Source organism: Agrobacterium leguminum, from assembly GCF_015704895.1.
In the GTDB taxonomy this organism is placed as follows: Bacteria; Pseudomonadota; Alphaproteobacteria; order Rhizobiales; family Rhizobiaceae; genus Agrobacterium; species Agrobacterium leguminum.
The window spans coordinates 288,358-381,359 of the sequence record NZ_JADQWB010000003.1; the positions used below are offsets into that span (position 1 = coordinate 288,358).

84 protein-coding genes and 1 riboswitch (1 of these 85 running past the window's edge) are annotated in these 93,002 nt (G+C 59.2%); of the genes, 32 read left to right on the plus strand and 52 right to left on the minus strand.

What is annotated here, in order from left to right; all coding sequences use genetic code 11:
* The 3 genes in view from cobN to I3J13_RS07050 are tightly spaced (at most 2 nt apart) and all read right to left on the minus strand, a layout consistent with a single transcriptional unit that may run on beyond the window.
* On the minus strand, nucleotides 1–3,040 hold the 5' portion of the coding sequence (gene cobN / locus I3J13_RS07040; RefSeq protein WP_196378375.1) for a cobaltochelatase subunit CobN. 311 nt of this gene lie to the left of the window's left edge; 3,040 of the gene's 3,351 nt are visible here — the first part of the coding sequence; the start codon lies at nucleotides 3,038–3,040; its stop codon lies off the left edge, out of view.
* Between the two features lie 2 nt (nucleotides 3,041–3,042).
* Nucleotides 3,043–4,080: a cobalamin biosynthesis protein CobW gene (gene cobW, locus I3J13_RS07045; protein ID WP_196378376.1), complete on the minus strand. Its 1,038-nt coding sequence runs from the start codon at nucleotides 4,078–4,080 to the stop codon at nucleotides 3,043–3,045.
* Nucleotides 4,077–4,502 carry a DUF1636 family protein gene (locus tag I3J13_RS07050; RefSeq protein WP_065656847.1) on the minus strand — a complete coding sequence of 142 codons (426 nt, stop codon included), beginning with the start codon at nucleotides 4,500–4,502 and terminating at the stop codon, nucleotides 4,077–4,079. The genes cobW and I3J13_RS07050 overlap by 4 nt, the downstream gene beginning before the upstream one ends.
* A 121-nt stretch (nucleotides 4,503–4,623) precedes the next feature.
* Nucleotides 4,624–4,838, minus strand: a riboswitch (cobalamin riboswitch).
* Nucleotides 4,839–4,972: 134 nt separating this feature from the next.
* Here I3J13_RS07050 and cobO point away from each other — a divergent pair.
* The gene (gene cobO / locus I3J13_RS07055) at nucleotides 4,973–5,590 is read left to right on the plus strand and encodes a cob(I)yrinic acid a,c-diamide adenosyltransferase (protein WP_196378377.1); all 618 of its coding nucleotides are present in this window, start codon (nucleotides 4,973–4,975) and stop codon (nucleotides 5,588–5,590) included.
* Between the two features lies 1 nt (nucleotide 5,591).
* Nucleotides 5,592–7,049, plus strand: coding sequence for a cobyric acid synthase (locus I3J13_RS07060; protein ID WP_196378378.1), 1,458 nt, complete (start codon nucleotides 5,592–5,594; stop codon nucleotides 7,047–7,049).
* Here I3J13_RS07060 and cbiB read toward each other — a convergent pair.
* Nucleotides 7,036–8,001, minus strand: coding sequence for an adenosylcobinamide-phosphate synthase CbiB (cbiB, locus tag I3J13_RS07065; RefSeq protein WP_196378379.1), 966 nt, complete (start codon nucleotides 7,999–8,001; stop codon nucleotides 7,036–7,038). The two genes, I3J13_RS07060 and cbiB, sit on opposite strands and share 14 nt — an antisense overlap.
* Here cbiB and cobD point away from each other — a divergent pair.
* Nucleotides 8,000–9,046: a threonine-phosphate decarboxylase CobD gene (gene cobD / locus I3J13_RS07070; RefSeq protein ID WP_196378380.1), complete on the plus strand. Its 1,047-nt coding sequence runs from the start codon at nucleotides 8,000–8,002 to the stop codon at nucleotides 9,044–9,046. The genes cbiB and cobD overlap by 2 nt on opposite strands.
* Here the strand turns inward: cobD and I3J13_RS07075 are convergent.
* From I3J13_RS07075 to I3J13_RS07115, 9 genes are all read right to left on the minus strand, one after another.
* On the minus strand, nucleotides 9,028–10,305 hold the full coding sequence (locus I3J13_RS07075) for an L-fuconate dehydratase (RefSeq protein ID WP_196378381.1): 1,278 nt from the start codon (nucleotides 10,303–10,305) through the stop codon (nucleotides 9,028–9,030). The two genes, cobD and I3J13_RS07075, sit on opposite strands and share 19 nt — an antisense overlap.
* Before the next feature lie 36 nt (nucleotides 10,306–10,341).
* Complete coding sequence (locus tag I3J13_RS07080; RefSeq protein ID WP_196378382.1) at nucleotides 10,342–10,671, minus strand: L-rhamnose mutarotase; 330 nt, start codon at nucleotides 10,669–10,671, stop codon at nucleotides 10,342–10,344.
* A gap of 11 nt (nucleotides 10,672–10,682) precedes the next feature.
* Nucleotides 10,683–11,816, minus strand: coding sequence for a mannitol dehydrogenase family protein (locus I3J13_RS07085; RefSeq protein WP_196378383.1), 1,134 nt, complete (start codon nucleotides 11,814–11,816; stop codon nucleotides 10,683–10,685).
* A complete protein-coding gene (locus I3J13_RS07090) occupies nucleotides 11,813–12,823 on the minus strand; it encodes a zinc-binding alcohol dehydrogenase family protein (protein ID WP_196378384.1) in 1,011 nt (336 codons plus the stop codon). Before I3J13_RS07090 ends, I3J13_RS07085 begins: the two co-directional genes overlap by 4 nt.
* Before the next feature lie 3 nt (nucleotides 12,824–12,826).
* On the minus strand, nucleotides 12,827–13,648 hold the full coding sequence (locus I3J13_RS07095) for an amidohydrolase family protein (protein ID WP_196378385.1): 822 nt from the start codon (nucleotides 13,646–13,648) through the stop codon (nucleotides 12,827–12,829).
* A gap of 4 nt (nucleotides 13,649–13,652) precedes the next feature.
* The gene (locus I3J13_RS07100; RefSeq protein ID WP_196378386.1) at nucleotides 13,653–14,666 is read right to left on the minus strand and encodes an aldo/keto reductase; all 1,014 of its coding nucleotides are present in this window, start codon (nucleotides 14,664–14,666) and stop codon (nucleotides 13,653–13,655) included.
* Between the two features lie 65 nt (nucleotides 14,667–14,731).
* Nucleotides 14,732–15,673 (minus strand): ABC transporter substrate-binding protein, encoded by a 942-nt coding sequence (locus I3J13_RS07105; protein ID WP_196378387.1) that lies wholly within the window; start codon nucleotides 15,671–15,673, stop codon nucleotides 14,732–14,734.
* Between the two features lie 76 nt (nucleotides 15,674–15,749).
* Complete coding sequence (locus I3J13_RS07110; protein WP_196378388.1) at nucleotides 15,750–16,772, minus strand: ABC transporter permease; 1,023 nt, start codon at nucleotides 16,770–16,772, stop codon at nucleotides 15,750–15,752.
* 8 nt (nucleotides 16,773–16,780) lie between these two features.
* Nucleotides 16,781–18,346, minus strand: a complete 1,566-nt coding sequence (locus I3J13_RS07115; RefSeq protein ID WP_196378389.1) for a sugar ABC transporter ATP-binding protein — start codon at nucleotides 18,344–18,346, stop codon at nucleotides 16,781–16,783.
* A 254-nt stretch (nucleotides 18,347–18,600) separates the two neighbouring features.
* On the opposite strand from I3J13_RS07115, the gene I3J13_RS07120 reads away from it, so the two are divergent.
* Together I3J13_RS07120 and I3J13_RS07125 are read left to right on the plus strand one after the other, a co-directional pair.
* Nucleotides 18,601–19,293: a FadR/GntR family transcriptional regulator gene (locus tag I3J13_RS07120; protein WP_020809848.1), complete on the plus strand. Its 693-nt coding sequence runs from the start codon at nucleotides 18,601–18,603 to the stop codon at nucleotides 19,291–19,293.
* A gap of 42 nt (nucleotides 19,294–19,335) precedes the next feature.
* On the plus strand, nucleotides 19,336–20,868 hold the full coding sequence (locus I3J13_RS07125) for a UxaA family hydrolase (protein WP_020809849.1): 1,533 nt from the start codon (nucleotides 19,336–19,338) through the stop codon (nucleotides 20,866–20,868).
* Between the two features lie 86 nt (nucleotides 20,869–20,954).
* On the opposite strand, the gene purH is transcribed toward I3J13_RS07125, so the two are convergent.
* From purH to htpX, 4 genes are all read right to left on the minus strand, one after another.
* The gene (gene purH / locus I3J13_RS07130) at nucleotides 20,955–22,571 is read right to left on the minus strand and encodes a bifunctional phosphoribosylaminoimidazolecarboxamide formyltransferase/IMP cyclohydrolase (RefSeq protein WP_196378390.1); all 1,617 of its coding nucleotides are present in this window, start codon (nucleotides 22,569–22,571) and stop codon (nucleotides 20,955–20,957) included.
* Between the two features lie 152 nt (nucleotides 22,572–22,723).
* Complete coding sequence (locus tag I3J13_RS07135; protein WP_196378431.1) at nucleotides 22,724–24,391, minus strand: heparinase II/III family protein; 1,668 nt, start codon at nucleotides 24,389–24,391, stop codon at nucleotides 22,724–22,726.
* Nucleotides 24,392–24,516: 125 nt separating this feature from the next.
* Nucleotides 24,517–25,902 (minus strand): RsmB/NOP family class I SAM-dependent RNA methyltransferase, encoded by a 1,386-nt coding sequence (locus I3J13_RS07140; protein ID WP_196378391.1) that lies wholly within the window; start codon nucleotides 25,900–25,902, stop codon nucleotides 24,517–24,519.
* Nucleotides 25,899–26,864, minus strand: a complete 966-nt coding sequence (gene htpX, locus I3J13_RS07145; RefSeq protein WP_142779916.1) for a zinc metalloprotease HtpX — start codon at nucleotides 26,862–26,864, stop codon at nucleotides 25,899–25,901. The genes I3J13_RS07140 and htpX overlap by 4 nt, the downstream gene beginning before the upstream one ends.
* Before the next feature lie 116 nt (nucleotides 26,865–26,980).
* On the opposite strand from htpX, the gene I3J13_RS07150 reads away from it, so the two are divergent.
* Entirely contained in the window at nucleotides 26,981–27,193 is a 213-nt protein-coding gene (locus tag I3J13_RS07150) for a DUF1674 domain-containing protein (RefSeq protein ID WP_196378392.1), read from the plus strand.
* A gap of 61 nt (nucleotides 27,194–27,254) precedes the next feature.
* On the opposite strand, the gene I3J13_RS07155 is transcribed toward I3J13_RS07150, so the two are convergent.
* The 8 genes from I3J13_RS07155 to hemE form a co-directional block, all read right to left on the minus strand.
* Nucleotides 27,255–28,136: a ParB/RepB/Spo0J family partition protein gene (locus I3J13_RS07155; protein ID WP_196378393.1), complete on the minus strand. Its 882-nt coding sequence runs from the start codon at nucleotides 28,134–28,136 to the stop codon at nucleotides 27,255–27,257.
* A 30-nt stretch (nucleotides 28,137–28,166) separates the two neighbouring features.
* Entirely contained in the window at nucleotides 28,167–28,961 is a 795-nt protein-coding gene (locus I3J13_RS07160) for a ParA family protein (protein WP_196378394.1), read from the minus strand.
* A gap of 19 nt (nucleotides 28,962–28,980) precedes the next feature.
* A complete protein-coding gene (gene rsmG, locus I3J13_RS07165; RefSeq protein WP_196378395.1) occupies nucleotides 28,981–29,598 on the minus strand; it encodes a 16S rRNA (guanine(527)-N(7))-methyltransferase RsmG in 618 nt (205 codons plus the stop codon).
* Nucleotides 29,599–29,609: 11 nt separating this feature from the next.
* Nucleotides 29,610–31,493, minus strand: a complete 1,884-nt coding sequence (mnmG, locus tag I3J13_RS07170) for a tRNA uridine-5-carboxymethylaminomethyl(34) synthesis enzyme MnmG (RefSeq protein WP_196378396.1) — start codon at nucleotides 31,491–31,493, stop codon at nucleotides 29,610–29,612.
* A gap of 63 nt (nucleotides 31,494–31,556) precedes the next feature.
* Nucleotides 31,557–32,888 carry a tRNA uridine-5-carboxymethylaminomethyl(34) synthesis GTPase MnmE gene (gene mnmE, locus I3J13_RS07175; RefSeq protein ID WP_196378397.1) on the minus strand — a complete coding sequence of 444 codons (1,332 nt, stop codon included), beginning with the start codon at nucleotides 32,886–32,888 and terminating at the stop codon, nucleotides 31,557–31,559.
* An 86-nt stretch (nucleotides 32,889–32,974) separates the two neighbouring features.
* Nucleotides 32,975–34,240, minus strand: a complete 1,266-nt coding sequence (rho, locus tag I3J13_RS07180) for a transcription termination factor Rho (RefSeq protein WP_004444236.1) — start codon at nucleotides 34,238–34,240, stop codon at nucleotides 32,975–32,977.
* A 186-nt stretch (nucleotides 34,241–34,426) separates the two neighbouring features.
* A complete protein-coding gene (hemJ, locus tag I3J13_RS07185) occupies nucleotides 34,427–34,972 on the minus strand; it encodes a protoporphyrinogen oxidase HemJ (protein ID WP_059759708.1) in 546 nt (181 codons plus the stop codon).
* A complete protein-coding gene (hemE, locus tag I3J13_RS07190; protein ID WP_196378398.1) occupies nucleotides 34,969–36,003 on the minus strand; it encodes a uroporphyrinogen decarboxylase in 1,035 nt (344 codons plus the stop codon). Before hemE ends, hemJ begins: the two co-directional genes overlap by 4 nt.
* Nucleotides 36,004–36,411: 408 nt before the next feature.
* Between hemE and I3J13_RS07195 the strand changes: the two genes are divergently transcribed.
* The 5 genes from I3J13_RS07195 to dnaQ are packed head-to-tail and all read left to right on the plus strand — an operon-like array spanning nucleotide 36,412 to nucleotide 40,016.
* Entirely contained in the window at nucleotides 36,412–37,233 is an 822-nt protein-coding gene (locus I3J13_RS07195; protein ID WP_003521149.1) for a pyruvate, water dikinase regulatory protein, read from the plus strand.
* A 31-nt stretch (nucleotides 37,234–37,264) separates the two neighbouring features.
* Nucleotides 37,265–37,864, plus strand: coding sequence for a Maf-like protein (locus I3J13_RS07200; protein WP_196378399.1), 600 nt, complete (start codon nucleotides 37,265–37,267; stop codon nucleotides 37,862–37,864).
* The gene (locus I3J13_RS07205) at nucleotides 37,857–38,717 is read left to right on the plus strand and encodes a shikimate dehydrogenase (RefSeq protein ID WP_196378400.1); all 861 of its coding nucleotides are present in this window, start codon (nucleotides 37,857–37,859) and stop codon (nucleotides 38,715–38,717) included. Before I3J13_RS07200 ends, I3J13_RS07205 begins: the two co-directional genes overlap by 8 nt.
* Nucleotides 38,717–39,325 carry a dephospho-CoA kinase gene (coaE, locus tag I3J13_RS07210; protein WP_196378401.1) on the plus strand — a complete coding sequence of 203 codons (609 nt, stop codon included), beginning with the start codon at nucleotides 38,717–38,719 and terminating at the stop codon, nucleotides 39,323–39,325. Before I3J13_RS07205 ends, coaE begins: the two co-directional genes overlap by 1 nt.
* Nucleotides 39,318–40,016, plus strand: coding sequence for a DNA polymerase III subunit epsilon (gene dnaQ / locus I3J13_RS07215; protein WP_020809861.1), 699 nt, complete (start codon nucleotides 39,318–39,320; stop codon nucleotides 40,014–40,016). Before coaE ends, dnaQ begins: the two co-directional genes overlap by 8 nt.
* Before the next feature lie 102 nt (nucleotides 40,017–40,118).
* On the opposite strand, the gene secB is transcribed toward dnaQ, so the two are convergent.
* Both secB and I3J13_RS07225 read right to left on the minus strand, forming a co-directional pair.
* On the minus strand, nucleotides 40,119–40,601 hold the full coding sequence (secB, locus tag I3J13_RS07220; RefSeq protein WP_003521154.1) for a protein-export chaperone SecB: 483 nt from the start codon (nucleotides 40,599–40,601) through the stop codon (nucleotides 40,119–40,121).
* Between the two features lie 102 nt (nucleotides 40,602–40,703).
* Nucleotides 40,704–41,252 (minus strand): FxsA family protein, encoded by a 549-nt coding sequence (locus I3J13_RS07225; RefSeq protein WP_020809862.1) that lies wholly within the window; start codon nucleotides 41,250–41,252, stop codon nucleotides 40,704–40,706.
* Nucleotides 41,253–41,392: 140 nt separating this feature from the next.
* Here I3J13_RS07225 and I3J13_RS07230 point away from each other — a divergent pair, with 140 nt between their 5' ends.
* The 5 genes from I3J13_RS07230 to gyrB all read left to right on the plus strand — a co-directional run bounded on the left by I3J13_RS07230 (nucleotide 41,393) and on the right by gyrB (nucleotide 46,721).
* The gene (locus tag I3J13_RS07230) at nucleotides 41,393–42,091 is read left to right on the plus strand and encodes a Tim44/TimA family putative adaptor protein (protein WP_003521156.1); all 699 of its coding nucleotides are present in this window, start codon (nucleotides 41,393–41,395) and stop codon (nucleotides 42,089–42,091) included.
* Nucleotides 42,088–43,200: a murein transglycosylase A gene (gene mltA, locus I3J13_RS07235; protein ID WP_196378402.1), complete on the plus strand. Its 1,113-nt coding sequence runs from the start codon at nucleotides 42,088–42,090 to the stop codon at nucleotides 43,198–43,200. The genes I3J13_RS07230 and mltA overlap by 4 nt, the downstream gene beginning before the upstream one ends.
* Nucleotides 43,197–43,766 carry a Smr/MutS family protein gene (locus I3J13_RS07240; RefSeq protein ID WP_003521159.1) on the plus strand — a complete coding sequence of 190 codons (570 nt, stop codon included), beginning with the start codon at nucleotides 43,197–43,199 and terminating at the stop codon, nucleotides 43,764–43,766. Before mltA ends, I3J13_RS07240 begins: the two co-directional genes overlap by 4 nt.
* On the plus strand, nucleotides 43,763–44,128 hold the full coding sequence (locus I3J13_RS07245; protein ID WP_003521160.1) for a helix-turn-helix domain-containing protein: 366 nt from the start codon (nucleotides 43,763–43,765) through the stop codon (nucleotides 44,126–44,128). Before I3J13_RS07240 ends, I3J13_RS07245 begins: the two co-directional genes overlap by 4 nt.
* 157 nt (nucleotides 44,129–44,285) lie before the next feature.
* Entirely contained in the window at nucleotides 44,286–46,721 is a 2,436-nt protein-coding gene (gene gyrB, locus I3J13_RS07250; RefSeq protein WP_196378403.1) for a DNA topoisomerase (ATP-hydrolyzing) subunit B, read from the plus strand.
* Between the two features lie 105 nt (nucleotides 46,722–46,826).
* On the opposite strand, the gene I3J13_RS07255 is transcribed toward gyrB, so the two are convergent.
* Nucleotides 46,827–47,429, minus strand: coding sequence for a nitroreductase family protein (locus tag I3J13_RS07255; protein ID WP_196378404.1), 603 nt, complete (start codon nucleotides 47,427–47,429; stop codon nucleotides 46,827–46,829).
* A gap of 128 nt (nucleotides 47,430–47,557) precedes the next feature.
* Here I3J13_RS07255 and I3J13_RS07260 point away from each other — a divergent pair, with 128 nt between their 5' ends.
* From I3J13_RS07260 to I3J13_RS07295, 8 genes are all read left to right on the plus strand, one after another.
* Nucleotides 47,558–48,400 (plus strand): fumarylacetoacetate hydrolase family protein, encoded by an 843-nt coding sequence (locus I3J13_RS07260; RefSeq protein ID WP_196378405.1) that lies wholly within the window; start codon nucleotides 47,558–47,560, stop codon nucleotides 48,398–48,400.
* Between the two features lie 124 nt (nucleotides 48,401–48,524).
* Entirely contained in the window at nucleotides 48,525–49,757 is a 1,233-nt protein-coding gene (locus tag I3J13_RS07265) for a polyhydroxyalkanoate depolymerase (protein ID WP_196378406.1), read from the plus strand.
* 68 nt (nucleotides 49,758–49,825) lie between these two features.
* Nucleotides 49,826–50,593 carry a M48 family metallopeptidase gene (locus tag I3J13_RS07270; protein ID WP_196378407.1) on the plus strand — a complete coding sequence of 256 codons (768 nt, stop codon included), beginning with the start codon at nucleotides 49,826–49,828 and terminating at the stop codon, nucleotides 50,591–50,593.
* 102 nt (nucleotides 50,594–50,695) lie between these two features.
* On the plus strand, nucleotides 50,696–51,358 hold the full coding sequence (locus I3J13_RS07275; RefSeq protein WP_196378408.1) for a phosphoribosylanthranilate isomerase: 663 nt from the start codon (nucleotides 50,696–50,698) through the stop codon (nucleotides 51,356–51,358).
* A 1-nt stretch (nucleotide 51,359) separates the two neighbouring features.
* Nucleotides 51,360–52,580, plus strand: a complete 1,221-nt coding sequence (trpB, locus tag I3J13_RS07280) for a tryptophan synthase subunit beta (protein ID WP_196378409.1) — start codon at nucleotides 51,360–51,362, stop codon at nucleotides 52,578–52,580.
* Between the two features lie 4 nt (nucleotides 52,581–52,584).
* Nucleotides 52,585–53,424 (plus strand): tryptophan synthase subunit alpha, encoded by an 840-nt coding sequence (trpA, locus tag I3J13_RS07285; protein WP_031233963.1) that lies wholly within the window; start codon nucleotides 52,585–52,587, stop codon nucleotides 53,422–53,424.
* 27 nt (nucleotides 53,425–53,451) lie between these two features.
* Nucleotides 53,452–54,348, plus strand: a complete 897-nt coding sequence (gene accD / locus I3J13_RS07290; protein ID WP_196378410.1) for an acetyl-CoA carboxylase, carboxyltransferase subunit beta — start codon at nucleotides 53,452–53,454, stop codon at nucleotides 54,346–54,348.
* Between the two features lie 86 nt (nucleotides 54,349–54,434).
* Complete coding sequence (locus I3J13_RS07295; protein WP_196378411.1) at nucleotides 54,435–55,814, plus strand: bifunctional folylpolyglutamate synthase/dihydrofolate synthase; 1,380 nt, start codon at nucleotides 54,435–54,437, stop codon at nucleotides 55,812–55,814.
* 47 nt (nucleotides 55,815–55,861) lie between these two features.
* On the opposite strand, the gene trxA is transcribed toward I3J13_RS07295, so the two are convergent.
* The 12 genes from trxA to chvI all read right to left on the minus strand — a co-directional run bounded on the left by trxA (nucleotide 55,862) and on the right by chvI (nucleotide 73,413).
* Nucleotides 55,862–56,182, minus strand: coding sequence for a thioredoxin (trxA, locus tag I3J13_RS07300; RefSeq protein ID WP_003505361.1), 321 nt, complete (start codon nucleotides 56,180–56,182; stop codon nucleotides 55,862–55,864).
* A gap of 77 nt (nucleotides 56,183–56,259) precedes the next feature.
* Entirely contained in the window at nucleotides 56,260–59,817 is a 3,558-nt protein-coding gene (gene addA, locus I3J13_RS07305) for a double-strand break repair helicase AddA (RefSeq protein ID WP_196378412.1), read from the minus strand.
* Nucleotides 59,807–62,992 (minus strand): double-strand break repair protein AddB, encoded by a 3,186-nt coding sequence (gene addB, locus I3J13_RS07310; RefSeq protein WP_196378413.1) that lies wholly within the window; start codon nucleotides 62,990–62,992, stop codon nucleotides 59,807–59,809. Before addB ends, addA begins: the two co-directional genes overlap by 11 nt.
* On the minus strand, nucleotides 62,989–63,726 hold the full coding sequence (locus I3J13_RS07315; RefSeq protein ID WP_196378414.1) for a nucleotidyltransferase family protein: 738 nt from the start codon (nucleotides 63,724–63,726) through the stop codon (nucleotides 62,989–62,991). The genes addB and I3J13_RS07315 overlap by 4 nt, the downstream gene beginning before the upstream one ends.
* A 16-nt stretch (nucleotides 63,727–63,742) precedes the next feature.
* The gene (gene tsaE, locus I3J13_RS07320; protein ID WP_196378415.1) at nucleotides 63,743–65,254 is read right to left on the minus strand and encodes a tRNA (adenosine(37)-N6)-threonylcarbamoyltransferase complex ATPase subunit type 1 TsaE; all 1,512 of its coding nucleotides are present in this window, start codon (nucleotides 65,252–65,254) and stop codon (nucleotides 63,743–63,745) included.
* Nucleotides 65,251–67,833 (minus strand): sensor histidine kinase, encoded by a 2,583-nt coding sequence (locus I3J13_RS07325; RefSeq protein ID WP_196378416.1) that lies wholly within the window; start codon nucleotides 67,831–67,833, stop codon nucleotides 65,251–65,253. The genes tsaE and I3J13_RS07325 overlap by 4 nt, the downstream gene beginning before the upstream one ends.
* A 208-nt stretch (nucleotides 67,834–68,041) precedes the next feature.
* On the minus strand, nucleotides 68,042–69,442 hold the full coding sequence (gene ahcY / locus I3J13_RS07330) for an adenosylhomocysteinase (protein WP_035264116.1): 1,401 nt from the start codon (nucleotides 69,440–69,442) through the stop codon (nucleotides 68,042–68,044).
* Between the two features lie 128 nt (nucleotides 69,443–69,570).
* Nucleotides 69,571–69,846 carry an HPr family phosphocarrier protein gene (locus tag I3J13_RS07335; protein WP_003521181.1) on the minus strand — a complete coding sequence of 92 codons (276 nt, stop codon included), beginning with the start codon at nucleotides 69,844–69,846 and terminating at the stop codon, nucleotides 69,571–69,573.
* 11 nt (nucleotides 69,847–69,857) lie between these two features.
* Complete coding sequence (locus tag I3J13_RS07340; protein ID WP_003505374.1) at nucleotides 69,858–70,259, minus strand: PTS sugar transporter subunit IIA; 402 nt, start codon at nucleotides 70,257–70,259, stop codon at nucleotides 69,858–69,860.
* A 125-nt stretch (nucleotides 70,260–70,384) separates the two neighbouring features.
* A complete protein-coding gene (locus I3J13_RS07345; protein WP_196378417.1) occupies nucleotides 70,385–70,849 on the minus strand; it encodes an HPr kinase/phosphorylase in 465 nt (154 codons plus the stop codon).
* Nucleotides 70,839–72,629 carry a two-component system sensor histidine kinase ChvG gene (gene chvG / locus I3J13_RS07350; RefSeq protein WP_078052255.1) on the minus strand — a complete coding sequence of 597 codons (1,791 nt, stop codon included), beginning with the start codon at nucleotides 72,627–72,629 and terminating at the stop codon, nucleotides 70,839–70,841. Before chvG ends, I3J13_RS07345 begins: the two co-directional genes overlap by 11 nt.
* Nucleotides 72,630–72,687: 58 nt before the next feature.
* The gene (chvI, locus tag I3J13_RS07355) at nucleotides 72,688–73,413 is read right to left on the minus strand and encodes a two-component system response regulator ChvI (RefSeq protein ID WP_003505377.1); all 726 of its coding nucleotides are present in this window, start codon (nucleotides 73,411–73,413) and stop codon (nucleotides 72,688–72,690) included.
* Nucleotides 73,414–73,752: 339 nt separating this feature from the next.
* Here chvI and I3J13_RS07360 point away from each other — a divergent pair, with 339 nt between their 5' ends.
* The 3 genes from I3J13_RS07360 to lysM all read left to right on the plus strand — a co-directional run bounded on the left by I3J13_RS07360 (nucleotide 73,753) and on the right by lysM (nucleotide 76,446).
* Entirely contained in the window at nucleotides 73,753–75,363 is a 1,611-nt protein-coding gene (locus I3J13_RS07360; RefSeq protein WP_196378418.1) for a phosphoenolpyruvate carboxykinase, read from the plus strand.
* Between the two features lie 112 nt (nucleotides 75,364–75,475).
* Nucleotides 75,476–75,910, plus strand: a complete 435-nt coding sequence (gene arfB / locus I3J13_RS07365) for an alternative ribosome rescue aminoacyl-tRNA hydrolase ArfB (RefSeq protein WP_020808712.1) — start codon at nucleotides 75,476–75,478, stop codon at nucleotides 75,908–75,910.
* An 86-nt stretch (nucleotides 75,911–75,996) separates the two neighbouring features.
* The gene (lysM, locus tag I3J13_RS07370; protein ID WP_020808713.1) at nucleotides 75,997–76,446 is read left to right on the plus strand and encodes a peptidoglycan-binding protein LysM; all 450 of its coding nucleotides are present in this window, start codon (nucleotides 75,997–75,999) and stop codon (nucleotides 76,444–76,446) included.
* A 43-nt stretch (nucleotides 76,447–76,489) separates the two neighbouring features.
* Here lysM and coaA read toward each other — a convergent pair whose 3' ends face one another.
* Genes coaA through hisB form a run of 7 tightly spaced genes read right to left on the minus strand, consistent with a single transcriptional unit; the run spans nucleotide 76,490 to nucleotide 81,110 of the window.
* Entirely contained in the window at nucleotides 76,490–77,491 is a 1,002-nt protein-coding gene (gene coaA / locus I3J13_RS07375; protein ID WP_196378419.1) for a type I pantothenate kinase, read from the minus strand.
* The gene (locus I3J13_RS07380) at nucleotides 77,488–77,811 is read right to left on the minus strand and encodes a phosphoribosyl-ATP diphosphatase (RefSeq protein WP_020808715.1); all 324 of its coding nucleotides are present in this window, start codon (nucleotides 77,809–77,811) and stop codon (nucleotides 77,488–77,490) included. Before I3J13_RS07380 ends, coaA begins: the two co-directional genes overlap by 4 nt.
* A gap of 15 nt (nucleotides 77,812–77,826) precedes the next feature.
* A complete protein-coding gene (hisF, locus tag I3J13_RS07385; RefSeq protein WP_196378420.1) occupies nucleotides 77,827–78,603 on the minus strand; it encodes an imidazole glycerol phosphate synthase subunit HisF in 777 nt (258 codons plus the stop codon).
* Entirely contained in the window at nucleotides 78,600–79,343 is a 744-nt protein-coding gene (gene hisA / locus I3J13_RS07390) for a 1-(5-phosphoribosyl)-5-[(5-phosphoribosylamino)methylideneamino]imidazole-4-carboxamide isomerase (RefSeq protein ID WP_196378421.1), read from the minus strand. The genes hisF and hisA overlap by 4 nt, the downstream gene beginning before the upstream one ends.
* 1 nt (nucleotide 79,344) lies before the next feature.
* Entirely contained in the window at nucleotides 79,345–79,995 is a 651-nt protein-coding gene (gene hisH, locus I3J13_RS07395; RefSeq protein ID WP_196378422.1) for an imidazole glycerol phosphate synthase subunit HisH, read from the minus strand.
* A 1-nt stretch (nucleotide 79,996) separates the two neighbouring features.
* A complete protein-coding gene (locus I3J13_RS07400; protein ID WP_196378423.1) occupies nucleotides 79,997–80,491 on the minus strand; it encodes a DUF2628 domain-containing protein in 495 nt (164 codons plus the stop codon).
* A 22-nt stretch (nucleotides 80,492–80,513) separates the two neighbouring features.
* On the minus strand, nucleotides 80,514–81,110 hold the full coding sequence (hisB, locus tag I3J13_RS07405) for an imidazoleglycerol-phosphate dehydratase HisB (protein WP_003521196.1): 597 nt from the start codon (nucleotides 81,108–81,110) through the stop codon (nucleotides 80,514–80,516).
* A gap of 201 nt (nucleotides 81,111–81,311) precedes the next feature.
* Between hisB and hslV the strand changes: the two genes are divergently transcribed.
* The 4 genes from hslV to I3J13_RS07425 all read left to right on the plus strand — a co-directional run bounded on the left by hslV (nucleotide 81,312) and on the right by I3J13_RS07425 (nucleotide 86,671).
* Nucleotides 81,312–81,836 carry an ATP-dependent protease subunit HslV gene (hslV, locus tag I3J13_RS07410; protein ID WP_003521197.1) on the plus strand — a complete coding sequence of 175 codons (525 nt, stop codon included), beginning with the start codon at nucleotides 81,312–81,314 and terminating at the stop codon, nucleotides 81,834–81,836.
* 74 nt (nucleotides 81,837–81,910) lie between these two features.
* Complete coding sequence (hslU, locus tag I3J13_RS07415) at nucleotides 81,911–83,218, plus strand: ATP-dependent protease ATPase subunit HslU (protein WP_003521199.1); 1,308 nt, start codon at nucleotides 81,911–81,913, stop codon at nucleotides 83,216–83,218.
* A 199-nt stretch (nucleotides 83,219–83,417) separates the two neighbouring features.
* Nucleotides 83,418–84,383 carry a DUF1402 family protein gene (locus tag I3J13_RS07420; protein ID WP_196378424.1) on the plus strand — a complete coding sequence of 322 codons (966 nt, stop codon included), beginning with the start codon at nucleotides 83,418–83,420 and terminating at the stop codon, nucleotides 84,381–84,383.
* Nucleotides 84,384–84,502: 119 nt separating this feature from the next.
* Nucleotides 84,503–86,671: a malate synthase G gene (locus tag I3J13_RS07425; protein WP_196378425.1), complete on the plus strand. Its 2,169-nt coding sequence runs from the start codon at nucleotides 84,503–84,505 to the stop codon at nucleotides 86,669–86,671.
* Between the two features lie 77 nt (nucleotides 86,672–86,748).
* Here the strand turns inward: I3J13_RS07425 and I3J13_RS07430 are convergent, their stop codons facing one another.
* Nucleotides 86,749–87,462 carry a L,D-transpeptidase gene (locus I3J13_RS07430; RefSeq protein ID WP_003521204.1) on the minus strand — a complete coding sequence of 238 codons (714 nt, stop codon included), beginning with the start codon at nucleotides 87,460–87,462 and terminating at the stop codon, nucleotides 86,749–86,751.
* 183 nt (nucleotides 87,463–87,645) lie between these two features.
* Here I3J13_RS07430 and I3J13_RS07435 point away from each other — a divergent pair, with 183 nt between their 5' ends.
* A complete protein-coding gene (locus tag I3J13_RS07435; protein ID WP_004444350.1) occupies nucleotides 87,646–88,131 on the plus strand; it encodes an MmcB family DNA repair protein in 486 nt (161 codons plus the stop codon).
* 6 nt (nucleotides 88,132–88,137) lie between these two features.
* Here I3J13_RS07435 and I3J13_RS07440 read toward each other — a convergent pair whose 3' ends face one another.
* From I3J13_RS07440 to I3J13_RS25660, 4 genes are all read right to left on the minus strand, one after another.
* Nucleotides 88,138–88,725 (minus strand): ActR/PrrA/RegA family redox response regulator transcription factor, encoded by a 588-nt coding sequence (locus I3J13_RS07440; protein ID WP_020808725.1) that lies wholly within the window; start codon nucleotides 88,723–88,725, stop codon nucleotides 88,138–88,140.
* 73 nt (nucleotides 88,726–88,798) lie between these two features.
* Nucleotides 88,799–90,106, minus strand: coding sequence for a two-component system sensor histidine kinase ActS (actS, locus tag I3J13_RS07445; RefSeq protein ID WP_080857121.1), 1,308 nt, complete (start codon nucleotides 90,104–90,106; stop codon nucleotides 88,799–88,801).
* A 29-nt stretch (nucleotides 90,107–90,135) separates the two neighbouring features.
* Nucleotides 90,136–92,622, minus strand: a complete 2,487-nt coding sequence (gene hrpB / locus I3J13_RS07450; RefSeq protein WP_196378426.1) for an ATP-dependent helicase HrpB — start codon at nucleotides 92,620–92,622, stop codon at nucleotides 90,136–90,138.
* 135 nt (nucleotides 92,623–92,757) lie between these two features.
* On the minus strand, nucleotides 92,758–93,002 hold a 245-nt coding region (locus tag I3J13_RS25660; RefSeq protein ID WP_206696110.1), incomplete at its 5' end, for a hypothetical protein.

The window sequence follows — 93,002 nt, forward strand, 5'->3', positions numbered from 1 at the left end:
AGCGGGGATTGACCGCGCGCGCGCGCACCACCCGCGTCAACGCCTGCGTCATCGACCTTGCACGCGGACGCGCCGGATCTGTCGTATCCAGTGCAACAATATCGGCGACGCCGCCAAGCACAGCTTTCGCGGCGGAAAAGCCACCGATGAAGGCGACATCCGAAGAACCGTCCAGAAGGTCACGGCCCGGATCGTCGCCGGTATGAACAAGAAGATCGGCGCGCCTGACCAGCTCCACAAAACCGGTATCTTCGAAAATCTCCAGCCCGTCCGCACCGCCGAAAGCGTGGCTCGCCGCATCGAGATAGGCCTGCCCCAGCTCCTCGCGTTCGTCCCATTTGCCGCTGGCAAGCTTTTCTTCGATACCGGCACCATAGGTGCCGGGCGCGGAGCCGAAAATGCGCGCCGGAATATGTCCGAGCGTGGCGGCCTCTTCCGCAAGCGGATTGTCGCCCGGCGCTTCCTCCCGCCGCGCAATGGCCTTGGCGGCGGCGTCGAGAAGCGCGATCAGCGCCGGGAACATGTCGCGGAACAGGCCGGAAATGCGAAAGGTGACGTCGACTCGCGGCCGCCCCAGGCTCGCCGGCGGCAGAACCTCGATACCGGTGACCCGGCCGGTAGCGTGGTCGTGGATCGGTCTTGCCCCCATCAGATGCAGCGCCTGCGCCACATCCTCACCGCCATTGCGCAGGCTGGCGCTGCCCCACAGATCGAAAACCAGATGTTTCGGCCAGTCGCCATGGGACTGCAGATGATGGCGCAGCACCTCTTCGCCCGCCATGCGGCCCAACTCGAACGCCGTCGGCGTCGGCATGGTGCGCGGATCGGCGGCATAGAGATTGCGGCCCGTGGGCAGCACGTCGAGCCGCCCGCGCGCAGGTGCGCCGGAAGGGCCGGGGACGATATGCCGGCCATCGAGCGCGGCCAGCAGTGCAGCTTTTTCCGATTTGGCGCTTTCAAGCCTCAGAAGGTCGGTCTCGTCTTTTACACAGCGGCCAAAAACATGCTGGCCATCCTTGATGGCGAAATCCTTGAGGTCGCAGAGAAAGGCGTCGATGCGTGAGAGGGCCGCATCGGCATCATCCTTCGCAGCCACGCCCGCTTCCGCCGCAAGCCCGGTCTCCAACGCCTTTTCGACGATCAGTTTCGCCAGCCGGTCACGCCGGCGGCGATCCAGCCCATCCGCCTGCGCATATTCATCGACCAGCTGCTCCAGCGCCGACTGTTCCGGCGAAAGCCCGGCATTGACCAGCACCGGCGGGACATGGCCGATGGTCACAGCCGCGATCCGTCGCTTGGCGACGGCCGCCTCGCCCGGATTGGAAACGATGAAAGGATAGACTACAGGCAGCGAGCCGGTGACGATTTCGGGAAAACAATTGCGGGAAAGCGCCACCGTCTTGCCCGGCAGCCATTCCAGTGTGCCGTGCGCGCCAACATGCACGATGGCATGTGCGCCCGCAATCCGCTGCATCCATGCACCGAAGGCAACAAGCGCGTGGCGCGGCGGCAGGGCAGGGTCGTGGTAGTCCACCCGGCGATCCTCATTGCGGCCCCTGTCCGGCGCTAGCACCACGAACACTTCGCCGAAACGGGCAGCGCGGAACCGGAATGCGCCATCGACGAGTGCATCGTCATAGGTTGCCACGCCCCATGTCGCGTTTACGGACCCGGCAGATGCCGGCGGCAAGGTGGAGAAAAAAGCCTCGTAGGTGGAAAGATCAATTGCCGCTTCCTGTTGCTCGACGCAGTCGAGCAACGCCCGCGCGGTCTTAGGAATATCCTTGACCGTATAACCGGCCCCGGCAAGATCGCGCATCATTTCGAGAACGCTTTGCGGCACATCGAGACCGACGGCATAACCGGTTCGCCCGGGCGCCGCACCGGGATAATCCGGCATCAGAATGACGATGCGGCGATCCCGTGGAAGGGCATTCCTCAGCCGCAGGAAAGCGGCGATGCGATTTGCCACCTGCTCGACGCGATCGGCCTCGGGTACATTGAGCAAACTCGCGCCGCCATCCACGCGCGCCTGTTTGAACGAGATCGCACCGGCGAGAATCCGGCCATCCAGTTCCGGCAGGACGACATGCATGGCAAGATCGGAGGGATTGAGACCGCGCGCATTTTCCGCCCATCCGTCCCGCCGCGTCGTCGCCATCACCACCTGAAACACCGGTACACCGAGACGGTCGAACAGGGTTGTGCCGTCGTCATCCGTCTGGCTGGCGAAGGCGGTGGCGGCAATGATGGCGGCGGGCTTCAGATCGGGCAGCGCCGCTTCGAGGAAACGGATCGCCTCGCCATCCTTCAGACCGCTGACAAAAATCGGCAAGGGTGCAAAACCGCGCCGCGAGAGCGCCTCGAAAAGCGCATCCACCGGTGCGGCATCTGCCGCCAGAAGCATGGAACGGTAAAAGAGGATGGGCAGAAGGGACGCACCGTCGGGAAAACCCGCGCAGGCTTCCGCCCTACCCACAACGCCCCTGCCGGGCCGGTAAAAACCGGCTTTCGGCAGCGGTTCGGCTTCGATATTCGGCCATGCCTCGCCCCTTGCAAGAGCGGCGAGACCAAGGGCAAGCCGGTCCATATTCTCCTGCCCGCCCTCGCGAAAGAAGGAGAGGACCGAGGCCAAAATCCGCCGATCGACGGTCGAGGCCGCTTCCAGTTTCTCGTCCCTTTCGCTGCACTCACCCGGCAAAAGCATAAGCTTGATGCCGCGCCTGCGCGCAAGAATGGAAAGCTGATCGACACCGTAACGCCAGCGTTCCGCACCGCCGAGAATCCGGATAAGAATAACCTTGGCATGTTCCGCCGTCTTTTCGATCCAGAGATCGACCGACATGGGATGTCGAAGCTCGGAGAGGCTGGCGGCTGACAGGGAGGGGAGCACACCCTCTGTTCGCCGCCAGGCCTGTTCCAAGCCGGCCAGATCGCTTGCCGAAAACGACAGCATCACCACATCCGACCGGGGCTGGTTGAGATCAACCGGCTCGATCAGGTCGTCCAGAGACGAGGATGTGGTAGCGAGGATGTGCATCGTCAGGCGGCCAGCATCTGTTCGATCTTTTCGCGGTTGATACCCTTTTCGCCGATGACGACGAGGCGGCTGCGGCGTTCCTCACCTGCAGCCCAGGGCCGGTCGTAATAATGGTTGACGCGGCTGCCCACAGCCTGCACCTGCAGGCGCATCGGCTTTGCGGAAACCTCGATGAAGCCCTTGATGCGCAGGACATTTTCCGCAGCCGCCGTCTCGGCGATACGGGCTGCCAGCGCTTCCGGATCGGTCACGGCCGGCAGATCGATGACGAAACTGTCGAAATCGTCATGCTCGTGGTCGAGTTCGCCATCATGGTGGGTACGGCGGTTTTCGATATCCTCTTCCACCGCAAGGCCAAGACCGATCAGCACGGCGGGGTCGATGGCGCCATTGGAGGCCACGACGATCTTTGCCGCCTTCGGCAGATGTTCGAGAACATGCGTCTTGGCCCTGTCCAGGCCGGCATCGTCAAGAAGATCGGCCTTGGTCAGCACGATAAGATCGGCGCAGGCGACCTGATCCTCGAAAACCTCTTCGACCGGGTCATCGTGATCGAGCGCCTCGTCATTGGCCCGTTGGGCCGCGAGTGCTTCCATGTCGTGCGCCACCTGCCCTTCGGCAAGGGCAGCGCCATCCACCACGGCCACGACGGCATCCACCGTCACGCGGCTCTTGATCGCCGGCCACTGGAAGGCCTGCACCAGCGGCTTCGGCAGGGCGAGGCCCGAGGTTTCGATGAGGATATGCTCCACCTTCGGCTGGCGGCTCAGAATCTGTTCGATGGCGGGCTGGAAATCATCCGCCACCGTGCAGCAGATGCAGCCATTGGCCAGTTCGACGATGTTTTCTTCCGGGCAGCTTTCAATACCGCAACCTTTGAGAATCTCGCCATCGATGCCGATATCGCCGAATTCGTTGACGATGATCGCCAGCCGCTTGCCGTCCAGCTTTTCGAGAAGGCCGCGCAGCAGCGTGGTTTTGCCAGCCCCCAGAAAGCCGGTGACGATGGTGCAGGGAACGCGGTCCAGAAGGGTGCTCATGATCTCTCCTCGGTAAAATCGAATGGGGGAATGCGCGCCACCATGCCGCGCTTTAAGGGTTCGGGGCGGCCGCGCCAGGGCATCAGGCCGTCGGGGGCGGCAGCCAGCAGCCGCGCACCGGTCAGCAAATCTTCCGCATCACCGGTCGTCAGCCCGCCGAAGACATAGGACCAGCCATTGGCGCTGCGCAGCACGGCGCTAAGCCCGCGCTTGCAATTGGCGAGGCAGTTGACGGAACGGACGGTGACACCCGTTTCCTCCGCCTTTGCGATGACGGCATCGGCGAGACGCGAGCCGGGGCGCGGTTCGGCATTGGGGTCGGCTTCATCGCGACAGCTTCTGCAAACGAAGACGGTCACGCCGGACGCCGTTTCGTCCTGCGTGTTTCCGCCTGCACATGAAGATGTCGCTGAAATATCCAAACCGTATCGTTTCCCGCGCCTTGCAAAAAAATCTCGGGGGTGCGGATGTCGAATACGGCATGCGGGCAGGCGCAAACCGGATGTTCGATCTAACCGACTGACCGGAGCACCCCGCCCGGCAGACGTTTTTCCTGAAACGGCAGGTCTCCTGGCTCGCGGCTTTACACCCTGACACCGCCTTCCCGAACCCGTTGAGGTGTCCAGTGGCTTTACGGTGCGGGCTTACCGCTTACAGTTGCGGGGGCAGCCACGGAATGACCCGGTAATCGGGTTGGAACCGTGTTCCCTCTTAGCTTTTCCCGTTGCCGGGAAAAGACCGTCAGTCCGTTACCCTTAGGCTGAACGGGCGTGAGGGTCAATGCCGCGGCCCTGTGGCCCGCACATTGCCGGGTGCGGCAAATTGGGTATAGTCGCCGCTCCGAATGGCGGGGGCACCGGGTCCCGCGCCGCTGGATGAAAAGGAAAACGCGATGACACGCGACATCAGCGACAGCGAAGCCGAACGTCACCGGCAGAAAATGGTCAACCGCAAGACGGTGCAGGACGCCGAGGTTGCGGAAAAGACCATCGAAAAAGGTCTGCTGATGATCAATACCGGCCCCGGCAAGGGCAAATCCACCGCCGCTTTCGGTCTTGCCCTGCGCATGCTCGGCACCGGGCGGCGGGTGGGCGTCGTTCAATTCATCAAGGGCGCATGGTCGACGGGAGAACAGCAGGCGCTGACTTTGTTCGGCGACAAGGTCGTGTGGCGCACCATGGGCGAAGGGTTCACCTGGGACACACAGGATTTGAAACGCGACGTCGCAGCGGCGGCAAAGGCCTGGGAAGAAGCCAAGGTCCTGATGGCGGATGAGACCATCGGCCTGCTGATCCTCGATGAGCTGAACATCGCGCTCCGTTACGATTACCTGCCGCTGGAAGAGGTGGTCGAAACGCTTTCCAGCCGAAGGCCCGATCTGCATGTCATCGTTACCGGCCGCAACGCCAAGCAACCGCTCATCGACGCGGCCGATATGGTGACGGAAATGACCCTCGTGAAACATCACTTCAAGGCGGGCGTGAAGGCGCAGGCGGGGATAGAATTCTGATATGGCTGCGCGCGTGCTGATGTTTCAGGGAACCGGCTCGGATGTCGGCAAATCGCTGATGGTGGCCGGCCTTGCCCGCGCCTTCGTCAGGCGCGGCCTGTCCGTCATGCCGTTCAAACCGCAGAACATGTCGAACAATGCGGCGGTCACCGCCGATGGCGGCGAGATTGGTCGTGCGCAGGCGCTGCAGGCACGGGCGGCGGGCGTGCCGCTTTCCGTGCACATGAACCCGGTGCTTCTGAAGCCGCAGAGCGAGACCGGCGCACAGGTGGTGGTGCAGGGCAAGATCGCCGGCAATGCCAAAGCGGCCGATTATCAGCACATGAAGGCCGGGCTGATGCCGCGCGTGCTCGAAAGCTTCGACCGCCTGAAACAACAGGCGGATCTGGTGCTGGTGGAAGGCGCAGGCAGCGCCTCCGAAATCAACCTGCGTGCCAATGATATCGCCAATATGGGTTTTGCCAGAGCTGCGGACGCGCCTGTGATCCTGATCGGCGATATCGACCGGGGCGGCGTCATCGCCAGCCTCGTCGGCACGAAAGCCGTGCTCGAAGTTGAAGACGCGGCGATGATCGAAGGTTTCATCGTCAATCGGTTTCGCGGCGATCCGGCCCTGTTTTCGGACGGCATGCGGATAATTGCGGAAAAGACCGGCTGGGCCTCCATCGGGCTCCTGCCGCATTTTGCCGACGCCGCGAAGCTGCCGGCTGAAGATGCTCTCGGGCTTTCCGGCCCGGCTGAACGGAAACCTGACGCGAAGATCCGCATTGCCGTGCCGATCCTGCCGCATATTTCCAATTTCGACGATCTCGATCCGCTGGATATGGAACCGGATGTCGAACTGATCCGCGTGCGGCCGGGTGAAACCATTCCCACCGATTGCCGGCTGGTACTGCTTTGCGGCTCGAAAGCCACCATCGCCGATCTTGCCGTTTTGAAAAATACGGGGCTCGACATCGATATCAAGGCGCATGTGAGACGCGGCGGCCATGTTCTGGGCCTCTGCGGCGGATACCAGATGCTTGGGAAAACCGTTGCCGATCCCGAAGGCATTGAAGGACCGCCGGCAACAGTCGACGGGCTCGGCCTGCTGGATGTCGACACTGTTCTGACCGGCGACAAAAGGCTTGTTTCCGTTATAGGGAAAAGTTTCGACGGAATTTATTTATCCGGCTATGAAATGCATGTCGGTGAAACCACGAGCGGAACCGACAGCTTACCGTTTTCGAAAATCGATGGGCATGAAGACGGCGCTGTGTCGCCTGACGGCCACATCTTCGGCACCTATATTCACGGCCTGTTTTCGGACGACCGCCAACGCGGCGCGTGGCTTGAGCGGCTTGGCGGACAGAACACGGAACTGAACTACGATGCGCAGGTGGACGCCGTTCTTGATCGCCTCGCGGCGCATATGGAACAGCACCTCGATCTCGACCGTCTGCTTGCTATAGCGCGATAAGGATCGCCAGAAGTCCGAACAGGCCGATCAACAACAGGTCGGCAACCCGCGCAAGCCGCAGCGCCCTGCGAATATCGCCGGCGACCAGCGCCGCCCTGCCGCCTTCGCCCATGAAACGCGCCTCGATCATCTGCCCGCCATAGGAGCGCGGCCCTGCGAGCGCAAAGCCGAGAGCGCCGGCCAGCGCCGCCTCCGGCCAGCCGGCATTGGGGGAGCGGTGATGATGGGCATCGCGACGTATCGCGGCAATAGCCCCGCCGGGTGATGCGCCCTTAACAAAAAACGCCGCGACCACGAAAAGAACGCCGCTCAGCCGCGAGGCCGGTAGATTGACCAGATCGTCCAGCCGGGCGGAGGCCCAGCCGAAGGCCTCATGGCGGGGTGAGCGATGGCCGATCATGCTGTCGGCCGTATTGATCGCCTTGTAAGCCGCGCCGCCCGGCAGGCCCAGGAGACCGAGCCAGAAGGCAGGTGCGACAATGCCGTCGGAAAAATTCTCGGCCAGACTTTCGATCGCCGCCCGGCAGATCGCCGCCTCGTCCAGCTTTTGCGGATCGCGCCCGACGATCATCGATACCGCTTTGCGGCCGCCTTCTACACCCTTGCGCTCCAGCGCAGTGGCGACAGCCTCCACATGCTGCTCGAGACTTTTCTGCGCCGGAAGCGAAGCGCCAAGTACGGCGACCAACAAAAGGCCGAAGGGCATGAAGAGGAGAACGGATTGCGCTAACCATGCAACAAGCAGCGTCAGCCCAACGAAAACGAGGAGAGCCGCCACGCCTGCCCCCCTGCGCTGTGAAAATGACGCGCTCTCCCGGTTCCATTTTTTGTCCAGCAGCGCGATAAGCGAACCGATCCAGGTGACGGGATGGCCGATGCGTTTGAACAGCCAGTCCGGATAGCCGGTCAGGCGTTCGATCACGAGCGACAGGAAAGCGAGAGCAAAAAACATGGGCGAGACAGTACCAGAAAAGGCGAAAGCTGCGATCCGTCATGGCGGCAATCTCGGCAGGGCGCGTCTGATGTTTCCTGAAGCGCCGGAACCATGGATCGACCTTTCGACCGGGATCAATCCGCACTCCTACCCGCATTCGCCGATCCCCGCCAGCGCATTCGCGCGCCTGCCGGAACCAGACGCCGCCGAAGAATTGAGACATCTGGCCGCAGCGCATTTCGATGCGCCTTCCGCACGGCATGTCGCGCTTTCCCCCGGCACCCAGATGCTGATGCCATTGCTGGCGCAGATCGCTATCGCCCGCGGGGCCAAGAGCGGCGCCGTACTTTCACCCGCCTATGCGGAACATGCCCGAACCGCGCGCATGGCCGGACTGGCTGTGACCGGAGTGGAAAACATCAGCGACCTGTCGGCTCACGATTATGCGGTCGTGGTCAATCCCAATAATCCCGATGGCCGCATCACGGATCGCGCCGCATTGTTGTCGCTGGCCGACGCCATGCGCCGCAAGGGGGGGCTGCTCGTCGTGGACGAAGCCTTCATCGAAACAGGAGGTGCCGAAAGCCTCGCAGATGCCGCCGGTCAGGATGCGCTGGTGGTCCTGCGCTCCTTCGGCAAATTTTACGGCATGGCGGGCGTTCGGCTGGGTTTCGCGATTGCGCAGCTCGATATTGCTGCCGACCTGGAGGCAAGGCTCGGCCCCTGGGCGGTTTCCGGCCCGGCGCTGCATATCGCGATGCAGGCTCTGGCGGATGGGGAATGGCAATCATCCATGCGTCTGCACCTTGCCGAAGATGCCCGGCGCATGAATGCCATGCTGGAGAAAGCGGGGCTGGCAATTGCCGGCGGCACCTCGCTGTTTACTCTGGTGCGGGATCCCCGCACCGCAGACCTGTTCAGCCATCTTGGCCGACACGGCATTCTGGTCCGCATTTTTGATGAAAGGCCGAACGATATGCGTTTCGGCCTTCCCGGTAGCGAAACGGAGTGGCAGCGCCTCAAGGAGGCGCTGTCATCCTTTGACTATTCCTCGAAAGTGTAGGTCTCAATCGACTCCGGCTTCATTTCGATGGAGAAGCCCGGCAGTTTCGGCGGCATGTAAGCGGCATTTCTGATATCGCAGGGCTCGATGAAATGCTCGTGCAGGTGGTCGACATATTCGATCACGCGGCCTTCCTTCGTGCCTGAGACGACCAGATAGTCGATCATCGACAGATGCTGTACATATTCGCAAAGGCCGACGCCGCCGGCATGCGGCCAGACCGGCAGATTGTATTTGGCGGCGATCAGCAGCACCGCCAGCACCTCGTTCAAACCACCCATGCGGCAGCTGTCGATCTGCACCACATCGATGGCGCCCTCGGCGATGAACTGCTTGAACATGATGCGGTTCTGGCACATTTCACCGGTCGCCACCTTAACCGACCCGATGGCCGCACGAATCTTGCGATGACCGGCAATATCGTCCGGGCTCGTCGGCTCCTCGATGAAGAATGGCTTGGCGAAGGCGAGCTTCTTCACCCAGTCAATCGCCTGATCCACTTCCCATACCTGGTTGGCGTCGATCATGAGGTAACGGTCGGGACCGATCACCTCACGGGCAATGGTGAGACGGCGGATGTCGTCTTCCAGATCGCGGCCGACCTTCATCTTCACATGGTTGAATCCGGCATCGATGGCTTCCTGGCAAAGGCGACGCAGCTTGGCGTCGTCATAACCGAGCCAGCCGGCCGAGGTCGTGTAGCAGGCATAACCTTCGCTCTTCAGCGTCTCGATACGTTCCTTCTTGCCGCTTTCGGCTCTTTTGAGGATCGCAAGCGCCTCGTCACGGGTCAGCACGTCGGTCAAATAACGATAGTCGACGATATCGGCGATTTCTTCCGGGCTCATATCGGCAACGAGCTGCCAGACCGGCTTGCCCGCCTTCTTGGCCAGCAAATCCCATACGGCATTGACGACGGCGCCGGTGGCGAGATGCATCGCGCCCTTGTCCGGACCGATCCAGCGCAGCTGGCTGTCGCTGGTCAGATGCCGCCAATATTTGCCGGGGTTCTCGGTGACGGTGGCAAGATCGGTGCCGACGACCAAATGACGCATCGCTTCGATGGCCATGCAGCAGATATCGTTACCGCGGCCGATGGTGAAGGTCAGCCCGTGGCCTTTGAGACCCGCCTCATCGGTATCGAGAATGACGTAAGCCGCCGAATAATCCGGGTCGGGGTTCATCGCATCCGAACCGTCGAGGCTCTGGGACGTCGGAAAACGCAGGTCGAAAACACGCAGATCAGTAATTTTGGTCATGGCCGTTCACTCGCGGTCAGTGTCAAAGGAAATCGTTCAATCGTGGTGGAAGGTTTCTTCCATCATTGCCCACCACTCGCCTTCCTTCCGGCTTTCGAGCGGTTGCTGGCAGGGAATGGTGAAGGACCACCATTCCCGGTTCTTGGGGCTTGCGGCCATCTTCGCCATGTCGGCGCTGATATCGCTGCCGTGATATTCCCAATAGCCGAAGAGCAGATTTTCCGGCTCGCGCAGGAAGATCGTGTAGTTGCGGATATTGCAGTCGCTGATAAGCGCCAGAATTTCAGGCCACACGGCCGCATGCAGCCTTTTGTACTCCGCGATCATCTCCGGTTTGACGCCTATGACCATGCCCATGCGCTGCATGAAAAACTCCGTTATTGCTTGATGGTGGCGAGCGCAGCGCGCAGCTTTGTCTGCGGCAGGTCCAAACCCAGCCGTTCTGCCGCGGCAATGACCGGGACAAAGCGGCGGCGCTTCTTTTCATCGTGGTTGCCGGCGATATCGGAGAGCCGATGCGCGAGAAAGGGATTGCGCAAACGTTCCCGCAGCACGCCAATATAGGCCTGCGCATCGTCCCCCATGCCTTCAGCGGCAAAGACCGGCAGAACCTCGTCCCACCAGAGCGTCTCAATATCCGCAACGAGAGCATCGTCGGCCATTGCCTGACGCACCGTCTCGTCCTTCGCGCGCGCATCCTGCAACCAGCGTTCCGCCAGATAGGAATGGCCGAGATTGAGCAGGAAAAGCTTCAGCTTTTCATAGTGATCGAGATCGTCCGTCAGCACCACGGCAGGGTGCGTGCAGGGAAGGACAAGCCCGTCCTGCTTCTCTATAGCCCAGAGTGCATAGGGCTCCGCCACCGCACCCACCGGGTCGATAGGCTCGGAGACGATGCGATCCACCAGACTATTGGCGAAACGGCACTTCTCATTCAGATAAAAGGCAAAACCCGCCGGCAATTGCCATTCATCGGCAAGCCGGCGAATGACCTGTTTCAGCTTTTCGCCATTGCGCGGCACGAGCTCGCAGGGGAAGATGGAGACAGGTGCTTCCGGATTGCGCTGAAAACGCTCCAGCAGCAGCATGCAGAGTTTTGCCGGAAAGCTTTTCGGTACGACCGTGAAATCGCCAGCAAGCCCAGCATTATCCGCCGAATCCAGCTCATAACCGCGGTCGCCCGTATTGGACAGAATGACGTCGGCCTCGCAGGCAAGGCGGCGCACTTCGGCCCAGTCGGTCGCAGCCGTCAATGCCCGCGCGACAGCCCCGCCCTGAATTTCCTCATCCACTTCCTGCCCATCACGGATGCCGCGAATACGCACGGGGTAGGGTCCCCCGCCGTTCAGTGCCGCAACACGCTTCAGGCTCTCCGCATTGCCGGTCGTCTGGACAATCGCGATGCGCCCGAGAGCCTCGCCCTTGTCCAGCGCCTGCGAAACAAAGAGATCCGCATGCGCCAGAAGAAAGCGGCTGGTGCCGAATTGCAGGATGGGCGTATCGGGCGTCATGCGACCTCCACCATGCCCTTGATAACGCCGGCCTTCGGATCGGTCAGGCCGGCGAATCTGGAGGGCACATCGGCAAGCGTCATGCGATGGGTGATCAATGCTTCCGGTACCTTGCCTTCCCGCAGCGCCTGCAGGACGCGCTCGAAATCCTGGGGCGTGGCATTGCGGCTGCCGAGCAGCGTCGTCTCCCGCTTGTGGAACTCCGGGTCGTTGAAGCTGATATCGCTGGCGACGATGGAGACCAGCACATAGGAACCGCCATGGCCGACAAAGGAAAAGCCGCGCTCCATGGCTTTCGGATTGCCGGTCGCATCGAAGACCGCATCGAAGAAATCGCCGCCGGTAATGTCGGAGAGGCGATCCCCGTCGCCCTCGCCGAGTGTCACCGTGTGTGCGACCCCGAGATGCTCCCTGCAGAAATTCAGCCGGTCGGTGCGCCCATCAATCATGGTCACTTCACCGCCATCGAGAACCGCGAAAACCGCAACCGCCATGCCAATCGGGCCGGCGCCGACGATCAGAACCTTCTGCCCCTTCTCGACTGCGCCACGGCGCACCGCATGCGCACCGATAGCCAGAAATTCGGTCATCGCCGCCTGATCGAGGCTCAACCCCTCCGCCTTCAGCACGAATTGCTGCGGCACGCTCAGATATTCGACCATGCCGCCATCGCGATGAACGCCCAGCACACCGATATTGCGGCAGCAATTGCTTTTGCCCTTCAGGCAGGCGCTGCATTTGCCGCACGAGATATAGGGAATGACGGTGACCACATCGCCGGCGGACAGATGGCTGCCTTGCGGCGCCTCTTCCACCGTGCCGGAAAGCTCATGGCCCATGATACGCGGATAGGAAAGATAAGGCTGGTTGCCGGTGAAGATGTGCAGGTCCGTGCCGCAAACCCCGATGCGGCGAATACGCACCAGCACTTCACCTTCGCCACGCGCTGGCTTTGGCAGTTCCTTGGAGACGAGTTGACCTGGGGTTTCGCAGAAAATCGCCAGCATGCATCACCTGTGGGAAAGGGAATAAAAACGAACGGCGTTACCGCCGAAAACTGCCGCATGGTCCTCTGCCGGCACGATATCTCGGCAGAAATCCAGCCATGCCTGATAATCGCCCGCCAGCCGCAACACCGGCCAGTCACTGCCAAAAATCACGCGGTTGCCGCCAAAGAGTTCCAGAATGGTCTCGGCATAAGGCCGTACCGCTTCCGGCCGCTGCTCACCGCGCTCGGTCAGCAGACCGGAGAGCTTGCAATGGACATTGGAAAGAGCCGCCAGAGCGGCCATATCCTTGCGCCAGTCGCTGTAGTGACCGGTAGCAATCAACGGCTTCGCGCCATGGTCGATGACGATCGGCAATTGCGGATGGCGGCGGGCAAAAGCGAGGAGATGCGGCAGATTGGGCGGCAGGACCAGTGCGTCGAACGCCAGACCATGTTTTACCAGCGCCGCCACGGCGGGATCGAGTGCCGGATCATCGATCCAGGCGACATCCTCCATGCCCTGCAACATCGGGCGGACACCCTTGAAGGCCGGATGTTTTGCCCGACGGGCGATTTCACTCGCCGCATCGGCGGATTTCATATCCACCCAGCCGACCACACCCTTGATGAAATCGGTCTTTTCCGCCAGCGCCAGCATGAAATCCGTGTCGGCCGCCGTCTCCATCGTCTGCACCAGCACGGTGCCGGAAACGGCGGCAGCGGCCAGCAAAGGCGACAGGTCGGCGGGGAGAAAATCCCGATAGATGGCGGCAAGCGACGGCGGCGGCCACTGCCCGGCGCGATCCTTCATCAGCCAGAAATGCTGGTGAGCGTCGATAAGCATGGCCTCAGGCCTTTCCGCCCGGCACAGGCGCACCTTCGGCAATCAGGCCGCGCCTGTGCAGTTCGGACCAGAATTCATCCGGGATCGACTGTTCGAACCACTCGATATTGGAGGCGAGCTGCTGCGCATTGCGCGCACCCGAAACGACCGTGACCGACGCCGGATGGGCAAGCGGAAACTGCAGCGCGGCCGCCTGCAGCGAGACGCCGAGTTCCCCGCAAACACCCTGCAGCGCATCGACACGCGTGACAATATCGGCAGGCGCGTCGGCATAATTGAATTTGCGGTTACCGGCCAGAATGCCGGAATTGAACGCGCCCGCGACAACGATAGCGACACCGCTTTCAGCGCAACGGTTCATGAAAGCAAGGCTCTGCTGCTCCAGCAGCGTATAACGACCGGCAAGCATGGCGACGTCGATATCAAAGACATCCATGGCGTCGCTGACGATTTCCCACTCATTGACGCCAAGGCCGACGGCCCCCGTCGATCCTTCCTCGCGCAGCTTGCCAAGCGCCCGGAAGCCACCGCCGGTGGTCAGCTGCTCCCAGTAATGCCGGTGCTTTTCGCCATGGGTGAAGGAGCCGATATCATGCACATAAAGAATATCCGGCTTCAGAACGCCTAGCCGTTGCTGGCTTGCCTCGAAGGAACGCAGGATACCGTCATAGGAATAATCATAGACCGGGCGGAACGGCAGGGGCGCTATATAGGCATCCTCCTCCGGACCGACTGTCTCGTCCGGCACCATCACGCGTCCGACCTTAGTGCTCAGCGTGTATTCGTTCCGGTCATGCTCCGTCACCATGGTGCCGAGGCGACGCTCCGACCGCGTATAGCCATAAAACGGCGCGGTATCGAAATAACGCATGCCGCTTTCCCATGCCTTGTCGAACGCACCCTTAGACTCTTCATAGGGCGTGACGCGGTAGAGATTGCCCATCTGAGCGCAACCGAGGCCCATGACGGTGACGTCGACGGCGCGGCGCGGCAATTTACGTGTATCGGAGACTTTCATCGCAGGGACTTTCCAGCTTGTCTTTGGAAAGACGCGCCGCCGCAAAGCGGCGCGTCATCACGCAATCAATAAAGAACGTTCTTGGCTTCCGGCTTTTCGATATTGTCCTTGGTGACAACAACGACACCGGTGTCGACGAACTTCTCGACCTTTTCCTTGCCGATGAGCTTGGAAATGGTCTCCACGCCCTTTTCACCCATCTGATAAGAACCCTGAACCACGATACCGGCCAGCGTGCCATCCTTGACGAAGCCCTGAAGGTCCTGGTTGCCGTCGAAGCCGATGGCGACGACCTTGCCGGCCTTACCGCTCTGGGCGAGCGCGCGGCCGACGCCGATTGCAGTCGGCTCATTGGCGCCGAAAATGCCCTTGAGGTCGGAATTGGCGGCCAGAACGTCGGTCGTCTGGTTCAGCGCGGTCGCCATCTGCGACTGCGAATAGAACGGGCCGACGATCTTCAGGTTGGAGTTCATCTGGATGTAATCGGTGAAACCGCCGACACGGCCGATTTCAGAACCTGCACCGGCGACATAGGACATGACGGCGATCTTGCCTTCCTTGCCCACCTTGTCGATCAACGCCTGCGCTGCCAGTTCGCCGGCTTTCTTGTTATCGGTCGCCAGGAACGACTGATAATATTGCTCCGAGCCCTTTGCGAGCTGCGAGTCGATCAGAACCACCGGAATACGGGCTTCCCAGGCCTTCTTGACGGCAGGCACCAGCGCGTCCGGATCGGAAGGTGCCAGAACAATGCCCGAGACCTTACGGTTGATGGCGTTTTCAACCATGTTGACCTGATCGGCAATGGCGGATTCGGCAGCCGGACCCTGGAAGGTCATGGTATTGCCGGAAGAATTCTTCATCGCCGCATCAGCGCCCTTCTGGACGTTCTGCCAGAAGGTGGAGTTGACGGTCTTGACGATGACGGCGATTTCACCGGCCTGCACGGTGGAAACGCTCCACAGCGCAATTGCGGATGTCAGAAGGGCAGTCGCAATTTTCTTCATTTCTTCCTCCGTGATGTCGGCATACCGGGCCTCCCCTTGCCGATCTTTTTTGCGGAAAGGGTCCGCAGGCCCTTGATCAGCGGCGGTTGCGCAACTGGTCGATCCAGACGGTGACCAGAATGACGAGGCCGATGATGATCTGTTGCGTGAAGGCGGACACGCCGTTCATGTTGAGACCGTTGCGCAGGATGCCGATGACGAAAGCGCCGATGGCCGTGCCGGAAATCGTGCCCACGCCGCCGATCAGCGATGTGCCGCCGATAACGGCGCTGGCAATGGCGTCAAGCTCATACATCACACCCTCGTTCGGCTGGGCAGTGACGAGGCGCGACATCAGCACGCAGCCCGTCAACCCGGCGAGCGTGCCGGACAGGATGTAGGTGAAATTGGTGACGCGGGCGACATTGACGCCGGAAAGGCGCGCGGCTTCGGCGTTGGAACCGACAGCGTAAATGTGACGGCCGAGGATCGAGCGGTTGAGCATGAAGGAAACCGCAAGCGCAATCACCACCATCAGGATGACGGGGTAGGGGATGCCGGGGAACACCACATTCGGAAAGCCGTCGTCACCGATAGTGACGATGCGGAAGAGAGCGCCATTGCCGAGTTCGCCGAAAGATTCGCCGAGGCCGGAGACGGCGCGCGCACCGGTGATCTGCAGCGCCACGCCACGGGCGATCAGCATCATGCCGAGGGTGGCGATGAAGGGCGGCAGCTTGAAACGGGTGACCAGAAGACCGTTGATGAGACCGCAGAGCGACCCCGTCAGAATGCCGAACAACATGCCAACCGGCACCGGCATGCCGAGTTCCTTCACCGCAAGGGCGGCAACGACACCGGCAAGCGCAAGCACCGAACCGACGGAAAGATCGATGCCACCGGTGATGATGACACAGGTAGCCCCGATGCCGAGCAACGCGATGGACGTGACCTGCAACGCAATCGTCATGCCGTTATTTACGGTGAAGAAGGCGCTGCTGGTGGCGGAAAAGACCGCGACAAGCGCAAAGAGGCTGCCAAGTGCGGCAAACTTCTGGATGATATCCTTCTGGCGGTCGCTGACTGCGAAGCTCTTCTTGGTTTCTGCAATATTGGCCATGTCGTTCCTCACTGCGCGGTCCGGCCGTAACCGGACGCATACCGCATGATTTCTTCCTGATTGGTCTTGGCGGTTTCGAGCACACCCGTAATCCGGCCCTGGTGGAAAACGGCGATACGATCCGTCAGCCCCAGAATTTCCGGCAGTTCCGAGCTGATGAGAATGACGCCGATACCCTGCGCGGCGAGCTCGTCCATGATCTTGTAGATCGCGAATTTCGCGCCGACATCGATGCCGCGTGTCGGCTCGTCGAAGAACAGCACGCGAGATTGCCGGAACAACCATTTGCCGATGATGATTTTCTGCTGATTGCCGCCGGAAAGCAGCCGCACCGTCTGCCCGATCGAGGGAGTACGGATATTCAGGAGATCGACGTAGCGCTTTGCCACATCGTCATGTTTCTTGAAATCGATCAGGCCGAAACGGTTGGAAACCTCGCCGAGATTGGCAAGCGTCGTATTGGCCGCCACCGACATCTTGATGGCGAGGCCATCGCTTTTGCGGTCTTCCGAGAGATAGGCGATGCCTTCTTCGATGGCGTCCTGCGGCGAGCTGATCGAAAGTTCGCGCCCGTTGAAAATGATCCTGCCCGCATCGAGCGGATCGGCGCCGAAGATCGCCCTGGCGACTTCGGTGCGGCCGGCGCCCATCAGCCCGGCAAAACCGAGGATTTCACCACGTCGCAGCGAAAAACCGACGTCGTGGAACACGCCGCTGCGCGTCAGGCCCTCGACGGAAAAAATAACATCTTCCGTGGGGCGCGATGTACGCTCGGGGAATTTGTCTTCCAGCGAACGCCCGACCATGCGCGTGACGATATCGTCAACGGTGATCGAAGCGAAGTCGTCGGTCGAAATGTAACGTCCGTCGCGCAGAACCGTCACACGGTCGACGATTTCGGCCATTTCATCGAGACGGTGGGAAATATAAACGATCCCGACACCGGATGCCTTGAGATCGCGGATGACCTTGAACAGGAGCCGGGTCTCCTGCTCGGTCAGCGAGGAGGTCGGCTCATCCATGATGAGCACTTCAGCGTCAAGAGAAAGCGCCTTGGCGATTTCCACCATCTGACATTGGGCGACCGAAAGACCGCGGACGATCTGGTCAGGGTCGATATCGACACCCAACCGGTCGAGACAGCGCTTGGCATCGAGACGCAGCTTCTTGCGGTCGACGAGGAAACCGCGACGCGGTTCGCGCGCAAGATAGATGTTTTCAGCGACGGAAAGATGCGGAACAAGGTTCAGTTCCTGGTGAATGATGGCGATGCCGGCAGCTTCGGATTCCAGCGGCGATGCATATTGCACCTTCACACCTTTATGAAGGATGGTGCCGTCGCTCGGCTGATAGACGCCGCTGACGATCTTCATCAGCGTCGATTTTCCCGCACCATTTTCGCCGCAGACGGCATGCACCTCGCCGGCGCGCAGATCGAAATGCACGTTCGACAGTGCTTTTACGCCGGGAAATTCCTTGCTGATGTTATCGAGGCGCAGGAGCACCGCACGCTGTCCATGCGCCATCTGTTCAGGCGAAAAATCGCCCCGAATTGTCGATGCGCCCTGCGACATCTGGAAACCTCCCACCCGTATCCCCGCTCCACCGGGGTCATGAACAGGCCAAATGGTTAGGCCGGTTTTTCAGAATGGTCAAGCCAATTAGGCTAAAATTTGCGAAGCCATATCCAAAACAGAAGCAATACATGAAACGACAACTGATAATAAATACGTAATTTCATATACTTAAGTAATTCCTTGCGTATTGAAACGCTTGGCGTTACGGTAAGGCCAAATATGAATTGCAGACAGGACTCGTCAAAAAACACATGAGTGGTCAGGCCAAAATAGCGGAACCGCGCAGGCTTTATCAGCAGATTGCGGATCAGATACGCGAACTCATCGATATGGGTGAATTCCTGCCCGGCACGCGGCTTCCCGCTGAGCGGGAACTGGCACAGAAGCTCGGTGTATCGAGGCCTTCCTTGCGCGAGGCGCTGATTGCGCTTGAAATCGACAACACCGTCGAAATTCGCATGGGTTCCGGGGTTTATGTGTCGGCAGAAGCGTTGCAGACGACCCACCATACCAAATCGCTTGGTGACAGCCCCTCCGAACTGATGCAGGCGCGCGCCGCGCTGGAGGGGGCGACCATTGTGCTGGCGGCAAGCCGGATGACCGATGAGACAATCGCGACCCTCCGCCAGATACTCAATACCATGCAGCGGGAAATAGAGGCCGGCCGCAAGCCTCTGGATCAGGATCGGCTGTTTCACGTCACCATAGCCGAGCAATCCGGTAACAGCGTTTTGGCGCGAATGGTGGCGAACCTCTTCGATGAGCGCCACAGCCCCATTTCGGCCCAGCTTCGCGTGAAATTCGAAGACCGCGATACCTGGACCCATGCGCTTCAGGAACACGAGGCCATTCTGGCGGCGCTTGAACTGAAAGACCCGTTGCTGGCGCAGGCCGCCATGCATACCCATCTGGAAGGTTCGAAGAGACGCTGGGTCGAAAACTGATCTAGAAACATAGCAGGCAATATACCGGGAGGAGGAAAACCCGTGAGTGAGAATTCCGAGGCAACCATTTTGCTGAACGCCAACGACAATGTCGCGGTGGCGCGTCGGTCCATTCCGGCCGGCGGCGCGACGGGCAGGGGAGATCTGGCAGCGCTCGAGCTGATCGGGCGCGGGCACAAGGTGGCCCTCAAATTCATCAAATCGGGCGATGAGGTGCTGAAATACGGACAGGTCATCGGTATTGCCACCCAGGATATCGAGCCCGGCCGGCACGTGCACCTGCACAATCTCGCCATGGTGCCTTCCGAACACGCGCATCAGTTCAGCGTCGATATCGAAGAAAAGGGCATGGTGCCGGAAGCCGAACGCCGGACGTTCAGGGGATATGACCGCGGCCTTGGTGGTGTCGGAACGAGAAACTATATCGGCGTGATCGCTTCGGTGAACTGTTCCGCCACGGTTTCGCGTTACATCGCGGATTATTTCAACAAGCAGGGCGGCCTTGATGGTTTCGACAATGTCGATGGCGTCGTTGCGCTGACCCATGGCGGCGGCTGTGCGCTGAATACGAAATCGGAAGGTTACCGCCTGCTGATCCGCACAATTCAGGGCTATGCCCGCCATCCGAATTTCGGCGGTATTCTGCTGATCGGCCTCGGTTGTGAAACCAACCAGATCGCGCCCATTCTCGAACATTACAAGATGGAAGAGGGTGAGCGGCTGCGCACCATGACGATCCAGCAGCATGGCGGCACCCGCAAGACGATCGATGCGGCGATTGCCGAGATCAAGGCCATGCTGCCGATGGTCAATGCCGCCCGCCGCACGGAGCAACCGCTTTCCAAGCTGAAGGTGGCGCTGGAATGCGGCGGTTCGGATGGTTATTCCGGCATTTCCGCCAACCCGGCTCTGGGTTATGCCTCCGACCTCATCGTCCGCAACGGTGGAACCACGGTCCTCTCGGAGACGCCGGAGATTTACGGCGCTGAACACCTCCTGACGAAGCGCGCCGTCACCCCTGCCGTCGCCGAAAAGCTGCTACAGCGCATCGACTGGTGGCGTGATTATACCGCCCGTAATGGCGACGAACTCAATAACAACCCTTCCCACGGCAACAAGCTTGGCGGCCTGACCACCATTCTGGAAAAATCGCTGGGCGCGGTCGCCAAGGGCGGCTCCATGCCGCTGAAGGCGGTTTATGAGTTCGCCGAAACCGTAACGGAACAGGGTTTCGTCTTCATGGATACGCCCGGTTACGACCCCGTTGCCGTCACCGGCCAGGTCGCCGGCGGTTGCAACGTCATCTGTTTCACCACCGGCCGCGGCTCGGTTTCGGGCTTCAAGCCGTCACCCTGCATCAAGATCGCCACCAATTCCGAAATGTATGAACACATGAAGGAAGACATGGATATCAATTGCGGCGAGATCGTCACCGGCGCTGAAACCATCGAAGAATCCGGCAAACGAATTTTCGAGCATATTCTAGCCGTCGCTTCCGGCGACAAGACCGTCAGCGAGATCTACGACTACGGCGACAATGAATTTGTACCGTGGCAGGTTGGGGCCGTGACCTGAACCTGCCGCACCAAGACTGTCCCACGTGAAACAAAAGGCCCGGAAAGTGATTTCCGGGCCTTCGTTGTTCCTGGTTGTTTCCGCGCTTAGTGGCGGAAGTGGCGCATGCCGGTAAAGACCATCGCCACATTATGCTCATTCGCGGCATCGATCACTTCCTGATCGCGCATCGAGCCGCCCGGCTGGATGACAGCGGTGGCACCTGCAGCAATCGCGGCGAGCAAACCGTCGGCAAAGGGATAAAATGCTTCCGAAGCGACGGCGGAGCCGCGCGTCAACGGTTCGGCAAGGCCAAGAGCCTTGGCGGCATCTTCCGCCTTCTGGGCAGCGATACGGGCCGAATCCACACGACTCATCTGGCCGGCACCGATACCCGCGGTCTGCCCGTCCTTGGCGTAAATGACGGCATTGGACTTCACATGCTTGGCGATCTTGAAGGCAAACTTCATGTCTTCAAGTTCCTGCAACGTCGGCGCACGCTTGGTGACGACCTTGAGGTCCAGGTCCTCGACCATGCCATTGTCGCGGCTCTGCACCAGCAGGCCGCCCGAGACGGTCTTCGCGGTAATACCGGCGGCGCGCGGATCAGGCAGGCCGCCAGCGGCCAGAAGGCGCAGGTTCGGCTTGCGGGCGATGATGGACTTGGCTTCTTCGGTGACATCAGGCGCAATGATGACTTCAGTGAAGAGCTTGACGATTTCTTCCGCAGTTTCCGCATCAAGCGTGCGGTTCAGGGCAATCACGCCACCAAAAGCGGAAACGGAATCGCATGCCAGCGCCCGCCGGTAAGCTTCGGCAAGTGTCGGACCCGTCGCCACGCCGCAGGGATTGGCATGTTTGATGATGGCGACTGCCGGCGCATTTTCCGGCAGGAATTCCGCCACGAGCTCGTAAGCTGCATCGGTGTCATTGATGTTGTTATAGGAAAGCTGCTTGCCCTGAAGCAGCGTCGCGGTTGCAACGCCAGGACGCTTTTCGCCGGTGAGGTAAAAACCAGCGCTCTGGTGCGGGTTTTCGCCATACCGCATCTTTTCCTTCAGCGCGCCACCGATGGCGCGGTAATCCGGCGTTTCGATCGCAAGCGCCTCGGCGAACCAGTTGGAAATCACCGCATCATAGGCGGCGGTGCGAGCATAAGCCTTGGCGGCAAAACGCTGGCGCAGCGCATAGGAAGTCTGGCCGTCATCGGCCTGCAGGGCCTCAACCAGATCGGGATAGTCAGACGGATCGGTAACCACCGTGACATAGGCGTGGTTCTTGGCGGAAGCGCGGATCATCGCCGGGCCGCCAATATCGATGTTCTCCACCGTCGTCGGATAATCGCCGCCCTTGGCGCGAACTTCCTCGAAGGGATAGAGATTGATGACCGAAAGATCGATCGCCTCGATACCGTGCGCCTTCATCGCTTCGACATGTTCCGCATCGTCCCGGATGGCCAGAAGCCCGCCATGGACGTTGGGATGCAGTGTCTTGACGCGGCCGTCCATGATCTCGGGAAAATTCGTTACGTCGGAGACATCCGTCACAGGCAGGCCTGCTTGGGCAATGGCTTTCGCCGTTCCACCGGTCGACAGAAGCTTGACGCCAAGCTTCGACAGAACCGTCGCCAGCTCGATAATGTCAGTCTTGTCGGACACGGAAAGAAGCGCCGTGCGGATTTTGACCTTATCGGGGGCGGGGATTTTCTTGGACACGACGGCCATCAGGCATACTCCGTTTAACGGGGAGGACAGGCTGGAATGGGATTGATCCAGCAATTGCCGCCGCGTTAACACAGCTTACCGGATTAATAAACAGCGGGGATGCCGAACGGTGAAAACTATGGTGGTTTTTGACCGGCACCGCCGGAAGTTGTCTAGGCCTGGCGTTCGATGAGCCAGCGGATTTCCCGCGTATTTGCGAGATTGAAGGGGAGCTCGATCTGCTGCGACGGGCGCATACCGGATGCATCGGCCATGAAGACATCCTCGGTGACGAAAAGCTCGAGCCCGGGTGCGGAAAACAGCCAGACGGTTCCATCCGCTGCCTCCAGATAGACCGACTCCTCATCCCGTTGATGTATCTGAATGTGAGGGTGAATATGGAAACGTGAAACCGCCGTGACCGACTGCAATTGCGTTTTCGCCGCACTTGCATCGGCCCGAAGCAGATCCCGACCCTTTATCTTGGTACCGGCCGCATTCAATTCTATTTCCCGCTCATGGTAGCAGCCGAAATTCTGCAAATAACCGTCGTGAGACGCCCAGAGAACGTCATTGCCGTTTGCATCCGTTCCACGCCGGCTGTCGACGTGGCTGACGCCTGATACCATGATCGGACCAAGCAGCCGCGAGCGCGACAGTCTGCAGGATGATGTATCCGCAAGCGTGACGGTGGAATGCGCCGCCGTGGAACGGCTGGCCCGCTGATATTCAGGCGCGGCGTTGCGCGGAAAGCCGGAATTGACGATGAAGCGGTTCTTGCCGCAGGACATTTCGAAAGACAGGCAACCCGAATGGGCATTGCGCGAAAGCTCCGCCGAGCCGGGATAGCCCGTATCCACGATGATGACCGTATCGTCTGTCGCAAGCCGGTGATAGTTCACGTCCGGCAGGACCTTGGAGGGCCGGCCGGCCGTTTCATCATAACGCAGCACGGAAACAAGCTCATTGGCGAGCGTCGCCGTGGCGCCGTTGAACAGCGCCAGATCGCCGCCCTGATGCCGGAAGAACCGGATCGCCGGGAACATGCGGTCTATCGCCGGCACCAGGCCGGAGGGCAGATCATGGCCGAGATTGATATAACTTTGCCGAAGCGGCAGGAGATCAAGCAGCAGGTCCAGCATGACGCGTGGATTGCGGGAAACATGCCCGCCATCGGGCAGAATCTGGCGTTCCATTTCCTGAGCCAGCTTCATTCCATTCCGCGTGATCCGCGAAAGGCGCGTTGGCATGGCGATGGAAGCCATGGCCAAGGCAATCCTGATCCTCAGCCGCGCTTCGCCATCGGGCGCGTGTCTGACGATTCTTTCGAGATAACGCACATGAAAGGCGAGGCTTTTCAGGAACCGGCGATAAAAGCCGGCATCGGCCTCGTATAAAACCACGGGAGAGTGCGAAAGCCAGGCAATCAGCCTTTGTGCGGCGATTTCCGGCGACCAGGCAGTGCCTGCAAGCCGTTTGCCATGAAGCACCATCCATTCCGCAACGATGCGGCGCGCTCGTTTGCAGGCCTCGCTCGATTTATCGGAGCGAATATGCCGTAGCCAACTGAATGCATGCAGCCGTTCTTCAAAGACCGCCGAGGGATATTCCACCTGAAATGGCGAAGCTCCGCCGGTTTCGACGACACGCCCGGCCAGCGCGATGCGGCCCCGCAACAGTTCCTCGGCAAAATAGGGATCGATGGCTCTGAGATCGGTCGGCGCCGCCACCAGACCATCTGGCGCACGGGTGGCAAATCGCGACATATGCAGGCGCAAAGGGGTGAGGCCGACACACAGATGACGATACGCCATCCGCGACAGAAGACCGGCGGCATTCATGCTGCCTGCAAAGGACCCTAACAAGCTGTGTTTCCCGTTTCACATGTTTTGTTTTTATCAGTGAACCGCGACGACCGGAACGTTTTCGATAAATATCTAATGATTCGCGAAAGCTTGGCTTTTTTCTACTTCTTACGCAAGACACTGCTAAAAAACCCATCGACGCCGCCGAACATGTCCGGTGTCGTGCGAAGATCGCCATTGGGGCTGATGGCCGCTTCCATTCCGGGCCAATCCTCGCGGCGGACGGCAACACGCTCCACGCCGGGATTTTCCGCCAGAACCTCGGCAATCATCGCTTCCCCTTCGGAAGGATCGAGCGAGCAATTGGAGAAGACCACGAGACCGCCGGGGCCAACAAGGGTCAGCGCATGCCGCAGCATCTGGCCCTGAAGGGCAGCGAGTTTGGCAATGTCGTTCTCATCCTTGGTCCAGCAGACATCGGGATGTTTGCGAAGTGTCCCGGTGGAAGAACAGGGGGCATCGAGGAGGACCGCGTCAAAGAGCTGTTCCGGCTGGTACTTCAGCATATTGGCCTCCACCGTTTCGGCACGGAGGCCTAGCCGGTCGAGATTTTCCCTGAGACGACGAAGACGGTTGCCGGACTGATCCAGCGCCGTCACATTGGCGCCCGCCAGTGCAAGCTGCGCGGTCTTGCCGCCAGGAGCAGCACAGAGATCTGCGACACGTTTGCCCGCGATGTCGCCCATAAGCCGAACCGGCATGCTGGCGGCGAGATCCTGCACCCACCACGCACCTTCAGCGAAGCCTTCGAGCGATGGGATCTGCCCTTCGAATTCACCCAGGCGCACACTGCCATTCGGCATGAGCGTACCACCCAGTTTTTCCGCCCAGAGAGCAGGATCAGCCTTTATCGTTAGATCAATCGAGGAGGGTGTCAGCTGCGCCTCCGAAATCCTTTGCGCAACCTCATTGCCGTAAGCGGAAACAAGCCGTGCGTGGAACCAGTCCGGCAGTACGGGAACCTCAGCGACGGCCTTTTCGATATCCGCTTTTTCACGACCGAGCCGTCGGAGAACAGCATTCACCAGCTTGACGAAACGCCGGTTGCGCGGATCGCGGTGAGCCTGTTCCACCGCGAGATCGACAGCGGAATGATCCGGCACATCCAGGTAAAGCATCTGCGCCGCACCGACGACAAGAACGTGATGCAGCGATCGCGCGCCCTGCGGCAGCGGCCCATCAAGCAGCATCGACAATGCCGATTCAATCCGGGGGAGGTGGCGAAGCGCGCTGTTGACGATGGCTCTCACCAGCGCCCGGTCCGCAAGCGACAGGGCTCGATAGACGGGATTGCCGTTTTCGCTATCGAGCATCCCATCCAGCGAGGTCTTCTTTTCCAGAACGGCGGCGAGAATGCGGGTGGCGGCGATGCGCGCGGCGAGACCCGGCTTATCCTGGAAAGACGAAGGGCCGTCTTCACGGCCCCTCCCATTTGCCGGTCTCGGTTTTCTGGACCGCGCCGGCTTATTCTGAATATCGGATGTCAAGACCACGGCCCCTTGCGCTCGTTTTCATTGCCTCGCCCCCAGCCTGTTTTGGGAACGGAGCCTGATTTGCGCAGAGGTCTATCACCCGATGGCGGCGGCGTCGATCCTTGCGGGGAAAACTCCTGCGCCATGGCGTGCAGCGCCGCCACGCGGTTTTCCGTATTCGGATGCGTGGAGAAGAGATTGTCCATGCGCTCACCGGAAAGCGGATTGATGATGAACATATGCGCCGTTGCCGGGTTACGCTCGGCATCGTCATTGTGGATGCGCTGCGCCATGCCCGAAATCTTCTGCAACGCGGAAGCAAGCCAGAGCGGGTTGCCGCAGATTTCCGCGCCGCGCCGGTCGGCGGAATATTCCCGTGTGCGGCTGATCGCCATCTGCACCAGCATCGCTGCCAGCGGTGCCACGATCATCGCGACCAGCACGCCGATAAAGCCGAGCGGGTTATTGTTGTTCTCCCGGTTACCGCCGAAGAAGAAGGCAAAATTGCCGAGCATGGAGATAGCGCCCGCCAGCGTGGCGGTGATCGTCATGGTCAGCGTATCCCGGTTCTGCACATGCGCAAGCTCATGCGCCATGACACCGGCCACTTCCTCGGGCGTCAAACGCTCCAGCAGTCCTGTCGAAGCGGCAACAGCGGCGTTCTGCGGATTCCGGCCGGTCGCGAAGGCATTGGGTTGCGGGCTATCGTAAATATAGACCTTCGGCATCGGCAGACCGGCATTCTGCGACAGGTCGCGGATCATGTGAAAAAATTCGGGCGCATTCGCCTCGTCGATCTCCCGCGCATGATAGGCGGAGAGAACCATCTTGTCAGAGTTCCAGTAGGAAAAAATATTCATACCAGCCGCGATGACCAGAGCGATCATCATGCCGCCCTTGCCGCCGATCAGAAAACCGACACCCATGAACAATGCGGTCATGAAGGCCAGAAGCATTGCCGTGCGCATCATGTTCATCCGTTAAACTCTCCTTGTCACTCACCGGGAATATTCCGGGGTTTATAAAGCCCCTCGGATTATATAATCTGGTAAGCGGCAAACGTATTTCAATATCCCGTCATAGGGAGGATTTCATGCAGAATGCGGATAATGACAACGCCACAGCCAGTGGCGCGGAAAGTGTAAAGCGACTTTCGCCGGCGGCGCAACGAGCGTTGAAAGAAGCGGAAGAACGGCGCAGGCAACAGGCCGATCTCCAGTTGCCGCCGGAAACCGGCGGCCGCGGTGGCGCGGAACCCGTGCGTTTCGGCGATTACGAAATAAAAGGCCGGGCCATCGACTTTTGAACGCCGTAAATAAAAATACCCGCCAAAGGCGGGTATTTTATATTTTAAAACAAATAGTTACTTATTTCTGCTCCAGAAGCCGGCATACCGCTTCAAGCTGTTCCAATGTCCGATAACCGATACGGATTTGCCCCGATCCGCCCTTGTGGCTGATCTTCACATCCAGCCCGAGAGCATCGGACAGGCTGCGTTCGAGCGCGATCGTATCGGAATCCTTTTCCGCCGCAGGTCGCTTCTCCGCAACATCGCCCTGCGATTTGATATCGTTCTGCGCCAGGCGCTCGGCATCACGCACCGAAAGTCCCTTGGATACGATTGTTTTCGCGAGCGTCGCCGGATCGGAAGTGGAAACAAGTGCGCGGGCATGACCTGCAGAGAGCGAACCATCCGCCAGCATATCCCGTACCGGATCGGGAAGCTTCAAAAGCCGCAGACTGTTGGCAACGTGGCTTCGGCTCTTGCCGATGATTTCGCCGAGATCATTTTGCGTATAGCCGTGTTCGGCGATCAGCTGCTCATACCCCATCGCCTCTTCGAGCGGATTGAGGTCGGAACGCTGTACGTTTTCGACAATCGCCAGTTCCAGCGCCGTGCGATCATCCACATCGCGAACGATGACGGGAACATCGGTAAAGCCCGCCAGCTGCGCCGCACGCCAGCGACGCTCACCGGCGATAATCTCGTAGCGGTTGACTCCAACCGTTCTTACGACCACAGGCTGAACAATTCCATGCTGACGAATGGAGGCAGCAAGATCCCGCAGCTCATTCTCATCGAAATGACGCCGCGGGTTTCTCTGGCTGCGAGCGATGAATTCGATGGGAATGGTACGATCGGCGTTAACAGCGCGCTGGGGCTCACCCACCGGCACAGGCTGGTCCATTTCTCCGATCAATGCGGCAAGACCGCGCCCCAGCCGACGCTTGGAAAGATCATCACTCATAAGATATTACTCCATACATTCCGGCAAACGTCAGGCGGCTTTACGCAGACGCTCTCTCTGAATCACTTCGGACGCCAGCTGCAGATAGGCCTGGCTGCCGGCACATTTCAGATCATAGAGAATTGCCGGTTTACCATAGGACGGCGCTTCGGAAACACGCACATTGCGTGGAATGAGCGTGTGGTAAACCTTTTCGCCCAGATGCGAGCGCACATCGGAAACCACCTGTTGTGCAAGATTATTTCGCGCATCGAACATCGTAAGAACGATGCCCTGTATATCAAGCTGCGGGTTCACCGACCCACGAATCTGACTGACCGTATCCAGCAACTGGCTAAGGCCCTCCAGTGCAAAGAACTCGCATTGCAGCGGCACGAGCACGGAATGTGCGGCCGTCATGGCATTCATGGTCAAAAGATTGAAAGAAGGAGGGCAGTCGACGAGAATATAGGAGTAGCCTCTGGCTTCCTGTGTCTCCATGGCCGCACGCAGCAGGAAAACGCGGTTGGAAACATTCGCGACCTGCATTTCGAAACCGAGCAAATCCATCGTGGAGGGTACGATATCGAGATTGGGAACAGCAGTGGGAACAGCGACTTCCGCGACACCATGATCTCCCACCAGAAGATCATAGGACGAAAGCTTGCGCTCCTTGCGGTCAATTCCAAGCCCGGTACTCGCATTACCCTGCGGGTCCAGATCCACGATCAGCACGCGTTCACCAATAGCCGCCAGCGCGGTAGCCAGATTGATGGCGGTTGTTGTTTTACCAACGCCGCCCTTTTGGTTTGCAACTGCGATAATCCGGTTTTTTTCAAAAGTCATGCCGCACCTGGCCAGCTCATCAGCGCCTCAAAGCGAGGTTGCTGATTTCAAGAACAACAGAATCTGCCTCAATGGCACTCTGATGTTTTACCAGACCAAACTCCCAGCGACCATGTGCTTTCTGCACTTCAGAATCATAATCCCGGCCTTTATTAAAATAGGCCTTGAGATTTGGATTATTCTGCGCCCAGGGATGAATATAATCGAAAAGCAAATCCAGTTCGGCGAGTGCGCGCGCTGAAACAGCGTCGCAATTTTTGATGATTTCCGATGCTGTCTCGATCCTGACAGGGTGGACTGCACCTCTTGCACCGGTTTCCTTCAGTGCAATCCGCAAGAATGCAGCCTTTTTATTGTTGCTTTCGACCAGATCAACCCAGCCGTCGCTAAGCTCCGCCAGAAAAATCGCGGTGACAACACCGGGGAATCCGCCGCCGCTTCCAAGATCAATCCACTTTTTTGGCTGAGGAGAGAGTTGGAATATTTGCGCGCTGTCGGCCACATGCCGGTTCCAAAGCTCGGCGAGAGTGGAAGGCGCTACCAGATTTGTGGTTCTGTTCCACTTCTTAAAAAGCTCGACAAAATGTTCGAGCCTTTCCTGTGTTTCACGTGAAACACTCTGGCCGTTTATCTTCATAGTCCGACTCGCTATTGGTGCATGCGTAATTTTTCACTTCGCGTTGCAGAATCCTTCCGCAGAAGTGCGAGCAGCAGCGATATCGCAGCCGGCGTCATGCCGTCAACACGAGCGGCCTGCGCAATATTCTCAGGACGAGCTTTTTCCAGCTTTTGTTTAAGCTCGTTGGAGAGACCGGACAGGCACCTGAAATCAAAGTCATCGGGGATTTTTCTGTCTTCGTCCCGTTTGATATCGACGATATCAGCGCTCTGCCTCTGCATATAGACCGCATAACTCGCCTCGATCTGCAAAACCTCGGCCACTTTCCCGTCAAGGGCAGCCAACTCCGGCCAATGTTCGGCAAGGACTTCGAGAGTCATATCCGGATAGGCCAGCAATTCATAAACGGACCGGCGTTGACCGTCCTGATTAAGTTTCAACCCCTGCTTCGCCGCCTGGGATGGGCTGATGGAAATCGCCTTCATCAGCTCTCGACCGCGATCTAGATCGGAAACGAAATTTGCGAAGCGTTCCTGCCGCGCGCGGCCGACAATGCCAGCCATCTGACCGACTGGCGTAAGCCGCAAATCGGCATTGTCCACACGCAGAGAAAGGCGATACTCCGCTCTGGACGTGAACATGCGGTAGGGCTCGCTGACACCCTTCGATGTCAAATCATCAATCATGACGCCGATATAAGACTCGGTTCGACTAAAATAGACTGGATCGGCATTGCCCGCATAAAGCGAGGCATTCAGCCCGGCAACAAGACCCTGAGCGCCCGCTTCTTCATAACCCGTCGTGCCATTGATCTGCCCGGCCAGAAACAATCCCGGAATTTTGCGGCATTCCAGCGACGGCTTCAGCTCGCGCGGATCGACATAGTCATATTCGATCGCGTAGCCCGGCTGCAGGATCGTCACCTGTTCAAGGCCGGGTATCGTTCGGATAAATTGCTCCTGAACGAAAGCGGGAAGGGACGTCGATATGCCATTTGGGTAAATGGTGTGATCGTCAAGACCTTCCGGCTCGAGAAATATCTGATGACCGTCCCGTTCACCGAAACGGGTGATCTTATCCTCAATTGACGGGCAATAACGCGGACCGACCCCTTCGATCTGTCCCGAATACATGGCCGACAGATGAATATTGTCCTGAATGATCTTATGCCCAGCCGGAGTGGTACGAGTTACACCACATTCTATTTGCGGATTGAGAATACGATCCGTCATGAAGGAAAAGGGGACAGGATCCTCATCGGCAGCCTGCCGATCCACCGCATTCCAGTCAATCGTGCGTCCGTCCAGTCGGGCAGGGGTGCCGGTTTTCAGGCGCCCCATAACGAGACCCAGCCGCGAGAGCGTGTCCGAGAGGCCAACAGACGGCATTTCTCCCACGCGTCCCGCCGGAATCTTTTCGGAACCGATATGAATAAGACCGCGCAGGAAGGTGCCGCTCGTCAGCACGACCGCGCCACAAGGAATCCGGCTACCGTTCTTCATGATAACGGCTGCGACGCGACCATCTGCCATCTCAATATCGAAAGCATCGCCTTCAATGATGGTCAGGTTTTCAATCGTATCGATCTCGCGTTGCATGGCTTCGCGATAAAGCCGCCGATCGGCTTGAGTACGCGGACCACGCACGGCCGGCCCCTTTTTACGGTTGAGCATGCGGAATTGGATGCCCGCTGCATCGGCAACCCGACCCATCAAGCCATCCAGCGCATCGATCTCACGAACGAGGTGTCCCTTGCCCAGACCGCCGATGGCGGGGTTGCAGGACATGACGCCAATCGTCTCTCGCTTATGGGTAACAAGGGCAGTTTTTGCACCATGCCTTGCAGCGGCAGCCGCGGCTTCGCTGCCCGCGTGGCCACCGCCAATAACAATGACATCGAATGACTGGTGCATATCCTTGCGCCCTGTTCTATAAGCATCGACATCGCCGCCTCGGCCGTCGATGTTTCACGTGAATCATTTTCCTATGCAGAATTCCGAGAAGATCACGCCGAGCAAATCTTCCACATCAACGCGGCCGGTGATCCGTCCGAGCGATGTCGCCGCGAGTCTTAAATATTCCGACCTTATCGCAAGGTCCAGGGTCTTGGAATCGAGCGCATCACTAACATAGTTCAGCGTCTCTTCAAGTCGTTTTTTATGCCTGGCGCGCGCGGGAACCAAAGTCTGGCCGGCGCCGACGCGTTTTTCTATCTCCCGCTTCAGCATCGAACGCAGTTCGTTCAAGCCTATTCCTTCCTTGGCTGAGATAGACAAATCAAATCCATCATCCGAGATGGGGGAATGAAGCGCTGTTTTCGTTCTAACCCGCAAATAGCTCTGGTTCTTAAACGATTCGAGAGATTGTTTCGGAGACGAATCTTTATCCTGCAGCAGGAGAATGAGATCTGCTGTTTCCGCCGTCAGAACCGCGCGCCTTACACCTTCAAGCTCCACGACATCCTGTGTTTCCCGTATTCCTGCCGTATCGAATACCCGGACCAGATATCCTTCCAGATTGATGTCAACGCTCAAGACATCCCTCGTGGTGCCTGCAATATCGGTAACGATAGCAACATCGCGGCCGCTAAGGGCGTTCAAAAGAGTGGATTTGCCCGCATTAGGCTCCCCAACGAGCGCAACCTTGAATCCGTCGCGAATGATTTCGCCGCCTTCGCCACCCTGAAGATGATCGCCGATTTCCTTTTTGAGAAGCGCCATGGTTTCCCAAACCTGGGCCGCCACGGAATCCGGAACGTCCTCCTCGTCGGCAAAATCCAGTTCCGCTTCGATGAGAGCGCGAGCGCGCGTCAGGCGGCTGGCCCAGCCATCATAGAGTGCAGACAATTTGCCAGTGCTCTGTTCCACCGCCAACCGCCGCTGCATTTCCGTTTCAGCCTGCAACAGATCGGCGAGACCTTCGACCTCAAGGAGATCCATCTTCCCATTCTCAAAGGCTCTACGAGAGAATTCACCGGCATCGGCAGGCCGAAGTCCCTCAAGATTTTCCAGTTCGGCAAAAATCGAAGCCAGGACTGCGCGACTGCCATGGCTATGAATTTCAACACAATTCTCACCCGTGAAAGAGTTTGGAGCTGGAAAGGCGATTACCAGCGCCTGGTCGATGATCTCGTCGTTTCGATTCCGAATCGAGCAAAGCATCGCCTTTCGTGGTGAAGGAAGTTCCCGGCCCGTCAACATCTCCAAGGCATCGAAAGCCTTGGAGCCACTGATTCTGAGAACAGCCACACCCGCCGGCAGGGCACCACTGGAAAGCGCATAGATCGTATCGGCGGAAGCTGGCATCATTCACCTCGGTCTAAAACAGTCAAGCCGCATCCGAATAAACGGATACGGCTTTAAAGCTCTTATGATGAATCCGGCTAAAGTTCGGATCAGGTATTCATCGATTCGAAGAAATCCGAATTGTTCTTGGTCTGCTTCAGCTTGTCGATCAGGAACTCGATGGCGTCCATCGTACCCATCGGCGCGAGAATACGGCGAAGAACGAAAATCTTCTGCAGATCCTGACGCGGCACCAGCAGGTCTTCCTTGCGCGTACCGGATTTCAGAATATCCAGTGCCGGGAAGATGCGCTTGTCAGCAACCTTGCGGTCGAGCACGATTTCCGAGTTACCAGTACCCTTGAATTCTTCGAAGATGACTTCATCCATACGGCTGCCGGTGTCGATCAGCGCGGTCGCGATAATGGTCAGCGAGCCGCCTTCTTCGATGTTACGAGCGGCGCCAAAGAAACGCTTCGGACGCTGCAGGGCATTGGCATCCACACCACCCGTCAGAACCTTGCCGGAGGAGGGAACAACCGTGTTGTAGGCACGGCCGAGGCGCGTGATGGAATCGAGCAGGATGACGACGTCGCGGCCATGTTCGACCAGGCGCTTGGCCTTTTCGATCACCATTTCGGCGACCTGCACGTGACGGACGGCCGGTTCGTCGAAGGTGGAGGACACAACCTCGCCCTTCACGGAACGCTGCATGTCGGTCACTTCTTCCGGACGCTCATCGATCAGGAGAACGATCAGGTAGCATTCCGGATGGTTTGCCGTGATAGAATGGGCGATGTTCTGCAACAGAACGGTCTTACCGGTGCGCGGCGGCGCCACGATCAATCCGCGCTGACCCTTGCCGAGCGGCGCGACGAGATCGATCACACGCGACGACAGATCCTTCGAGGTCGGAACATCCAGTTCCATCTTGAAGCGCTCATTGGGATAAAGCGGCGTCAGATTGTCGAAGTGAACCTTGTGGCGGATTTTTTCCGGATCGTCGAAATTGATCGTATTGACCTTGAGAAGCGCGAAATAACGTTCGCCTTCCTTGGGGCCGCGGATCGGTCCTTCGACGGTATCGCCGGTCTTCAGCGAGAAGCGGCGAATCTGCGACGGCGAGATATAGATATCGTCCGGACCGGGCAGATAGTTTGCATTTGCGGATCGCAGGAACCCGAAACCGTCCTGCAGGACTTCAACGACGCCCTCGCCGATGATTTCGATGTCCTGGCTCGCGAGAACCTTGAGGATTGCGAACATGAGCTCCTGCTTGCGCATGGTGCTCGCATTTTCAACTTCCAGGGATTCGGCAAAAGTCAGCAAGTCGGTAGGCGATTTGCTCTTAAGTTCCTGAAGCTTCATTTCAGCCATGAAGAGAAGACCGTTTGATAATGTAATGTCGGGGGAGGGCGTGTTCGCGAATCAGATGCTGTGGGAGATACCGCAGATGACTGAATAATTCACATGCCACGAAGATGAGTGGCCCGAAAATAGCGATTGAACACGGCCGCTGCAAGAGGAAAGCACGAATTCCGCGAAATTTATCGTCGCACCGTCTTAACCGAAGGGTTTCACAACCACAAGTATGACGATGAGGATCATCAGCACCGTCGGAACCTCGTTCATCAACCGCCAGTGACGGGCAGGCCGCGTATTTTCATCCCGCGCGAAACGTTTTGCACTGCGCGTGAAATAAACATGGGCCGCGGTCAGAAGCACCACCAGCGCGATCTTTGCATGCAGCCAGCCGCCGGAAAAACCATAAACCGACCAGGCGAGATAGAGTCCCAATATCCAGGATATCATCATCGCCGGGTTCATTATCACCTTGATCAGCCTCTGCTCCATCACCTTGAAGGTTTCGGACTGCTGCGAACCGGCGGGTGCATCCGTGTGGTAGATAAAGAGCCGCGGCAGATAGAAAATCGCCGCCATCCAGGAAATGACGGCGATGATATGCAGCGCCTTGATCCAGAGATAGAGATCGGCCGGATCGGCATAAAATAACAGGGCAACGAAAGCAGCAAAGACACCGAGCGCAATGCCGGCGCGCAAAGCCGCCCGGTTTCCGGAACGGGCGGAGGTCTGTTTTTCGCCGCTCATGCCCCGGCTCCGCCGGAACGCACCCGCTCCACTAGCCGGGTGACGTTTTCCGGGTCAGCCTGCGGGGTGATGCCATGGCCGAGATTGAATATCAGCGGACCCTGTGCAAGAGCCTGCAGCACGGCATCTATACCATCCTGCAGCGCCTTGCCGCCCGCCACCATCAGCATGGGGTCGAGATTGCCCTGCACGGGCCCTTCCTTCTGCAAATCCTTTGCAAAGCTCAGCGGCACCGACCAGTCGAGCCCAATGGCGTCGGCGCCCGTCTTGCGACGATAATCCTTGAGAAGATAACCAGCCCCCTTGGCGAAGGCGATGATTTTCGCCGAAGGCCGACGGGCGCGCACCGATGCGATAATGCGGGCAACGGGTTTTATCGCATAATCCTCAAATTCCTTCTCGCCGAGCACACCGGCCCAGGAATCGAAGATTTGAACCGCATCCGCACCCGCATCGATCTGCGCCACTAGATAATCGGCGGAAACGTCGGCGAGGAAAGCCAGCAGCTTTTCCATGGCCACCGGCTCCTGATAACCGAACAGCCGCGCCGGAGCCTGATCCGGCGTTCCGTGTCCCGCGATCATATAAGTCGCAACCGTCCACGGCGCGCCGCAAAAACCGAGAAGCGTCGTTTCATGGGGCAAAGAGGTGCGCAGACGGGAAACGGTTTCGAAAACGGGAGAAAGATGCGCCATGACATTTGCGGCATCCAGCTTCTCTATACCGCTGACATCGATCGGGTCCATGGCCGGACCTTTTCCTTCGCTGAAAGACACGTTGCGGTGAAGCGCATCCGGTATCACCAGAATATCGGAAAAGAGAATGGCGGCATCGAGCCCGAACCGGCGAATGGGTTGGAGAGTAACCTCCGTCGCCAGTTCGGGATTATAACAGAGATCGAGGAAACTACCGGCGCTCTTTCGCGTTTCCCTATACTCGGGAAGATAACGCCCAGCCTGTCGCATCAGCCATATAGGCGGCGGTGTGACCGTCTGCCCGTTCAACACCGTCATAACCTTGCGTTCGCTCATGGCACCCAGCTTCTAAAAAATAAAATCAAAGAGATTTAAAAGATTTTCTATTTCTTAGAGTCTGTGGGTAGCAAGGATTAAAATCATTCCAGTCGAAATGCCGCAGCCGCAAAGTTTCAAGCGTGCCTGCGGATGTTATCAATCGGCTTGTTTTCAAATAATCCGGAAAATAGGAATTTTATAAATAATTTCAGTTATTTATGAATAACCAGAAAAACAGGTCGACTGTGGATAATCTGGGGAAAATTTTGAACGGTTTTGCATTCTTCCAACAATTCACAAGCACGTCGGAGACGATTGAAGCTACTTGCGGATTGTGGAAAAACACCACCTTATTCACGTCGCGGTTCTACCCGCAGGACAATTCGGAGATTTGTCCCGGTTTATCAACAGCGGGAGAAAAACAGCGTGGAGAACAAAAAAAGCTTCTTCCATCTGCACCTGATTTCGGACTCAACGGGAGAGACTCTGATGTCGGCCGGTCGAGCCGTTTCGGCCCAGTTCCACGCCTCCATGCCGGTGGAACATGTCTATCCGATGATTCGAAACCAGAAGCAGCTCGCGCAGGTCGTCGATCTCATCGACAAGGAACCGGGCATTGTTCTCTATACGATCGTCGACCAGCAGCTGGCCGAGTTTCTGGATCTGCGGTGCCATGCGATCGGGGTGCCCTGCGTGAATGTTCTTGAACCCATCATCGGCATCTTCCAGACCTATTTAGGTGCGCCGTCCAGACGGCGGGTGGGTGCGCAACACGCCTTGAATGCGGATTATTTCGCCCGAATCGAGGCGCTCAATTTCGCCATGGATCATGATGACGGGCAAATGCCCGAGACCTATGACGAGGCTGATATCGTCATCATCGGCATCAGCCGCACCTCAAAAACACCGACCAGCATCTATCTCGCCAACAGGGGGATAAAGACCGCCAATATACCGGTCGTTCCCAATGTGCCCTTGCCCGACAGCCTCTATGCGGCCACGCGGCCGCTGATCGTCGGGCTGGTCGCAACATCGGACCGCATATCGCAGGTGCGTGAAAACCGGGAACTCGGCGCGACGGGCGGATTTGACAGTGGCCGCTACACGGACCGCGCCACCATCATGGAAGAGCTGAAATATGCGCGAGCGCTCTGCGCCCGCAACAATTGGCCGCTGATCGATGTCACGCGCCGTTCCATCGAGGAAACGGCGGCGGCGATCCTTGCCCTTCGTTCGAGGACACGATAATCCGAATCGCACCATTCGGAGCAGACAGTCGATGCAACAAGAATTGATCCTCGCCTCGTCCAGCGCATCCCGCCAGATGCTGATGCGCAATGCGGGGCTGACATTTTCGGCCATCCCGGCGGATATTGACGAGCGTGCGCTCGATGAACAGCTGGAACGAGACGGCGCCAGTCCAGAAGAGGTTGCGCTGGAACTCGCCAAGGCCAAGGCTCTTGCGGTCAGCGCGCTTTATCCGGAAGCACTGGTTCTCGGCTGCGACCAGACCATGGCGCTCGGGGCCCGCGTTTATCACAAGCCGAAAACCATGGCGGAGGCCGAAGGGCATCTGCTGTCATTGTCCGGCAAGGTCCATCGCCTGAACAGCGCTGCCGTTCTCGTCCGACATGGCGAGGTGGTGTGGCAGATCGTTTCCAGCGCCGAGCTGACCGTTCGGACTTTGAGCGCCGAATTTGTCTCCCGCCACCTGCAACGGGTGGGAGAAAAGGCCTTGAGCAGCGTCGGCGCATATCAGCTCGAAGGAGAGGGAATCCAGCTATTCACCTCGATCGAGGGCGATTATTTCACGATTCTCGGCCTACCGCTTCTGCCGCTTTTATCGAAACTACGCGACATGGATGTCATCGATGGCTGATTCACGTGAAACATTAACCATAAACGCCTTCGTTGTCGGCTATCCGATCAAGCATTCGCGATCGCCTATTATCCATTCCTACTGGTTGAAGAAATTCGGCATTGCCGGTTCCTATAAGGCGGTGGAAATCTCTCCGGACGATTTCGCGAATTTCATTGCAACGCTGAAGCAGGGCAAGCCAGGCACTGCCGTCGGCGGCAATGTCACCATTCCCCATAAGGAAGCGGCTTATCGGCTGGCAGACAGACCAGATGCTCTGGCGGAAGAACTCGGCGCCGCCAACACTGTCTGGATGGAGGAGGGCGAGCTTCACGCCACCAATACGGATGGCTATGGTTTCGTCTCCAATCTCGATGAGCGGCATCCGGGCTGGGACAGGACAGAGCGGGCAGTGGTTCTGGGTGCCGGCGGCGCAAGTCGGGCGGTCATTCAATCGCTGCGTGATCGCGGCATTGCCGAAATCCACGTCCTCAACCGTACCGTCGAACGGGCGCGCGAATTGGCCGACCGTTTTGGGCCACGGGTTTTTGCCCATCCCCAGGCAGCACTTCATGAGGTCATGCAGGGTGCCGGGCTTTTCGTGAATACGACGTCGCTCGGCATGGATGGAACGGAAGCGCCGCATCTTGATTTTTCGCCGCTGGCAGACCAGGCCGTCGTAACCGATATCGTCTATGTGCCGTTGAAAACCCCGATCCTGAAAATGGCGGAAGAGCAGGGTATCGCAACCGTCGACGGGCTCGGCATGCTGCTTCATCAGGCAAAACCCGGTTTCAAGCGATGGTTCGGCAAAACACCGGAGGTCGATGAAGCCCTGCGTTCTCTCATTGTCGAGGACATGGAGAAACATTGATGATTGTCATCGGTCTCACCGGCTCGATTGGAATGGGAAAAACGACGACGGCGAAGTTGTTTGCCGGGGAGGGGGTTCCGGTTCTCGATTCGGATGAGGTCGTGCATGGGCTTTACCGGGCGGAAGCCGTCCCGCTGATCGAAGCGGCCTTTCCGGGTACTACAGTTTCCGGTGCGGTGGACAGGCAGAAACTCGGCGAGGTCTTGCGGCAGAATCCGGCTAATTTCAGCAGACTGGAAGAGATCGTGCATCCGCTGGTGCGCGGAAGGCAGGAGGCTTTTCTGGCGCAGGCGAGGAAAGAGGATCGGCAATTCGCCCTCCTCGATATTCCGCTGCTGTTCGAAACCGGGGCGGAAAGCCGCGTCGATAAAGTCGTTGTCGTCAGTTGCGCGCCGGAGATTCAGCGAGAGCGGGTTTTATCCCGACCCGGAATGACGGAAGAGAAATTCGAAATGATCCTCACCCGGCAGATGCCCGACGCGGAAAAGCGCCGGCGTGCCGATTTTATCGTCGATTCCGGAAATGGTGTCGAAGCGGCACGGGATCAGGTAAGAGAGATTCTGCAGAAACTGGCCGCTGAGTCGCGCCGCGGAGAGATGAATGCGTGAGATCATTTTCGATACGGAAACCACGGGTCTTGAATCGAAGCTGGACCGCGTGATTGAAATCGGCGGCATCGAGCTGATCAACCACTTTCCCACCGGCCGCACGCTGCATCTCTACATCAGCCCGGAGGATCGTAAGGTTCACCCCGATGCACTTGCCGTTCACGGGATTACCGACGAGTTTCTGAAGGATAAACCCAAATTCGCCGAGGTCGTCGACCAGATTCGCGACTTCTTCGAGGGCGCGCGCTGGGTGGCGCATAACGCCACATTCGACATGGGCTTCATCAACGCGGAATTCGCCCGTCTCGGCATTGAGCCGGTCGCCGCCGATCTGGTGACGGATACGCTTTCGCTCGCCCGCCGCAAGCACCCCATGGGACCGAACTCGCTGGACGCGCTTTGCCGTCGTTACGGCATCGACAATTCCCACCGTACCAAGCACGGCGCTCTTCTCGACTCCGAACTGCTCGCCGAAGTTTATATTGAAATGATCGGCGGCCGCCAGACGGCGCTCGGTTTCGGTTCCGCCGCCAAGCAGGAAACCATCATCGTCGAGGAAGACGTTCCGCTTGAGCCGTTGCAAAGGCCACGGGCTTTGCCCTCGAGGCTGGATACGGAAACGGTCGCGGCCCATGGCAAACTCGTTCTCGGCATGGGCGATAAGGCGATCTGGAACCGTTACCAGAATTGATGCCTGTCCAGGCACCGGAAACGGTGAATGCCGTCAAAGAAAAACCCGGGCATGAACCCGGGTTTTGTTTTGTCTGAATTCTGCAGCGCAGAGCCGCGTCACTTAGTTCGGTACGGCCTGAACCTTGGCCTTTGCCTGTTCCTCGGCAACGCGCTGGGCGAACATCTGCGCGAAATCGATCGGATCGATCATCAGCGGCGGGAAACCGCCATTGCGGGTAACGTCCGCAATGATCTGGCGCGCGAAGGGGAACAGCAGGCGCGGGCATTCGATGAACAGCACCGGCAGCATATGTTCCTGCGGGAAGCCGGCGATACGGAACACGCCGCCATAAACCAGCTCGGCCGCGAACAGCACCTTGTCGCCATCCTTGGCTTCCGCGTTCAGCGTCAGGACAACATCGAAATCCGAACCCGAGATCGGGTTTGCATTGACGTTGACATTGATGTTGATCGACGGCGCATTGTCACGGGCCTGAAGCGAGCGAGGAGCACCCGGATTTTCGAAGGAAAGATCCTTGATGTACTGGGCAAGAATGTTGAGGGAAGGACTTACTGCGCCCTGTGCACCATTTTCAGCGGTCATTACATTTCCTCACGGCGTGAATTCGTGGAAGGCGGTCTATCATTTCGACCGGGGGCTTACAACCCTTCGTGATCGGGTCATAGCGATCCATTCCGCTAGGGATCAGGGTTTGGGCAGATCGCGATCGTCCGGTTTGCGCGACCATGGGGAACCCTTTGGCTCTTCGCGATGAAACTCCTCCTCGTCGAGATCCACTACCTTCGAATTGCGCGCATGTCCCGGATCATTCCGAAAGCCGGAAAAATCACCGGGCTGAGGACCGGATTGCTGGCCGGATTGCCGAAAGGAACCCGCAACGACGACGCGCGGCCCGAAGGCTTTCCAGAAAAAGCGCCGCACGGTTGGCGACAGAAGCAGAAGGCCGAGAATGTCGGTAATGAAACCGGGAATGAAGAGCAGGATCCCGGCAACGACGCGCATGGCGCCATTCACCAGCTCATCCGCCGGCTGCGCACCGGTGCGGCCCGCATCCTGAAGGTTTCTCACCATGCCGATGCCGCCCAGCCGCAGGATGAGCAACCCCAGAAACGAGGTGAACAGGACAAGCGCCAATGTCAGCCACAAACCGATTGCCTTGCCGACGATGATGAAACCGGCAATTTCGAGGATGGGCATCATCAGGATGACGATGGGGAGAAAGGAAAAACGCATCTTCTAGCCTTGCGTGTGCATCTCTGGCAGATTGCCGGTTCCCGGGACACCGATGATTGAATCTGCACATTTGAATGATGATAAGATGCAGACTATATGATGGTGTGGTTTTCGAATTTAAATGGCGGTTTTGGTAAAAGATGGGCTTTAGCGACTTTATCACATTGTTTTTTCTCGTTGCAGCGGTGCTGATCTTCTTTCAGCTGCGCAGTGTCCTCGGTCGCCGCACGGGCAATGAGAAGCCGCCATTCGACCCCTATAGCCCGCGAGATGTGGCGAAGGGTCCTGTTGCAGACGATAACAAGGTCGTGACCCTGCCGCGGCGCAGCGAGGGTGACGACGAAAACCGTTTTGCCGAGGCGGATGCGCTTGCGCCCGTCGATACGCCGCTCAATGCGTCGTTGCGTGAGGTGATGACCAGGGACCCTTCCTTCGGGCCGAAGGAATTCCTGAACGGCGCCCGCATGGCCTATGAAATGATTGTCATGGGCTTTGCCGATGGTGATCGCAAGACGCTCAAGAACCTTCTGTCGAAGGAGGTTTTCGATGGTTTCGAGGCGGCCATTTCCGAGAGGGAAGGTCGTGGCGAGGTGGTGAAGTCCACCTTCGTGGGTATCGAGAAAGCAGATATCACCCAGGCCAGTGTGCGCGATTCCGAAGTGCAGATCACGCTGAGGATCGTCAGCCAGTTGATTTCGGCGACCTATGACAAGGATGGCAAGCTGGTGGATGGCGATCCGGATGCGGTTGCGGAGGTGGACGACATCTGGACCTTCTCGCGCGATATCCGCTCGCGCGATCCGAACTGGAAGCTGATCGCTACCGAATCCGAGCAATGACCGCGCCCTTTTCGATCGAAGAAGTTTCTTTCAGCGACCTGCCCGGATGGCGGCAAGACGATCCGGGCAAGCTTTTTCCTGCGATGGCGACCATCCTGTCGCATCTTCGGAATGCAAAACCCTACAGGACCGGCGCGCTCGGGGTCACGGCGGCGGAACTGGTCTCGCTTCTGGAAAGCGCAGAGAAAAACCAAATAAGCAGCCCGGAACAGGCGCGCCGGTTTTTTGAAACCCATTGCGTGCCTTTCAGGATTTCTCCGGCTCAGGGAAAAAGCGGTTTCGTGACCGCCTTTTACGAACCTGAACTGGAAGTGTCGTCCGAGCCCGACGACATTTGGCGTTATCCGATTTACCGCCGGCCGCCGGAGTTGGTGGATATCGACGACGCCAATCGGCCTGCCGGCTTCGATACGTCCTATGCTTTCGGCAGGGAGGATGAAAACGGTATTTCCTATTTTCCCGACCGCCGGGAGATCGATGAAGGGTATCTGGAGGGCAGGGGCCTTGAGCTTGCCTGGGCAAGATCGAAGGTCGACCTGTTTTTCGTTCATGTGCAGGGTGCGGCGCGTCTGGTGTTTCGCGATGGCGCGGTAAAGCGCATCACCTATGCGGCCAAGGCCGGGCATGCTTTTTCGCCGATTGGCCGTCTGCTTCTCGATCGCGGCGAACTCGATCCGAAAACCGTGTCGATGCAGACGATCCGCAAATGGCTCGCTGACCATCCGGATGAGATGGATGGGGTGCTATGGCATAACAGGTCCTATATTTTTTTCCGGGAGGCGGATGTCGCCGATCAGGATATGGGTCCGATCGCGGCTGCGAAGGTTCCGTTGGTCGCGGGGCGAGCGCTTGCGGTGGACAGGCTCGTCCATACGTTCGGGCTTCCCTTCTTCATCCATGCGCCGTCGCTTACCCATCTCGATGACGGAAAACCTTTTGCGCGGCTGATGCTGGCGCTCGATACCGGCTCGGCCATCGTTGGCCCGGCGCGTGGCGATATTTTCACCGGCTCCGGTTTCGAAGCGGGAGAGCTGGCCGGTACGGTGCGCAATGAGGCCGATTTTTATATACTGATACCGCAGGTGGCTGCGCAGAGGTATCGGCGATGAAGAGCAGTCGCAAGCTCGGCAAGGAAGAGCGCATTCTGTGGGGAAAGGTCGCAAAAACCACGCGGCCGATCTCCGGCAGGCTGGAAGACCTGCTGGCCTTCGACGACATAGAGGAACCTCCGGTGGAACCCGATGTTCCGCAGACCGGCAAAGGCGCTTTTCCGCGCATGCTTGCGGAGCCGGCCGAGCCGTCGCCACCCGCTCCGGACAAGAAGCCGAAGATTCATCAGCCGATGGAAAAACCGGTCAAACGCAAGCTCACCCGTGGCCGGTTGCCGCTCGAAGGGCGGATCGATCTGCACGGCATGTTCCAGAGCGAAGCCCATGCGGTGCTGCTTGATTTTCTGTTGCGCGCGCATGAACGAGGTCTGAGACACGTGCTCGTCATAACGGGCAAGGGCCGTTCCATCGGCAGCGACGGAGCGTTGAAAAGGGCGGTGCCCATGTGGTTTTCCAAGCCGGAATATCGCCACCTGATCTCATCCTATGAGGATGCATCCGCCAATCACGGCGGCGACGGCGCACTCTATGTGCGGCTGGCGCGTCGGCGGGGTGAAAAGTCATGACGCCCTTTGCGGAGGCCGTGCGGCAGCTTCGCGAGCGCAAGGGCGTGACGCAGAAGGAAATGGCCGCTGCAATCGGCGTATCGCCGGCCTATCTTTCGGCGCTGGAGCATGGCAAGCGCGGCAAGCCGAGTTTCGATCTCCTCCAGCGCATCGCCGGATATTTCAACATCATCTGGGATGAGGCGGAGGAATTGTTCTTTCTGGCCGGCTCATCCGACCCGAAAGTGGTGATCGACACCATCGGTCTGCCGCCGCAATATACGGCTTTCGCCAACCGGCTGGCACGGGATATTCGCAAGCTGCCGCCGAGTGTGGTAGAGGAACTGTCAGCCGTGCTGCAAAAAAGCCGTTCTTGCGATTGAAACCCCTCTATCCCCTGCTTTATGCAGCATCCTGAAGCATGCGGCCTTTGGGATTGGGTGTAGAATTTCTATAGTCGCATGTCGGATTTGAGTGATTCGCTGGCTTCAGGCCCTCTCACTGGAAACCTGGCCCGAGAAAACTTTGGAAAGAGTATTTATGACCGAAACATCGTCAAGCGAAGTCGGCGCGAACGCGGAATATGGAGCCGATTCGATCAAGGTCCTCAAGGGCCTTGATGCCGTGCGCAAACGGCCCGGCATGTATATCGGCGATACCGATGACGGTTCCGGCCTGCACCACATGGTCTATGAAGTCGTCGACAATGCCATTGACGAGGCGCTCGCCGGTCATGCCGATCTGGTGACGGTGACGCTGAATGCGGACGGCTCGGTGACGGTGACGGACAACGGACGCGGCATTCCGACCGACATTCACTCCTCCGAAGGAGTTTCCGCCGCCGAAGTCATCATGACCCAGCTGCATGCGGGCGGCAAATTCGACCAGAACTCCTATAAGGTGTCGGGCGGCCTGCATGGCGTCGGCGTCTCCGTGGTCAATGCGCTTTCCGTCTGGCTGAAGCTCAGGATCCGCCGTAACGGCAAGCTGCATGAAATCGGCTTCACCCATGGTGTCGCCGATGCGCCGCTTTCCGTCATTGGCGAATATGAAGGCCGCTCGGGCACGGAAGTGACCTTCCTGGCGAGCCCGCAGACCTTCACCATGACGGACTATGATTATGGAACGCTGGAGCATCGCCTGCGCGAACTCGCATTCCTGAATTCCGGCGTGCGCATCCTGCTCACCGACAAGCGCCATTCCGATATCAAGCAGGAAGAGCTGCTGTATGATGGCGGTCTCGAAGCCTTCGTTCGTTATCTCGACCGTGCCAAGAAGCCGCTGGTGGACAAGCCAGTCGCCATCAAGGGCGAAAGGGACGGCATTACGGTTGAGGTCGCACTCTGGTGGAACGATAGCTACCATGAGAACGTGCTTTGTTTTACCAACAACATTCCCCAGCGCGACGGGGGCACCCATATGGCCGGTTTCCGCGCGGCGCTGACCCGTCAGGTGACCTCCTATGCCGAAACCTCGGGCATCCTGAAAAAGGAAAAGGTGAGCCTGCAGGGTGAGGACTGCCGTGAAGGTCTGACGGCCATTCTCTCCGTCAAGGTTCCCGACCCCAAGTTTTCTTCGCAGACGAAAGACAAGCTCGTTTCATCCGAAGTGCGTCCGGTCGTGGAAAGCCTTGTCAACGAAGCGCTCTCCACCTGGCTGGAAGAACATCCTTCCGACGCAAGAATTCTCGTCGGCAAGGTGGTGGAAGCGGCGGTCGCCCGCGAAGCCGCCCGCAAGGCGCGCGAACTGACGCGCCGCAAGGGTGCGCTCGATATCGCCTCTCTGCCCGGCAAGCTTGCCGATTGCTCAGAGCGCGATCCGGCGAAATCCGAACTCTTCCTTGTTGAGGGCGACTCAGCCGGCGGTTCGGCCAAGCAGGGCCGCTCGCGCGAGACGCAGGCGATCCTGCCGCTGCGCGGCAAGATCCTGAACGTCGAACGTGCCCGTTTCGACAAGATGTTGTCCAGCCAGGAAATAGGCACGCTGATTACGGCACTTGGCACCTCCATCGGCAAGGACGAGTTCAACGCCGACAAGCTGCGTTACCACAAGATTATCATCATGACGGATGCTGACGTCGACGGCGCCCATATTCGTACCCTGCTCCTGACCTTCTTCTTCCGCCAGATGCCGGAACTGATCGAGCGCGGCCATCTCTATATCGCCCAGCCACCGCTTTATAAGGTGACACGCGGCAAATCCGTGCAGTACCTCAAGGATGAGAAGGCGCTGGAAGAATACCTGATCTCCATGGGTATCGAGGAAGCGTCGCTGACGCTCGGTTCTGGCGAAGTGCGTATCGGCGCAGACCTTCGCGAAGTCATTCTGGATGCGGTGCGTATGCGCTCGCTGATCGACGGGCTGCATTCGCGTTACAGCCGCTCGATCGTGGAACAGGCGGCAATAGCCGGCGCGCTGAACCCCGAGCTTTCGGCCGATGCTGCCCGCGCCGAGGAAACCGTTGCCGAAGTGGCGCGGCGTCTCGACATGATCGCGGAAGAAACGGAACGTGGCTGGTCAGGCACGGTGCTGCAGGATGGCGGCTTGCGCTTCGAGCGCATGGTGCGCGGCGTCAAGGAAGTCTCGACGCTGGATATGGGCCTGCTCGGTTCGGCCGATGCCCGCCATATCGATCAGCTCGCGGCCCGCACGCGCGATATCTACGCTACGCCGCCGGTCCTGCAACGCAAGGATGGCACCATGGAACTGGCCGGTCCACGCGCACTTCTGGATGCGATTTTCGCCGCCGGCCGCAAGGGTCTTTCCATGCAGCGCTATAAGGGCCTCGGCGAAATGAATGCCGAGCAGCTGTGGGAAACCACGCTCGACGCCAATGTTCGCTCCCTGCTGCAGGTAAGGGTGAGTGACGCGACGGATGCCGACGGCCTGTTCGCTCGCCTGATGGGCGATGAAGTGGAACCGCGCCGCGACTTCATTCAGGAAAATGCGCTGAGCGTCGCCAACCTCGACATTTAATCCTGTGGGGTGTTTCGCGTAACGATTCACGTGAAACGAAAATTTAACAAAAGGCCCGGCGGTCAATTTCCGCCGGGCCTTTTTGTTTTGCCGGATGAGCGGAAATCAGTCGGATTTGCCGGTGAAGCGCCCTTCGAAGGCCACATCCGAAAGGGGCAGACGCTTGCTCGGCACTTCCCGCTCCGCCAGATCCTCAGGGAGAACGGACTTGTCGGTCAGCGTGCCGATGGCGACCCCGGCCTCCACCTTGTAGCCTTCCGGGATGTTCAGTTTTTCAACGATCTTGTCTTTCCATATGCCAGCCATGCCATGGGCGTGGTAACCGAGCAGGTGAGCCTGCATGGCAAGCGAAAACCAGGCAGCGCCGGCATCGAAGGAATGGGTCGCGGATGGTTTTTTCTCACCGTCGCGCGAAATGTTGTAGTCGCGGGAAATGACAAACAGCAGCACGGAGGCGTTTTTTGCCCAGCGCTGGTTTCCCTCCATCAGCAGTTCCACGAAGAGCGGCCAGTCTTCGCTATCCTTGTGCGCATAGACAAAACGCCATGGTTGATAGTTGGAGGCAGACGGCGCCCAATGCGCGGCATCCAGAATTGTCATCAGATGCTCTTGCGGCATGGCGTGGCCATCGAAGGCGCGCGGAGACCAGCGATCGAGGAAGAGGGGATCGACGGGATATTCGGATTGCCGGGAATTGCTGTTCGTCACGAGCCATGTCCTTTTGATTGACGGGAAGGAAAAGGTATTTTTCGAAACTTGGCGCAGTCAAGGGGTGACAAGTATGAATGCATCGTTCATATATGCATCACCTTGTCTGACAACCGGGAGAGAGTTCCATGAAATTGATGCGTGTCGGCCAGCCCGGCCAGGAAAAACCTGCAATCCTCGATGCGGAAGGAAAAGTCCGCGATCTGTCCGCCCATGTCAAAGACATTGGCGGCGAAGCCATTTCTCCCGAGGGCCTCAAGAAGATCGCCGCGATCGACCTCGGCACACTTCCGGTGCTGAACGAAGAGCGCATCGGCGCCTGCGTTGCCGGAACGGGAAAATTCATCTGCATCGGTCTCAACTTCTCCGACCATGCTGCCGAAACGGGTGCCACCGTACCGCCGGAACCGGTCATTTTCATGAAGGCGACCTCGGCCATCGTCGGTCCGAATGACAACGTCACCATTCCGCGCGGTTCTGAAAAGACCGACTGGGAAGTCGAGCTCGGCGTCGTCATCGGCAAGACCGCCAAATATGTCTCGGAAGCCGATGCTCTCGACTATGTCGCCGGTTATTGCGTTTCGCACGATGTGTCCGAACGCGCGTTTCAGACGGAGCGTGCCGGGCAGTGGACCAAGGGCAAGTCCTGCGACACCTTTGGCCCCATCGGCCCCTGGCTGGTGACGAAGGATGAAATCGCCGATCCGCAGAACCTCGGCATGTGGCTGAAGGTCAACGGCCAGACGATGCAGGACGGCTCCAGCAAGACCATGGTGTATGGCGTCGCCCACGTTGTCTCCTATCTCAGCCAGTTCATGTCGCTGCATCCCGGCGATGTCATTTCCACCGGCACCCCGCCCGGTGTCGGCATGGGCATGAAGCCGCCGCGTTACCTGAAGGCTGGCGATGTCGTGGAACTCGGCATTGAGGGCCTCGGTTCCCAGAAGCAGACTTTCGTCGCCGATATCTGATCGCCACGGCGTTCAACGGAAAGTGAGGCGCTGGCGGGAAACCGCCGGCGCCTTCGATTTTGTGCACCTGCGAAAAGCTGCTATGGTTGAAAAAAAGAGCGTGATCGCGAGGGAGGCGTCATCAGTGTTCTACCACCTCTATGAAATGAACCATGCGGCCATGGCGCCGCTGCGCGCCGGTGCCGACATGATGCGCCAGGCTTGCAACAATCCGCTCAACCCGCTTTCCAGCACGGCTTTCGGAAGAAGCCTAGACGCCGGTTTTGAGGTCTTTGAGCGAATGACGCGCCGTTACGCAAAACCGGAATTCGCTCTCGGCAGTACGATTGTCGATGGCCAGACCGTCAATGTTGTCGAAGAGACCGTCTGGTCGCGCCCGTTCTGCAATTTGCTTCATTTCAAGAAAGAACTCGATCCAGCCCGCCAGCCCGATCCGAAGGTGCTGCTGGTGGCGCCGATGTCCGGCCACTATGCCACCCTGTTACGGGGGACGGTGGAGGCCCTTCTGCCTTCGGCGGATATCTACATCACCGATTGGGCCGATGCCCGCACGGTGCCGGTGAGCGAGGGCACCTTCGATCTCGACGATTACATCAGCTATGTCATCGAGATGCTGCGCGTGATCGGGCCGGGGGCGCATGTGGTTGCCGTCTGTCAGCCGTCCGTGCCGGTGCTGGCCGCCGTCTCGTTAATGGAGGCGGATGGGGATAAATTCGCGCCGGCATCCATGACGCTGATGGGCGGTCCGATCGACACCCGCATCAATCCCACAGCCGTCAATGATCTTGCCAAGGCGAAACCCATTGAATGGTTCCGCGACAATGTCGTCATGCAGGTGCCGTGGCCCCAGCCCGCTTTTGGCCGCAATGTCTATCCCGGCTTCCTGCAGCTGTCCGGCTTCATGTCGATGAACCTCGACAAGCACATGACGGCGCATAAGGATTTTTACCTCAACCTCGTCAAGAATGACGGCGATTCCGCTGAAAAGCACCGCGAATTTTACGATGAATATCTGGCCGTCATGGATCTGACGGCGGAGTTCTATCTGCAGACGGTGGAAACGGTCTTTATCGACCACGCGCTTCCGAAGGGGAACATGCTGCACCGGGGCAGGGCGGTCGATCCTGCGGCCATTCGCAAAGTCGCATTGTTTACGGTGGAAGGCGAGAACGACGATATTTCCGGCGTTGGCCAGACAAAGGCGGCCCATGATCTCTGCCGGAACATCCCTGAAGACAAACGCGCCCATTACATGCAGCCGGATGTCGGGCACTACGGCGTCTTCAACGGTTCGCGCTTCCGCAAGGAAATCGTGCCGCGCATGCTGGATTTTATCCGTAAACACCAGACAGCTTAAGGGCAGACGGCGGGCCATGCCGCGCATTTGCATGGCCAACCGACGGACGAATCGGTTATGAAGAGTTCATGTTTTCGCTCCTCAGAAAATCTCTGAAATCACCGGCCCCAAAGAAGGCGCTGCCCAGCCAGCGCACCGTTGCGGTGGCGGGCAGGCAGGTGCCGATCACGGTCAGGGAGAATCCGCGCGCCACGCGCATTACCCTGCGCATCGAACCGGGCGGCAGGGCACTGAAACTGACGATCCCGATGGGCCTGCATCACCGCCAAGTGGATGATTTTCTCGAGAGGCATCAGGGCTGGCTGGAAGGCAAGCTTGTGAAATTCAGCGCCGACGACGGTTTGCGTCCGGGTGCGACCATCGATATTCGTGGCACAGCCCACCGCATTGACCATACTGGCAGCCTGCGAGGGCTGACACATGTCGTGAAAGACGACGATGGGGTGGCCGTTCTGAAGGTCAGCGGCGCGCCGGAACATTTGAGACGACGGATAGCGACATTTCTGAAAAAGGAAGCGAAGGCGGATCTGGAACGGCTTGTGGCTGTTCATGCACGCACCGCCGGCCGGCCGGTGCGCTCCATCAGCATGAAGGATACGCGCAGCCGCTGGGGCTCCTGTTCCCATGATGGCAATCTGAGCTTTTCCTGGCGCATCGTCATGGCTCCGGAAAAGGTCATCGATTATCTCGCCGCCCACGAGGTTGCGCATCTCAAGGAAATGAACCACGGACCGAAATTCTGGGCTTTGTGCGAAAAACTGTGCCCGCATACCAATGAGGCCAAGGACTGGCTGAAACGCCACGGTTCCAAACTTCACGCTATCGATTTCGATTGAAGCCTGTGGCGCGGATCGCCATCTGGATTCACGTGAAACATTCCATCGGGAATGGATGCGATTTGGCTCGACTCTTGTCGCATTTCATGTCAGGTCGCGGGTATGAAACCGGATATCAAGATTTGCGGATTGAAGACACCGGAAGCGCTGGAGCGCGCCGTCAGGCGTGGTGCGTCCCATGTCGGTTTTATTTTCTTTGAAAAAAGCCCGCGCAACATCGAGCCCGATATTGCCGGCAGGCTGGCGGAAGCCGCCCGCGCCGCCGCCAAGGTGGTTGCCGTTACCGTCAATGCCGATAATGATTATCTCGATGAAATCGTCGATCTCGTCAAACCTGACATCCTGCAGCTGCATGGCAGCGAAAGCCCGGAGCGGCTGCTGAACATCAAGGCACTTTATGGCCTGCCTGTCATGAAGGCGATTTCCATTCGCGATGCCGCTGATCTTGCCAAAATCGACCCGTATATTGGAATAGCCGACCGTTTTCTGCTGGATGCCAAGGCGCCCGCCGGTTCCGAGCTTCCGGGCGGCAACGGCGTCTCCTTCGACTGGACCATCCTGCGATCACTTGACGGAAGTGTGGATTACATGCTTTCCGGGGGATTGAACAAGGACAATGTCGCCGAGGCGCTGGCGGAGACCAAGGCAAGCGGACTAGATTTATCGTCCGGTGTGGAAAGCGCGCCGGGCGTCAAGGATTTGTCCATGATCGACGCATTTTTCGATGTGGTGAATGATTGGTCGAAAGGCCCAAAGGGAGCTTGAAGTGAACGACGCGCCAACACCCAATTCTTTTCGCGCTGGTCCCGATGAGGACGGCCGTTTCGGCATTTACGGAGGTCGCTTCGTTGCCGAAACGCTGATGCCGCTCATTCTGGATTTGCAGGTGGAATGGGACAAGGCCAAGACTGACCCCGCGTTTCAGGCGGAACTCAAGCATCTCGGCGCGCACTATACCGGTCGTCCGAGCCCGCTTTATTTTGCGGAACGCCTGACGGCGGAACTTGGCGGCGCGAAGATCTATTTCAAGCGCGAAGAGCTGAACCATACCGGCTCGCACAAGATCAACAATTGCCTTGGCCAGATCCTGCTTGCCAAGCGCATGGGCAAGACCCGCATCATCGCCGAAACCGGCGCCGGCCAGCACGGCGTTGCCTCGGCAACCGTCGCTGCACGCTTTGGCCTGCCCTGCGTCGTTTATATGGGCGCGACGGACGTTGCCCGTCAGGCGCCGAATGTGTTCCGCATGAAGCTCCTTGGCGCTGAAGTGAAGCCGGTGACGGCCGGCCACGGCACCCTGAAGGACGCCATGAACGAGGCTCTGCGCGACTGGGTCACCAATGTCGAGGATACCTATTATCTGATCGGCACTGCGGCCGGCCCGCATCCCTATCCGGAAATGGTCCGCGATTTCCAGGCCGTTATCGGCGAGGAAGCCAAGGCGCAGATGCTGGAGGCGGAAGGCCGCCTGCCGGATCTGGTCGTCGCGGCTGTCGGCGGTGGTTCGAATGCCATCGGCATCTTCCATCCTTTCCTCGATGACAAGAATGTCCGTATCGTCGGTGTCGAAGCCGGTGGCAAGGGTCTTTCGGGCGACGAGCATTGCGCTTCCATCACCGCCGGTTCGCCGGGCGTGCTGCATGGCAACCGCACCTATCTGCTTCAGGATGAGGACGGTCAGATCAAGGAAGGCCATTCCATCTCCGCGGGCCTCGATTATCCCGGTATCGGCCCTGAACACTCCTGGCTGAACGATATCGGCCGCGTGGAATATGTGCCGATCATGGACCATGAGGCGCTGGACGCCTTCCAGATGCTGACCCGCCTTGAAGGCATCATTCCGGCTCTGGAGCCGAGCCATGCCCTGGCGGAAGTCATCAAGCGCGCACCGAAGATGGGCAAGGATGAAATCATCCTGATGAACCTCTCCGGCCGTGGCGACAAGGATGTCCACACCGTCAGCAAGTTCCTTGGAATGGATGTATAAGATCATGACTGCACGTATGGACAAGCGCTTTGCCGATCTGCGCGCTGAAAATCGCCCGGCCCTGATTACCTATTTCATGGGCGGCGACCCGGATTTCGAAACCTCGCTCGGCATCATGAAGGCCCTGCCGGAAGCCGGTGCCGACGTCATCGAACTCGGCATGCCCTTTTCCGACCCGATGGCGGATGGTCCGGCCATTCAGCTGGCCGGTCAGCGCGCGCTGAAAGGCGGCCAGACGCTGAAAACCACGCTCGATCTCGCCCGCGAGTTTCGCAAGCAAGACGATGCAACGCCGATCGTGATGATGGGCTATTACAATCCGATCTATATCTACGGCGTCGAAAAGTTTCTGGACGACGCAATCGCGGCCGGCATCGATGGCCTGATCGTTGTCGATCTGCCGCCGGAAATGGACGATGAACTCTGCATCCCCGCACTTGCGCGCGGCATCAACTTCATCCGTCTGGCGACGCCAACGACAGATGGTAAGCGCCTGCCTGCCGTCCTTAAAAATACCTCAGGTTTCGTCTATTACGTCTCGATGAACGGTATCACCGGTTCAGCACTTCCCGATCCGTCGTTGATCTCGGGCGCTGTCGGTCGTATCAAGGCGCATACGGAACTGCCGGTCTGTGTCGGTTTCGGTGTCAAAACGGCCGATCATGCAAAAGCGATCGGTGCCGTTGCGGATGGCGTTGTGGTCGGTTCGGCCATCGTCAACCAGATTGCGGGCAGCCTGACCAAAGACGGGCAGGCGACCGCCGATACCGTGCCGGCCGTTACGACGCTGGTAAAAGGACTTTCAACGGGCGTGCGTGCATCGCGCCTTGCCGCTGCGGAATAAGCGCGCGGCCCAGTCAGGAGTAGACAGTTGAACTGGATCACCAATTACGTACGGCCCCGGATCAATTCCATGCTTGGCCGCCGTCCGGAGGTTCCCGAGAACCTGTGGATCAAGTGCCCGGAAACGGGCGAGATGGTCTTCCATAAGGACCTCGAGGATAACAAGTGGGTCATTCCGGCTTCCGGTTACCACATGAAGATGCCTGCAAAGGCGCGTCTCGTCGATCTGTTCGATGGCGGCGTCTATGAGGCTCTGCCGCAGCCCAAGGTGGCGCAGGATCCGTTGAAGTTCCGCGATTCCAAGAAATACACCGATCGCCTGCGCGACAGCCGGACGAAGACCGAGCAGGAGGATACGATCCTTGCCGGTGTTGGTCTGCTGAAAGGCCTGAAGATCGTTGCCGTCGTGCATGAATTCCAGTTCATGGGCGGTTCTCTCGGCATCGCGGCGGGCGAAGCCATCGTCAAGGCATTTGAGCGCGCCATTTCCGAACGTTGCCCGCTCGTGATGTTCCCGGCCTCCGGCGGCGCCCGCATGCAGGAAGGCATTCTGTCATTGATGCAGCTGCCGCGCACCACGGTTGCGGTGAACATGCTCAAGGAAGCGGGAATGCCTTACATCGTGGTTCTGACGAACCCGACGACGGGTGGTGTCACGGCCTCCTATGCCATGTTGGGCGATGTGCATATCGCCGAGCCAGGCGCCGAAATCTGCTTCGCCGGCAAGCGCGTGATCGAGCAGACCATCCGCGAAAAGCTTCCCGAAGGCTTCCAGACCTCGGAATATCTGCTGGAACACGGCATGGTGGACATGGTGATCGACCGTCGCGAAATCCCCGACACGCTCGCTAATCTGCTCAAGATCATGACGAAGGCGCCTGCTGGGAATGCAAATGCGGTCGTCCCGCTGGCCGCTTCGGCCTGAGGAAAAAAATATGTCGCCCGGAGGCATAAACTGCCTTCGGGATGATGCTATACGTTGCATGATTTCATCTTTGGTGCGGCGGACAAATGGCAAGCAAAACGCCTGAAAGGCGAACGGAAGACATGACGAAGCCCGCGATCGGTGAGGCCGAGAAGATCATTGAAGAGCTGATGCAGCTCCACCCCAAGGGGTTCGATCTTTCGCTCGATAGAATTTCCCGTCTTCTCGAAAAACTCGGCAATCCCCAGAACAGGATGCCACCTGTTATCCATGTTGCGGGCACCAATGGTAAGGGTTCCGTCACGGCCTTTTGCCGAGCGCTTCTGGAGGCGGCGGGCCTTTCCGTTCACGTCCACACCTCTCCACATCTGGTGAACTGGCATGAACGTTATCGTATCGGCGTTTACGGGGAAAAAGGCCGTTATGTCGAGGATGCCGTCTTTGCGGATGCGCTGCGCCGTATTGAAGCTGCCAATGCAGGCCAGACGATCACGGTTTTCGAAATCCTGACTGCCGCGATGTTCGTGCTTTTTGCGGAACAGCCCGCCGATGCCGCCGTCGTTGAGGTTGGTCTGGGTGGACGCTTCGATGCAACCAATGTGATCAACAATCCGGCCGTCTCCGTCATCATGCCGATTTCGTTGGATCACCAGGCCTATCTCGGCGACCGGGTGGAGCTGATCGCGGCGGAAAAGGCCGGCATCATGAAGTCCGGTTCCCCCGTCGTCATAGGCCATCAGGAATATGATGCGGCGCTCGAAACGCTCGTCGCCACGGCGGAGCGGCTCGGTTGCCCGGTATCGGTCTATGGGCAGGATTTTTCCGCCCATGAAGAATTCGGCCGCATGGTCTATCAGGATGAGTTCGGCCTGGCCGATGCGCCGTTGCCGCGTCTTCCCGGCCGCCATCAGCTTGCCAATGCCGCCGCCGCGATCCGCGCCATCAAGGCCGCCGGTTTCGAGGTGACGGAACGGATGATCGAAAAAGCCATGACCTCCGTGGAATGGCCCGGCCGTCTGCAGCGCATCCTGACCGGCAAAATCGCTGAAATGGCCCCGAAGGATTCGGAAATCTGGATCGATGGCGGTCATAACCCCGGCGCGGGCGAAGTCATTGCTGAAGCGATGGCCGGCTTTGAGGAAAAGACGCCACGCCCACTGTTCATCATTGCAGGCATGATCAATACCAAGGATCCGGTGGGCTATTTCAAGGCCTTCGCCGATATTGCCGAATATGTCTTCACCGTGCCGATTGGCGGCACGGATGCGGCGATCGATCCCGTCGTACTCGCCCATGCGGCCTTCGATGCCGGTCTCGTGGCGGCCCCTACCTCGTCTCTCACGCATGCTCTGGAAGAGCTTTCGCGCCGCTTCGACCCCGAAGGACCGGCGCCGCGCATCCTGATCGGCGGCTCACTTTATCTTGCCGGCAACGCGCTTGCCTTCAACGGCACGGTTCCCCAATAAAAAAGCCCGGCATCGCTGCCGGGCTTTTTTCATTCCACTGATATTGCTTATGCGGCGCCCGAAATCCAGGCGGACAGCGCTGTCTTGGGAGCAGCGCCAACCTTGATGTCGGCCACTTCGCCGCCCTTGAACATGGCGAGCGTCGGGATGGAGCGCACGCCGAACTGGGCAGCCAGTTCCGGGTTTTCGTCGATGTTGAGCTTCGCGACCTTGACCTTGCCGGCCAGCTCGGACGAAATTTCTTCAAGGCTCGGCGCGATCATCTTGCACGGGCCGCACCATTCGGCCCAGAAATCCACCACAACGGGTTCGGCGGATTCGAGGACTTCGGACTGGAAGTTGGCGGCATCGACTTTTACGGTAGCCATATCTGGCTCTCCTTTCAGCTAAACTTTTCCGCTATCGATGTGATGCGGGCGCGTCGGAATTTCAATGCCCCGGTATCTCACTTTGTCTTTATTGCGGCAAGAGCCTGTGTCATTGCCTCATCGTCAACCCGCACAAAAGCGGCATTTTCCGTATAGATCAGCGCGCAGACAAATTCCTTGCCGGGATAGAGCGGTGCAAGAATTTCGCGATAAATGGCAAGCTGCGCGGTGTGGGAGAAAGGTATCTCTCGTGCCGTGCGTGGCGGAACCCGGTTCGTCTTGTAGTCGACCAGAATAACGCGATCACCATCCACCGCCAGCCGGTCGACGCGACCGGACACGGCATAGTGCTGCCGGCCGATCGTCATCGTGCCCATGATGGAGATTTCCGCGCGGCTGTTGGCGGAAAAGGCCGGTTGCACCGCCGGTTCGGAGATGACCCGCAGAACCGCCCGGATCAAATGCTCACGTTCGGCCGTAGGCCAGAAACGGGCGGCTCGCTCCGCATAGCGGCGGGCAGCCTCCTCCCGCTCCGTCTCGGCAAAATCCGGCAGTGCCTGCAACATGCGATGCACCAGCCGGCCGCGCTGTAGCGCCAGCGAAGAGACATCGGCTTTCTCGCCGAAAAGCGGCGAACGCACGGCAAGATCATCCGCACCGTCATCGATGATGGTGCCTGCACCGGAGGGGCTGAGCGGCCTTGGCAAGGAGGGCAGGGCAGGCAGGGGAGCAAGCAGCCCGGGCGGAAGAGTATATTCTTCGTCCGGCTGCTTTTCCGGCAGCCTTTGCGGAAGAGATGTCGCGCGAGCCTCGGATTTACGCCAGACAAGCCCCTGCCATTCCTCGCCATCGGCCGTGAAAAGCTGTGGCTTGCAATGGTCTTCATTGTTGGCAAGCGCCGCCTTGACGATGGCATGCCAGCATTCTGAATTTTCCTTCTGACCGCGATAACCGCAGACGACGAGGTGATCGGCGGCGCGCGTCATCGCCACATAAAGCAGCCGTCGATATTCGTCTTCCGCAGCCGTCTTCAGCCGTTCCTCGTCCGAGCGAATGAGATGGTTGGAAAAGCCGCTGCCGGGCAGCCAGACCGGGAAGGCGTCCTCGCCCGCTTCGACAAAGCGCAGTTTCGGCACATGGCTGTGATTGAAGGCCTTCGAACCGCCATCGACGACAAAAACCACCGGCGCTTCCAGGCCCTTGGAGGCGTGCACGGTCATGATGCGCACTTCGCCGCGATCCTTGTCCTGTTCGCGTTTCACCTCCGGTGAATCGGTTTCCAGAACGGAGAGAAAGGCCTGAAGGCCGGGCAGACCGGTTCTTTCGTGGTCCAGCGCAAAGGACAGGAACTCATCCAGAACGTCGCTCGCCTCATTGCCAAGCCGGCCGAGGAATTTTTTGCGCCCGTCATGCAGGGTCAGGACCGCTGCAAAGAAATCATGCACGGTGGCCGTTTTAGAGAGCGCGATGAAACCTTCCAGCTTGGCGGTAACGGTGGAAAGATGGCTATTCTCTTCCTGCGAAAGGATTTGCAGTCGTTTCCAGACGCTCTCCGTTTCCGATCGCATGGCGGCGATGTTGAAAACGTCATCTTCGGTCAGGTTGAAGAGCGGGCTCTTCAACAGTGCGGCGAGCGAAAGATCGTCTTCGGGCAGGACAACGAAATGTCCGAGCGCCAGAAGGTCCTGCACGGCAATGTGGTCGGTCAGGCGAAGGCGGTCGGCGCCGGCAACGGGGATGTTCTTGCGTCGTTTTAGCTCGCGCGTCAGCGCATTGACGAAGGCATGGCGTTTTCTGACGAGAACCAGAATATCGCCGGGCTCCACGGCGCGCTCGACGCCCTTTTCGATGATGGTCTCGCTGCCGATCATATCGGCGATGCGCGCGGCGATCCGGCGGGCGACGATGGTGGCCGGCGCGCTTTCCCGCAGCGCATCGAAGGGCGCTGTCCAATCCTCTTCGTCTTCGGTTGTTTCCGGCGCCACCATGTCCCACACCTCCACGGTGCCGGGATGGCCGGCGCGGTTGGATCGGTGTTCCACCGGTTCGTTATCGGCACTGAGGCCACTGGCGTTATTCGGGTCTGAAAAGACCTGATCGACGGCGGCCAGAACATCCTCCGTGGACCGGAAAGAAAGCGGCAGGCGGATGCGGTGAAAGGCCTGCTCGACGGAATCGACGCGCTTTTTAGTTTCTTCGCGCTCCTGCGAAAACCGTTCCGGCCGAGCGCCCTGGAATGAATAGATCGACTGTTTTTCATCGCCCACGGCAAAAAGCGTGCGCCGCCCCAGGCGGGCGCTCTCGCCGGTGAAGAAATCAGCCGCCAGCGACTGGATGATCGACCATTGCACCGGGCTGGTATCCTGCGCCTCGTCAACGAGAATATGGTCGATGCCCTGATCCAGCTTGTAGTGCACCCAAGCGCCCGCCGTATCGCGGTTGAGAAGGTTGGCCGCGCGCTCGATCAGGTCTTCGAAATCGAGTTGGCTTCGCTGTTTCTTCAGGTCTTCGAAATCGCCGATCAGCCTTTCGGCCAGCACAAGGGCGCATTTTGTCGCCGCCAGCATCCGCACCAGACGATAACGGTTGCGGCAGGAAACGACATGGTCCCGCGCCAGCGTCAGCGCATCGAGAAGTTCGGGGGCGGATTTCTGCATGCCCTTGTTGATGACATAGGCATCCGATTTCTTTTCGCCCTTGGCTGTCATCAGCGCCGCTTCGATGAATTCCATCCGCCGCACGGGGTCCGGCTGTCGTTTTGCCTCTCTGAGCGCATAAGCGACATCGATGACGCGTGATCCACCCACCTCGTCGGCAAGGGTAAGATACGTATCGAGCGCAAGGCCTGAGAGGCCGGGCAGAGGCCAGAAGGCGGCCGCCGCGGTTTCTTCGGTTTCCCCATCTGCGATCTGCATCGCCTGCCGCAACCGCGCATCGATGCCGCCCGACTGTTTGGCGTCCAGAAGAAAGGCGCGAAGGGCGCTACGATTGGCGATGATGGCGGAGAGCAGCGATTCCAGTCCGCTTTCGTCGGCGAGATCAAGCACATAAGCGAGCGATTGCGCCAGCTCCGCGTCCCGCTCCGTCGAAACCGCCGTCAGAAGCGAACGGCGTGCTTCGGCGAGCAGCGTGGTTGCGGCGCGGTCGTCAAGGACGGAGAAATGGCCGGCGACATTGGCTTCCAGCGGGAACTGATGCAGCAGCGCCTCGCAGAAGGCGTGGATCGTCTGGATTTTCAACCCGCCCGGCGTTTCCAGCGCCTTGGCAAACAGCCTGCGCGCTTCGGCAAGCTTGATGCGATCCGGCGCCTTGCCTTCGATGGCGGCGATGCGGTCCTTGAGGTCGGAATCCGGCAAAGTAGCCCATTCCGCCAGACGGTCGAAGACGCGGCTGGACATTTCCGACGCCGCGGCCTTGGTATAGGTGAGGCACAAAATCGCCGAAGGTCGGCAGCCGGCCAGAAGCAGGCGGATGACGCGCTGGGTCAGAACATGGGTCTTGCCGGAGCCGGCATTGGCCGACACCCAGGCAGAGCTTGCGGGATCGGAGGCAAGCCGCTGCCGGGCGCTGGTCCAGTCGATCCAGCTTTCAGGCGTGTCGGCGGCGGGGCCGGCATCGAAGGGATCAATCGTCATCGCCGTCTCCCGGTTCTGCCGTCGACCATTCCGAAACGCGGGCGAGGTGGTCATATTCCCCGCCATAGGATTGTTGCTCTTCCGGCACGAGGCGGGAGGCGAAGCCGTTTTCGCCGTCACGCAGGGAATGAACGAATTTGGTGAGCTGTTCGATCGATTCCGTCGCGAGTTCAATCGCCGATTTCGGCGGTCTTTTGCCGCTTCGGCTGGAATGTTCGTTATTGACTTGATCGGCAAAAAAACGCTCGCCCGGCCGCAGGCGAACATAGATGAGGTTTTCCGGCGTGGGCGAACCGGCTTCGCGGAAGGCGCCGCGCATCAGTGCCGCCGCCTCCAGCGCAAGCTGCGGATCGAGCAGCGCGCGCGCTTGATTGACGGAAGGCGCAAGCCCCGTCTTGTAGTCGATAATATCCGCCTGACCGTTTGTCTTGATGTCGATGCGGTCGGCGATCCCCGTCAGCCTTATACCCGCCTCGACGACTTCCTGCCCGGCGCGCGCCTCGTAGAAGCTGTGGCGAATGGATGGATGACGTTCTTTTTCCCAGTCGATAAAGGCGCGCGCTACCGCTGCAAAACGCGGCCGCCAGATGACATCCACATGGGGAGGCAGGTTTTCCGCATCGAAACATTCGTCCAGAATGCGCTGCATGGCCGCGAGCGAGGCGGGTGTGCCGGGAATATGCCCCTCACGGGAATAGCGCTCGATAATCGCGTGATAGAGCGTGCCGCGATCGGCGGCGTTCGGATCGCGATTGAAGGGGTCGAGCGGGTCCAGCTTCAGGATGCGTCGCGCATAGATCGAATAGGGATCGCGGCGCAGGCGGCCCACTTCGCTGAAGGAATAGCGCGTCGGCTGCAACTCGGCTGGCGGTTTCGGGGCAGGGCGCTTTGCCGCTTCCTGATCGATGCTTTCATCCATCAATCCCGCCCAATGGCGATAGGTCTCGCCGCGCTTCCTCAGTCTATCGGCAAAATCCTCGCCGCCCAGCGCCAGAAGACGCTGCAGCCAGCGTGAGGCGACAGCAGGCGTTGAGCCCTGCCTCAGCGCGCGGGTGTAAAAAATCTGTCGGGTGCCATTTGCCATCTCGAAATCATGCGCAAGCTGGCCGATGCGCCGTTCCGGCGGCTCCAGTCCGATGGCGGTCTTCATGGTGCGGGACAGGAATGGATTATTCGCCGTCTGCCCCGGCCAGAGCCCTTCATTGAGACCGCCGATGACGACGGTATCGACGCTTTGCAGCCGTGCCTCAAGCGCGCCGAAGATGAAAATACGCGGGTGGCGCATCGATCTTGGCTTGATCGATTCACCGGCTACCAGTGCCGCGAAAATATCGATCCATTGCGGTCCATCCGCATCGAGGATTTCGCCGCTTTCCATCAGCTCGCCGAACAGCTCGGAAAGCTTGTCTCCCGCTTCACCGGACCAGAGCGCGGCAAGATCGCTGTTTTCATCCGCACAGATGGCTTCGATCACGCGGCCCGTCCGCTCCGCCCAAACGGACAGCGGCAATTTATCGGTGAAGGCGCGGCCGGATCGATCTTTGCGGACAAAGGCGGAACCGAGCGGCTCCGTCGCAACGGCAATCCGCCGTGCCAGATCGCGCGCGGCCTCCGCGCTTGCCTCCGGCAGCGCCAGCCGCCAGGCAGGCGGGTGCCGGTCATCGCGCTGCGCGAGAAGCTGCGCCTCCAGAACCGCTTCCAGATTGCCGATTTCGGTCTCGACACGGCCTCCGCGCAGCGCGATCAGCTCCAGCGCTTTGGAGGCTTTCGCGAAAGCTTCATCGGAAAGCCCGAAACGGCTGAGCGGATGTTTCAGAAGGGAAATGATCGGCACCGGGTCGCCGGGCCTCAGGATCGCTTCCAGCGCCAGTTGCGTCAGCCCCGCTTGTGGGGTGGCGGAAAGCGGCGTACCGGCCGAGTCGTCGGCTTCGATGCCGAAGCGTTGCAACTCCGTTGCCACGCGTCGCGCCAGCCCGCGGTCCGGTGTTATCAGTGCTGCCTGCGACGGACGCCCAGCGCCGGGCGCTTCAAGCGCCAGCCGCAAAGCCACCGCGATGGCGGTCGCCTCCTCGCGCTCATTGGCGGCTTCTATCAGCGTGGCCGTCGCGAAGGCGTCGTCGAAAAAGCCGGGTTCCCTGTCCTCACGCCAGCGATTCCAGTCGCTGGTGGATTTGGCCGGCGCGAGTGCGGCCGAAAACACGGCTGCGCGCTTTTCCAGATCGCTATCGATGGCGCCGATCTGAACCACGTCGTCGCGCAGGATGCCGAGCTTCTGCAGCAGCATATAAAGCCCATATTGCGAGTGGGTGCGGCTCGAAGGATCGGTAGGGTCCTCGGCGATTGCCTCCCATTGTTCCTCCGGCATGGCAAGATCTAGCCCCGGAAGTACGACGGTGCCCTGGGGCAGGGCCGCAACGGCGGCGATGAGATCGGCTGCGGCGGGAATGGAGCCGGTCGACCCGGCGACGATGATTGGTCCCGTATCCGGCAAATTGGCAAGCCGGTTCGCTTCCGCCCGCAGGATGGCGTTGCGATGCCGGCCGGCCGAGGAACGGTTGAGTTCGGCAAGCCGCGCCGGCCAGAAGACGCTGGCGATCCGCAGGAAATCCGCCGTCAGCTGCCACCATTGGGCATGATCGCCAGTATCGAGATGCTGAAGCGCTTCCCAGTCCTTTTCTTCCGTATCCATCGCATCGATCACCTCGCCAAGCGCACGCGCCAGCCATATGGCGTCTGCGGGGCTGGCGGGGGCGACAAGCGGCGAATCGGAATGGATCGCCCGGATGGCGTCCGGCAGGCTGTTGCGCCAGGCGAGAATGAGGCGCGCCAGTTCGATCAGCCGGCCGGTGCCGGAAATCGGCGGCGCCAGATCTATGATCTCAGGATTTTCGATCTCGAAGAAGCCGCTGTCGTCATCCGTTTCGCCCAAGGGGCGGATCAGCGGCAGAATGGCGGACCGGCCGCCCAGAAGATCGACGAATTCGGAGCGCAGCACGCGGGCGGAGCGCCGCGTCGGCACATAGATCGTCACCTTGGCAAGAGACAGCGGATCGGCCGGGTCGTATTTATAGCCGGCTGTCAGTGTCCCCTCGCACAGCGTTTCCGCGAGCGTCTTGAGGAACGGTGTTCCCGCAGCGATCGTCAGAACGCGCTTTGCGTGGTGGGTGAGCGTCATGCAGAGCGTTTTTCCCTGAATTGGCGGATGATGCTTTCGGCATCTTCTATCGCATCCGGCGTGCCGACGGTGATCCAGTGGCCATCCAGAGAAAGCCCGAAAAGCCGGTCTCTTTCAATGGCGCGGTCGAAATAGATATTGAGGTTGAAGGCATCCGCCGGCGCATCGTCCAGCAGGCGCGAATCCATGGCGATGGCGCCGGCATAAACCACCGGGTTCGGATCGCCATCGCGATGCCGCGTCAGTTTCCCACCGGCGGAGAGGTTGAAATCCCGCTTGCCATTGTGCCCGGTGGTGCGGTCCATGTCGACGCAGAGCAGCGCCATGTCCATTCGGGTCGGGTCGAAGAATTGCGCAAGCTTGCGCAGGTTGCTGACCGCATTCAGCTGCTCGCCAATCCAGAAGAGATCGGCATTCATGACGAAGACCGGGCCGGGTTTCAGAAGCTTCAGGCCCTTGGCGAGACCGCCACCGGAATTCATCAGTTGCGTCCGCTCGTCGGAAATCAGGATTTCGGCGTCGGTGCGCTGCTCAAGATGGGCGACCATCTGTTCCGCGTGGTGGTGCACATTGACGACAATGGTTTCCGCACCGGCTTCGACAAGGGCGTCGAGCGCATAGTCGATCATCGGCTTGCCCGCGATCTGGACGAGCGGCTTCGGGATCGTATCCGTGATCGGGCGCATCCGCGTGCCAAGCCCGGCGGCCAGCACCATCGCATTTTTAATCGTCATCGTGGTCAACCGTCTTTCAGTCGTCGAATTCCATGCCCATGCGCAGGCACCAGTCTTTGAGCGGTGCGAGTTCCGGATGCGAAAGCGCCGCACTGAGATAGCGGAACGTCCTCGGCATATGTTTCATATAACCGGGTTTTCCGTCCCGTTCCAACAGCCTCACCCAGATACCGGCGAGCTTGCAGTTGCGTTGCGCCGACATGATGGCGAAAGCCTTGAGGAAAACAGCCTCATCGAAAGAGGGCGCGCGTCTTCTGCTGTCGAGATAGTGCGAAAGCAGGCGCGCCTGTAGTTCGGGTGAGATGGTGACACGGGCGTCCTGCACGATGGAGGCAAGATCGTAAGCGCTCGGACCGATCATCGCGTCCTGATAATCGATCAGGCCGACCTGCCGGATGCCGCTATTCTGCGCCTGCCATATAAGGTTGGGTGAATGGAAATCGCGCAGCAGAAGGCCGGTTTCGCAGCCGGCGAGCGCGTCGATCAGCCTGTCCCACAGGGCGTAATAGTCGTTCTTCTCGCTATCGGAGAGCGGTGTGCCGCGTTTATGCGGCAGATACCATTCCGCCAGCAGCGAAACCTCGATCTTCATCGCCTGGCGGTCGAAGGGGGGAACCTCATAGGCGCTGCCGTCACCCACCGGCAGCAGGCCAGGTTGCGGGGCCTGATGGAGTGCGGCAAGGCAGGCGACGCTTTGCAGATAGCGATCCTCTATCGGCGTTCCGTCAGGTGCAAGTACCCCATCCCGCCCGAGGTCCTCCAGCAATAGAATACCCTGATCGATATCCGCCGCCATAATCTCGGGGGCGCAAAGGCCGTTGTTTCGAAGATAATTGCCGATCGCAACGAAGGAGCGGGCGTCCTGAGCAAGATGGGCGATTTCCGCGTAGGTCTTGCCATCCGCAATGATTGCACCCCTCAGGGGGCGTCGCCAATCCATAAGGATAAGGTCCGGGCCGTCGGTGGAAACGGTCTCATAGGCGCGTGTTGAGGCGTCACCGCTCAGAAAACGACGGGCCGCGTCGCCCTTACCATTTTTCGCAAGAAACGCGCGGATGGCGAAAACCCGTTCAAGCCGTGCTTTCAGCTTTGCCGGAGCCTCGATGGAGGCGAGCCGCCCTTCGCCGGAATGCGTCAGCCGAAGCGTGACGGTCTGCTCCGGCGGCAGAATCTCGGCGGCCATATCCGGCCATTCGATCAGGCAGATGCCATCCTCCAGCATCTCATCGATGCCGAGTTCGTCCAGTTCGGAAACATCCGAAAGCCGGTAGAGATCGAGATGAGCGACTGGAATACGGGCGGCATAGGTCTGGACGATCGTGAAGGTAGGGCTTGGAACTTCAAGATCCGGCTCGTCCGCCATTGCCCGGATGAAGGCGCGGGCAAGCGTCGATTTACCGGCGCCTAGATCGCCGATGAGTGCGAGACAATCGCCAGGTTTCAAAGCCAGCGCAAGGTCTTCACCGAGCCTGATGGTGTCCTTTTCTCCCGCAAGGGGAATGGTGATCGGCAAGATGTCTTCGCTCATTCTGCGGCGATGGAATGCGGCCGTGTGCCGGAAGGAATGCGGCAGGTGACGATGGTGCCGTTGCCGGGCCGGCTGTCGATGCTGACCGTGCCATGATGTAGGCTGACGAAGCTTTCGACGATGGAAAGACCAAGCCCCGCACCGGTGCGCCGTCCGCCATTGCCGCGCGTCGCGAAGCGGTCGAACACGCTCTTCAGCATGTCCTCAGGAATGCCCGGACCCTTATCCGCCACCGAGAACACGAAGTCGCCTTCGCTGCGCTGGCAGGAAAGCTGCACGGAGGAACCCTCGGGTGCGAAATTGATCGCATTGGTCAGGAGCTTGATGAGAATCTGCTTCAGCCGCTGATGATCGGCCACCAGACTGCCGAGATGGGCGGGTGCAACGATCTCGAGCGAAATACCGCTCTCCTGCAGCCGGTCGGCGATCTGCACCGAAACGTCTTCAAGCAATTCGTTCAGATCGTTTTCCGAATAATTGAGCTGCATGATGCCGGCATCGACGGTGGCGAGATCGAGAATATCGTTGACGATGGTCAGGAGCACCGAGGATGAAGTGGAAATATGGTCGAGGTATTCCGCCTGCCGTTCCGTCAATTGGCCGATGCCGGGTGTCTTGAGGAGATCGGTGAAGCCGATGATATTTGTCAGCGGTGAGCGCAGCTCATAGGAAACATGCTGCACGAAATCGTTCTTCAGCTCGTCGGCCTTTAGAAGCGCGTCGTTCTTTTCTTTCAGCGCCCGCTCGGCCCGCACGCTGTCGGTCATGTTGACGAAGGTCAACATGGTCTGCGCATCCGGCAGCGGGATGATGGCGTAGTCGAGCACGAGGCCGGAAAGCAGTTCCAGCGTGCCTTGCCGCGACGGCCGCTCATCGTCGAAGCTGGTGATGAACTGGCTGAAGGCGCGCCAGCCGTCCGGCCTGTCATAGGATTGCGTGCAGGCGGTTTCGATGGCGCGGATATGGGTGCCGGTCTCGGCCTGTTCCGCGGTCACGCCCCAGAGCGCCCGGAATGCCGGATTGGACAGGCGAATGCGCCCATCGGCGCCGAACACGGCCACACCTTCGGCCAGATGGTCGATGGTTTCGCCCTGCACCTTCACCAGCGTGTTGTAGCGCATCTGCAGATCGACCTGCTCGGTCAGGTTCTCGAAAACCCAGGTTGCGCCACCCTGCGGATGGGCAGTCGCGATAACCCGAAGCGTCTGGCCGTTCGGCAGGTGCCAGAGATCGGTCTTGGTATCCAGCGAACGGTAGACGGAGAGCGCCGTCTCCTTCCAGTTCTTCCAGTTCAGCTGCTCCGGCAATTTGCCGGCGGTGCGCAGCCTGTCCAGAAGTTCGGAATTGTCAGGGCTGGATTCGAGGAAAACGAGATCGAGACCCCAGAGAGCCGCAAAAGCCTGATTATAGAATTGCAGCCGCTGCCGGCCGTCGAAAATGGCGACAGGCGTTGCCAGATGATCGAGCGTTTCGGCGTGGCTCTTCAGAACCCGCTTGAGTTCCTCGCCGATGGTCTCGGCCTCGGTGGCATCGATGGCGATGCCGGCAGACCCACCCGCCGTCTTGATGTCGACGACGTCAAAGAAGGTGCGGTTTCCGGAAACCACCGTCGAAATACGGTCGTGATAGGGCGATTCCGGTGTCGCGGCCGCGCGTATCTTCTGCCGGGTAACCGTGTTCAGCAGTTCGCGTTTTTCATGAACGGCCTGTTCGGTGTCACGGGCATCCACCGCCTGCGCATAGGCGTGGTTGACCCAGATGAGGTCACCTTCGCCATTGCGCCGCCAGACGGGCTGCTCGATGGAATCGAGAAGTTCCTGAAAGGTCGAGACGGAAGCGATCAGGCGCTCGCGCTCCACCTGCAATTCAGCGAGTTCGGCGCGCAGATTGTTGAGGGCAATAAACCGCGCAAAGGCGTTTCCGCCGGAAACCCGGCCCTGCACTTCAATGACTTCGCCGCGCTGCGTCTCGATGGTCAGGTCGAAACTCTGGGCATGGCTGCGGAGTTTTTCGATGGATTTTTCAAGCTGGCTTGCGGATGCCGGTTTCAGCCAGCGGCCAAAGGCCAGAAAATCGTGATCCGCCTGCGGCACACCCGTCTCCGCCGGCAGCTGTCCCAGAAATTCGGGCCGTTTGTCCGCACCGTCCCAGATGACGATGCGGCGGCTCTTGTCGGAAATCAGCGCCTCATATTTCGCGATCTTGTGGTGGGACTGGGCAAGCGCCTGTCGGTATTCGCTGCTTTCCGCCTCGATATTACCGCGCTGGCGCACCAGCCAGACGACGGAAAACAGCGTTGCCGAAAGCATGCCGACGAAAAGCGAATAGGTGATGGTTTCTCCGGATGAGAACAACCGCGCGCCGGTCTTTGCCACAAGCCCGTCCTGCGCCAGCGCCACGCTTGTGGAGCCGGCCAGAATCGTGCCTGACATCAGGACAGGAAGCCTCGCAAAGCCTGTCTGAACCGCACTGACGACCTGCCGGCAACGCGCAAGAGCCGCGCTCAATGCCACGCCCGCTTGCGTGTTTTCAACGCGTTGAACTGTCTGCTTGCGCAGATCCGAATTTTGAACCGACATCCCCGGTCTGTCTCCGTCCTATGTGCCGCATCTTCGACAAGACATCCCATTTCGTCCCCGCCGCCCTTTGGCGTGTCCGAATCAAGTCTGATGACAATACCGCCTTCATAAATCTGCGAAAAGGGAGCGCGCAAAAAAGATGCCGTGCGCTTTGTCAAGCGCACGGCATCTAGATATTGTGTAATTTCAGTGGATATTAACTATGAAATTAATATCTGTAGTGTTCGGCCTTGAACGGACCTTCCTTCGAGATGCCGATATAATCTGCCTGAAGGTCGGAAAGTTCGGTCAGGCGTACGCCGAGCTTCTCGAGATGAAGGCGCGCAACCTTCTCGTCGAGGTGCTTGGGAAGCACGTAAACTTCGTTCTTGTATTCGCCCTGCTTGGTGAAGAGCTCGATCTGGCCCAGCACCTGGTTGGTGAAGGAGGCCGACATGACGAAGGAGGGGTGACCGGTGGCGTTGCCGAGGTTCAGCAGGCGGCCTTCGGACAGAAGGATGATGCGGTTGCCCTTCGGGAACTCGATCATGTCGACCTGCGGCTTGATGTTCGTCCACTTCAGGTTACGCAGCGATGCGACCTGAATCTCGTTGTCGAAGTGGCCGATATTGCCAACGATGGCCATGTCCTTCATCTCGCGCATATGCTCGATGCGGATCACGTCCTTGTTGCCGGTGGTGGTGATGAAGATATCGGCGGAGGAAACCACGTCCTCCAGGCGAACGACCTCGAAACCGTCCATGGCGGCCTGAAGCGCGCAGATCGGATCGATTTCGGTGACTTTCACGCGCGCGCCGGCGCCCTGCAGCGAGGCGGCAGAACCCTTGCCCACATCGCCGTAACCGCAGACCACGGCAACCTTACCGGCCATCATCACGTCGGTTGCGCGGCGAATGCCGTCCACCAGCGATTCCTTGCAGCCGTATTTGTTGTCGAACTTCGATTTGGTGACGCTGTCATTGACGTTGATCGCCGGGAAGGGCAGCAGGCCCTTCTTGCTGAGATCGTAAAGACGGTGAACGCCGGTCGTCGTTTCTTCCGTGACGCCCTTCAGTGCGTCACGCTGCTTGGTGAACCAGCCGGGCGAAGCCTTGAGGCGCTTGTTGATCTGCGCGAAGAGAATTTCCTCTTCTTCCGAACCGGGGTTGGAAAGAACGTCCTCACCGGCTTCGGCGCGTGCGCCGAGCAGGATGTACATGGTGGCGTCGCCGCCATCGTCGAGGATCATGTTGGAGAGGCCGCCATCGGCCCACTGGAAGATCCTGTCGGTATATTCCCAATATTCCGTCAGGGTTTCACCCTTGACGGCGAATACCGGGATGCCGGCTGCCGCAATGGCCGCCGCCGCATGATCCTGCGTCGAGAAAATGTTGCAGGACGCCCATCGAATGTCCGCACCGAGTTCCTTCAGCGTCTCGATGAGAACGCCGGTCTGGATCGTCATGTGAAGCGAACCGGTGATACGTGCGCCCTTCAGCGGCTTGCTTTCGCCGAATTCCTTGCGGCAGGACATCAGGCCCGGCATTTCGGTTTCGGCGATGTCCAGTTCCTTGCGGCCGAATGCGGCAAGGTTGATATCGGCGACGATGTAGTCCTTCTCAAGGCTCATGAAGTTCTCCAGATCAGAAACGCCGCACCTTGCGGCCCGGCTCTTAAACGTAGCAGCGGTTTAGCAGGCCACGAACGATCTGGCAATGATGATATAAAGAAGTCTTTATGTCTTTATATGGTGCCGGCTCAGGCTTCTTCGCCGAAGCGGTCGGCGACCAGCGCCTCCAGTGCTTCCAGCGCTTCTTTCGCCTGATTGCCGCTTGCCTCGACATAAACGCTGCAGCCGGGGCTGGCCGCCAGCATCATCAGGCCCATGATGGAGGTGCCGCCAACGGTCATACCATCCTTGGAAACCGTGATCGTCGCGTCAAAACCTTCGACCATCTGCACGAATTTAGCAGAAGCCCGGGCGTGAAGACCGCGTTTGTTGATGATCGGTAGTTCCCGGGAGAATGGCGACATGGGCTGACTTCTCACTTGCCGCTCAAAACGCGGCTGGCGACGTTGATATATTTGCGGCCGGCATCGGATGCGTCCTGAAGGGCCTTGTCCATATTATCTTCGCTGCGAACACCGGCAAGCTTGATCAGCATGGGAAGATTGACCCCTGCGATGACTTCGACATTGCCGTTATTCATGACGGAAATCGCGAGATTGGAAGGCGTACCGCCGAACATGTCCGTCAGGATGATCACGCCATTGCCGTCATTGGCGCGTGCAACGGCGTCGATGATATCCTGCCGGCGCTGATCCATGTCGTCTTCGGGACCGATACAGACCGTCTCGATCAATTTCTGGGGACCGACGACATGCTCCAACGCATGGCGAAACTCCTCAGCCAGCTTGCCATGGGTGACAAGCACTAGTCCGATCATGAAATGCTCCCTTGCACACGCACTCTCATTGCCGACTATCGCAACGCGGCAATCCTGTCCATCGGTGGGATTTCATCTTGATGAGGAAAATGCGAATCGCAAGCCTAAAATCGCCCGAATCATCGTCACTTCACATTCGTTTCAAAAAGATTCTGAGCAAGTGCAGCAAATTTTCCATAGGGCGTAAGACTGGAAAGTGGAATGCGCAGAAGCCTGATATGCCCGCCGCAGGGCAGGGAAAACACCTCGTCATCTTCGGGAAGTCTTGGATTCGTCCCTGAAAGAACTGTCGTGACCGCAAAATGTAGTGGAGCGCGCGCAACGCTTTTGACGGAAACAATGCCGCTGCCGCGCAATTCCAGCAGGCCGGCGATTGCTTCCGGCCGCTCGGCAATGATGTTGTCGCCATCGCGATACACGAAAATCTGATCGTCCGCGATCAGCGCCGCCGGCAATCCGCAGCGTTCCGCCTCCGTCAGGAAGCTGAAGGCAAGCTCGCTCTTGCCGCTGCCCGATGGTCCGACGAAAAGGATGCCGGTGTTTTGGACGGTGATGGCGGTGGCGTGCAGGTTGAAGCGTTCAGCGTTCATGGGTTTCGGCCGCCGGCAGCGACAGGGTGAAGCGCGCGCCGGAAATCACGCCATATTTGTCGACCACGTTTTCTGCCCGCAGACTGCCGCCATGGGCTTCGGCGATCTGGCGGCTGATCGAAAGGCCAAGGCCGGAATTCTGTCCGAACCCTTCGCTCGCCGGCCGGTCGGTGTAGAAGCGCTCGAAAATCCGATCAATGTCTTCGGCCTGAATGCCGGGCCCGTTGTCCTCCACCTGCACGATGCAGCGATCCTTGTGACGGGAAAGGCGCACGGTGATGCGGCCGCTTTCCTCGGTAACGAAGGAGCGCGCATTCTCGATGAGGTTGGTGACGATCTGGCCGATACGCAGGTCGTGGCCATTCACCACGAATGAGGTTTTCGCGCCCGCTTTCCGATCGACGACATAGTCTATCGTAACGCTTTTCTTCTTGGTGCTTATCTGGCGGGATATATCCACCAGACCCTTCATCAGCACATCGAGATCGAGCGGCGAGGCGTCGGCGCGCGCCAGTTCGGCGTCGAGCCGCGAGGCATCCGAAATGTCGCTGATGAGGCGGTCGAGGCGGCGCACATCGTGGAAGATGATTTCGGTCAGGCGCTGTTTCGACTCTTCGGTCTTGGCGCGCGGCAGGGTTTCCACGGCGCTGCGCAGCGAGGTCAGCGGGTTCTTGAGCTCATGGCTGACATCGGCGGCGAAGCTTTCGATGGCGTCGATTCGGTCGTAAAGCGCCGTCGTCATTTCACGCAGTGCAATCGAAAGATTGCCGATCTCATCCTGACGCGCCGAGAAATCCGGTATTTCCTCGCGGGTTCTCGCCCCGCGGCGCACGCGGATTGCGGCAGCGGAAAGCCGCCGCAGCGGCGTGGCGATGGTCGAGGAGAGGAGCAGCGACAGCACGATATTGACCAGCGTGGCGATGCCGAAGACACGCATGATGGCGAGGCGCTCCGCATGCACGATCTTGTCGATATCGCCCGCCTGCGTTGAGAGCAGCAGAACGCCGAGCACCGCCCGGAAGCGTTGCACCGGCACGGCGACTGAAACGATCAGCTCGCCCTTTTCGGTGACGCGCACCACCGCGCCGCGCACGCCCGTCAGCGCATTCATCACTTCCGGATAGATCGAGCCGTCGCCGCCCGGCGCTTCCTTATATTGCGGCAGGCTGCTCGGCTGCAGCATGCGGTTGAACATGCTGGTGAACCAGTCGCCCCAGGTTTGCGTCTCCGGCGTTACCGGCGGCAGATCGAAGCGCAGCACCTGGCCGCGCGAATAAAGATGACGGGAATCCAGCAGCAGATTGGCGTCGGCATCGAACAGCCGCGCGCGGGTACGTGTCGGCGAAATCAGCCGCCGCAGCACCGGCGCCACCCGCTCCGGATTGATCGGGAAACTCAAATCCTCGTCATTGGGGGCGGGGGTGATGCTTTGCCCCGCCTGCAATTCGAGCAGCTTTTCCGGATTGATGGTGATGGAGTTGGTATCGACCGAGGCGGAAGCGGAGACCGCACCGGCGATGATCTCGCCCTGCGTCAGCAGGCTTTCCACGCGCGCATCGATCAGCCCTTCGCGGAACTGGTTGAGATAGAGAATGCCGCCGACCAGAACCACCGTCGCCGCGACGTTGAAAAAGAGGATGCGGCGCGTGAGGCTGGAAAACACCGCATTGCCGAAAATGCGCCGGATGATCGTCAGCGGATGGATACGATGGCGGCGTTCGCTGCCGCGTTCTTCGGCATCGTCGCTGTCCGAGACGGTTTCCGGCGTTTTCTTCAACACGTATTCAAGTCCTCACCACCCCCATATCGGGTGGTCCCTTCTGCGCGAGTCGGCTTCTTCAAGCCGCTTCGCGGAAGCGATATCCTACGCCATAAAGCGTTTCAATCATATCGAAGTCGCCATCGACCAGTTTGAACTTCTTGCGAAGGCGCTTGATGTGGCTGTCGATGGTGCGGTCGTCCACATAGACCTGTTCGTCATAGGCGGCATCCATCAGCGCGTCGCGGCTTTTCACCACGCCCGGCCGCTGCGCCAACGAATGCAGGATGAGGAATTCGGTGACCGTCAGCGTCACCGGCTCACCCTTCCAGGTGCAGGTGTGGCGTTCCTGGTCCATGGCGAGCTGCCCGCGCTCCAGCGTACGCGCCTGCTGATCGGCGGTCGGCTTCAGCACGCTGCCGGTTGCGGCGGACGCCTCACGGCTGCTGGCACGGCGCAGGATGGCCTTGACGCGTTCCACCAGAAGGCGCTGCGAGAAGGGTTTCGTGATGAAGTCGTCCGCACCCATCTTCAGGCCGAACAATTCGTCGATCTCTTCATCCTTGGAGGTGAGGAAGATGACCGGCAGATCCGACTTCTGGCGAAGACGCCGCAAAAGCTCCATGCCGTCCATGCGTGGCATCTTAATATCGAAAATGGCGAGCTGCGGCGGACGGGCGATCAACCCGTCAAGCGCGGAAGCGCCGTCCGTATACGTTTCGACCCGGTAGCCTTCGGCTTCGAGCGCGATCGATACCGAAGTCAGAATATTCCGGTCGTCGTCGACAAGCGCGATCGTCTGCATGTAGTTGGTCTCCATCGTCATTTTCTCGTAACTCCCGACATTCACCCAGCCAAGGTTGTGCGCCGCGAGCCACTCTCTTGAGTATAAAGGTGGAACAAATTGTGGCAAAGGAAAACTCGCTCCGAAATCGCCGGTCAGGCGGGAGCGGATTTTGCGAAAAGGCCGCAGCTGGATTTTAATGCGTCTTCAACCGATTTAAAAAGAAATAAAATCTTTTAAATCGATTAATATATTGAAATTGCTAAGTTTTTTAAAGTTCAGCTCTTGCGTTTCCAAAAGCTGCCACGTATTTTCCGAGGAAATTTCAACGTCCTTATCGTCATTAACAAGGAACGCGTCATGAACGAGCTTGGGGTTCATAATCCTGCCAATGGAGTTGCGGAACTCGGACTGGGCGAGGCCTCCCGCGTCTTTTATAACCTCAACGAGAGCGAATTATACGAAGAGGCGATCCGCAACGGCGAGGCCGAACTGACCATCGATGGCGCGTTGCGCGCCGTCACCGGCCAGCACACGGGCCGTTCTCCGAAGGACAAATTCGTCGTCCGCGACGCGTCCACCGAGAACACCATCTGGTGGGACAACAACAAGCCGCTTTCGCCGGAAAATTTCGAGCTGCTGCGTCAGGACATGCTGGCCCATGCCGCCGGCAAGACGCTTTACGTGCAGGATCTGATCGGCGGCGCCGATGAGGAAAATGCGCTGCCGACGCGCGTCGTCACCGAACTTGCCTGGCATTCGCTGTTCATCCGCAATCTGCTGATCCGTCCGAAGCAGGAGAAACTGGCGGGTTTCAAACAGAAGCTCACCATCATCAACCTGCCGAGCTTCAAGGCCGATCCGGCCCGTCACGGTGTGCGTTCGGAAACCGTCATCGCCTGCGATCTGACCAACGGCCTCGTTCTCATCGGCGGCACGTCCTATGCCGGTGAAAACAAGAAGTCGGTCTTCACGGTGCTGAACTACCTGCTGCCGGCCAAGGGCGTCATGCCCATGCATTGCTCCGCCAATGTCGGTCCGCAGGGTGATTCCGCCGTGTTCTTCGGCCTCTCCGGCACCGGCAAGACCACATTGTCTGCCGATCCGTCGCGCACGCTGATCGGCGATGACGAACATGGCTGGGGCGAGCACGGTATCTTCAATTTCGAAGGTGGCTGCTATGCCAAGGCGATCAAGCTTTCGGCCGAAGCCGAGCCGGAAATCTACGCCGCGACCCGCCGTTTCGGCACGGTTCTTGAGAACGTTGTGCTGGACGAAAACCGCGTTCCCGATTTCAACGACAACTCGCTGACGGAAAACACCCGCAGCGCCTATCCGCTGCACTTCATTCCGAATGCATCGGAAACGGGCATTGCCGGCCATCCGAAGACGATCATCATGCTGACGGCGGATGCCTTCGGCGTGCTGCCGCCGATCGCCCGGCTGACGCCGGAACAGGCCATGTACCACTTCCTCTCCGGTTACACCGCAAAGGTTGCCGGCACGGAAAAGGGCGTGACCGAGCCGGAAGCCACCTTCTCCACCTGCTTCGGCGCACCCTTCATGCCGCGCCACCCGGCGGAATACGGCAACCTGCTGCGCGAACTGATAGGCAAGCATGGTGTGGATTGCTGGCTGGTCAATACCGGCTGGACCGGCGGTGCTTACGGCATCGGCAAGCGCATGCCCATCAAGGCGACCCGCGCGCTTCTGACCGCCGCACTGACCGGCGACCTGAAGAATGCGGAATTCCGCACCGACGCGAATTTCGGCTTCGCCGTGCCCCTGTCGCTGGATGGCGTCGACAGCGCGATCCTCGATCCGCGTTCGACCTGGGCCGATGGCGCAGCCTATGACGCGCAGGCAAAGAAGCTGGTGTCGATGTTCGTCACGAACTTCACCAAGTTCGAAGACCACGTCGACAGCAAGGTTCGCGACGCTGCACCGGGCCTTTTGCTCGCGGCTGAATGAATGAAGCCTCATTTATGAGGAGGAGGGGACCCGGCCTTGTGCCGGGTTCTTTCGTTTGGCCTGCTGTTTCCATTCCTGCCGATCTATGGCATCACCGGCGCGGAGAAAGATCATGGCCAGCGACCCGCTTTACATCAGCAACCGTATCACCATCGCCGGCTGGGAGCTGACGGAGCAATTCGTGCTGGCCGGCGGGCCGGGCGGCCAGAACGTCAACAAGGTCTCGACGGCGGTTCAGCTGTTTTTCGACATTGCCAATTCGCCCTCCCTTCCGGATCGGGTAAAGACCAATGCACTGCGCCTCGGTGGCAGGCGCGTTTCGAAAGACGGCGTGCTGATGATCGAGGCAAGCCGGTTTCGCAGCCAGGAACGCAATCGCGAAGACGCGCGCGAAAGGCTGAAGGAACTGATCCTCGAAGCTGCCGCGCCGCCGCCGCCGGTGCGCAAGGCCACCAAGCCAACCAAGGGCTCCGTCGAGCGCCGCCTCAAGGCGAAGTCCGGTCGCTCCGATATCAAGAAAATGCGCGGCAAGCCCTCGGGCGAATAAGCGACGGTGAGACGGCGAATGTTTCACCCTTGTCATAGAGCTTCAAATATCGTCTGGTAAGCCTCCCTACAACCAAGGAGGGTGCTATGGGTCTGTTCAATTTCATCAAGGAAGCGGGAAAGAAGCTCGGTATCGGCGGCGATGATGCCCCGGATGTCGAAGCGGTCAAGAAGGAACTCGCTTCCCACGATCTCGGCACGGACAAGGTTCAGGTCGAGGTGGTGGACGACAAGGTCGTTCTGAAGGGCGAAGTCGCCGATCAGTCGGTTTTCGAAAAGGCGGTCATCGCGGTCGGCAATACGCTCGGCATTTCCAAGGTCGAAGCCGGCGAGCTGAAGGTGACTGAGGCGCCGGCGAAAGAACCCGTCTTCTACACGGTCAAGAAGGGCGACAATCTCTGGAAGATTGCGGAAGCCCAGTACGGCAAGGCCAATGGCGCGAAGAACAACATCATCTTCGAAGCCAACAAGCCGATGCTGACGCATCCCGACAAGATTTATCCCGGCCAGGTTCTGCGTATTCCTGATCTTGCTTAATAACGGGTTTTAACCGCGGAAGATGCCGCCACGCGCGGCATCTTCACAGCTTGCGAAGCGCTACCGTATCGATCAGGTGGTTCTTGCCCTTGCGAAGGATAAGATCGGCGCGCGGGCGCGTCGGCACGATGTTCTGCCGCAGGTTCTTCAGGTTGATGTTTTGCCAGAGACCTTCGGCAATGCTCAGCGCCGCCTCTTCGCTGATCGAGGCATAACGGTTGAAGAACGAATTGGGATCGCGGAAGGCGGTTTTTCTCAGATTCATGAACCGGTTCACATACCAGTTGTGAATGAGGCCCTCGTCAGCATCGATATAGATCGAGAAATCGAAAAAGTCGGAAACGATCGGCACGATCCGCCCGCCCGCCGGCAGGTCTCGCGATTGCAGCACGTTGATGCCTTCGAAGATGAGAATATCCGGCTGGTCGATGACAGTGAACTCGTTCGGCAGCACGTCGTAGGTCAGGTGCGAATAACGCGGTGCCTTCACATTTGGCTGGCCCGCCTTGATCGCCGACAGGAAACGCAGGAGCGCGCCGATATCGTAGCTTTCGGGAAAGCCCTTGCGCTCCATCAGGTTTTCCCGCCGCAGAATCTCATTCGGATAAAGAAATCCGTCTGTCGTGATGAGATCGACCTTGGGGCTGGAGGGCCAACGGGCCAGAAGCTCCTTCAGGATACGTGCTGTCGTCGATTTTCCAACCGCCACGGAGCCCGCAATACCGATAACAAAAGGTGTCTTGTTGACATCCGCCATGTTGAGAAAGCGGTTGCGCTGTTCGAACAGCAGCTGCGACGCTTCCACATGCGATGACAGGAGGCGCGACAATGACAGGTAAATGCGCCGCACCTCGTCCAGATCGATCGGGTCGTCCAGCGAGCGCAGACGTTTGACCTCGTCGGCGGAAAGCGTCAGTGGCGTATCGGCACGAAACTTCGACCATTCTTCCGAACTGAAGAAGTGGTAGGGCGAATATTCATCCGGTCGGAAATGATCGAGTGTGCTCGGCATGCCTCTCTCCCCGCTGCCTGCCTCGACATTCATGATGTCGGCCTCGCCGCCTTTTCCGCAAGGCCGGTTTGCCCCGTACGGCGCTCCAGTTCGGCAAAAACGTCGTCCAACGGAATGTCTGCGATCTTCAGCACCACCAGCAGATGGTAAAGCAGATCGGCCGCCTCGTTCTTCAGCCCATCGCGATCTTTCGCGATAGCAGCGATCACGGCTTCGACCGCCTCTTCGCCGAGTTTTTTCGCCGCACGCTCCTGGCCGGCAGCAACCAGCTTGGCCGTCCAGGATTCGTCAGGAGAGGCAGCGGCACGGGTCGCGACGATACGTTCCAGATCGGAAAGGGAAAATGCGCTCATGGGAAGTTCCTGCAATCAGTCGAGACGCATGGCGATGCCGTGCTCTGCCATGTAGTTCTTGGCTTGCCCGATCGAATAGGTGCCGAAGTGGAAGATGGAGGCGGCAAGCACCGCAGTCGCGTGGCCATCGCGCACGCCCGCCACCAGATCGTCCAGTGTGCCGACGCCGCCTGAGGCGATGACGGGCACGCGAACCTGATCGGCAATGCTGTGCGTCAGGCCGATATCGTATCCGCTCTTGGTGCCATCGCGATCCATCGAGGTGACAAGCAGTTCGCCGGCGCCGCGTTCGACCATCTTGATGGCGAATTCCACGGCGTCGATCCCGGTCGGCTGGCGGCCGCCATGGGTGAAGATTTCCCAGCGGCCTTCTTCTCCATCCTTCGAAACCCGCTTGGCGTCGATGGAAACGACGATGCACTGGTTGCCGAACTTGTCGGCCGCCTGCGCCACGAAATCCGGATCCTTGACGGCTGCGGAATTGATCGAGACCTTGTCCGCACCGCAAAGGAGCAGCTTGCGAATATCCGCGACGCTGCGAACCCCGCCACCGACGGTCAACGGCATGAAGCAATGGTCGGCGGTACGCGAGACGACATCGAAAATCGTGTCGCGATTATCCGAAGAGGCGGTAATGTCGAGAAAGCAGAGTTCGTCCGCTCCCGCCGCATCATAGGCTTTCGCTGCCTCGACCGGGTCGCCGGCATCGATCAGGTCGACGAAGTTCACGCCCTTGACGACACGGCCGTCTTTCACATCGAGGCAGGGAATAACGCGGGCTTTGAGGGTCATGCGTTTACTTCCTTTGCAGCCTTGATAAGGGCAAGCGCCTCAGCAGGGTCGATACGGCCGTCGTAAAGCGCACGGCCGGAAATCGCGCCCTCGAGCTTTGCGGCATCCGGCTGCAACATGCGCTTGATGTCGTCGATGGAGGCGAGACCGCCGGAGGCGATGACCGGGATGGAAATGGCATTCGCCAGTTCCAGCGTCGAAGCCCAGTTGATGCCGGCCAGAATGCCGTCGCGATCGATATCGGTGTAGATGATGGCCGCGACACCGGCACCTTCGAAACGTTTGGCCAGTTCGATGACGCCGAGTTCGGACGCTTCCGCCCAGCCCTCAACAGCGACCTTGCCGCCCTTGGCATCGATGCCGACGGCGACCTGACCGGGGAAACGCTTGCAGGCTTCGATGACCAGAACCGGGTCACGCACCGCCACGGTGCCGAGAATGACACGGGCAAGCCCACGGCTCAGCCACGCTTCGATATGATCGAGGGTGCGGATGCCGCCGCCGAGCTGCACCGGGTTTTTCGTGGCTTTCAGAATGGCGTCGACCGCCTCGCCGTTGACTGTCTGGCCGGCAAAGGCGCCGTTGAGATCAACGACATGCAGCCATTCGAAACCCTGATCCTCGAAGGCCTTGGCCTGTGCGCCGGGGTCTTCGTTATAAACGGTGGCCTGGTCCATATCGCCGAGTTTCAGGCGAACGCACTGGCCGTCTTTAAGGTCGATTGCGGGAAAAAGAATCATGTCAGGGCTTCCAGCGCAGGAAATTGGAAATCAGGGCAAGGCCGAGCGTCTGGCTTTTTTCCGGGTGGAATTGCGCCCCCGCCATATTGTCGCGACCGACGAAAGCCGTCATCGCGCCACCGTAATTGGTGGTGGCGATGACATCCGTCGAGTGCTTGGCGGCCAGATGATAGGAATGCACGAAATAGGCGTGCAACCCGTCCGCGCCGGTCTTGATGCCGTCGAACAGCGGATGGGCGTGGCGAATTTCCAGCGTGTTCCAGCCGATCTGCGGAATCTTGAGGCTCGGATCGGACGGCGTCATTTCCACGACATCGCCTTCGATCCAGCCGAGGCCGGTGCTGACAGTTTTTTCCAGCCCGCGCGAGGACATTAGCTGCATGCCGACGCAGATACCAAGAAAGGGATGGGCCTTTTTCTCCACGGCTTCGATGAGTGCGTCATGCATGCCGGGAACAGCGTCGAGACCGGCGCGGCAATCCGCATAGGCGCCGACACCGGGCAGAACGATGCGATCCGCCGAGGCGACATGATCCGGCCTGTCGGTCAGATCGATGGTTGCATTGATGCCGGCTTCACGGGCGGCACGCTCGAAAGCTTTGGTGGCCGAACGCAGATTGCCCGAACCGTAGTCGATGATCGCGACACGCATGTCAGCGCCTTCCATTCAAGTCGAAAAGAAACGATCCGGCGGGATCGTTGACGAAGTTTTTGTCGCCGCTCCTTCGCGGCGAAGGTGACCAGACTGGCTGGGACAGCCGTTCCGCCCTCTCGGTGTTTTCGGAGAGACCGGAGAAATATATGTCTTCGGCGCTCGAAAGATCAGGGGCGGAAACGACGGATGTCAGCGTCCAGCCTTTGCGGATCAGGTGCCGGACGAGAAAATCGCGTCCCTCCAGCGCCGTGATGAGCCCGATGGCAAAACCGCAGAGAATGCCAACCGGTTCGAATCCGGCTAATATCGAGACCTGCCCGGCCAGAAGGAGCGCTATGACAACGATGGCCGTTGCCAGCCACAGCCGGTTGATCGCAAGCCATAGCCAGGGCGCAATGAGAGCCAGCCAGACGAAACGGTCTGCAACAAAGCGGGTCGTCTTGTGGTCCCTGTCCGGCCCTTTGGGGGCTTCCAGAACGAGATAGCTTGTCATGGGCTTCCTGACAGCTTTGGCGTCAGGCCAGCATGCCCTTCGTGGAGGGAACGCGGCCTGCCTGCCGGGGGTCGATCTCGGTTGCCGTGCGAAGAACGCGGGCAACGGCCTTGAAGCATGTTTCGGCGATATGATGGTTGTTGGCGCCGTAATGGTTCAGGATATGCAATGTGATGCCGGCATTCTGCGCCAGCGCCTGGAAGAACTCGCGCACCAGTTCGGTGTCGAAGGTGCCGATCTTCGGCGCGGAAAAATTGACGTTCCAGACGAGGAAAGGCCGGCCGGAAATATCGACGGCGGCCTTGGTCATCGTCTCGTCCATGGCAAGATCGAGCGAGGCATAACGGGTAATGCCGCGCCGGTCGCCCAATGCCCTGGCAATCGCCTGGCCGATGGCAATGCCCGTATCTTCCACCGTGTGATGATCGTCGATATGCAGGTCGCCCTGAACCTCGATCTCCATGTCGATCAGCGAATGGCGGCTGAGCTGGTCCAGCATATGGTCGAAAAATCCCACGCCGGTGGAGATTTTCGATTTGCCGGTGCCGTCGATATCCACGCGCACCGAAACCGAGGTTTCGTTGGTCTTGCGGATAATCTCGCCTTTACGTTCTGCCATTTTGGCCGCTCCGTGAAAATGTTGCCGTTCCTTATCAGCACGGGACACAAATATCCAGTTGTTCCATCGTCTTGCCTGACATGCTCAAAACGGTGCGTCGCCTCGAAGATTGCAATCGCGAAAAGCAAACTTACATAGAACTCGAGAAGGGCCGCATCCCGGCCCGTTAACCGCAGGCCCGGCAGGGCAGACAGGTGTTTGATGACAACAATTATTACAGTCAGAAAGGGCGGCAAGGTCGTCATGGCTGGCGATGGTCAGGTAAGCCTTGGCCAGACGGTCATGAAGGGCAATGCCCGCAAGGTTCGCCGCATCGGCAAGGGCGAAGTGATTGCCGGTTTTGCCGGTGCAACAGCGGATGCTTTTACGCTGCTTGACCGTCTTGAAAAGAAACTCGAGCAATATCCGGGCCAGCTCATGCGTGCAGCCGTGGAGCTTGCGAAGGACTGGCGCACGGATAAATATCTGCGCAATCTCGAGGCCATGATGCTGGTGGCCGATAAATCCACCACGCTCGCCATCACCGGCAATGGCGATGTGCTGGAACCGGAACATGGCGCGATTGCCATCGGTTCCGGCGGCAACTACGCCTTTGCGGCTGCCCGCGCCATGATGGATACGGACAAATCGGCGGAAGAGGTGGCGCGTCAGTCGCTCGATATCGCCGCCGATATCTGCGTTTATACCAATCACAATCTCGTCGTCGAAACGCTCGACGCCGAATAAGCCAGTTTCTCACCCAAGGGTCCTGTGGGCCGGGCCGGAATGGCCGGCCGGAACAGGAAAGCCGAGAGGATAGAATGACCACTTTTTCTCCCCGGGAAATCGTCTCGGAACTCGACCGCTTCATCATCGGCCAGCATGAGGCCAAACGTGCGGTCGCGATTGCGCTGCGTAACCGCTGGCGCCGCCAGCAGCTCGATGAGAGCCTGCGCGATGAAGTCATGCCGAAAAATATTCTCATGATCGGGCCGACCGGTGTCGGCAAGACGGAGATTTCCCGCCGCCTCGCGAAGCTGGCCGGTGCACCCTTCATCAAGGTCGAGGCGACGAAATTCACCGAAGTCGGTTATGTCGGCCGCGATGTCGAACAGATCATTCGCGATCTGGTCGAGATCGGCATCGGCCTCGTGCGTGAAAAGAAGCGCGCCGAAGTACAGGCCAAGGCGCATCAAAGCGCCGAAGAGCGGGTGCTCGATGCGCTGGTTGGCGCAACCGCATCGCCCGGTACGCGTGAAAGCTTCCGCAAGAAGCTGCGCGACGGCGAACTGGACGACAAGGAAATCGACATCGAGGTGGCGGATAGCGGATCGGGCATGCCCGGTTTCGAAATTCCCGGTATGCCGGGCGCCAATATCGGCGTTCTCAACCTGTCGGAAATGTTCGGCAAGGCCATGGGCGGCCGCACCAAGAAGGTGCGCACGACAGTATCTAAATCCTATGCCGATCTTATCCGCGATGAATCCGACAAGCTGCTCGACAATGAAATGATCCAGCGCGAGGCGGTGAAATCGGTCGAAAATGACGGCATCGTCTTCCTCGACGAAATCGACAAGATCGCCGCCCGTGACGGCGGCATGGGCGCCGGCGTGTCGCGCGAAGGCGTGCAGCGCGATCTCCTGCCGCTTGTCGAAGGCACGACGGTTTCGACGAAATATGGACCGGTGAAGACCGACCACGTTCTCTTCATCGCATCGGGCGCTTTTCATGTGGCGAAGCCTTCGGACCTTCTGCCCGAACTTCAGGGCCGTCTGCCGATCCGTGTCGAGCTGAAGCCGCTGACCAAGGAGGATTTCCGCCGCATCCTGACGGAGACGGAAGCAAGCCTCATCCGCCAGTACAAGGCGTTGATGGCGACGGAAGAACTCGACCTCGATTTCACCGACGATGCAATCGATGCTCTGGCCGATGTGGCGGTTCATCTCAATTCGTCGGTCGAGAATATCGGTGCGCGCCGCCTGCAGACGGTGATGGAGCGCGTTCTGGACGAGATTTCCTTCAATGCGCCGGATCGCGGCGGTTCCGCCGTCAAGATCGATCAGGAATATGTCCGCAAACATGTCGGCGATCTCGCCGCCGATACGGACTTGTCCCGCTATATTCTCTGAAGATTTCAGGGATACGAGAAAGAAGAGTGCGGCCATATTTGCCGCACTCTTTTATTTTATCCGCCTTGTCTCGCATTCAGCCCGCATTTTGTTTATGGGAAGGGCTGCATTCCGGTTGGAACCGCTTTAGTGGAATGATCCGGTTTTCCCAGCGTATTTCGCTGGCGGAAGCCGCAGGCTTGAGAAAAGGCATTCGCTCGTGCGCAAAACTCTTCTGGCATTTGCCGCTGCTTTGACGTTTACCGTCACTGCGTCTTCTTACGTCGAAGCCGCGACGGTCGTTCCGCCAGGCAATCGCAATGCCGAACAGCCCGGCGTTCCCGGCGCTTCCGCAAAAAGAACGAAGGCGTCCAACACCTCTTTCGAGCGCAAGTACCAGAAGGTCATCGATCTTTTGTCCTCCGACAGGGCTCTGATCGCCAAGATCAAGTCGACGGCCGGGCGCTACGGCATCGATCCGATCCATATGATCGGCGCGATCGTCGGCGAACATACCTATAATGTCGACGCCTATGACCGGCTGCAGTCCTATTACGTCAAGGCGGCCTCTTATGCGGGCAACAGCTTCCGTTTCGGCTACAAGGACGAAACCATCGCGCAGTTTCTCGCCCATTCGCAATTTGCCAAATGCCAGTCGAAAAAGGATTCCTACAGTGTCTGGAACTGTCGGGAAGATGTCTGGGAAGACAGTTTCCGCGGCAAGACGGTCGATGGTGTCGCCTACCCGAACAACCGTTTCAGTGCTGTGTTTTTCCAGCCCTTCTATGCCGGCCAGACCTTCGGCCTCGGCCAGATCAACCCGCTGACCGCGCTGATGTTGTCCGATATGGTGTCGAGAACTTCGGGTTATGAGAAGCTGGATGAGAACGACGCCACCGCTGTCTACACCGCCATCATGGACCCTGACCGGTCGCTTGCTTTCATGGCGGCGTCCATCCGCAAGTCCATCGACGACTATAGATCTATTGCCGACATGGATATTTCGAAAAATCCGGGTGTGACCTCCACGCTTTATAATGTCGGCGGGTCGCAGCAGCGTGCCGCTGCGCTTGCCCAGAAGAACCGCCAGCGCGCCGCAGGCGGGGAGCAACCGCTGTTGCCGGAGGAAAATTATTACGGCTGGCTGGTGAATGATCGCATCAAGGATTTGCAGGCGCTTTTGTAGAAAAAGGCGACTATCGCCCGTATTGTTTCCAAAATGGAAATAATATTTGGCTGTCCGCCGCAATTGACGAGCGGCCGTTTCCGCGTCCAATCTGTGCCTTCAGAATAGAGGAGGCGCATGTGAGCCGCACGAATAAATTCGGTCTTTCCATCGATGACAGGCTTTATGCCTTTTTGACTGACGACGTCCTGCCCGGCACGGGTCTGGACAGCGAGGCGTTCTTCGAAGGTTTTTCGACCATTGTTCACGAGCTTTCTCCGAAGAACCGCGAATTGCTGGCAAAGCGTGACGCCCTGCAGGAAAAGCTGGATGGTTGGTATCGGCAGAATGGCGCGCCGGCGGATTTTGACGCCTATGAGGGCTTTCTGAAGGAAATCGGCTATCTGCTGCCGGAAGGTCCCGGCTTCCAGGTGGAAACCAGCAATGTCGACCCTGAAATCGCCGCCGTTGCCGGCCCGCAGCTCGTCGTTCCGGTCATGAATGCGCGTTATGCGCTGAATGCGGCCAATGCCCGCTGGGGTTCGCTTTACGATGCGCTTTACGGCACGGATGCTATTTCTGACGCCGATGGTGCGGAGAAGGGCAGGGGGTATAATCCAAAGCGCGGTGAAAAGGTCATTGCCTGGGCGCGAAACTTCCTCGATGAATCCGCTCCGCTGGAAATGGGAAGCTGGTCCGAGGTGACCGGTTTCAAGATCGAGGATGGCCTGTTGCAGCTTGCTATCGGCGACGCCAGGACTGGTCTCAAGGATGCAGCCCAGTTTAAGGGTTTCAGCGGCGAAGCGGCAAAGCCTGCAACGATCCTGCTCGGCAAGAATGGCCTGCACACCGAAATCGTCATCGATCCCACGACCGAAATCGGCAAGGGCGACAAGGCGGGAATCTCCGATGTCATTCTCGAATCCGCGCTCACGACCATCATGGATTGCGAAGATTCGGTTGCCGCCGTCGATGCCGAAGACAAGGTGCTGGTTTATGGCAACTGGCTTGGCCTGATGCGCGGCGACCTGACCGAAGAAGTCTCCAAGGGCGGCAAGACCTTTACCCGCAGCCTCAACCCGGATCGTTATTATACCGCTCCCAGCGGTTCCGCGCTCACACTACCGGGCCGTTCCCTGATGCTGGTGCGCAATGTCGGTCATCTGATGACCAATCCGGCGATTCTCGACAGGGATGGTCGGGAGGTTCCTGAAGGCATCATGGATGCCGTCGTCACGGCGTTGATCGCCCTTTATGATGTCGGTCCATCCGGGCGGCGTCAGAATTCCCGCGCCGGCTCCATGTATGTCGTCAAGCCGAAGATGCACGGGCCGGAGGAAGTTGCCTTCGCCAACGAAATCTTCAGCCGGGTCGAAAAGCTTGTCGGCATGGCGCAGAACACCATGAAAATGGGCATCATGGATGAGGAGCGCCGCACCACGGTCAACCTCAAGGAAAGTATTCGCGCCGCGAAGGATCGCGTCGTCTTCATCAATACGGGTTTCCTCGACCGTACCGGTGACGAAATCCACACCTCGATGGAAGCGGGTCCGATGATCCGCAAGGGCGACATGAAGCAGGCGGCATGGATCGCCGCTTACGAGAACTGGAACGTCGATATCGGCCTCGAATGCGGCCTTTCCGGCCATGCGCAGATCGGCAAGGGCATGTGGGCCATGCCGGACCTGATGGCCGCGATGCTGGAGCAGAAGATCGCGCATCCGAAGGCCGGTGCCAACACCGCTTGGGTGCCGTCGCCGACGGCGGCGACGCTGCATGCCACGCATTATCACAAGGTCGATGTCGCTGCCGTTCAGGAAGGATTGAAAAGTCGCGGCCGTGCGAAGCTTTCCGATATTCTGTCGGTGCCGGTCGCGCCGCGTCCCAACTGGACGCCGGAAGAAATCCAGCGCGAACTCGACAACAACGCGCAGGGCATTCTCGGATACGTCGTGCGCTGGGTCGATCAGGGCGTTGGCTGCTCGAAGGTGCCGGATATCAACAATATCGGGCTGATGGAGGACCGCGCCACGCTGCGCATCTCCGCGCAGCATATGGCGAACTGGCTGTGCCATGGCGTGGTGACGCAGGAACAGATCGTCGAGACCATGAAGCGCATGGCCGCCGTGGTCGATGCGCAGAATGTTGGCGATCCGGCCTATCTGCCGATGGCACCCGATTTCGATGGCTCGGTGGCATTTCAGGCGGCTGTCGAACTGGTGCTGAAGGGCCGTGAACAACCGAACGGCTACACCGAGCCGGTTCTGCACCGCCGCCGTCTGGAACTGAAGGCCAAGCAGGCGGCCTGAAGCCGTCAGCCGTCCTGAGAAATAAAAAAGCCGCCGGGGAAATCCACGGCGGCTTTTTCTTGTCTGGTATGTGATCTTTACTGGATCACGATGACCTTGGTGCTGCGACCGGGACGAACGCGGCTGTAAAGGTCGATGACGTCCTGGTTGATCATGCGGATGCAGCCGGAAGAGGCGGCGGTGCCGATCGAGGCCCATTCGGGCGAACCATGGATGCGGAACAGCGTGTCCTGTCCCTTTTCATTGAAGAGATACATGGCGCGCGCGCCGAGCGGGTTGGTAAGACCCGGACCCATGCCGGCCTCGACATATTTGGCGACTTCCGGCTTACGGTCCGCCATTTCTTTCGGCGGATGCCACATCGGCCATTCCTGCTTCCAGGCGACATAGGCCTCACCGGCCCAGGCAAAACCTGCCTTGCCGACGCCGATGCCGTAGCGAACCGCGCGGTTGCCGGAGAGGATGTAATAGAGGTAACGCTCACGCGTATTGACGATGATGGTGCCGGCGCGTTCGGATGTCTGGAATTCGACGATCTGACGGCGGTACTTCTCATTCACACGATTGATCGGAATGGCCGGCAGCGCATAGCCCGCATCGGTTACGGGACCGTAGACATCGTTGAAGATCTGGACCGTTTCGACCTTCGCCGGAACGGGGTCAGCAACCGGTACAGACGCTGCGATCTTGCCGGAGGTCGGAGCGGAGGATTGGGAGGTAGTTTCGGCGCAGCCGGCCAGAGCCAGTGCTGCCGTCAGACCGAGTGCGGTCAATGGGGTACGGATGCGCATGTCGTTCTCGCGGAAAATTCGCCAAATTGTGCGAAAGAGTAGGCTTAATTGGATAAATCGGTTATTTTCCATTCAGCCGCTCTTGGCAAGCCGTTGCGCCGCCGCGAAACGGTCGGGCATTTAAAATTGCCGGTTGATTGCCTTTTTGCAACAATAGGCCAAACGCTTCAGTAGCCTTTATCCATGACTATTCTTTCCGTTACCAACAATAATCCGTTAATAGACGGTCGCCAGTCGGACAAAGCGATGCTGGTGCGCCGCGGCGTTCAGGTGCTTCTGCACGAAATGCGCCATTCGGTGCTGCCCGAACTGCCGCTTGCAAGCGGGAGACGGGCAGATCTCATCAGCCTGTCGGTCAAGGGTGAAATCTGGATCATCGAAATCAAATCCTCCATCGAGGATTTCCGTGTCGATCGCAAATGGCCGGAGTATCGCCTGCATTGCGACCGGCTGTTCTTCGCCACCCATCCTGAAGTGCCGACCGACATATTCCCGGAGGAATGCGGGCTGATCCTGTCGGATGGATATGGTGCCCATATGCTGCGCGATGCGCCGGAACATAAATTGCCGCCGGCGACCCGCAAGTCGGTAATGCTGGATTTCTCGAGAACCGCTGCGACCCGGCTGATGCTGGCGGAATGGACGACCGGGCGCAGCTTCGGAGAATGACTTCGGTTATTTGGGCGCGCGTTTGGCGAGAATGCGCTGCAGCGTTCGCCGGTGCATGTTCAGCCGGCGGGCGGTTTCCGAAACGTTGCGCTCGCACATTTCATAGACACGCTGAATATGCTCCCACCGAACCCGGTCTGCCGACATCGGGTTTTCGGGAACTTCGGTCTTTTCGCCCTTGCGCTGCGTCAACGCATTGAACACATCGTCCGCATCGGCGGGCTTGGCCAGATAATCCAGCGCCCCGAGTTTCACGGCGGTGACGGCGGTTGCGATATTACCGTAGCCGGTCAGAACGACGATCTGCGTATCGTCCCGGTTCTGCCTGATGGCCTCGATGACTTCCAGACCGTTGCCATCCGCAAGCCTCAGATCGACAACCGCATATTTCGGCGGTGCAGCTTTGGAGCGGGCAATGCCGTCGCTGACCGTCTCGGCGGTGTCGACGGTAAAGCCACGTGTTTCCATTGCCCGGGCAAGCCGGCGCAGAAACGGGCCGTCATCATCGACGATCAGCAGCGATCTGTCGGGTCCGATCGGGTCGACATCGTCCGTTGGCGCGCTGGTGGAGTTGTTCTGGTCTTCTGTCTTCATGTTTCCGGCCTTCCGGCAACTTCGTCGGCTTGGTTTTCTTCTTCTTATCGCCGCTTCAACGTGGATGGTAAAGTCAACGGCTTCTTTTATCGTCCATAAGCGCCCGAGGCCAGACGATTGTGACCCGTGCGCCCGTTCCGCTCGTGCCACGATTTTCAAAGGTGACGGTGGCGCCGGAGCGCTCCAGCAGGGTCTTGGCGATGAAAAGCCCGAGCCCGAGCCCGCCCGCCCGGGTGTCATTGTGACGTTCGGTCACATAGGGCTCGCCGATACGGGCAAGCACGTCATGGGCATAACCCGGCCCATCGTCTTCAATGATGACGGCGACGTTCTGCTGGTCGTAGTCCACCGTCACGGTCACTTTTTCCCGCGCGTAGTCCACGCCGTTTTCAATGAGGTTGCCAAGACCGTAGATGATACCGGCATTGCGGATACCGACCGGCTCGTCGGCGCGATTGTTCTTTTCAACGAGTTCGAGGCGGATGCCGAATTCCCTATGCGGCGCCATCACCTCCTCGATCAGCGAGGAGAGCGGCAGGCGGCGCATGTGCTCCTCATTGTCGGCGGAAAGCGAGGTGAGGCGGCGCAGAATGTCACGGCATCTTTCGCTCTGGCTGCGCAGCAGGGCTATATCTTCGCCGAATTTTTCGTCGTTTCCGAGTTCCCGCTCCATCTCCTTCGCGACGACACTGATGGTCGCGAGCGGCGTGCCAAGCTCATGCGCCGCTGCCGCCGCCAGCCCATCCAGCTGCGAGAGATGTTTTTCCCGCTCCAGCACCAGTTCGGTTGCAGCCAGAGCATCTGCCAGCTGGTTTGCCTCATGCGAAACGCGATAGGCGTAAAAGGCCGCAAAAGAGGTCGTGGCGATGATCGCGACCCAGGTGCCGACATGCAGCAGAAGCTGGATCGGCAAAACCTCGCCGGGATACCACGGAACCGGAAAGGGCGAAAAAGCGATCGCGGTCGAGCAGATGACGGCAAAGCCGAGGAGAATGAGCGAATGCCGCAGCGGCTGGGAGGCAAAGGCAATGATGACCTGCACGCAGATCAGCGGCGCGAAGGGATTGGAAAGTCCGCCGGTGATGTAAATGAGCGCTGTCAATTGCAGCAGGTCGAAGGCCAGCAGCAATGTCGCTTCCCAGGGCTCCAGACGATAGGTGGAGGGAAAACGGGCTGTAAGAAACAGATTTGCAAGAGCGAGTGCCGCGATCAGAAGGCCGCAGGCCAGAAGCGGCAGGGGGAAATTGAGCCCGAAAGCGACAAGCAGGATCGTTGCCGTTTGTCCCGCAACCGCCAGCCAGCGCAGCCAGACGATGGTCTGCAGCCTTATCCTGCGGCTGGCGCGGCCGAGCCTCGTGGTTTCGATAGAATGGCCAGCCACCGTCATCTCCTTTGCCCTGTTCATCATCGTCACGTCCCGCGCGGTTTTGCACGGCTGGTCGGCAGGGCCGATGCCGGGTCTTCCGGCCATGGATGGCGTGGATAACGCCCGCGCATATCCGCCCGCACATCCTTCCAGGACCCCGACCAAAAACCGGGAAGATCGCGTGTCGTCTGTATCGGCCTGTGCGCCGGGGAGGTCAATTCCAGGAGCAGCGGCAACCGCCCCTGCGCAATGGACGGGTGGGCCCTCAGCCCGAAAAGTTCCTGCACGCGAATGGAAAGCGTCGGTTCACTGGCGTCGTAACGGATGGGATGCCGCTGGCCCGTCGGCGCTTCGAAATGCGTCGGCGCCAACTTGGCGAGATCGCGCGCCACCTCATGCGGCACCAGAGACAGGATTCCTTCGGAGAGGCTGCCGGGCCGGATGTCCTGCAGGCTGCGCGCACCGTTCTGAAAAGGGACGAACCATTCGTCCAGCCTGGAAAGCAACGCCTCGTCGCTGACATCCGGCCAGGGCTCCCCGATACTGGCGTTCAGAAAGCCGATCCTGTCGCGCAACTGCAGCGTCTCTTTCGAAAAAGGAAGTATGCCGATGCCGAATTCCCGAACGCCATTGGCGAGCGCCTGTGCCGCCTGTTCGCCCTCGGGACGGGGCAGGGGTGTCTCATCGAGGATGATGGCGCCAAGCCGCGTCACCTTTCGCGCGCGCGCCTGGCCGCTCGCCTTGTCGAAAAGCAGCTGGTCCTGCTGAACGATGAGATGCGGCATCCGCTCTTCTATATCGCTCCTCTCTATGCCTGCCGCCGCAAGGATACGCGGCTGCGCCGCTCGCCCGGTAATATCGGCAACCACCAGCATTTTGCTCGCCGCCAGCCGTTCTGTCTCGGCAAGCTCTGCGCCACGCCCGTTAGCCATCACATAACGTCCCCGCGCGCCGCGCTGAAGCGCGATCCTGTCCGGATAGGCATGCAGCAGCAATGGACCGGCCTCGCTCGGCAACTCGGCTGTCGCCGTTTTGTCGCCGATCGCGTCGAACAGCCTCGATGCCAGCTTGCGCGCCGCCTGTGCCCTTTCGCTCCTGTCGGAGAGAAAGCGTCGCAGCCGTTCATCGAGATCGATATCGTTTCCGCCGAGCCCCTGTTCCGTCAGCATGACGGCGAGCATCGCCGCCTTTTTCCCCGCGCCTTCGCTTGCCGCCGCAATCACCATGGCCGCCAGCCGTGGCGGCAATGAAAGGCCGCGCATCAGATGGCCGCGCTGCGTCAGCGCTCCGCCTTTGTCGAGCGCGCCCAGATTTTTGAGAAGCGCCACCGATTCTTTAAGTGCGGCTTCGGGGGGCATATCCAGAAAGGCAAGAGAAGAGGGATCCTGAACACCCCAATAGGCGAGATCGAGCGCAAGGCCGGCAAGATCGCTCGCCAGAATTTGCGGTGGCGTAAAGGCGTTGAGCGCCGCCGTCTGCCCCGAATGCCACAGGCGGATCGCAACACCGGGTTCCGTTCGCCCGGCGCGACCCGCCCGCTGGTCGGCGGAAGCGCGCGACACCCGCACCGTTTCCAGCCTCGTGATTCCCGTTGCCGGCTCGAAGACAGGTAGTCGCTGCAATCCGCTGTCGATCACCACACGCACGCCATCGATGGTAATCGAGGTCTCCGCAATCGAGGTGGCCAGCACGATCTTGCGTCGTCCGGCCGGCGCCGGCTTTATCGCTGCATCCTGCTCCTTCTGTGAAAGGTTACCGTAAAGCGGGATGATATCCGTATCGTCGGGAAAACGTCCCTCCAGCCGCGTGGCCGTTCGGGTAATTTCCGCCTGTCCCGGTAGAAAGGCGAGGATGGAGCCGGTTTCCGACCCATGGGCCTCAGTGATCGCCTTGGTGACTTTCTCTTCAATCGGCACGCCCTGCCAACGATCCTCATAACGGACGTCGATTGGAAACGTCCGCCCAAGGCTCTGAATGACCGGGGCGTCTGCCATGAGCGTGCTGATGCGTTCGACATCGAGAGTGGCGGACATGACGAGGATACGCAGATCATCCCGCAACCCACCCTGCACGTCGAGCGCAAGCGCCAGTCCGAAATCGCCGTCAAGCGAACGCTCGTGAAACTCGTCGAAAATCAGCGTCGAAACGCCGGCAAGTTCAGGATCGTCCAGGACCATCCGGGCAAACACGCCTTCGGTCACCACTTCTATGCGGGTTTTCGAGGAGACGCGATTGTCGAGCCGCATACGATAGCCGACGGTTTGCCCGACATCCTCGTGAAGCAGTTCGGCCATGCGCCCGGCTGCGGCACGGGCGGCAAGCCGGCGGGGCTCGAGAAGAATGATCTTGCCGTCACCCCGCCAGTCCTGCTGCAAAAGATGAAGCGGCACGAGCGTCGTTTTACCCGCGCCCGGTGGAGCTGAAAGAACTGCGCGCTTCGCCCCGGCCAGAGCCTCGGCGATATCGCCCAGAACGGCACTGACGGGAAGTTCGGGCAATTCGGTCTTTATAGGAACGGGCATTCTGGTCATGCAAACAGGCCTGCGGCATCTGGGGTGATGTTTAAGCGTCTCATATGCCGTTTCTAATGCACGGTCCCGCACTTTGACAGCCGTATGTAAGGAGCAGGCAAATGCTCCGTCGTCAAAGTTGCGGTTCCTTGCGCGCTATTTGCAGTCAGGACCGGAGGGTAGGGCATTGGGCGTATGGCGAAACGTCGGAAGATTCTGCTTCTTTCGCTTGTTTTCGCTTCGATTCACGAAACTACCTAATAAAATCAATAGTTTGATAAAAATGTCAGTTTTTTGACGAAGGGTGTGTTGACTTGTTTGGTTGGGTGGATTTATAAGTCCGCTCACTGAACGAGGGCGGCGGCGCTGCTGGCGACGGCGACTTTCGTTCTTAAGAAATC

What these genes read in the sequence shown, in the direction of transcription:
- coaA (WP_196378419.1), bottom strand. Translation starts at nt 77,491, where the DNA reads ATGAATGTCGAGGCAGGCAGCGGGGAGAGAGGCATGCCGAGCACACTC.
- I3J13_RS07225 (WP_020809862.1), bottom strand. Translation starts at nt 41,252, where the DNA reads ATGCGTTTTTCCTTTCTCCCCATCGTCATCCTGATGATGCCCATCCTC.
- lysM (WP_020808713.1), top strand. Translation starts at nt 75,997, where the DNA reads ATGGGTCTGTTCAATTTCATCAAGGAAGCGGGAAAGAAGCTCGGTATC.
- I3J13_RS07160 (WP_196378394.1), bottom strand. Translation starts at nt 28,961, where the DNA reads ATGACTTTTGAAAAAAACCGGATTATCGCAGTTGCAAACCAAAAGGGC.
- I3J13_RS07150 (WP_196378392.1), top strand. Translation starts at nt 26,981, where the DNA reads ATGCAGAATGCGGATAATGACAACGCCACAGCCAGTGGCGCGGAAAGT.
- I3J13_RS07435 (WP_004444350.1), top strand. Translation starts at nt 87,646, where the DNA reads ATGACTATTCTTTCCGTTACCAACAATAATCCGTTAATAGACGGTCGC.
- I3J13_RS07325 (WP_196378416.1), bottom strand. Translation starts at nt 67,833, where the DNA reads ATGTCGGTTCAAAATTCGGATCTGCGCAAGCAGACAGTTCAACGCGTT.
- I3J13_RS07380 (WP_020808715.1), bottom strand. Translation starts at nt 77,811, where the DNA reads ATGAGCGCATTTTCCCTTTCCGATCTGGAACGTATCGTCGCGACCCGT.
- cbiB (WP_196378379.1), bottom strand. Translation starts at nt 8,001, where the DNA reads ATGTTTTTTGCTCTCGCTTTCCTGTCGCTCGTGATCGAACGCCTGACC.
- cobO (WP_196378377.1), top strand. Translation starts at nt 4,973, where the DNA reads ATGACACGCGACATCAGCGACAGCGAAGCCGAACGTCACCGGCAGAAA.
- trxA (WP_003505361.1), bottom strand. Translation starts at nt 56,182, where the DNA reads ATGGCTACCGTAAAAGTCGATGCCGCCAACTTCCAGTCCGAAGTCCTC.
- arfB (WP_020808712.1), top strand. Translation starts at nt 75,476, where the DNA reads ATGGCCAGCGACCCGCTTTACATCAGCAACCGTATCACCATCGCCGGC.
- tsaE (WP_196378415.1), bottom strand. Translation starts at nt 65,254, where the DNA reads ATGAGCGAAGACATCTTGCCGATCACCATTCCCCTTGCGGGAGAAAAG.
- dnaQ (WP_020809861.1), top strand. Translation starts at nt 39,318, where the DNA reads ATGCGTGAGATCATTTTCGATACGGAAACCACGGGTCTTGAATCGAAG.
- I3J13_RS07440 (WP_020808725.1), bottom strand. Translation starts at nt 88,725, where the DNA reads ATGAAGACAGAAGACCAGAACAACTCCACCAGCGCGCCAACGGACGAT.
- hemE (WP_196378398.1), bottom strand. Translation starts at nt 36,003, where the DNA reads ATGAGCGAACGCAAGGTTATGACGGTGTTGAACGGGCAGACGGTCACA.
- coaE (WP_196378401.1), top strand. Translation starts at nt 38,717, where the DNA reads ATGATTGTCATCGGTCTCACCGGCTCGATTGGAATGGGAAAAACGACG.
- rsmG (WP_196378395.1), bottom strand. Translation starts at nt 29,598, where the DNA reads ATGAAGATAAACGGCCAGAGTGTTTCACGTGAAACACAGGAAAGGCTC.
- gyrB (WP_196378403.1), top strand. Translation starts at nt 44,286, where the DNA reads ATGACCGAAACATCGTCAAGCGAAGTCGGCGCGAACGCGGAATATGGA.
- hisF (WP_196378420.1), bottom strand. Translation starts at nt 78,603, where the DNA reads ATGACCCTCAAAGCCCGCGTTATTCCCTGCCTCGATGTGAAAGACGGC.
- I3J13_RS07315 (WP_196378414.1), bottom strand. Translation starts at nt 63,726, where the DNA reads ATGACGATTAAAAATGCGATGGTGCTGGCCGCCGGGCTTGGCACGCGG.
- I3J13_RS07200 (WP_196378399.1), top strand. Translation starts at nt 37,265, where the DNA reads ATGCAACAAGAATTGATCCTCGCCTCGTCCAGCGCATCCCGCCAGATG.
- I3J13_RS07080 (WP_196378382.1), bottom strand. Translation starts at nt 10,671, where the DNA reads ATGCAGCGCATGGGCATGGTCATAGGCGTCAAACCGGAGATGATCGCG.
- htpX (WP_142779916.1), bottom strand. Translation starts at nt 26,864, where the DNA reads ATGAACATGATGCGCACGGCAATGCTTCTGGCCTTCATGACCGCATTG.
- I3J13_RS07230 (WP_003521156.1), top strand. Translation starts at nt 41,393, where the DNA reads ATGGGCTTTAGCGACTTTATCACATTGTTTTTTCTCGTTGCAGCGGTG.
- ahcY (WP_035264116.1), bottom strand. Translation starts at nt 69,442, where the DNA reads ATGAGCCTTGAGAAGGACTACATCGTCGCCGATATCAACCTTGCCGCA.
- secB (WP_003521154.1), bottom strand. Translation starts at nt 40,601, where the DNA reads ATGACCGCTGAAAATGGTGCACAGGGCGCAGTAAGTCCTTCCCTCAAC.
- I3J13_RS07295 (WP_196378411.1), top strand. Translation starts at nt 54,435, where the DNA reads ATGGCAAGCAAAACGCCTGAAAGGCGAACGGAAGACATGACGAAGCCC.
- hisB (WP_003521196.1), bottom strand. Translation starts at nt 81,110, where the DNA reads ATGGCAGAACGTAAAGGCGAGATTATCCGCAAGACCAACGAAACCTCG.
- I3J13_RS07075 (WP_196378381.1), bottom strand. Translation starts at nt 10,305, where the DNA reads ATGACCAAAATTACTGATCTGCGTGTTTTCGACCTGCGTTTTCCGACG.
- I3J13_RS07155 (WP_196378393.1), bottom strand. Translation starts at nt 28,136, where the DNA reads ATGAGTGATGATCTTTCCAAGCGTCGGCTGGGGCGCGGTCTTGCCGCA.
- I3J13_RS07260 (WP_196378405.1), top strand. Translation starts at nt 47,558, where the DNA reads ATGAAATTGATGCGTGTCGGCCAGCCCGGCCAGGAAAAACCTGCAATC.
- I3J13_RS07270 (WP_196378407.1), top strand. Translation starts at nt 49,826, where the DNA reads ATGTTTTCGCTCCTCAGAAAATCTCTGAAATCACCGGCCCCAAAGAAG.
- trpA (WP_031233963.1), top strand. Translation starts at nt 52,585, where the DNA reads ATGACTGCACGTATGGACAAGCGCTTTGCCGATCTGCGCGCTGAAAAT.
- I3J13_RS07400 (WP_196378423.1), bottom strand. Translation starts at nt 80,491, where the DNA reads ATGACAAGCTATCTCGTTCTGGAAGCCCCCAAAGGGCCGGACAGGGAC.
- hisH (WP_196378422.1), bottom strand. Translation starts at nt 79,995, where the DNA reads ATGCGTGTCGCGATCATCGACTACGGTTCGGGCAATCTGCGTTCGGCC.
- I3J13_RS07240 (WP_003521159.1), top strand. Translation starts at nt 43,197, where the DNA reads ATGAAGAGCAGTCGCAAGCTCGGCAAGGAAGAGCGCATTCTGTGGGGA.
- cobD (WP_196378380.1), top strand. Translation starts at nt 8,000, where the DNA reads ATGGGCGAGACAGTACCAGAAAAGGCGAAAGCTGCGATCCGTCATGGC.
- addA (WP_196378412.1), bottom strand. Translation starts at nt 59,817, where the DNA reads ATGACGATTGATCCCTTCGATGCCGGCCCCGCCGCCGACACGCCTGAA.
- mnmE (WP_196378397.1), bottom strand. Translation starts at nt 32,888, where the DNA reads ATGATGCCAGCTTCCGCCGATACGATCTATGCGCTTTCCAGTGGTGCC.
- rho (WP_004444236.1), bottom strand. Translation starts at nt 34,240, where the DNA reads ATGGCTGAAATGAAGCTTCAGGAACTTAAGAGCAAATCGCCTACCGAC.
- I3J13_RS07100 (WP_196378386.1), bottom strand. Translation starts at nt 14,666, where the DNA reads ATGAAAGTCTCCGATACACGTAAATTGCCGCGCCGCGCCGTCGACGTC.
- I3J13_RS07135 (WP_196378431.1), bottom strand. Translation starts at nt 24,391, where the DNA reads ATGAATGCCGCCGGTCTTCTGTCGCGGATGGCGTATCGTCATCTGTGT.
- I3J13_RS07275 (WP_196378408.1), top strand. Translation starts at nt 50,696, where the DNA reads ATGAAACCGGATATCAAGATTTGCGGATTGAAGACACCGGAAGCGCTG.
- hisA (WP_196378421.1), bottom strand. Translation starts at nt 79,343, where the DNA reads ATGATTCTTTTTCCCGCAATCGACCTTAAAGACGGCCAGTGCGTTCGC.
- addB (WP_196378413.1), bottom strand. Translation starts at nt 62,992, where the DNA reads ATGACGCTCACCCACCACGCAAAGCGCGTTCTGACGATCGCTGCGGGA.
- I3J13_RS07360 (WP_196378418.1), top strand. Translation starts at nt 73,753, where the DNA reads ATGAACGAGCTTGGGGTTCATAATCCTGCCAATGGAGTTGCGGAACTC.
- I3J13_RS07105 (WP_196378387.1), bottom strand. Translation starts at nt 15,673, where the DNA reads ATGAAGAAAATTGCGACTGCCCTTCTGACATCCGCAATTGCGCTGTGG.
- purH (WP_196378390.1), bottom strand. Translation starts at nt 22,571, where the DNA reads ATGGCCGTCGTGTCCAAGAAAATCCCCGCCCCCGATAAGGTCAAAATC.
- I3J13_RS07335 (WP_003521181.1), bottom strand. Translation starts at nt 69,846, where the DNA reads ATGTCGCCATTCTCCCGGGAACTACCGATCATCAACAAACGCGGTCTT.
- hrpB (WP_196378426.1), bottom strand. Translation starts at nt 92,622, where the DNA reads ATGACCAGAATGCCCGTTCCTATAAAGACCGAATTGCCCGAACTTCCC.
- I3J13_RS07245 (WP_003521160.1), top strand. Translation starts at nt 43,763, where the DNA reads ATGACGCCCTTTGCGGAGGCCGTGCGGCAGCTTCGCGAGCGCAAGGGC.
- hslU (WP_003521199.1), top strand. Translation starts at nt 81,911, where the DNA reads ATGACCACTTTTTCTCCCCGGGAAATCGTCTCGGAACTCGACCGCTTC.
- I3J13_RS07430 (WP_003521204.1), bottom strand. Translation starts at nt 87,462, where the DNA reads ATGCGCATCCGTACCCCATTGACCGCACTCGGTCTGACGGCAGCACTG.
- mltA (WP_196378402.1), top strand. Translation starts at nt 42,088, where the DNA reads ATGACCGCGCCCTTTTCGATCGAAGAAGTTTCTTTCAGCGACCTGCCC.
- mnmG (WP_196378396.1), bottom strand. Translation starts at nt 31,493, where the DNA reads ATGCACCAGTCATTCGATGTCATTGTTATTGGCGGTGGCCACGCGGGC.
- I3J13_RS07090 (WP_196378384.1), bottom strand. Translation starts at nt 12,823, where the DNA reads ATGCTGGCGATTTTCTGCGAAACCCCAGGTCAACTCGTCTCCAAGGAA.
- I3J13_RS07095 (WP_196378385.1), bottom strand. Translation starts at nt 13,648, where the DNA reads ATGCTTATCGACGCTCACCAGCATTTCTGGCTGATGAAGGATCGCGCC.
- hemJ (WP_059759708.1), bottom strand. Translation starts at nt 34,972, where the DNA reads ATGAGCGGCGAAAAACAGACCTCCGCCCGTTCCGGAAACCGGGCGGCT.
- I3J13_RS07345 (WP_196378417.1), bottom strand. Translation starts at nt 70,849, where the DNA reads ATGAACGCTGAACGCTTCAACCTGCACGCCACCGCCATCACCGTCCAA.
- I3J13_RS07085 (WP_196378383.1), bottom strand. Translation starts at nt 11,816, where the DNA reads ATGACGCCCGATACGCCCATCCTGCAATTCGGCACCAGCCGCTTTCTT.
- I3J13_RS07115 (WP_196378389.1), bottom strand. Translation starts at nt 18,346, where the DNA reads ATGTCGCAGGGCGCATCGACAATTCGGGGCGATTTTTCGCCTGAACAG.
- hslV (WP_003521197.1), top strand. Translation starts at nt 81,312, where the DNA reads ATGACAACAATTATTACAGTCAGAAAGGGCGGCAAGGTCGTCATGGCT.
- I3J13_RS07340 (WP_003505374.1), bottom strand. Translation starts at nt 70,259, where the DNA reads ATGATCGGACTAGTGCTTGTCACCCATGGCAAGCTGGCTGAGGAGTTT.
- I3J13_RS07120 (WP_020809848.1), top strand. Translation starts at nt 18,601, where the DNA reads ATGAGTGGTCAGGCCAAAATAGCGGAACCGCGCAGGCTTTATCAGCAG.
- I3J13_RS07205 (WP_196378400.1), top strand. Translation starts at nt 37,857, where the DNA reads ATGGCTGATTCACGTGAAACATTAACCATAAACGCCTTCGTTGTCGGC.
- chvI (WP_003505377.1), bottom strand. Translation starts at nt 73,413, where the DNA reads ATGCAGACGATCGCGCTTGTCGACGACGACCGGAATATTCTGACTTCG.
- I3J13_RS07110 (WP_196378388.1), bottom strand. Translation starts at nt 16,772, where the DNA reads ATGGCCAATATTGCAGAAACCAAGAAGAGCTTCGCAGTCAGCGACCGC.
- cobW (WP_196378376.1), bottom strand. Translation starts at nt 4,080, where the DNA reads ATGAGCACCCTTCTGGACCGCGTTCCCTGCACCATCGTCACCGGCTTT.
- I3J13_RS07060 (WP_196378378.1), top strand. Translation starts at nt 5,592, where the DNA reads ATGGCTGCGCGCGTGCTGATGTTTCAGGGAACCGGCTCGGATGTCGGC.